The sequence below is a fragment of the Kitasatospora sp. NPDC034035 genome (assembly GCF_055575755.1).
This window is the reverse complement of sequence record NZ_JBVISA010000036.1, coordinates 1-82,445: the sequence shown is the minus strand read 5'-3', so window position 1 is coordinate 82,445 and position 82,445 is coordinate 1. Positions and strand designations below refer to the sequence as shown.

Sequence of the window (82,445 nt, the reverse complement as noted above, 5' to 3'; positions counted from 1 at the left end):
GTCTGGGCGCTTGATGCGGACCTGGCAGCGGCGTTCGACCGGATCGACCATGCTCGCCTTCTACAGGCAATTGGCCACTTTCCTGCCAAAAGGATTGTCGCCGACTGGCTGAAGGCGGGAGTATTCGAAACCGGTAAGGGGTTCACTCCCACCGAGGAGGGAACGCCCCAAGGCGGTGTAATTTCTCCTCTGCTGATGAACGTCGCACTGCACGGCCTAGAGGAAGCCGCTGGAGTTCGCTATGTCGTCAACGGCGCTCAAGCCGGTGATACGAAAAAGGACTCCCCGGTATTGGTCCGCTACGCCGACGATATGGTCGTGCTCTGTCACAGCCAGGAACAGGCACTCCAGACCAAGGCGAAACTGGCGGAGTGGCTGGCGCCCCGAGGGCTTGTCTTCAACGAGGACAAGACGAAAATCGTTCACCTGCGAGACGGGTTCGATTTCCTCGGGTTCAACGTCCGCCGCTACCGCCACAAATTGCTGATCAAGCCGAGCAAAGCGACTGTCGGGCGCCTCCGGAAAAGACTCGCGGAGGAGATGCGCACCTTGCGCGGATCGAACGCGATGGCAGTCGTTGCCAAGCTCAACCCCATCATCAGGGGGTGGGCGGCCTATTACCGGGGCGTGGTGTCGTCCAAGATGTTCAGCTCCCTCGACAACTACCTGTGGAGGCTGCAATACAAATGGACAACTTGGACGCATCCCCACAAGCCGAAGAGCTGGATCGTCAATCAGTACTTCGGTAAACGCAACAAGTTCAGGAATGACCGATGGGTGTTCGGTGCCCCTGGCACCCCTGCCTACGTCACGAAGTTCTCCTGGACTGACATTGTCGGCGACGGGTGAAACGAGGACCACGGACGGCGGATCAAAAGCGGGTCACTGCGTGATCTCTTGATCATCCTGACTTCACTGGTACGGGAGTCAGGAGGAAAGAGGTGATCGGCGTGGAGGACTGGGCCGAGATTCGCCGGCTGCACCGGGCCGAGGGTCTGTCGGCACGGGCCGTGGCCCGGCAACTGGGGATCTCCCGGGGCACCGTGGCACGGGCCCTGGCCTCGGACCGGCCGCCGGTCTACCAGCGCCCTCTGAAGGGATCGGCGGTCGACGTCTTCGAGCCGGCCATCCGCGAGCTGCTGAAGCAGACGCCGACGATGCCGGCCACGGTGATCGCCGAGCGGATCGGCTGGACACGCGGGCTGACCATCCTCAAGGAACGCGTCCGCGAGCTGCGGCCCGCCTACCTTCCCGTGGATCCCGTCTCGCGGACCGTCTACCAGCCGGGCGAGCTCGCCCAGTGCGATCTGTGGTTCCCGCCGACGGACATCCCGCTGGGTTACGGGCAGACGGGACGCCCTCCGGTGCTGGTCATGGTGGCGGGCTATTCACGGATGATCACGGCTCGGATGCTGCCGTCCCGGACCACCGCCGACCTGATCGACGGGCACTGGCGGCTGCTGTCCGGCTGGCAGGCCGTCCCGAAGATGTTGGTCTGGGACAACGAGAGCGGCGTCGGCCAGGGAAAGCTGACCTCGGAGTTCGCGGCCTTCGCCGGCCTGCTCGCGATCAGGATCCGCCTCTGCCGGCCCCGCGACCCGGAGGCGAAAGGCCTGGTGGAGCGGGTGAACGGCTATCTGGAGACCAGCTTCCTGCCCGGCCGCACGTTCGCCGGACCGGGCGACTTCAACACCCAGCTCACGGCATGGCTGCAGATCGCCAACCGTCGACACCACCGCACGATCGGCTGCCGGCCCGCCGAACGCTGGGAAGCCGACCGGGGCGCGATGCTCACCCTGCCCCCGGCGAGGGCGAACAGGACCGTTGACCGGGCCTGGCCGGGTTGGATCCCGAGGTTGATCAGCGTTGGCCGAGACGGCCGGCGCTGATGTGTTGGCCAGGGCGTTGCCCTGGGAAGAGCCAGGGCGTCTGGTCGGCGTGTCCGATCACTGTGTAGGGGCGGCGGGTTGCGATCAGGTCGAGGTCGAGTGCGGCGAGTGGTTCGGGCAGGACGGGTCGGGGCGGTCCCCAGTTGGACGCAGACCTGGCCGTTCGCCTCGCTGAGCTGGTCGACGGTGAGGGTGCTGATCGTGCTGAGCCGTTGCGCGTCGAAGAGCGGGAGTAGTCCGGCGACCCGGTCGGCTGTGGGCAGTGTTGCGTCGGGGAGGAGTCTGCGGGCATCGTCCCACCGGCCTTCGGAGTCGTGGGGGCCGACCGGGCCCGGCCAGCGCTCGGCGCCGAAGGTCAGCCGCTTTGCCAGCCGACGGAAGAACCGGCAGGTCCACCTCCAGCACCGTGGCCAGGGCAGGTGATCCGAAACCGCTGCCGCGGGAACGGGGTTTGTGGCGGATCGTGAGCCATCGCCGCATTTCAGAGGAACGCCCACCGCTGTTCTGCCGGCGGCAGAACAGCGGCCCGATCGGACTCGACGATCACTACAGTCCAGTCGCATGGCGACGATTACCACGCGCACGGTCGAGTACCCGGCCGACGGTCTGACGATGATCGGGCACCTCGCACTCCCGGCCGGAGTCGATCGCCGGCCCGCGGTGCTGCTCGGGCCGGAGGGCATGGGGCTCAGCGACGTCGAGCGCCGCCGGGCCGATGCTCTCGCCGAGCTGGGATACGTAGCGCTGGCCTTCGACCTTCACGGCGGGCGCTATTTGGGTGACCCCGAGGAGATGCTGGCCCGTTGCATGCCGCTGCTCGCCAACCCCGACCGGATGCGGGGCATCGGTCATGCGGCGCTCGACGTGTTGCGCGCCGAGCCGCGGACCGACCCCGACCGGATCGCCGCCATCGGCTACGGCACCGGGGGCGCCGTCGGGCTGGAACTCGGGCGCGACGGCGTCAACCTGCGCGCGATCGGGACAGTCAACGCGCTGACCACGGGCCGACCGGGCGAGGCGGCGCGCATTCGCTGCCCGGTGTGGGCCGGGGTCGGGTCGGAAGACCCGATCATGCCGCCCGCGCAACGGGGCGCGTTCACCGCCGAGATGCAGGCCGCGGGCGTCGACTGGCGCCTCGTGGTCTACGGCGGCGCCTTGCACGCCTTCCACCACCCGCCGGTCGACCACCCCGTGGTCCCCGGCGTCGGCTACCACCCACGGCACGCGCAGCGAGCCTGGCACGACGTCGTCGACCTGCTCGCCGAGTGCCTGACCGCAACGGAGTGATCCGGTCGACAACCGCGATTCCGGGCCGCGGACCAGGCCCGTCGACGCCACCGGCTCCGGTGGCCTCACCCTCGACACGGTCAGCGGCTGGCGGGATCGGCCTGCCGCCCGGGCCCGTGGGGAGGTGCGGGCAGCCGAACGAGGTCCGGCGTATCGGGAGCAAGGCCGGGGTCTCGGGTTCTGCCACGCCAAGGGCAACGGGCGCCATCGCCACAGGTCACGCGGACCGCTCCCAGCTGCCGACTGCCTGATGCCTGATGCCTGATGCCTGATGCCAACGTTCTCGGCTTCGGCCCCCGTTCGATTCCGAACCGGGGCAAACGCCGGTCGGACTTTTGAGTACAGCCCGGTACAGCACGCTGTACATCGTTCCATTGGGCAGCATCAGCCGGGCACTGCCGCACTGAACGACGTGCTTCCAGCGCAACGCGATCCGCACAGCGGTCCGTTCGGGGACCGTGATGCTGAACTCCTCCGCGAACAGGTGTGTACTGCCGATGGCAACGGACAGGGTCCGCTGCAGCTCGGCTTCGACGGCCGCCTTCGCCGACAGCCATACGAGGGTCGCCCCCACCCCGCCGTTCACGGTCTTGCTACGGCTCTCGTCCAGGGTCACGGTGCGCGTCCACTCGCGGCTGGCCTTCAAACTGCGCGTCACGGGGCAGGGCTTGGTCACGACGGGCAGGGGTCACAACGGGCAGGGGTCACGACGGGCATGGTCACGATACGAATAACCCCCCTGCCCACCGGCGCCCCGGCCCGCCATCATGATCAACCGTGTCCCCCTACCCCGAGCCGCCCGCCGCGGCGTCCGCCGACAGGCCCGTCCACGGTTCGCCGTGCCCGCGCTGCGTCGCCCCCCTGACCGACGACCCGCGCTTCCTCCTCTGGTGCCCGGCCTGCGACTGGAACCTCGTGCCCGGCGAGGACGCCGCCCCCGGGCCCACCCGGCGCGAGCGGGCCGCGGTCGCCCGCGCCGACCGGCTCTACGAGGAGCAGGCCGCCGGGGGCGACTCCCCCACCGCCCGCCGGGACTGGCTGCTGGCCTCCGCCGCGGCCGGGGTGGTCCACCTCGTCACCCTCGGCACCTTCGCCCTGGCGCTCTGGCTGCTGATCACCGGGACCGTCGTGCAGCGCTGTGTCGGCGCGGTGGTGCTGGTGATCGCGGTGACCCTGCGCCCGCGGCTCGGCCGGCTGCCGAAGGACGCGGGCGTGCTCGACCGTGCCGGGGCGCCGGCCCTGTACGGGCTGGCCGACCGGGTGGCCGCCGAGGTCGGCGCCCGCCCGGTGGACGTCATCCAGGTCACCGACGAGTTCAACGCCTCGTACGGGCTGGTCGGGCTGCGCCGCCGGTCGGTGCTGCGGCTTGGCCTGCCGCTGTGGGAGGTACTGGACGACCGCGAGCGGACAGCCCTGCTCGGCCACGAGTTCGGCCACCGGGTCAACGGCGACCGCCGGCGCTCGTTCTGGCTGTACAGCGCCGTCTCGGCGCTCTGGGCCTGGTACGACATGGCCCGCCCGGGCCACGACGGGCCGGGCGTGGGCCGGGACGAGGTCTCGATGCTGGTACGGCTCGGCGCGGTGTTCGGCCGGCTGGTGCTGCGGGGCGTCGCCTGGGTGCTGCACCAGGGGCTGGTGCTGTTCGACCGGCTCACTTCCCGGGCCGGCCAGCAGGCCGAGTACCACTCGGACGTGCTCGCCGCCCGGGTGGCGGGTGGCGAGGCGGCCCGGGGCATGCTCGCGGCGCTGCTGCTGCCCGGCTCGGTGGACACCGCGATCCACCAGATCCGGGCCGAGGAGCGCGGACGGCCCCGGATCGGCCGCGCCCGGAGCCGCCGGACCGAGGACGCGCCCGCGCCGCCCGCGCCGGACCTGCTCTGGGAGCGGGTGCGCGAGCACCTCGCCTCCGTCCCCGCCGTCGAGCGGGAGCGCCTGCTGCGGCTCAGTGCTCGTGACCGGTCCGCCGTGGACGGCTCCCACCCGCCGACCCACCTGCGGATCGCCCTGGCCGCCCGCGCCGGGGACGGGGACGCCGCCGTCACCGTCACCGCCGCCGAGGGCGCCTCGATCGCCGCCGAGCTGGCGCCGCACCGCGCCCGGATCGCCGCCGGGCTGCTGGCCGGCTGACGAGGCGGGCCGGCGGCGGAGCCACCTCCCTGGCCCACCAGGACAACCGTTGCGCACGGCCATAACCGGCCTGGACGGCCCCGACGACTCGGACTGGATCTTCCGTCACGCTATTGAAGCCGGGCGCGAGGACGCCCTGTACGTCGACTACGTGACAGACGAGAACGGGGACGGGTGGTGGACGACACCTGCTACTGGGGACGACCTGGGACCGGTGCTGGTGCATGAAGCCATCGAGGTCGCCCTCGCACTGGACCAGAGTGGAGCGACGTCACGGCGCGGCTTGGACATCGTCGGGGAGGTCTGGGGGCCGATCGAGATCGAGGCCTCCGCCCACTGGGGTGTGATCGAGGAAGCCAACAGGTGCGTCGTCGGCCGCTCGCACGACGCAGGCCTGTGGCGGGGGCGGCACCACAAAACGTCACATTCGGCTAGCACTTCACTCCTGGAACTTCCCGCTCGGGGGACTCGACCTGAAGCGCAACAAGCGTGACGTGGACGACCTGAAGGCCCTTCGTGAAGAGCGCAACGAAGCTGCCCTCGCCCGCGAGGCCGGGTACTGGTAGCGCGGCCGACTCCGGCGGCAACACCGGTTCCGCCGGTCAGTCGGGGGCCGGGAGCGCGGCGAGGGAGCGGTGGGTGCGCGGGTGCGGTCCTACTCAAGGGCCTGGGTCGAGGCGGGTGTTGACGTTGTCGAGGCCGGTGTGGAGACGGTGGACACCGGGCCGATCGCCACCGTCTGGCCGCTGCGGCGGGCCCGGGAGCATGGCGACGAGGCGTTCGGCGGCGGCGGTCTCCGGCTCGGTGTTGAACTCCTTGGCCCACAGTTGGTCGGCCTGCCCGTAGCTGGCGGTGACCGCGTCGGCCAGGGCCCGGCGGGAGGCGTGCTTGAGCTGCGGGCCGTCGGCGATCTCCCCGTCCGGTTCCGGCCGGGTGATGACGGCCAGGGTGCGGCTTGTGCCCGCAGAGGCCGTGTGCGGATGACCCCGTGTGGCTTCGAGGTGGCGGAGTTTCTCATGCGTCGTCGGGGCGGGGCGTCCCTTCGGCAGAGCGTTCTCCATCGGCTACGGCGACGCGGACGTGCTGGTTTGGCGGCGTCGTCCACGTGCAGTCAGATGACTGATGTGCGCAGGCGATGCGGTGCAGGAGGGTGGGAGGGCCGATCGGCTGAGGAACGCCGAGGGCGCGGGACGTGCGACGGCCGCGATGTCGGCGGCCGACCGGAGCACGCCCGTCGAGGATCCGCGTCCACCGACGCGGATCCCCCTTGATCAAGGACTAATGACATGCATTTGACACATTCGCGGCGCCCGGCGTTCGGCCGGAACCTGCGGACCAGGCTCACCGCCCTGCTCATTGCCATCGTCGCCGGCGTGGTGACCCTGGTCTCCGGCGCGGGCGCGGCCCGCGCCAACACCGGCGACTACCACGTCGCCCACTGCTGGGTGAACATGAGCGGCGAGTGGCAGAACCCCGGCCAGATCTCCAAGGACTGGGGCACCTTCCTGCAGAGTCTGCGCAACGCCTCCGGGAGCCGCTGGAACGGCGAGACCTACATGACGCAGGGCTCCAACTCGGTGTCGCTGATCCGGGCCGACCTGAACGCCGTCAACGGCGGTGGCCGCCAGATGACGCTGCGGCTCTGGTTCACTCCGGACAACCTGTACCTGCGCGGCTTCACGACGACCCCCGTCGACGCCCGGCCCGGCGACGGGGACATCACCTACGCGTTCAACGACGAGGGGTTCAACCTCGGCCGGACCATGGACGCCCTGCGCAACGGCCCCGACGGCGGACTGCTCCCGCCGGCCACCTACCGCAGCCTGTCCTACGACGGCAGCTACCCGCAGATGGCACGGCCGCAGGCGCAGGGCGGCCCGGGCGTGAACCGTGACGAAACCGGCATGAGCTACAGCTCACTGATGAACTCCGTCTTCCAGCTGGCCTACCTTGCGCGCGGCACCGAGCAGAACGGCGAAAGCCAGTTCCAGGCCACCGCCAGGTCCCTCCTGCGCTTGATCCAGGTGACGGCCGAGGCCGCCCGGCTCCGCGACGTACAGGGCATCGTGATCCAGATGATGGCGAACCACAACATGGCGTACACCATGCCCGCCCGCCAGCAGGAGCTGGAGAACGGCTGGAGCGCGCTCTCCCGGTACGCGGCCGCAGGCCAGAACGGTGGCGGCCTGAACGTCGGCCCGCACGTGCCCCACGTGGAGAACGTCGCCCGCGCCCTGGCGTACCTGGCGCTGGCGCTCGCCCCGACGGTCAAGGGCCGATAACAGGGCGTAGGAGCTCCGCGAACCCACCCCTGGGAGGAAGTCGGCCCGGGCCGGCTTTCCTCCCAGGGGCTTGTTGCTGAGGAGCTTGAACGAGACCGGGACCGGAGCGGGCAGCACTGGATGAGGGCATCGTTCATGGCGATCATCCTGGCCGACGGCCGCACGGTGCACGGCGCCCTGCTCGTCAGCCCGTAGGCGCCGCGTTGGAGGCTCGGCCACGATCGCCGCACGGCCTTCGCCACGACCGCCGCCGGGTGCGCGGTTGGCCGCGCTGCCTTCCCTCAGTGTTGCGAGGCGCCGCGTTTGGCCAGTTCGAGGAGCAGTTCCAGGTCGTGTGCGGCCTCGGCGGCGCACGCGGCGCTGGCCAGCAGCAGTGCGGGGATGCCGGCGAGTGGCAGTGCGCGGCTGCGCAGCGGTGGGGCGAGGAGAGCGGCGACCCGGCGCGGTACGGGGCCCGGTCCGGCTGGGGAGAAGCGGCCCAGGATGCCCAGGGCGGCGGCGGGGATCCAGCGGCGGGTGCGGGTGCGTCGGGAGGCCAGGGCGGCTTTGCCCACGGTGTGGGCGACCTGGCGGCGGTCGCCGATGGCGGTGGCGGCGCTCTCGTCGGCCCAGCGTTCGATGGTGTAGGTGACGGTGTCGGCGAGGGGCCGTAGCAGCGGGTTGGCGGTGGCGGCCAGTTGGGCGACCGCGACGAAGAGGTAGTGGTGGTGGGCCAGGTGGGCTCGCTCGTGGGCGAGCAGGACGTGGTGCTCGTCGGGGTCGAGGGCCGCCAGCATGCCGGTGGAGACGACGATGCGGCCGGGCAGCCCGGGGATGGCGTACGCCTCGGCGGCCGGGTCGTCGACGACGACCAGCTGATCGCGTCCGGGTAGGCAGGCGGCTTCCGCGGCGGCGGCGGCCAGCGTGCGGACTCGGCGCCACAGCAGCACCGCGGTCGCGGTGGTGGCCGTGGCCAGCAGGGCAGCGGCGAGCAGGCCGACCGACAGTGCGGCCGGGTCGTGGTGCTGGGCCGCCTGTGCCGACCAGTGACCCTGCGCCAGCCGGGCGAGAGCGGGGAAGCGGATCAGTGCGGTGATCGCGAGCATGCCCAGGACCAGGCTGCTCGCGGCTGCCAGGGCCACTGCGCCCACGGTCAGCAGCCAGGTGGCCAGGCGGGGCGGGAGTCGTTCGCCCAGCGGCCTGGCCGCCAGGGCGGCCAGCAGCGGGAAGAGCAGCGGCAGGTAGACGGCGACGTACATCGGGGCGGCCCTACTGTCCCGGGTCCAGCAGCTTGCGCAGCAGTTCCTCGTCGTCGTCGGAGAGGTCGTCGACGAAGCGGGTCAGGACGGCTTCGCGATCCGTTCTGCCCTCCAGGACCTGGCGCATCTGGCGGGCGGCGAGTCCGGAGTCGTCGGCGACGGGGACGTAGGCGAAGGTCCGTCCGCGCCGGGTGCGTTCGAGCAGGCCCTTGGCGTGCAGCCGCGACATGGCGGTGACGACGGTGGTGTGGGCGAGATCGCCGCCGAGCACTTCCCTGACCTCGCCGGGGCTCAGCGCCTCGGGGGCGGCGTGCTGCAACGCGCGGAGGACGTCGGCCTCCAGCTCGCCCCTGGCCCGGCCGCCCTTGGGCGGGGTGGGTTCGTCCATGGTCACGGACCCGGTCACCTCCTGCGCTATCTTCTACGAACTCGTAGAAGTTCTACGTGTTCGTAGAAGCTATCTGCCTGCCCCGAGTCTGCCATGCCCGCAAACGAGTGCGCAGGCCGCGCAGCGAAACCCAGGAGGATGAGCGTGAGCACAGCAACGGCGGTCCCCGCCCCGCACCAGGCCATCGCGGCCCGCGCCGAGAGCCTCACCAAGGCGTACGGCAGCGGGGAGACCTGCGTGGTGGCGTTGGACGCGGTCGAGGTCTCGGTGCAGCGCGGCGAGTTCGTCGCGATCATGGGCCCGTCCGGCTCCGGCAAGTCGACGCTCATGCACTGCCTGGCCGGCCTGGACACCGCGACCGCTGGGCAGATCTGGATCGGCGAGACCGAGGTCACCCGGTTCAAGGACAAGCACCTGACCCAGCTTCGCCGGGACAAGATCGGCTTCATCTTCCAGGCGTTCAACCTGCTCCCGACACTCACCGCACTGGAGAACATCACGCTGCCGATGGACATCGCGAGCCGCAGGCCCGACCCGGCGTGGCTGGACACGGTGATCGACACCGTCGGCCTGCGCGAGCGCCTGGGGCACCGGCCCAGCGAGCTGTCGGGCGGTCAGCAGCAGCGCGTCGCCTGCGCGCGGGCGCTGGCGAGCCGACCGGAGATCATCTTCGCGGACGAGCCGACCGGCAACCTCGACTCCCGCGCCGGCGCCGAGATCCTGGCCTTCCTGCGCCGCAGCGTGGACGACCTCGGGCAGACCATCGTGATGGTCACCCACGACCCGGTCGCCGCCGCCCACGCCGACCGCGTCGTCTTCCTCGCCGACGGCCGGATCGTGGACGAGCTCGCGGAGCCGACGGCCGACTCGGTACTCGACCGGATGCGGCAGTTCGACGGCGCCGGACGCAGGAGCTGACGGACCGTGATCAAGGCAAGTCTGCGCAACTTCCTCGCCCACAAGGGCCGCATGGCCCTGTCCACCCTCGCCGTCCTGCTCGGGGTCGCGTTCGTCTCCGGCACCCTGGTCTTCTCCGACACCATCAACCTCGCATTCACCGGCATCTCCAGCTCCACCGCCGCCGATGTGACGATCAAGCCCAAGCAGGCGTTCACCCCCGAGATCGAGGACCGCGCCCTGTCCGGCGAGATCCCCACCCTGCCCGCATCCGTCGTGGCCAAGGTCGCCGCCGTCCCGGGTGTGCAGGCCGCACACGGCCAGGTCAGCCTGCAGAACCTCACCGTCGTCGGCAAGGACAACAAGCCGGTCGGCCCCACCACCGGCGCACCCACCCTCGGCCAGAACTGGTACGACAACCCGCAGGTCCGCCTCGTCCAGGGCAACGCCCCCACCAAGGCCGGCGAGCTGGTCATCGACCAGGCCAGCGCCCAGCACAAGGGTGTCCACCTCGGGGACGCGCTGCACGTGCTCACCCCGACCGGCTCCACCCCGGCGACCGTCGTCGGCATCGTCACCTTCAGCACCGGCAACCCCGGCGTCACGATGGTCTACGTCGACACCGCCACCGCCCAGCAGGCCCTGCTCGGCAAGCCCGGCCAGTTCACCACCGTCACCGCCGACACCGCCCCCGGCACCACCCACACCACCGCCCAGCAGCGCATCCACGCCGCACTCGGCGACGGCTTCTCCATCGCCACGAAGGAGGAGCAGGCCCAGTCCGCCGCCCAGCAGGTCAGCTCCTTCCTCAGCGTCGTCACCTACGCGCTGCTCGGCTTCGCCGGCCTCGCGGTGCTGGTCGGGATCTTCCTGATCCTCAACACCTTCTCCATGCTGGTCGCCCAGCGCACCCGCGAACTCGGACTGCTCCGCGCGCTCGGGGCCGGGCGCCGCCAGGTCACCCGCTCGGTGCTCACCGAGGCACTCCTGCTCGGCGTCGTCGGCTCGACGCTGGGCCTGGGCGCCGGAATCGGCCTGGCCGCGCTACTGAAGAGCCTGATCAGCAGCTTCGGCGTGGACCTGTCCGGCACCGCACTGGTCATCAACCCGCTCACCCCGGCCGCTGCTTACGGCGTCGGCGTGCTCGTCACGCTGGTCGCCGCCTACCTGCCGGCCCGCCGCGCCGCCCGCATCTCCCCGATGGCCGCCCTGCGCGAGGCCGCCACCCCGCCCGTCGCACCGCTGGGCCGCCGAACGGCCCTGGGCACCGTGCTGTTGCCGGCCGGCCTTGGCCTGCTGTACGGCGCCGCCACCCACCACGCCACACTGATCACAGCCGCCGGCCTGCTCGGCGGCGGCATCGTCGCCTCGCTGGTCGCCCTGGTCGTCCTGGGCCCGGCGCTCTCACGGCTCGTCGTGCACGGCCTCGGCGCCCCGTTCCCGAAGCTGTTCGGCGCGGTCGGCCGCATCAGCCGCCTCAACGCGGTGCGCAACCCGCGCCGCACGGGCGCCACCGCGGGCGCGCTGATGATCAGCCTGTCGCTGGTCGGCGCGATCGCCGTCCTGGCCGCCTCGCTGACCACGTCCATCAACCGCGACGTGGACAACACCTTCGGCGCCGACTACGTGCTGACCGGCAACGGCCAGCAGCCCATCGGCCACGAAGTCACCGCCAAGGTCCACGCGATCCCCGGCGTCCAGGCCGTCACCCGCCGGCGCTACGCCGTCGCCCACCTGGGCGGCTTCCAACTCGTGCTCTCGGGTGTCGATGTCGCCACCGTCGACCGGGCTGTCAAGCCGCAGTACGTCGCCGGTTCCACCGCCGACGTCGCGGCCGGCAAGGTGATGGTCGACGAGACGACCGCGAAGGCCGACGGTCTGCGGATCGGCTCCCCGGTCGAGCTGCACTTCCTCAACGGCAACGTGGGCACCCTCACCGTCGGCGCGATCGCCAAGCCCCCGGCGGGCGCGGGCAAGGACGGCGGCAGCTGGGAAGTCTCCCTGGACACCCTCGGCACGTACGCCCCCGAGGCCCAGGACTTCACCCTTTACCTCAACACCGCACCCGGCGCCGACAAGAAACAGGTTCAGACCGCCCTCGACACCGCCCTGGCCGGCTACCCACAGGTCACCGTGCAGAGCCAGGCCGACTACAAGAACCAGATCACCGGCCAGGTCAACACCGTCCTCTACCTGGTCTACGCGCTGCTGGCGCTGGCCATCCTGATCGCGGTCCTCGGGGTCATCAACACCCTCGCCCTGTCCGTGGTCGAGCGCACCCGCGAGATCGGCCTGCTCCGCGCCGTCGGCACCTCCCGCCGACAGATCGGCCGGATGATCCGACTGGAGTCGGTGCTGATCGCCGTCCACGGCGCGCTGCTCGGCCTCGCACTCGGGCTCGCGTGGGGCATCGCCGGGCAGAAGGTCCTCACCCTGTACGGGGTCACCGCACTCAGCATCCCGTGGACCACCATCCTCGCCGTCCTCGCCGGATCGGCACTCGCCGGCCTGGCAGCGGCGATCCTGCCCGCGATGAAGGCCGCCCGGACCAAGGTCCTGACCGCCATCGCCACCGCATAGACCGGCCCCCGGCCTTCGGCCGGGAGGCACCCCCAGGACGGCGGCGCGGAACCCCCCGGACCCGCGCCGCCGCCCGGCATACCGCCCTTGCGTCCTCCGGTACGGTGCCGAGGACTCGTGCCCCGCCCCGTCCTCCTCGGCGGACTGATCGCCTTCGCCGTCGCCTCGGCCGGACCATGGGCGCCGCCGAACTCCCGCAGCTCCAGCAGCGAGCCCTCCTTCCCGCCGACCGAACCCCTGGCACGACCAGCACAGGCGCAGCGAGGCGTTCGCCGTGCGGGCAGTCGGCTCGGGAAGGAGGCCTTGCGGCCGGCCCCGGACACCTCCGCGCAGTCTGCGGCACCGGAGTTGTCTGTGGGGGTGCGTATCGTCCGGGGCAGCAGGTGTCACAGAAGTGAGAAGGAAGAGGCGGGGATGGACGAGGTCAGGCCGCAGACGCGCGAGTACCTCGACGGACTGTTCACACCGGGCCTGCGGATCGGCGGCGATGCGCACACCCCGTACAGCTGGATCGAGATCGCCGAGGTGCAGGAGGTCGCCGCGATCCGGCTGCCGAGCGGCCGGTTGGTCGTCGACTCGCCCTGGATCGCCGGGCCGCCGCGCGAGCTCGCGTTGCGCGTCCCGCCCGGTGAGTACCCGGTGGACGTCTCCTGGGCCGACTGGCCCCACCTCTCGGACGGCTACTACAACGAGTACCGGGAGTGCGCCGCGACGCGCCTGCGCGTGCGCGACGAGCCGGTGGTCACCTGGGTCCTCGCCCTCGGCGTGGGCGAGGACCCGGCCCTGCGCGCTGCCGGCGCCGGGTTCGCGGCGGAGGAGACCATGGGCTGCTTCGCCGACGCCACCGCCTGGCAACCGCTGACCGAACCCTTCCGCCGCTGCCTGACGGACGTGGCCGACGTCGGCTTCGGCTGCCCGGCACCCGGGCGGGACACCGAATCCCTCTGCGAGGACTACTTCGAACTCGCCCGCGACGAGGAACGCCGGGCCGACCTGCTGACCTTCGGCGTCCCGGAAGGCTGGGGCCAGGTCTGGACGGGCCGTGCCCGCGAGGGCGAGATAGCGGTGATCGTCATACCGGGCCCGGTGCCCACCAGCCCGTGGGACTGAAACCGCCTGACGGGGCTTCTTCTCTTCTCCTGCCGCTGCTCGCAGGCGGCGCGGTCGTCCGGGTCGTCCGGGTCGTCCAGGGCGTCGAGCAGGGAGTACCGACCGGCACGGCGTCAGCGGCCTGCCACGGGTCGCATCCGGCGGCGCAGCGCCCCGTGGTGGCGTGAGCGGGGGCGATCGCCTGCCTCAACGGAAGGCGTCGGCGTTCTCCGAAGCCCACTGCCGAAACGGGCGGGCCGGGGTTCCGGTGACCTCTGAAACCGTGTCGCGCACCATCAGCAGCTCCTCGTTGACGTCTCCACCCGTGACGTCGAGCACCGCGTCCGCGTTGTCGGACCCGAAGACCGCGGCCATCTGTGAGTGGGCCTGCTGACGGCTGATTTCGGCGAAGGGCACCTCCCGGCCCAGTGTTGCGGCGATGGCCTCGACCTGCTGTCGGGCGCTGACCGGCGCTGGACCGGTCATGGCGTATGTGCGTCCGTGATGGCCGTACTCGGTCAGTGCCACCCGTGCCACGGCCGCGATGTCCGCAGGGTGGATGGTCGGCAGTGCGGTCTCCGCGAACGGCGCACGGACGGTTTCGTGGCCACGGATGGTGGCCGCCCACATCAACGCGTTGGAGGCGAACTGTGTCGGCCGCAGGATCGTCCAGGCCATACCGCTTGCCTTGAGCAGTTGCTCGACCGCCAGGTTCTCGGCGGCGGCGCCGAGGTGCGGGTGGGTCTGGACGGTGATGGAGGACACCAGGACGACGTGCTCCACACCCGCCGCGCGGGCGGCGTCGAGGATGTCGGCGTCCGGGCCCAGGCGCGAGACGAGAAACAGCGAGCGCACCCCTTCCAGCGCGGGCTTCAACGACGCCGGCTCCGCGAAGTCGCCCTCCGCGGCCTCGACACCGTCCGGGAAGACGGCTTGTGCGGCATCCCGGGTAAGCCCTCTCAGCGGCCCGACGCCACGTGTGTGCAGCTCCTTCAGCAGGGCACTGCCGATGTTTCCGGTGGCTCCGGTCACGAGGATCACGAGCGGGTTTCCCTTCGTCAGATGATCAAGTGAGTGACACGCTAGAACCTCAAGCTCGCTTGAAGTCAACAGAACGTCTGGCATCCCCAGTTGGGGGCTGGCGGATCGAGCGGGCCGGCCTGATCCAGGGGGACCGCGGGCACGGAACGATCTACGACCCGCTGGGCCCGGAGGGTGAGGGCTTCCCGATGCGGCCCGGCGGCACGCCCGTCTACCTGCTCTCCCGCGAGGACAACCCCAGGGTGCCGGTAGCGGTCCTGGTGCATCCGGGGGAGACCGTCCCGGTCCGGACGGATGACTGCGGCGACAGTATGGGGACCCCGTCCGGACTGGCCGTGATACACGCGAACTCCAGCAGGACCTGGATCGAACCGGGCACCGGGATGCTCAAGCGCGCCTGGGCCGCCCTGCACGCGCGCGCCGCCGAGGGCGACAGCCGGAGGCTGGACAGACTCCGCAAGAAGCTCCAGGACGCGTCGGTGGACCCGGCCGACTGGCCGGTGGAGCCGGTCGAAGGCGACTTCGCCGACGACTGGCTGATGATCCCGGACGAGGACGGCACCGGCACCGTGCTGGGCATCCTGGCCGACCCGGACGGCTCCAACACCACCGGGTGCCTGGACGCCGACGGCAACACCGTGGCAACCCTGCTCATCCTCAGCTAGCCGGCGCCCGGACAGGCACGGCGCGGGCGACCCTGCGGCCGCACCCCATCCGGCGGCGCCATGGTGGAGCGGTCGCTCATCGCACTCCGATCAGGCCGGGACCGGCGGTGGCCGGGCTTCCGTCGTGACCCTGGGTGCCGGGCGCTGCCGCAGGGATGGCGTTCGAACCCAGGGCATGGTTCGCCCACCGCAACCGGTCGGAGGCCCCGCCGCAACCGCCCGCCGCTCGGCCGGAGGTCACCCTGTGTCATGGAGACCCGTCGAGTTGTCAGGTTGTGGCCCGGGTGAAAGCATGAGAAGGGCCCTCTTCCATCGAGGGAGGTCCACGATGACCACCCCAGCCAACAGCGGCGGATCCGACAACGGCCCAGGCGACAAGCCGGACCGGACCCCGGACCGGACCAAGGACATCCACGGTCCGCAGGATCCGCTGGTCGACAGATTCCGCCCGGACCCGGCCCACGCGCCCGTCCGAGGACTCACCCTCAAAGGCTTCCTCGGCGACAGCGACCGCGAAGGACACCGGCGGCTGTACCTGACGAAGAACCTCGACTACTACGTCGAATTCGCCACCGAGGACGTCATCGACAGCACCGGTATTCCGCCGGACCGGCCTCCTTTCGTCGGAACGGAGGCAACCGAGGTCACGCTGAGGGAAGGAGCCCAGGTCAGCTACACCCACAGCGCCCCGGTCCGCCCGTCGGACGACTTCGACCTCGACGTCCGCCGGATGAGCCGGGCGGGCCCGAGGGGCCCACAGCGCGGCCGAGGGCCAACACCACGGGAGTCACCAGCCGCCCTGGCGCGTCGTGCGGCCGGCCGCTTCGCTCCGCAGGAGGGCTGCACGTGCGGCGCCCCCTGTGGCCAGCAGACAATCGAGTTCGTCTCCTGCGCTTCGTGCGAAGACACCTGCGTCTCGTGCGACGGGACCTGCGACCAGACCTGTCCGCAGTCCTGCAACGGCACCTGTGACGACACCTGCCAGTTCACCTGCGCTCCCACGTGCGCTCCCACGTGCGAGACCTGCTTCACCTGCAACACCTGCGGGGAAACCAGCTGCACCGTGTGCTGTGAATTTCTGACCGGCGTGGCCTGCGGCTGACGGTCGCTCGCCCGGCGTGTCACCGCGCCGGCCGCCTCGCCGTTCGTAGCCGGTCCGCTCCGAGGGAGACCACATGCCGCGACGCGAACTCGCCGATGCGACAAACGCTTTCGGCGCGACAGGCCGTTCCGGTTCGCCGACGGCCGACGGGCGCGCCCCGGAGCCGCGCCCCTGGCGCAGCGTGCTCGACGGCGACCAGCGGGCGGCCGCGCTCGCCGCCGCCGATGCCGCCGCCGAGCGCTGCGTGGATCGCGCCCGCATCTGCGAGGCGCTGGCCGGTGCCGCCCGTCAGACCCGCCTCCCCCGGACGATCGGCTGGCTCTCCCCCGGGGTGGCCGGGGGAGACGCCGGAATCGCGCTACTGTGCGCGTACCTCGACCGGTGTCGGCCGGGCCAGGGGTGGGACGAGACCGGCCACCGCTTCCTCGTCACCGGGCTCGACGGCATCGGGCAGGATCCCGCGCGGATCGGCTCCGGCCTCTACAGCGGGCTCGGCGGCACGGCGTTCGCCGTCGCCGCGCTCAGCCGCGACGGCACGCGCTACCGCCGTGCGCTCGGTGCCCTCGACGACGAACTGGTGCCCCGCGCACAGCTCATGGCCGCGCGGCTCGCCGAGGGCCGCCACGGTCGGCCGGTGAGCGACTTCGACCTGGTCTCCGGGGCGAGCGGACTGGCCGCCGGCCTGCTGCCGCGCGATCCGCACGGCGCGCTCGCCGACCTGCTCGGCGCGCTGGTCCACCTGGCCGCGCCGAACGGCGCGACGCCGCGCTGGGCCACGCCGGAGGACCAGCTCGGGGACCCCGCGACGCGGCCCATCTACCCGTACGGCAACCTCAACTGCGGGCTGGCGCACGGGATTCCCGGCCCCCTGGCGATCCTCGCCCTGGCCCTGCGGGCCGGCCGTGAGGCACCCGGCCAGGCGGCGGCGGTCCGCTACCTGGCCGACTGGCTGACCGCGCACCGCCTCGACGACGCGTGGGGCATCAACTGGCCGTCGGCCATCCCGCTGCCGGCGGCGCCCGGACGACCCCCGCCGCCGGACCCCGGCCCGGCGCGCAGCTCCTGGTGCTACGGCAGCCCCGGGATCGCGCGGGCACTCTGGCACGCCGGCGAGGCCTTGGACGACGGACGGCTGCGCGACGTCGCCGTCGAGGCCGTCACCCGCGTGCTGGAGCGGCCCGACACCGCCCGCCAGCTCGCCTCGCCCACGTTCTGCCACGGCGTCGCCGGACTGCTCCAGGTGGTACTGCGCTTCGCCCACGACACCGGCCTGCCGCAGTTCACCGCCGGGGCCGAGCAGTTGGTCGACCAGCTGCTCGATCACTTCGATCCCGACCGTCCGCTCGGGTACGCCGCGGTGGAACCGGCCGGCAACCGGGTGGACTCGCCCGGCCTACTCGACGGAGCCCCCGGCGTGGTCATGGTCCTGCTGGCCGCCGCAACCGACACCGAGCCCACCTGGGACCGGTTCTTCCTGCTGTCATGACGGTCAACGACCCTGAGCACCGCCGCCGCGCGCAGCCGATCTACCGGCCGCTGGACTGGGCGGTGGTGCGGGCACCGCTGCTCCCGGTGGACGCGCTCGCCACCGTCGGCGCGGCCACCGGCGGCGACACCCTGATGCCCGACGCGCCGCAGGTCCGCCTCGCCGTCGAGGTGGCCAGCCGTGACCTCGCCGCCGCCCTGCACCGCACCCGCCCCGACGACCCGGAAGCTCGGCGGGTTCGCCGCAAACTGACGCGCTACCTGATCCGCATGTGCACCAGGCCGACGCCCTTCGGTGTCTTCGCCGGCGTCGGCCTGGCCCGCTGGAGCGACCACACCGATCTGGCGCTCGGGCCGTACCCGCCGCGCACCCGCACCCGGCCGGACATGGCCTGGCTACTCGGGCTCATCCACCGGCTGGAGGAGGAGCCGGAGATCCGCGCCGGCCTGCGGCTGGTCACCAACGAGGCGGTCGTCCTGCGCGGCGAGCGCGCCCTGCTCCGCGACGCCGAAGCCGACGGCGCGGCGGACACCGTCTCGGTCCGGCTGACCCCGGCCGTACAGCAGGTGCTGGAGACGGCGCGACACCCGGTCGCGGCGGACGACCTGGCGGCCGGGCTCGCCGGGCTGGCGGGCGCGACCCCCGACAAGGCGGCCGGGCTGGTCGAACGGCTGCGGGCCCAGGGCTTCCTCCAGACCGATCTCCGACCGCCCCTCACCAACGGCGACCCCGCCACCCACGTCCGCGAGCGGTTGGCCGCCGTCCCCGGTGCGCGGGAGCTGGCCGCCGGGCTCGACCACCTGTCCCGGGACCTCGCCCGGTGGGACGCCCTCCCGCTCGACGCACGGGTCCGACCCTGGGCTGACCTGCTGGAACGCGCCGACGGGCTGCACCCGGCGGCGCCCGGAGACCCCGTCCTCCAGACCGACCTGGCCCTTCCCCTGGCCGGCCGGGGCCTGAACGCCGAGGTGGCGGCGGAGGCGGCCCGCGCCGCCGAGCTGCTGCTCCGGCTGAGTCCCCTCCCGGCCGGTCCGCCCCGCCTGGAGTCCTACCGGCGGGCGTTCCTGAGCCGTTACGGGGCGGAGCGCCGGGTTCCCCTGCTGGACCTGCTGGACCCGGACGTGGGGCTCGGACCCCCGACCGACTCGTCGGCCCACCAGCGCTCGACCCCGCAGCCGCCGCAGCGCAACCGGCTGCTGCTCGGCCTGGCCCTCGCCGCCAACCGGGAGCACCGCCAGAGCGTCGACCTGACCGACGAGCAGATCGAGGCACTCACCGTGTCCCGGCCCGATCCGGCCGCCTGCCCGCTCTCACTGGAGCTCGCGCTGTTCGTCACCGCCGCTTCGCCCGCCGCCCTGGACGCCGGCGAGTTCCGGCTGGTCGTCGGCCCCAACCTCGGCGCCCCGGCCGCCGGCCGTCACCTCGGCCGGTTCGCCGACCTGCTCGGCCCGGAGGCCCGTACCGCCCTCGACGAGATCGCCCGGGCCGAGCAGGAGGCCAGCCCCGACACGCTCTTCGCCGAGGTCGTCTACCTGCCGCGCCGGGCGCGCTTTGCCAACGTCGCGATCCGGCCGGCGGTCCGGACCCACGAGATCGTGCTCGGCACCGGGCCCGGGGTGCCGCACCGGGACGCCATCCCGCTGCGCGAGCTGGTCGTGGGCCTGCACGAGGGCCGGTTCAGCGTCGAGTGGCCCGCCGCCGCCGCCCGGATCACCGGGGTGCAGGGCCACATGCTCAACAGCATGGGCGCACCCGCCCCGGTCCGCTTCCTGCTGGACGCCGCCGCCGACGGGCGCTGCCAGCCCTCGCTGTTCTCCTGGGGCCCGGCGAACGGCTTCCCGTTCCTGCCCCGGGTCCAGTACGGCCGCACCGTGCTCGCCCTCGCGCAGTGGCGGCTCGACGCGGCCGACCTGCCCACCGGCGCGGGCGAGGAGTTCACGGCCGCGCTGTCGGCCTGGCGGCAGCGGTGGGCCGTCCCGCACCTGGTCTACCTGTGCGTCGGCGACAACCGCCTGCTGCTCGACCTCGCCGACCGCGACCAGGTCGAGGTGGCGCGCGAGGAACTGCGGGCCCTGCGCGGCACGCAGGCGCTGCAGTTCCAGGAGGCGTTGCCGCAGCCGCAGGACGCCTGGCTGCCCGGGCCGGACGGCCGCCACATCTGCGAGCTCGTCGTTCCGCTGGTGCGCGCGCGGGCCGCGGCCGTGGATCCGGCAGGGCTCGACGGGCACCCGGCTGGTCACGCGCACGCGGCCGCCGCGGTGACGTCGGCCGCCGACACCGTGGCGGCGGGCACCCGGTTCCGGCCGCCCGGAAGTGACTGGCTGTACCTCAAGCTCTACGGCAGCCCCTGGCAGCAGGACGAGCTGATCGCGGGACCGCTGCGCACCTTCGCCGAGTTCGCCACCGCCGCCGGACTGGCCGACAACTGGTTCTTCATCCGCTACTCGGACACGGACAGCCACCTGCGGATCCGCTTCCACGGCGAGCGGTCCGCCCTGCTCGGCCCGCTGATGGACCAGGCCTGCCGCTGGGCGGAAGACCTGCTGGCGACCGGGGCCGCCACCAGGCTCGCCTTCGACACCTACGAGCGGGAGGTCGAACGCTATGGCGGCAACGACGGGGTACGGGTGGCCGAGGAGGTCTTCGGCGCGGACAGCACCTCGGTCGCCTGGCTGCTCCAGGCGGGCGAGGAGGAGGAAATCCCGCTCGACCGCACGGCGTTGGCGGTGAGCAGCGTCGACGACCTGCTCGACACCCTGGGCCTGTCCGAGCCGGAACGGCTGGCGTTCCTGCGCGGCGCCGCCGAGACCACCCGCGAGGGCGGCGACGAGTACCGGCGCCGCGGCAACGACCTGCGCCTGGCCCTCGCCGGTCCGGACCGGCCCGACACCGAGGTCCTGCGCCTGCTGCTGGCGCAGCGCCGCGCCGCCCTCGCCCCAGCGGCCGCCCTGCTCGCCGCACTGCGCCAGGACGGCAGGCTGCGGCGCAGCCACGGCGCGCTGTGCCGCAGCTACGTCCACATGCACCTCAACCGGCTCGGCCTGGGCCCGGCGGGCGACGGCGAAGGGCTGGTCCTCGAACTGCTGCGCCGCACCCGCGAGGGCCTGGCCAAAGCACCCGTCACTTGACGGCCGGGCGGCCGCCGCGGGTCGGTTCCCGGTGCGTGCCGCGTCGCGCAGCCTGGCTTCCGGCCGTTGGTGCTCGGCTTCGTGTTCGGCCTGATCCCGGGCGTCGAGGCGGGCCCGGGTGCGGGTGCGGTACTCGGTGGTTGGGCCTCATCCGGCAGGACCCGGACACCGGACGGTGGCGGATGCACGACCTCATCCACGCCTACGCCACATCCACGCCTACGCCACCGAGCAGGCCCAGCAGAGCGGCGAAGACCTGCTCGGCAGGGGTGCGGGGCCCGGGACCGCGGGGCCATCGGGTACGGTCACGGTTTCACGTCCGCTCAGTTCCGGTGACGGTCCGTCCGGATCGCCACCGGGGAGCGGTGAGTCCCACCCGAACCGTGTACAACCCCCTAGGGAGCTTCCTCGTGCACCAACTCCTGCGCCGGAGCGTTCCGGCCCTCGCCGCCCTCGGCATAGCCGTCGGCGCTCCGCTGCTCACCGCCGGCACCGCCCAGGCCCAGGCCGAGCACGGGTGCGGCGCCGTCGGCGTCCAGTTCTCCGTCGACGGCGGCAAGGGCTGGATCTCCGACGGCCGGATGTCCCAGCCGCATGGCGTCATCCAGGTCCGCCTGGTCGGCGACGTCGTGGACGGCTGCGACTACCGGGTCTCGCTGGCCTCCTACGACACCGAGGGGCCGACCTGGGCCACCTCGGGCAAGCAGACCTTCCTCGGCTGGGCGACCACCACGCTGCGCAGCGGGAACCGCCAGGCGACCCTGGACGTCTCCGCCCACCTGCCGAAGTGCTACGGCCAGATCGACCTGTACAACGGCGACAAGAAGTTCGACGGCGTCGCCAACCCCGCGCCGAGGTACCCGGACGGTGTCTTCCCGGACAACCTGATCTCGGCCTGGAACGGCGGCAAGGCCTGCGTGCCGACGCCGACCGGCACGCCGACCGTCCCGGTGCCGACCTCCTCGGTGTCGCCCACGGCCACCGCGACCCCGCACCCGACCGGGACGCCCACCGCCACGACGACGCCTTCGGCCACCGCCACCGCGACGGCCACCGCCTCGCCCTCCACCACCGCCAAGCCGTCGGCGCCGGCCACCACCGGGACGCCGTCCAGTGGCACCCCGTCGACCGCCCCGGCGGTGCCGGCGCCGTCCGCCCCGGCGGACACGACCGGCCCGGTCGGCAAGCCGACCGCCAATCCGGTCTCGACCACGCCGGCCAGCACCCTGGCCAGCACGGGTGGCAACAGCAGCCAGATGATCGTCTACGGCGCTGGTGGGGCCGCGCTGCTCGCCGTCGGCGGGGGCGCGCTGGTGATCGCCCGCCGTCGGGGCGCCCGCCGCTGACGCGGCACCGCTGAGGTACCCAGGACGCCCGCGGTCCCCGGACCGCGGGCGTCCGTCGTCCGTTCACCCCGGACGGTCCGGACGGCACGCCAGAGCGGTGGGTGAGGTCGGTGCCGATCTGGCCGAGCGGCCCCGCCCGGCCAGACCCTCGCGGCACTCCGGGTCAGCTCAACAGCCCGTGGCGTTGTAGTTCCAGAACGCGGCCCTGGTTTGCGGTCCGGCGATCCCGTCGGGGGTTCCGGCGTTGTAGCCAGTGGCGTTCAGGAACTTCTGCAGCGCCGTGATCGTGTTGGGTCCGACGGCGCCGTCGACGGTACCGGCGTTGTAGTGCCAGGCGTTGAGCATCCTCTGCGCCGCCGCCCAGCTGTTGGGGCCCAGCTGCCCGTCGGGGGTGCCGGCGTTGAAGCCCCAGGCGTTCAGGCAGCTCTGCCAGTTCATGGCCCTGTCCGTACTCAGGCCGAGGTTGTTCACCGCGAGGATGGAGGCGTCCTGGACGCTCGCCGCAGGCCTGACGGCCGGTCGGGAAGCCGCGAAGCCCGCACTCGCCCCCGCCATGCTGCCGGCGGCTATGCCGACCGCGACGGTGACGCTGACGAGGGTCCTGGCGAAGGCGTTCGATCGCATGCGTTTGCCTCTCTGATGTCCGGTCGGTCGCCTCGGGATCCGGATGGGCGACCACAGGGGCACTGTGTTCCCTGCCCCAACAGCATCGGTCGCGGCCACCGGCGACGTCGTCCTGTTTCAACCTGGCGTGAACAACGACGTATGGGAAGAATCGGCACCCACAGCGGCACACCGGACGGGCGGCGGAGGACGGATGGTCTACCGGTTCCACTTCACCGGCGCCGACCTTGCCCGCACCCGCGTCGCAACGTCGGTCCCGCCGCTGGAAGAACTGAGCATCGCGCTGCGCGTCCTACAGGACCGCAACCAGGCACTGCGCTTCGGCGCGTGGCGCCGCGAAGTCTGGGCCCGCCTGCCGCCCCAGGCGCGCATGGTGCTCGACCTGGCACCCCGCCACGGATGGGCGCCTGCCTTCCTGAGCCCGCGAGGAATCGGCAGCGTCCCCGAGTTGCTGGAGCAAGTCGCCGCCACACCGTCAAAACAACTCCGGGCAAACCTGGCCCGGATCGCCGAGCGGCAACGCATGCCCGGCTGGGCCTCCGGGTTGGGCGACGACCCCGAGGTGCTACGGCAGCTTGTCGACGCCCTCGGCCGGGTCCACGCAACCGTCCTGGCCCCGTACTGGCCCCAGGTCACCGACCAGGTCGCGGCCGACCTGGCCGTCCGGTCCCGTGAGCTCCTGCACGGCGGTGTCGAGCGGCTGCTGACCGGGCTGTGCCCGCCGCGTATCCGGTGGCGGGCACCCGTGCTGGAGGTCGACCTGGTGTCCGGACTGGAAGGTGACGTCCACCTGGGGGGCCGGGGCCTGCTGCTGATGCCGTCCGCGTTCGCCACGCAAGCACCCGTGGTCGATCCGGATGCCGAACCCCAGCCCATCCTGACCTACCCCGCCCACCGCGATGAGAAGGCCGGCCCTCTGACCCTCATGACCCCGAGCGCAACCGACGGCACACCGGCACCACTGGCCGCGCTGCTGGGCCGAACCCGCGCCGCCGTACTGCGCATCATCGCGCAACGCCCCGGCTGCACGACCGGTGAGATCGCCACGGCCCTGGGCGTTGGCCCCTCCAGTGCCAGTCAGCACGCCACCGTGCTGCGCGAGGCCGGCCTGATCACCACACTTCGCCACCACAACACCGCCCTTCACACGCCCACCGCCGCCGGACTCGCACTGCTGGACACCGCGTAGGAGGCACCATTGAAGTGTCTCCGTCTTCAAAACGTGCTGGTCAGCGGGGCTGGCGTGACGGTCCTTGCCCGTGCCCGTGCTCGTGCTCGTGCTGGTGGGCGGGAGTCTGCGGTCTTGATCGTCTGACGGGGCGGTTTCCCCAATTCCCCCGCCACGTGACCCGTGTCCAGGCGCGGCACGGCCGGCTACGCCGGCGCGGCCACCAGCTCCAGCGTGGCCGGGGCGGGCAGCACCAGCGGGCCCAAGTCCTGTGCCGCACGGGCTTTTTCGCAGCCCGGGCAGTCCAGCCGGCCCGGGCCGGCCTTCTCCCGCAGCGCACCTGCGTCGGCCGCCCGGCAGCAGGAAATCGGTCTCGGTCGGCCAGGTCCGGCACAACAGCTGGGGCGGGCGTCGGTCCGCTGGTGGCGGGTCAGCCGCTGGCGTGGGCGGTGTTGTCGATCCAGTGCCGGGCAAGGGCGGTGTCGCCCTCCACGGTGATGCCGGTGGTGTCGTGGCCGGTGAGCGGGAGCCGTCGGGTCAGGGTCAGCAGGAGCGAGCGTGCCGGGCCGGTGACCGTCACGTCGGCGGGCTGAATCCGAGGCTGCCACCTCGCCCCGTCGGCGTGCCGTTCCACGAACCAGGCGCCCGCGTCACCGGGCATGTCGGTGGCGAGCCACTGCAGGGTTTGCCCCGAACCGCTGATCGCTGTGGCGGACTCCGGGCGCTGCAGCTTCCACGTGGGGGAGGCGAGCATGGTGAAGTGGTTGCCGATGAGAGCCGCCGCGATGTCGGCGTCGATGTCGGTCAGTCGGTCGGCTTCGCGGACCGTGTTGGCTGCGGCGGCCGCGTCGAAGCCGTGGACGACGGCCTCGTTGAGGAGGCTGGACATCCAAAAAAGCGCTCCCGGCCGCTCGTCTCCCGCGGCGTTGAACACCGGCGCGTCCAGCGCGTCGTCCGAGCACGCGTTCGCGGCCCGCCGCGCGGACTCCGACAGCCACGTCGGCCACTCGCGGGGGTCAGCGGGGAGTACGGCCAGCTCCGTGGGCAGCTGTGCGGGGTCGTTGATGCGCCGCTCGATGATCTCCGCGACCCAGTGCTGGGTCCGGCCCACGTGCTCGACCAGGTCGGTGACGGTCCACTCCGGAGCAGTCGGAACCGCGGCGTCGGGTCCGGCCAGGACGGCTGAGGCCGCCAGACGCTCCGTGTGCTCGACGATCGTCCGGCGGGCGTGTTCCGCGTTCAGCTCGATCATCTTCTTCGTCCCTTCGGAAGGTGCCGCTCCAGCGGTCACCGGGAAGTCCGTTGTCGCCTTGCACAGGAGAAGACCACGCCCGCGCGGGAAACTCATCGCTCACCCTCCGAAAACTTTTTCCGGCCATCACCGTGCCGGCCCCACAGTCGACCGTCAGCAGCCCCTCCCGTCCGGACAGCGACGACGGCAGCGGACGCGCAGCAGGCGAACCGCGCGACCCGGGACGACCACACGGCCGCCACCAGGCCGCCGCCAGGCCGCCGCCAGGCCGCCACCAGGCCGCCGCCGCGGCGTTCTACCGCGTGATCGACGCCGCCCACGAACGCCGGTCCATGATCGTGACCAGCAACATCCACCCGGCCGGCTTCGACACGATCACGCCCAAGACCATCGCCACCGCGGCGGTCGACCGGCTCCTGCACCACTCGCACATCGTGCTGACCGAGGGCACCAGCCTCCGGCTCGCCCGGGCCACCTACGGCCAGGGCGTCGTCCCGCTCACGTGAGCCGGAGTTGGGGTCCGGCCGGATCCCAACACCGACCGGACCCAATGCCCAACCCGGCCGGTCCACCGCGGCGCTGGGTTGCCAACGGCCTGAGACGGGTGGGTCGGTGAGCATCGCACACCTCACGAGATGCGCGGCCTCGCCCTGCCGATGTCACCCCGTTAGCCCGAGCCCTACCGGTGCTCGGGCAGACACGACCTGATGCCCGGGGCATGGGGCGGACCCGCTCGGCCGGGTTCCCGCCCCCGAGCTCGGGATCAAGCGAGCGCGATCAGCCGGTACACCGGGTCCGGTCGGGGTGTGTCCTGGTCGGGCAGCGCGGCCAGGCCGCGGAGGATCTCGGCGATCTCGTCCGCGGTGGCCTCGCGGCTCCAGGGAGAGCTGCCGGCTGCGATGCGCTCGCTCCACTGGCGCGGGCTGCGTCCCTGGCCGGCCCCGACGAACCTCTCCTCGGCGACCGGTCGGATTCCGCACCCGGCCGCCAGGCGGGCCACCCGATCGAACTGATCCGCAGCCCGCGGAGCGTACTTCCCGCGTACTGCCGCCGCCACGGCGGCTACATCGCTGTCGACGTGGAACGCCGCTTCGTCCTTGTCCACCGTGGTGACCACCGCGCCTTCGCGACGGATCACCCGCGCGGCCTCGGCGACAACCGGCTCCGCGTCGGCAAGCAGGTGGAGCAGCCAGATCAGGACCACCGCGTCCACCCGGGCGGTTGCAATGGGCAGGCGTGCGGCATCCCCGAGCACGAGCGCCCCGGGAAGACGCCCCGTCGCCATACTCGTCATCCCCGGCGAGCGGTCGAGGCCGATGACCGTGCGGGCGGGGTGCGACAGCCTTCTCGTCACGATGCCAGTGCCACAAGCCACGTCCACCACGGTCCGTGCGGCGTCCGGCAGCAGTCGCTCGATCGCTTCCGCAGCCGCGGCGGCACGAGCCTCGCCTCCCCGAGAGGCGTCATACGACTCCGCCTCGACGTTGTAATCGATCACTCGCCTCAACTTAGTGGAGGACACGCCCGGACGAGTGACTCATGGTCATACCGCAGCGGGAGATGACTGTCCGCCTGCGAGGATCACGAACTGTCCGCCTACCCGGACGGACCAGTGGCCGTGGACATCGTCGGGCTCGTCCCCGTCCTGGGCGGTGTCGTGGTCGGCGTCGACCGGGGTTCCGTCCTCGAACGGCGCGTCTCCGCCGTCGCCGCACGAGCAATCGAGAGTCAGGAGTCGGCCTCTGCGTCTCGCGCCCATTCCTCGCGCGGTCGCAGCCGCGCCAGGAGCCGTTGGGCTTCGTCGCGGACGCCGGCGTCCTGGTCCGTTGCCAACTCGCGGTACTGCTTGATCAGCCGGTCTGCGCGTTCGGTCGTCATCCATTCGGGGTTGCCGTCCAGGGCGGCTTGGATCTCATCCGCAGTCCAGGTTTCTGACGCGTAGCTTCTGGCCAGCAGCACGCAGCGGAGTCCGGTGGTGTCATTGCGTTCGAGCAGGGCCACCGCCGTCTCCTGGATGACCGCGGTGTTCTGAACATCCAGGAGGAGGCGGTGAAGGACGTCCGTCACCTCGTCGATCCTGTCCGACATCGCGAGCCGCCGCCCGGCAGCGGCGCGAACGGACCAGGCCGGCGAGTCAGCATTCTGAACCGCCGTGTCCAGCTCTTGATCATCGAAGGGTGCCATGTCCCCAGCCTGCCAGGAACCCCGGCGATCTCCAGATGATTTGGGCTAGCCTCGCTGCTGCTTGGCTTTGGTCTGCGCGAGGCGGGCCGTGCTACGACGAGGGGCCCGACGTCTTCGGCTCGTACACCCAAAGGCGATCGACAAGCGTCGTTGTGCTCTGTCTGGCCGTCAACCCCGATCGGCCGGGCGGCCCTGTCCCGCTCCCCAACTGGCCCGACGAGTACGGTCAGACCGGCTGACGTTTCACAGGTTCCGGCGGACCTGGAGGGGATTCCCGGGGCGCTGCTGCCCGAGGCGCGTGGCGCCAGTACCGGGGCGGCCGCCGTGGAGGCCGTACGAACCTTGAACAGCTCCTAAAGCAACGGTATTGCGGCTCGGCCGCCCCGGACCACCGGCGGCCGAGCCGTCACCACTGCCTGCCGCGCCTGACCAGGACCGCCAGCACCACCACGGTGGGCAGTTTGATCAGCAGGGACACGGCAAGTGCCGCGTACGAAGCGCCCTCGCCCTCCAACGTCACCACTTCGATCAAGGCACCGAGCAGCATCAGGGCCACGCTCACGGCCGCGGCCCACGCGACCGACCGCGAACGCCACACCAGGAGAAACGCGGTGACGATCAGTGCGGCACACTGGAGCAGGTCCTCCGCGCCGATCCACATCTCGGACCAGGTCCCGAGCCACGTTCGCCCTGCCGTATTCGACCCGAGCAGCGCCACCACGACCAGGGCACCGGCCAGCACCCTGCGCCGACGCGCCGACTCCGGATCGTCGGCCCCCAGCCGGTCGAGCAGGTCTCGCAGCGGCCGGTCCTCACGTATCCGACTTCTCATGACCGCACCATATCGCCGCGGTACCGCGGCCCGGGCACCCGGTCCGACTGCACCTCCGCGCAGTGGCGCAGCGTGGCGGCGGCCACGGCAGCGTCGGCGGTGGGCAGTTGGGCGATGCGGTTCGCGTGGGTGCGCCCGGGACCTGGCAGAGGTAGGAGTCCTGCGAGCCGGCTCCCAGCGCACCAGGTGCGGGCACGTTCCAGCGTCGGCAGGTGTCGGCGTACACCTGTATCTGGCTCTGGCAGGATTTTCGTAGGCGGAGATCATTTCGTCCCGGCGGTGGGCAGGAGAGCGGCCGGACCACGTACCCGTGGGAGCTCGCAGGGGCGGCGGCGGTCGAGCGGGCCTGGGCGGAGTCGGTACGGCGCGACAACCCTGGCAGCAGCTCACCCCACGTATAGTGCAGGCGTTTTGGGGAACTGATGTTCACGTCGCCGAGGAGGCCGTTGTATGGAGCCCGTCACGCTGATCACTGGTGGATCGACCGGAATCGGTGCCGCGACCGCCCGCACCCTCCTCGAGCAGGGCCACCGTGTGGCGGTCACCGGACGTGACGCGGGCAAGCTGGCCGCCTTCGCCGCTTCGGCCGGAGCGGGTGAGCGGCTGCTGACGATCACCGGCGACGCCGCCGAGGCGGAGGACGTCGCCGCCGCCGTGCGCCGCGTGGTTCAGGCGTGGGGCCGACTGGACAACGTCATTGCCAACGCCGGTTTCTCGCTGCCCGGCAACCTGGAGAGCCACGCCCCCGAGGACATGCGCGCCATGGTCCTCACCAACGTTCTGGGCCCGGCCCTGCTGGTGCGCGAGACCCTGCCGCAGCTGAGGGCATCCAAGGGCCGGATCGTGTTCATCGGTTCCGTCGCCGGGGTGCGCAACACACCCGGCAACCTGTACTCGGTCACCAAGTGGGCTGCGCACGCGCTGGCCGAGAACACCCGGCTGCTGGTCGGCAAGGACCGCGTCGGCGTGACCGTCATCGCCCCCGGAGTGGTGGACACCGCGTTCTGGGCCGAGCGCGGCGGCACCCCTGAGGAGGCGATGACCCCCGAGCAGATCGCGGCCACGATCGCCTTCGCGCTCAACCAGCCTGCGGGCGTGGACATCAACCAGATCACCATGCGGCCGACCGGGCAGCTCGGCTGACGCGAGTACGGCGATCGAAGCGGAGCTGAAAGCCGTCGTCCGCGATGCCGAGGGCGTCGTGGCGCAGCTGGAGGAGGCGTACGGCCCCGGGGCGCGGCTTCAGTTCCCCGCACCGGTGCCCAGGCGGTGCCAGGCGTGGCCGCACCCGTTGGCGCAGAACCGAGCCCTCCGCCGCTCGTCAGCCACGCCGAGCAGTGCGACCAACAGCCGGAACGCCTTGACGCGCTCGTCCTGCCGCAGATTGACGATCTTTGTGAGCTGCTCGGTGAGGTGCCCGCGCGTGAGCAGCACGGCCGGGGTGTGGGTGGGCCGGATCCCGGCCCTGCGGATGCTCTCCGGTCCGTCCTCGATGACGGCGCGGGCCTGGATGCAGAACCCTGCCAGGTCGCGCAGGACTTCGAACTTCTCGGTGCCGGCCAGACCCTCGAACCACTCGACACCCTGATCAAGCGGACGGACGCCTTGCGCCGGCCCGTTCAGGACCACCGCGCGCTCGTCCATCCCACCCCACCTCCACAACGCCCCGACCCATCAACCTTGCACGGTCGCGGCTCCGACCGCGCCGGCCGGAACCGCCCCCGACGGAGCGCGCACACCCGGTGCTGCGACTCATCGCCCGATACCTGCGGCGCTGCACGCACACGCCCTCGCGCGCACCGGACCGGCCGAGCGGGCCCGCGCCAGTGCGCGTCCTGACCGACGCGCCCCTCCCCCGCGACGCCTCGCTGATCCCGGGCGCCCTGGACCGCTTCAACACCGGCATCGACGACTGCCGCTCCCCGGCCGTTCCGGTCCGTGCCCGGCAGCCGCCGCATACTGCCCGGGACTCACTCAGGCCAGGGCAGTGGTGTCGGTGGTCGCGCCCAGGCCTGACGCATCCCGAAGGCGCTCCCCGGCGCCGGTACGCCTGGTGGTTCCGGACCACCAGGCGTACCGGCTGTCAGGCCGCCGGGCCGTCAGGCGGCCGCCGTGGCCTGGCGGACGGCGGGGCCGACGGGTTCGAAGCCCTTGACGATCAGCCGCAGGGCCAGCGTCACCTCCCAGACGAACACCGGCAGTGCCGCCAGCGACCCCGCGGTCGAGACCTGCTCGTAGCGGCCGAACAGTACGGCGGTCGCCGAGGCGCAGATCAACGGCCCCCCGACCAGCCCGAGCACCGCCACGAAGCGCGGCACCAGCCGTGCGCGGTACAGCAGGCAGGCGAGCACCAGGGTGTTGGCGCCCAGCACGAAGTTGGGCCCGATGAGGAAGGTCCAGTCGTGGACCGCCACCAGGGCCCGGCCCGCCGTCCGCACCGCAGCGGCGTCGGAGCCCGTGGCGCCGGCTGCGAAGTCCTGCCGGAGGGTCACCACCGACAGGACGCCGATGATGCCGACGACGATGACGGCGGCCTCCAGCAGGCGGGCACAGACGTAGCCGAGTGCGGCTCCCTCGTGCTGCCGCCGCAGGACGGGGTACAGCGTGACCCCGGTGCCGACGACCGCCGCCGCGAGCAGCAGTTCGAACAGCGCCCCGAGGAACACCCTGCCGTCGGCGCCGGGGCCGGTCACGTAGTCGGCGCCCTTCAGGACGGGCCCGTACAGCACGAGGCCGCCGACCGCGGTGATCTCGGTGACAAGGAACAGGACACCCGCGACGACCGCGGTTCCTCTGGTTGGGCTCACCTGGACACTCCCCTCGAAAGGTGTACGGCGTACACCTGGCACTCACGGTAGGCGTACGCCGTACACTCGTCAAGCCGGAACACCGGTCCGGCAGTCGAACCGAGGGAGACCGGCAGATGGCCCAGCCGACGGACGCGGCCCGACGGGCCCCCCTGAGCAGGGACCGGGTGCTGCGCGCGGCCGTCGCGCTCGCCGACGGGACGGGGATCGAGGCGCTCAGCATGCGCCGGCTCGCCCAGGAGCTGGGCGTGGTGCCGATGGCGCTCTACAAGCACGTCGCCAACAAGGAGGAGCTGCTGGACGGCATGGTCGACGTGGTGGTCGGCGGGATCGGGTCGCCGGACCTCGGCCCCGACTGGCGCGCCGCCGTCCGCGGGCGGATCCTCGCGGCCCGGGAGGCGCTGCGGAGCCACCCCTGGGCCCTGCAGGTGATCCGGTCCCGGAGCGGCCCCACCCCGGCGCTGCTCGCCCACATGGACGCGGTGATCGGCAGCTTCCGGACCGGCGGGCTCTCGGTCGACCTCACCCATCACGTGATGCACGCCCTGGGCAGTCGCATTCTCGGCTTCACCCAGGAGGTCTTCGACGCTCCGCCCGCCACCGCCACCGCGCCCGGTACTGGGCCCGACCCGCGTGCCGCCGAGCAGGACGCGGCGTTCCGGCAGCTGGCGGAGCGGTACCCCTACGTCGCGGAGCTGGCCGGGGCAAGCGCCCACGACGACGACTCCGTGGTGGGCCATGGCTGCGACGACCAGTTCGAGTTCGAGTTCGCGCTCGACCTGCTGTTGGACGGCTTCGAACGGCTCCGGCAGCAGGGCTGGACCTCGTCCCCCGCCGGCGGACGGGCCGACTGACCAGACGCCCACCAGACCCGGCACGGCGGAAGGCCTGCGGGGCGCGGGACCGGACGCCACGTCCGGCCCTCGCTCAGACTCCTCGCCCGCCACGCCGACCGCTCGACGGTGGGCACGGCGTTCCCGCGGCAGGCCCAGCGCAAGGCCCGCCGCAAGTACGAGAACCGCGTCAGCATCCGCACGCCGGCCGGGCCAGGTGCCGGCCTGCGGGTCCGCGACCGGGCAGCCGGTCGGCCGGAGACGAGGGCGACCCCGTTCCCGAGGTCGTCGCAGACCTCGGTCCAACCAGCCAGGCGGCCGCGCTGTTCGAGAGCCCGGACGCCGGGGGCGGCTGGCCAGGTGAGGTGACCAGGCCGTCACCGAGGGCGGAGTCACGGCGCGCCTCACCCAGGCCGCGATCGGTGGGCTGCGTCCAGCCGGTGGCCTGGCTCAGGCTGGGCACCGGCACCTCGTCGGGAAGCCGCCTGAGCGACCGGAGCGACCGGAGCGACCGAGGCCGCGGATTGGTCGGTGGCGGCGCGGTGGCGGCCGGCCCGGTGGAGCACGACCGGGCCGAGGTCGCCGGTTGTGAAGGTCTGGGGCCGCCGAAGTGGTCGGCGACGAACCGGCCGGGTTTCCCGATGGAGCGGTCTCCCACCACCTTGCGGACGAGCAGCGAGTGACGGAGGCAATGGGCCGGCCGGCTGCCAGAGCTCCCCAGGAACCAGACGCTTCGATAGATCAGCACCCCCGACCGGCATCATGGCGCACGAACATCAAGCCACGTGGGACAACCTCTAAGCCACCTCTAAGCCTTGATTGGCGCGGCCGATCTGGCGACCTGCTCGATCTTCGCGCAGTAGGCCGCACGGGCCTCCTCGTCGATTTGCTTCCCGTGTTCGGGGCGCACCCCGGTCCGGCCGTCGAGGCTCTCGCGCAGGATGTCGGCGTGCCCGGCATGCCGGTTGGACTCGCCGAGGACATGGACCATGACGGCGAACAGGTTCGTGTTGGGACAAGGCTCCGGCCACCACGGCACGTGGCCGGGGGCGTCGAGGGGAAGCTCGTTGATCGTCGCGTCCGAGTGTTCCCACGTGCGCCGGTAGAACCCGATGATCTGATCGCGGGTCTCGTCCTCGGTCGCCCACAGATCGCTGCCGTCATAGTCCTGCCACCGGGGCAGCGGTTCCGGGGAAGGGCGGTCGAAGACCTCGCCGAAGTATCTGGCCTCGACGGTGGCCACGTGTTTGACCAGGCCGAGGAGGTTGGTCCCGGTCGCTGTCAAAGGTCGGCGGGCGTCGTATTCGGACAAGCCGTCGAGTTTCCAGAGCAGCGCGTTGCGGTCCCGCCGCAGTCTCCCGTGCAGGTTGTCTTTCGCGAATTCATCGATCATGCGGCATGAGCCTGCCATGGGCTGCTCGTGGTCTCAAGATCCCGTACGTGGTCCGCAACGACTGGCAGAGCCGAGGCCTGGCCATGGCCACCGCCCTGACCTGCTACAAGAAGCTCTGAAACTTGCCACGTGAGACAACCTCCTAGGCACGGACTGTCCCGGTCCTCGGGCAGTGGTTCCGGATCACCCGTGTCGGGCTTCCGGACCTGCCGATCTGGTGGGTTCTCGCCGTCCTGAAGACCGGCTCGCCTTCAGCCTCCGGCCGCGCCGGGCACCGCGGTCTTCGGCTCGGAAGCCCCGGGCAGTCCGCCGGATGGTTCCGGGGGCGGGCTGCCCGGGGTCGCGCCGGACGGGCCGAGGGAGCCCGCCGGCGCGATGGGGAGGGATCCTGGCTCCCGGGTGGGGCCGCGTGGGCCCGGGCCGCCTGCTCACGCGGCGTCGATGCGGGTCTCCAGGTCACGGAGTCCCGTGCACCACCCGGCCCGGGCGGGGCAGCGGGTGGCGCGGGACGGAGTGGGTCACTTGGCGCAGGTGAGCTGGGGGCCGGCCCAGTCGGCGTGGTCCCAGCCGTTGTTGTCGCCGCCGTTGGTGACGGCCAGGCGCAGGGTGGTACCGCCGGTGAGGTCGGCGGTGAGGTGCTTGGCGGGGGTGGTGCCGCGGATCGAGATCGGGTGGCCGTCGCCGCTGCGCCGTTCACCGTTGCCGGTGTTCTTCTCGACCGGTCCCCAGCCGCCGGTGGCCCTGGTCCAGGGCAGGTCGGTCAGGGAGGTGGTGGGCCGGGTCGGCGTGGGGGTCGGCGTGGGGGTGGGGGTCGGCGTGGGGGTGGGGGTCGGCGTGGGGGTGGGGGTCGGCGTGGGCGTGGGGGTCGGGATGGGCGTGGGGGTCGGGATGGGCGTGGGGGTCGGCGTGGGCGTGGGGGTCGGCGTGGGCGTGGGGGTCGGGATGGGCTGGGCTGAGTACTCGGACGGCGGGAGCGTCCACTTCTGACCGGCCGAGTCGGTGCAGTCCTGGGTGGAGACGCGGTTGCCGGTGGCGGTCAGGCAGCGGCCGGACTGACGGTTCTTGAGGAGGTGCGCGGTCGGGTCGTAGGTCCAGAGCTTGGCGGGGTCGGTGACCAGGCCATCGGGGTCCTGGCCCTGGCACGGGCCGGAGGTCACGGTGGCGTCCTGGCCGGCGAGGCAGTCGTCCCGGGACAGGCGCAGGGTTCCGTCCGCGCCCATGACCCAGGCCTGGTAGTCGCCGCTCGTGCAGGCGGCCAGGTCGACCGCGGGATCGTGGGGGGGCGCGCAGGCAGGTGTCGCCGTTGCGGACGAAGCCGCGGGTGGTGTTGCCTATCGCGCCGCGCTGGACGGCTCCCTGCTTGGTGGTCTCCGCCGACGACTTGCACTTGGTGCTGGCCTGCTGTCCGCTGATCCTGGCGGCGTAGGTGCCGCCGTTCGCCCGGGGCGCGCCGAGCGCGACGGCGGCGGTGGGCTGGTTGTAGCAGTTGGACTTCGGGCTGCTCCACTCGAAGTACTCGGGCGGCCTGGCGTTGATCCAGGCGGCGCGGTCGTCCAGGTTGTCGAGCGCGTCGCTCATGGAGTGCCGTCCGGCGCGGCCGTACCGCCACCACACCGGGCCCGGCGCAGGTCGGGGCCGGCGGCAGGGGCGGCGGCGGGCGCGGCGGCGTAAGGCCTCGGGGCGGGTGTCCGGGAGGGCCGAGAGCAGGCGGATTGAGCCACAGCGGAATCTGGGATCAGGCATTGAAAAACCGGAATCCGGGTTCATACTTGTGGTATGTCGGACGAGCGGGAACCGCGTACGAGCTGGACGTTCCTGACGAACCACGCCCGTGTGCTGTTGATGATCTCGCGTGACGCGGAAGTGCGGTTGCGAGATCTCGCCGCAGTATGCGGAGTGACCGAGCGGGCCGTTCAGGGGATCGTCACCGATCTTGAGAACGCCGGCTACCTGACCCACACCCGGCATGGACGCCGCAACCACTACCGCGTCGTACACGGTACGCACTTCCGCCACCCTGCCGAGGCCCCTCACGAGATCGCCGGTCTGCTGGCCCTGTTCGCCGATGTCGATCCTGGTTCCGGCCCCGGTACCGCCACCGCACCTTCCAGGGGTGATCATCATGACGAGTACGCGTGAGCCCGCCCCCGACCTCCTCCGGCGCAGCGCCGCACCGTGTCCCTGTGGCGGGCGATCGCGGAACCGGGCGTCCGGACACGTCGAGGTCCTCGCCGGCCACCGCGCCGGTGTAGGGCACCCCGCCCCGGGCGCCACCCCCGGCGGTCCGGCCGCCGACGGGCCCGGCTGCTGAGAAGGGCGGTGAGTTCGGTGCTCCAGCCCAGCGAATCCGTTCTGCGGGTCACCACACCGCGCCTGCGAATCACCACGACGCGCTCCGGGACGGCCGTGACCGTCCGTCTCGACGGTGAAGTCGACCAGGGCGACCGCGGCATACTCGAGGACGTCCTCGCGAAGGCGCTCGCGGACAGCCCCGCGCGGCTGATCATCGACCTGGCCGGGCTGACCTTCTGCTACTCCGTGTGTCTCAACGCCCTGCTCACCGTGCGGCTGCAGGCGGAAGCCGCGGGCGTGAGGATGGTGCTGGCCGCGCCGCCGGCCCAGACCCGGCGACTGCTGGAGATCACCGGCGCCGACGAGGTCTTCCCCATCCACGCCACCGTTCCCGTCGCCCTGCTGGCCGGCGCCGGCCGGCAGCCACGCTGAGGGGGCCCGCCGTGGACGCCCCCGCGCGGTACGCGGTGACCCTGCCCGGACTGCCCGGCCGGCACGGCCCGCCGGAAGTCGTCGTCGTCCACGCCACCGGAACGGTGACAGCGGACGGGGTACCGGTATACGCGGACGAAGCCGGCACCTTCCGGGTGGAGATCACCGGGGAGGTGGCACGGCCCCTCACGGAACCGGCCGGGCCCGGCCGGCACACCTGCCTGCACGCCGTGCCACTGCCCTGACGCCCCCTCGGACGGCGCGCCAGGCTCCGCCGATGGGCTTCCCGCCGATGGGCTTCCCGCCGATGGGCTTCCCGCCGTGGGCATGGTCAGGGCGGTCGAGCAGGTCGTCCATGAGGCGGAACTCCAGCTCACCGACGGGCCGTGGGAACTCGCCGCGACCGACTCCGCGCTCGGCCGCCGGACGGCCGCGGCTCTCCACCGTTGCGGGGAGGTGGGGTGGGGTGAGGTGGCGGTGGTGCCGCCCCGGGTCAAGCCGCGGTGGTGAGGTCGGCGCGGCCGAACAGGAGGGCGTAGCCGCGGGGCAGGCCGGCGAGGAGACGGTCAGTGAGGTGCTCCCCGGCGAGGTCGCTCAGGGCCGCCAGGACAGAGGAGACGTCCCAACGGGCGCCGGTAAGGCTGGTGTTCAGGGCGCGGGCGACGGCTTCGACGAAAGCGGGTGCGGCGACCGGCTGGGGCAGCGGGATCTGCGAGACGAGGACGGCGCGGGCCCGCTGGGGCAGGGCTTGGGCGAGGTCGCAGCGTTCCTCGCCGGTGAGCTGGGAGCCGAGGACGGAAAGGACCGCGTGCAGGACGCGTTCGGCTTCCTCGTCGCAGGTGTAGCGGCCGAGGTTGCGGACCTGCTGGAGAAGGAGGCGGTACCGGGTCATGAGACGGTGGCCTTCCGGGGCGGTGGCCGGCCGGGCAGTTGCGGCGGCACGGGGCGGATTTCAGGGGCGGTGGCCGGCCGGGCAGTTGCGGCGGCACGGGGCGGATTTCAGGGGCGGTGGCCGGGCTGGGGCCGGCCGAACAGGAGGTCGTAGCCGGGCGGCAGTTGGAGCAGGACACGCTCGGTGAGGTCGTCTCCGGCCGCGTCGGCCACGGTGGACAGAACGGCGCCGATGTCCCACAGGGCCGTGGCTTCGGTGGCGCCCTCGATCCAGGCCGCGGTCGCGCGCACGAACCGCTCGGACGTGAGCGGCTCGGCGGCCTCCAGCGGGTTGAGCAGGATCAGGGCGAGGGTCTCGGGCAGCCGGGCCGCGAGGTCGGCGCGGACCTGGCCGACGAGGTGGGCGCCGAGCAGGGCCAGGACGACACGCGCCGCCCGCTCGGCCTCCCGAGGGGTGTCGTACTCACCGCGTTCCTGAACCGTGTCCAGGAACGCTTCCCATCGAAGAGTCACCGCAGTTCTCCCTCCGTCCCACGGCCCGGGCCGACGCGAGGCGGCGCCCCGGTCAGGGCTCCACGGCCAGGCGCCGGTGCAGACCGGTGAGCTTGAGCAGCCGCACCACGCGGCGGCCGGCCCCGCGCAGGGCCAGACGAGCGCCGCGCCGGTCGGCCTCGTTGCGGGCGTGGACGAGGGCGCCCAGGCCCGCGCAGTCCATGAACGTCACCTCCGACAGATCGAGTACCACCTCCCGGTGTGACTCGAGCGCGGCGGCCAGCGCACGGCGCAGCGAGGGGGCGGTGTCGAGGTCGATCTCGCCGTTCGCCCGTACCACGATGGGTTCGTGCCGCTGGTCGCGCATGGTGGTCTCTTGCTGGGGGCCCGGCCGGACACCGTAGTGCCGGAACGTGCTGGGCCGGGTGGGTCGTCCGGCCGGGCGGGGGCCGTCCCACAGGGCCCGGGGGGGGTCGGTGCGGGACGGCGGTCCGGTGGGAGGGGTCAGGCCTGGATCTGCTTGCGGCTTCCGCTGTGGCTGATCTCGATCTTGCGGGGCTTGGCCTTCTCCGCGACCGGGATCTTCAGCGTGAGCACGCCGGCGTCGTAGTCGGCGCTGATCCCCGCGGGGTCGAGGATGTCGGAGAGCATGACCTGGCGGGAGAAGACACCGAGCGGGCGCTCGGACAGCTCCCACTTCACGCCCTCGCCCTCGTGGCGGGGACGGCGCTCGGCCTTGACGGTCAGCGTGTTCCGCTCGACGTCGATGTCGATCGCCTGCGGGTCCACCCCGGGCAGGTCGAAGCAGATCACGTACTCGTCGCCGGTGCGGTACGCGTCCAGCGGCATCGGGGCCGGCCGCGACCAGGTGCCGTTCGTGCCCAGGAACTGCTGGGTCAGCCGGTCCAGCTCGCGGAACGGGTCAGTGCGCATCAGCATCGCGAAACACCTCCACTGATCGAATGGGTGCCAGTGCGCTTCACCTGAATCTGTTCTAGCATGTCATCCATCCGATGACAAACACCTGGGTCGCCAAAGGAGTGACAGCTATGGGACAGCAGCCCGACACCTCCGCCACCGGCAGCGGCCCGCCCACAGGACCGGCGTCCTTCCTCGCCGCCGCCGCCGCGCTCGCCGCCATCGACGACGCCGTCCGCAGCGCCCAGAACACCACCCCGCCCACCCGGTCCGGCGCCGGTGCACCCGGCGAGGGCCCCGAGCCCGCCCTGGCCGCCCTGGTCCTGCTGCGCGAACTGCGCACCGAACTCGCCGGCTGGGAAGCCGGCCTCGTCGAGAACGCCCGCGACGCCGGCGCCACCTGGGCCGACCTCGCCCAGCCCATGGGCGTCGCCAGCCGCCAGGCCGCCGAGAACCGCTACCTGCGCCTGCGGCCCGCCGGGCGGACCCGCGCCGCCACCGGAACCGGGGCCGAACGCGTCAAGGCGGTCCGCGACCGCCGGGCCGCCGACCGCGCCGTCACCGCCTGGGCCCGCGACAACGCCGCCGACCTGCGCGTCCTCGCCGCGCAGATCACCGCCGCGCCCGGCCTGGCCCCCCGGGCCGGTACCGCACTGGCCGCGCTCACCGCGGCCCTCGGCACCCCCGACCCGGCCGACCTGATAACACCCCTCGCCGACATGCGGCCCCACCTCACCGCCACCCACCCGGACCTCGCCACCCGTCTCGACGACCTCACCGACCGCACCGAACGCCTCCGCCATGACAGCGACCAACGACGCACCTGACCCCCTCACCACCCGGGACCGCTGGCAGCACATCGAAGACCGGCTCACCGCCATCGAACGCCGCATCCGCGAGCACAGCAGCGCCGCCATCGCCACCATCGACACCTGCCTGGCCGGACTCGACGCCCTCCGCCACGACCTCGCCCACTGGCCCCGGCCCCCACAAGCCGCCCCCGCACCCCCGGCCGTCCCGCCGCAAGGTCCTCCGGGCAGCCCGCCCGCACCGGCCGGCCATCAACGCACCCCGACCGCCCCAGGCGGCCCGCCGGACAGCCCGGCCCAAGGCCAGGCGATCGTCCGGGAACCCGCATGACCGCAGCACACCGCCGGACGCCGACCGTCCGGGCGCTGCGGAGGGGCCGGCCGTTCCGCAGCGCCGGTTCGGCGGTGCACGGGCTCAGTGCTGTGCCGGCTGGAACAGCGTGTCGTCGTAGTCCGGGAAGACGGCCGGCATCGCGCGGCGGAACGCGGTGACCTCCGCACTGTCCTCCAGACCCCGGCAGAGGGTCTGGGGCCAGTACCAGAAACCACGGGAGGCGATCAGCCGTTCCAGGTACGCGTCGAACGAGTACCCGGTGTCGTACAGCTCCTCGCCGAGGTAGTGGTAGTGGACGGTGTCGAGGGGGGGAACGAAGGCCGTGCAGGCTTCGGGGACGAACCTGTCGAAGGGTTTGACGGCGCGGAATTCCTGGTCCTTCGCCGAGTGCCAGGTGACGCCCTTCCAGTCGCCGAAGACTTCACGCAACGGCAGCAGGTCGATCACGCCCTGATCCGAGAGGTCGTTGTTCAGGAACTCGGGAACGGTGTGCCGCCACGTCAGGCGGACCGCGCCGACCTCGCGGTAGAAGGCCTCGACACCGCCCGGGAGACGGCCGTCGGCCAGGCGGGTGGCGAGCTCGATGTCGTCCGGTGAGGTCGGTGGCTCGACGGTGGCCTCCAGGAGCTGCACGCGGGGGTTGCGGTCCAGGTCGGCGATCATCGCGGTCAGCCGGGCACGGGGGTTGATCACGTACGTACGTCTCCTTCGGCGCTTTCAGCGACGACAGCGGGTGCGGTCGGTTCTACATCCGGTTGTTCTCGATCTCCCACGCGTCGCCGCGCAGCTCCTTGCCGGTGGTGTCGTAGACCGTGTACTCGGCGTGGACCTTGCCCGCGAGTTTGTCGGCGTAGTTGGTGTCGATGTCGGTGTCCACACCGGGGTCGCCCGTTTTGAAGTCCTTCGCGGCGGGGTGCTTGCTGTAGTCGGCCTCCACGTAGTACTCGACCACGTTGCCCTTGTTCAGCACCTCGTCCTTGACGTCCTTCTCGACCTTGGCGTGGTGCGCCGAGTTCGCGGACGCGGTGATCGGCGTCATGTTCTTCATGACGCCGGGGCCACCGACGTTGTGGTTGAGCAGGTGCCCTTGCACCATGTAGTTCTTGAACCAGGTGCCGGTCGTGCCGGTCTTGGGCCACCAGGACGGCTGCTCCTTGGGCACGGAGCCCGTTCCGAGCTGCCCGGGCCAGAGTTCGGCGTGCATCGTGGTGCCGACGCCGTTTGCGTTCACTCCGCCGTAGCTGACGTACGCAGCGCCGGTGAACGCCCGCTGTACCGACAGCTCCTGTGCCGGGGACGGAGACCCGACGGCGGCCCGTTGGACGGCATCGGGCACGGGCCCGCTCAGCACCCGGACGGCGTTCGCCTCGGCGGCGCGCTCGAAACGGTCGCCGGGGTCGCTGACGGACAGTCCGCCGCCGTGGTCGGTGCCGGCCACCGGGCCCGACCGCTGCTGGATGACATGGGTCAACTCGTGTGCCAGCGTGTGCCTGTCGGTGCCGCCGCGGCCGAGCACGACGTGCTCGCCGGAGGTGTAGGCGCGGGCGCTGATCTCGGCCGCCGAGTGGGCCGCGGCAGGGCCGTCGTGGACCCGCACGCTGCTGAAGTCGGCGCCCAGACGGGCCTCCATCTCCTCCCGCACGCCGTCGGCCAGCGGACGGCCCGGCGACCGCAGCACCTGGTGGACCGTCGAACGCTGGACCGGTGCTTCTTCCGACTCCTGCTGCTGCCTGAGCAGTTGGACAACGGCAGCATTGCCGATGGTGCGCTGCAGCGCACCGATCGAGCGGGGCTCCAGCGGCGCGGACTGCCGCTGTGCGGTCGGCCGGCTGCGGTCACGGCGCTCGGACTCGCCCCGCGGTTTCTGGTCATGCGCGTGCACATGCACCTCCTGGACAGGCGGTTCAAGCCGCGGTCGCTCTGTGTCCATTCCGGTCTATAACGGGCTCCGCGGCTCGCACAAGGGCCCGAGGGGCAGTGTCGGGGGCAGCGTCCGGGGAACCTGGAGGTCGTCGTGCGCCGTTCGGCCGGCCCGCCGGGTCAGGAGAGGGTGGGGCAGCCTGGCTGGTAGGGTCCGCGGTTCAGGGGCCGCCCGGCGAACGGTGCCGGTTCCCCTCTTCCCCGTGGAGAACAGCGAGGTTCGGCACCGCATACGCAGGTCGAACCCCTACACGGTCCGGACCGGCCCGATGGCCGGCCCGGGGCAACTGCTCGGTGCCGAGCTCGGCGGGCGGCCCGTGGTCATCCAGCCGGGCTCGACCCGGGGACGGGGCTTCTCGGCATTCGACGCCGAAGACGGTTACCTGGTACGGGAGTTCGCGCTCGGCGCGGGCTTTTTCGGCGGCCCGCTCTGCCGGATGCACGTCGACGCCGGCGGCGAACGGCCGGTGCTGGTGGTCCTGGACCAGTTCCGGGGACTGCGCGGGACGGTGTTCCAGGTGGCCAGCGTGCCGGCGTCCAGGGAGGGGAGCTCGGTTGCCGGCCGCCAGGTGCCGGTGATGGTGACCCACGTGTCGGCGGCGGGGGCGGGGATGCCGTGGATCTCGACGTTCACCGCGCGGGCGTCGGCGGCACAACAGCTGACGATGATGCGGCTGAGCTGCCAGGTGGTGCCGTTCACGCGAGTGGCGAAGCCGGTGAGGCGGACCGTGCGGCCCTTGAGCGACTCCTTTCGGTCCCAGACGGCGCGGCTCGTGAACTCGGTCAGGGACAGGGCCACGGGATCCTGCGGCGGCAGCGGCGGGAAGGAGGCCTGCTTGGCGATCGTGCCGGAGCCGTCGCGGGCGACGGTGTAGGCTCCGAGCGCGGGCGGGGCGAAGAGCAGCAGCATGACGGCGGGCAGGGCGAGGAGCCAGGCCGGCCGCGGACCGGCTGCGGAATGCCCGTGGCCATGGTCGCCGTCGTGCTCCTCGCCGGTAGGGCGGACGTCACGTACGGCGGCGACGAGCCCGAACAGGAGCAGGACCACGCCGGTGAGGATCAGTGCCGGTCGGAGGCTCTCCTTGACATAGCGCAGATAGAGGTCGCTCTCCGTCATCGGCCCGCGGCGGGGCAACCCCGCCGGTCGCGGACCGGCACCGGGAGTGGCACGTGCGGCAGGTGTTCCACGGTGAGCCGCGCCAGTCGGTGGACTGACTCAGGCGGCCAGAGGCAGTGCCGTCGCTGCGCGCGCCTCGTCGTAGCGGTGGAGGATCAGGCGGGCCGCTGCCTCGTGGGCGGCCAGGGGGGCGCTCGTCCACGTCGCTGTCGTTGTGGCGGCTCGGCGGGCGAAGAAGCCCGGGGCCAGGAGGTAGGTGGCGACGGCTACTTCCCGGTGGCCGGCATCGTGGAGGGCGGCTACTGCCTCGTGGGGGGTGGGGGTTGCCGCTGACAGGTGGGCGGGGGTGACTGGGCGGCCCAGGTGGCGTGCCAGGAGGTGCGCCATCCGTGTCGTGTCGGCGAGGGCCGTCGGGTCGGAGGAGCCGGCCCCGGCCAGTACGACAGGGGCCTCGGGGGTGGCGCCGGTTTCGGCCAGTCTCGCCGCCAGGGCTTCGGCCAGCAGGGGGTGTGGGCCGAGCGCGCGGGCGACCTGGGACGTGGGGAGGCCGGCGGCGGCCAGGGCGGCCGGGATGTCGACGCGTAGGTGGTAGCCGGTGCTCAGGAGCAACGGGACCAGGATGGGGCTCTCGCCGCGCAGTTGGGATAGGGCCTGTTCGAGGGACGGCAGGTTCAGGTCCAGGAAGCAGCATCGGACGGTCAGTTCGGGGCGGAGTAGCCGAACGCGCCGCAGCAGAGCTCGAATTGTCGCGGACGAGGCCGCGTACCGGCTTCCGTGGGCTACGGCCAGCAGCATCAGCCGGCCGCCAGCCGGTAGCCCCGCTTCGGGACGGTCCGGATCAGCCCCGCGTGCGACCCCAGTGCCGCCCGCAACCGCCCGACCGCCGCCTCCACCGCGTGTTCGTCCGCGCTCGCGTCCGTCCAGGCCGCGCGCAGGAGTTCGGCGCGGCTCAGCACACGCCCCGGTCGCTCCGCGAGCGCCCGTAGGACGGCGGCGCCGCGCGGGCTGAGGAGGTGGCTCTCGCCGTCGACCAGTGCCGCGTTGCCCTGGAGCGTCAACACCACGTCGGACAACGGGATTTCGCGCCGACCGAGGGTGGGCAGGGTCTCTGCGAGCAGCCGGACGAGCGAGCCGAGCCGGCCGCGTTCCGGGTAGACCGTCGGCAGGCCGAGGTCCGCGAACGGCCGCGCGCACAGGGCGCCGACGCACACGGGCAGGACGTCCCCGCGCAGCGCGTCGAGTACCTGCGAGCGCAGGCCCTCGGCCTCCGCCGTGGCGAGGAAGGCGGCGACGGCGGGCGCGCTGGTGAAGGTGAGCGCGTGCACCTGGCGTCGGACGGTCTGCTCGACCAGCCGCCGTACCGGGGCCATGTCGTCCGGCGGGGCCCAGCGGTAGACAGGGACGGAGATCACCTCGGCGCCGCGCTCGCGCAGGGCCGCCGCGAAGGCGTCGAGCCGTACGCCGTGTTCCTGGACGGCGATCCGGCAGCCGTCGAGGGGGCGGGCGAGCAGCCAGGTGAGGAGTTCGTCGGTGGCTTCGGTGCCGGGGGAGAAGCCCTCGCCGAGGCCGCTGGCCCGTACCGCGCCGGTGGCCTTGGGGCCCCGGCTGAGCACGACCGAACCCCGGCAGGCCTCGGCGAGGGCGGCACCGCGGCCCCACCCTTCGGCGGCGCTCATCCAGCCGCGCCAGCCGACGCCCGTGGTGGCGACCACGTAGTCGAGCGGGGCGGCCAGGCACCGTTCGGTGGCCTCGCGCAGGGCGAGGTCGTCGGCGAGCGGCAGGATGCGCAGCACGGGCGCCTCGACCACCTGGGCGCCGCGCCGGCTGAGGAGGGCGACGAGCTCCTCGCGGCGGCGCGCCGCGGTGACCCCGATGGTGAAGCCGGTAAGGGGACCGGGCTGGGTGGTGGGGGTTGCCATGCAGGTCAGCGTGCGGCGCGCACGTTACGGGGGCGTTGCCCGCCCGTCACCTCCAGGTGACCGAAACGGATGCTCCGGTTACGGCTGGTGTCCCCTACTGCGCACCCTGGGGCCCGAAGGCCGTGAGTGAGGTGTACCGCGCGCGCAACACGGGTGACGCGGTCGCGAAACAGCGGAGGCGGACATTCCTCGGCATGAACCTCACCCGCCCGTCGGCCCCGCCGCCGACCACCGACACCCACTGCCCGTACTGCTCGCTGCAGTGCGGCATGCGGCTGGGCGGTGTCGACGTCGCGCCCGAGGTGCTGGAGCGGCCGGAGTTCCCGGTGAACCGGGGCGCGCTGTGCGGCAAGGGCCGTTCGGCGGCGGCCGTGCTCGCCCGGGACGTCCGCCTGACCGGCCCGCTGCTGCGCGACCGGCCCGGCGGGCCGCTGCGTTCCGCCTCCTGGCCGGAGGCGCTGGACCGCGTGGCGGACGGGCTCACCCGCACGAGGGAGGAGCACGGTCCGGACGCGGTGGGAGTGTTCGGCGGGGGCGGGCTGACGAACGAGAAGGCGTACCTGCTGGGCAAGTTCGCCCGGGTGGTGCTGCGCACCGCGAACATCGACTACAACGGCCGGTTCTGCATGTCCTCGGCGGCGGCCGCGCACCGCAGGGCCTTCGGCCTGGACCGGGGCCTGCCGTTCCCGCTGGAGGACATCCCGCACACCGGCTGCCTGATCCTGGTCGGCGGCAACCCGGCCGAGACGATGCCGCCGGCCATGCGCTACTTCCGCGAACTGCGCGAGAACGGCGGCACGTTGATCGTCGTCGACCCGCGCCGCACCCGCACCGCCGAGCTCGCCGACCTGCACCTCCAGCCCCGCCCCGGCGGAGACCTGGCGCTCGCGCTGGGCCTGCTGCACCTGGTGATCGCCGACGGCCTGGTGGACAAGGGCTTCGTCGCCGAGCGGACGACCGGCTTCGAGGCGGCCCGCGAGGCCGCGATGGCGCACTGGCCGGACCGGGTCGAGCGGATCACCGGCGTGCCCGCCCACCAACTGCGCGAGGCCGCCCGGCTGTTCGCAACCGCGGCCACCGGCATGGTGCTCACCGCGCGCGGTCCGGAGCAGCAGAGCAAGGGCACCGACACCGTCGGCGCGTGGATCAACCTGTGCCTGGCGACCGGCCACTCCGGCCGCCCGTTCAGCGGCTACGGCTGCCTGACCGGCCAGGGCAACGGGCAGGGCGGGCGCGAGCACGGCCAGAAGGCCGACCAACTGCCCGGCTACCGCTCGATCGAGGACCCGGCCGCTCGCGCGCACGTCGCCGGGGTGTGGGGCGTGCCGGCCGGGAGCATCCCCGGCCCGGGCAAGTCGGCGTACGAGCTGCTGGACGGCCTCGGCCGGCCGGACGGCGTCCGGGCGCTGCTGCTGGCCGGCTCCAACCCGGCGGTGTCCGCGCCGAACGCCGGGCATGTCACCGAGCGGCTGCGCGCGCTGGACCTGCTGGTCGTCGCCGACCTGGTGCTGTCCGAGACGGCGCGCCTCGCGGACGTCGTCCTGCCCGTGACGCAGTGGGCGGAGGAGGACGGCACCACCACGAACCTGGAGGGCCGGGTCATCCTGCGCCGCCGCGCGTTCGACCCGCCGGAGGGCGTCCGCAGCGAACTGTGGGTGCTGCGCGAACTCGCCGCCCGCCTGGGCGTCGCGACCGGCTTCCCGACGGAGGCCGAGGAGGCCTTCGACGAGCTGCGCCGCGCCTCGGCCGGCGGCGACGCCGACTACGCGGGCATCAGCTACCGGCGGATCGCAGCGGAGGACGGCGTGTTCTGGCCCTGCCCGGCCGAGGACCACCCGGGCACCAGGCGGCTCTTCCTCGACCGGTACGCGACGCCGGACGGACGGGCCCGCTTCGTGGCCGTCACCCACCGCCCGGCCGGCGAGGAGCCGGACGAGGAGTACCCGCTGTACCTGACCACCGGCCGGGTGCTCGCCCAGTACCAGAGCGGCGCGCAGACCCGGCGGGTGGCCGAGCTCACCAAGGCCGCGCCCGGCCCGTTCGTCGAGCTGCACCCGCGGCTCGCCGAGCGGCTCGGGGTGGCCGACGGGGAGCCGGTGGCGGTGACGAGCCGGCGCGGACGGGCGGTGGCCCCGGCGCGGATCACCGACGCGATCCGGGCGGACACCGTGTTCATGCCCTTCCACTGGCCGGGCGCGGGCCGGGCGAACAGCCTGACCAACCCGGCGCTCGACCCGGTGTCCCGAATGCCGGAGTTCAAGCTGTGCGCCGTCCGGGTGGAACGCGTCGAGCAGGAGGTGGCCCCGTGACCCCCGTGACCCCGAGGATCGCCGTCGTCGGCGGCGGAATGGCCGGCGCCCGCTTCGCCGAGCGCTACGGCGCGCTCGGCGGGCCGGGCACCGTCACCGTTTACGGCGCCGAGCCGCGCGCGCCCTACAACCGGGTGCTGCTCGCCGACGTCCTGACCGGGCGCTACGACGCCGAGTCGATCGCGCTGCCACTCGGCGGCGCCGAAGCACGGCCCGGCTGTGAGGTGGTGGCCCTCGACCCGGCCGCCCGCACGCTGACCCTGGCCGACGGCACGGCCGAGCCGTGGGACGAGCTCGTCCTCGCGACCGGCTCCAACCCGGTGCTGCCGCCCGTGCGCGGGCTGCGCCGCCCCGACGGGCTGGCCCTCGCCGAGGGCGTGCACACCCTGCGCACGCTGGAGGACTGCGGTCGGCTCGCCGAGGAGGCCGTCACCGCGAAGCGCGCGGTCGTGATCGGTGGCGGGGTGCTCGGCGTGAGCGCCGCGCGGGCGCTCTCCGCGCTCGGTGTCCGCACCGAAATCGTTCACCAGGGACCATATCTGATCGAGCGTCAACTCGACCAGGAGGCGGCCGAGGTGCTGCGGGAGCGCCTGCTCGCGCTCGGCGTCGACACCTACGCCCGCAACCGCGCCCGCGCCGTCCACGGCGGGGAGAAGGTCGGCGCGGTGGAACTGGCCAACGGCTACCGGCTCGACTGCGACCTGGTCGTGCTCGCCTGTGGCACCCGCCCCCGCACCGCCCTCGCGTACGGCGCCGGGCTGCCCGTCGGCACCGGGATCCTGGTGGACGACCGGCTCGCCACCGCCGCCCCGCACGTGTCCGCGATCGGCGACTGCGCCGAGCACCGCGGCACCGTCCACGGCCTGGCCGGCCCCGCCTGGGAACAGGCCGACGCGCTCGCCCGGCGGCTGTCCGGCGCCGACCCGGACGCCCGCTACACCGGCAGCCTCCCGCGTGCCCGGCTCAGCACCGGCGACCTGGAGTACGCGGCCTTCGGCGCCGTCGACGAGACCCTCGACCCCGGCCTCGACGTCCTGCGGATCGCCGACGCGACCCGCGGCAGCTACAAGAAGCTCGTCCTGCGCGGCGACCGCCTGGTCGGCGCGATCCTGCTCGGCGACCTGGCCACCGTGGACGCGCTGGCCAGCGCCTTCGAGAGCGACGGACCGCTCGGCGGCCACCCCCTGCACCTGCTCACCCGAGGAGTACCGCGATGACCACAGACCACCGCAGCGCGAACGGCACTGTCCGCGACCTCGTCCTGGTCGGCCACGGCATGGTCGGCCAGCGCTTCCTGGAGGCCTTCACCGCGCAGCCCGCCGCGGCCGGCTGGCGGGTCACCGTGCTCGCCGAGGAGCCCCGGCCCGCGTACGACCGGGTCCACCTGAGCGCGCTGTTCGACGGCAGCACCGCCGAGGACCTCTCGCTGTGCCCGCCCGGCTTCCTCGCCGAGCACGGCATCGACCTGCGCCTCGGCGACCCGGTCACCACGATCGACCGGGCCGGGCGGACCGTCACCACCCGGTCCGGTTCCGAACTCCACTACGACGCACTCGTGCTGGCCACCGGCTCGGTCCCGTTCGTCCCGCCGGTGCCCGGCAAGGACGCCCCCGGCTGCCACGTCTACCGCACCATCGAGGACGTGGACGCCATACGCGCGGCCGCCAAAACGGCCCGCACCGGCGTCGTCGTCGGCGGCGGGCTGCTCGGCCTGGAGGCCGCCGGAGCGCTGCGGGCGGGCGGACTCACCACCCACGTCGTCGAGTTCGCGTCCCGCCTGATGGCCGTCCAGGTCGACGACGGCGGCGGCGCCGTGCTCCGCCGCAAGATCGAGGACCTCGGCGTGACGGTGCACACCAGCGCCGGCGCGAGCGGTGTCGTCACCGGCGAGGACGGCCGGGTCACCGGGCTCGCGCTCTCCGACGGTCGCGAATTCGCCGCCGACCTCGTGGTGTTCTCGGCCGGCGTGCGCGCCCGCGACCAGCTCGCCCGCGACTGCGACCTGCCGGTCGGCGCCCGCGGCGGCGTCGTCGTCGACGAGCACTGCCGCACCGCCGACCCGGCGATCCTCGCCATCGGCGAGTGCGCCCAGGCCGCCGACGGCCGCGTCTACGGCCTCGTCGCCCCCGGCTACCAGATGGCCGAGACCGCCGCCCGCACCCTCGCGGAGCTGCCGGGAGAGGGCTTCACCGGCGCCGACACCTCCACCAAGCTCAAGCTCCTCGGCGTCGACGTGGCCAGCTTCGGCGACCCGCACGGCACCGCCGAGGGTGCGCTCGACGTGCTCTACAGCGACAGCCGCGGCGGCGTCTACCGCAAGCTCGTCATCGGGCAGGACGGCGCCCTGCTCGGCGGCGTCCTGGTCGGCGACACCGACGCCTACGGCACGCTGCGCCCGCTCGCGGTGGCCGGGAAGCCGCTCACCGTCCCGGCCGAACAGCTCGTGCTGCCCGCCGGGTTCGCGAACGCCGGGCCGGTCGCACTGCCCGACGACGCCGTGCTCTGCTCCTGCCACAACGTCACCCAGGGCGCCGTCCGCGCCGCCGTCCGCGACCAGGGCTGCGACAGCGTCGCCGCCGTCAAGAAGTGCACCCGGGCCGGCACCGGCTGCGGCAGCTGCATCAAGCTGCTCGGCACCGTCGTCACCGATGAGCTGGAGGCGGCCGGCGTCAGCACCGACAAGGGCCTGTGCGAGCACTTCGCCCACACCCGCGCCGAGCTGTACGAGATCGTCCGCGTCACCGGCATCACCGCCTTCTCAGACCTGCTCGACCGGCACGGCAGCGGCGAGGGCTGCGAGGTCTGCAAGCCCACCGTAGCCTCCATCCTGGCCAGCCTTGGCAACGGCCACATCCTCGACGGCGAACAGGGCGCCCTCCAGGACTCCAACGACCACTTCCTCGCCAACCTCCAGCGCAACGGCTCCTATTCGGTCGTCCCGCGCGTGCCCGGCGGCGAGATCACCCCCGAGGGCCTCATCGCGATCGGCGAGATCGCCCGCGACCACGGCCTCTACACCAAGCTCACCGGCGGCCAGCGGATCGACATGTTCGGCGCCACCGTCGACCAGCTCCCGGTGATCTGGCGCAAGCTGGTCGACGCCGGCTTCGAGTCCGGGCACGCCTACGGCAAGTCGCTGCGCACCGTGAAGTCCTGCGTCGGCGAGACCTGGTGCCGCTTCGGCGTCCAGGACTCCACCACCCTCGCCATCGAACTGGAGCTCCGCTACCGGGGGTTGCGCTCCCCGCACAAGCTCAAGGCCGCCGTTTCCGGCTGCGCCCGCGAGTGCGCCGAGGCGCAGAGCAAGGACTTCGGCATCATCGCCACCTCGGCCGGCTGGAACCTCTACGTCGGCGGCAACGGCGGCATGACGCCCCGGCACGCCGACCTGCTCGCCGCCGACCTCGACCGCGAGACACTCATCCGCACCATCGACCGCTTCCTGATGTTCTACATCCGCACCGCCGACCGCCTCGAACGCACCTCGGTCTGGCTGGAGCGCCTGGAGGGCGGCCTCGACCACCTGCGGGCCGTCGTCCTCGACGACTCGCTCGGCATCGCCGCCGAGCTCGATGAACTGATGGTCCGTCACATCAGCGGCTACCAGGACGAATGGGCCGAGACCCTGGCCGACCCCGACCGGATGCGGCGCTTCTCCTCCTTCGTCAACGCCCCCGGAACCCCCGACCCGGCCGTGACCTTCGTCCCCGAACGCGGCCAGATCCGCCCCGCCCGCCCGGGCGAGGACGGACAGTCCCTCACCGCCCTCACCGGCCTCAACGCCCTCAACGCTCCGGTGCTCGTCGCCGGAGCCCGACTGGAGGTGCTCACCCCGTGACCGTTCAGATCCACGACGGCACCCGCTGGCACGCCGTCTGCACCCTCGACGACCTGCAGCCCGGCCGCGGCGTCGCCGCGCTGATCGGCGACGCGCACCAGGTCGCGCTGTTCGTCGACCGCACCGGGACGCTGTACGCCGTCGACAACCTCGACCCGTTCAGCGGCGCCCAGGTGCTCTCCCGCGGCCTGCTCGGCAGCCGCGGCGACCGCCCGACCCTCGCCTCGCCGATGTACAAGCACGTCTTCGACCTCACCGACGGCCGCTGCCTCGACGAGGACACCGCCCCCGACGGTAGCCCGGCAGTCCTGAAGATCTGGCCGGTCCGGGTGTCCGGGGGTGCGCAGTGACCACCGCCGTCGACGCCAGACCGGCCGAACTGCGCGCCTGGGACCCGGAGGACGAGGAGTTCTGGCAGCGCTCCGGCGCCCGGATCGCCCGGCGCAACCTCGTCTTCTCCGTCCTCTCCGAGCACATCGGCTTCTCGGTGTGGAGCCTGTGGTCGGTGCTCGTGCTCTTCCTCGGGCCCCAGTACCACATCGACACGGCGGGCAAGTTCACGCTCACCGCGCTCCCCACCGCGCTCGGCGCGCTGCTGCGCCTGCCGTACACCTTCGCCGTCGGGCGGTTCGGCGGGCGGAACTGGACGGTGATCAGCGCCCTGCTGCTGCTCGCGCCGACCGTGCTCGCTGCCCTCGTCCTGCGGCCCGGCGTCTCGTACGGGACGCTGCTCGCGGTGGCCTGCGTGGCCGGTGTCGGCGGCGGCAACTTCGCCTCGTCCATGGCCAACATCAACGCCTTCTACCCGCACCGGCTCAAGGGCTGGGCGCTCGGCATCAACGCGGGCGGCGGCAACCTCGGAGTGCCGGCCGTGCAACTGCTCGGGCTGCTCGTCCTCGCCACGGCGGGCGTGGCCCACCCGCGGCTGCTGCCGCTGGTCTACCTGCCGCTGATCGTGCTCGCGGCGGCGGGGGCCTGGTGGAAGATGGACAACCTGGCGGTTTCCTCGACCGGCGAGGGACGGGCGCTCAGGGAGGTGGCCCGGGACCCGTACGGCTGGGCCGTGTCGGCGCTGTACATCGGCACGTTCGGCTCGTTCATCGGGTTCGGCTTCGCCTTCGGGCAGGTGCTCCAGGTGCAGTTCCACGACCGCTTCGACACCCCGGTCAAGGCCGCCGCGCTCACCTTCCTCGGGCCGCTGCTCGGCTCGCTCCTGCGGCCCGTCGGCGGACGGCTCGCCGACCGCTGGGGCGGCGCGCGCGTCACGCTCGCGACGTTCGCGGCCATGGGCGCCGGGACGGCCGTCGTGCTCGCCGCCTCCCGGGCGGGTTCGCTGCCGCTGTTCCTGGGCGGGTTCGTCGCGCTGTTCGTGCTCAGCGGGATCGGCAACGGCTCGACGTACAAAATGATCCCCGCGCACTACCAGGGCCGGGCCCGGGCCGCCGTCGCAGCGGGCGCCGACCCGGCGACGGCGGAGGCCGACGCACGGCGGCGCTCAGCCGCGCTCATCGGGCTCGCGGGCGCGATCGGGGCGTTCGGCGGGGTGATCGTCAACCTCGCCTTCCGGCAGTCGTTCCAGGCCAGCCACAACGGGGACGCCGCGTACCTCGGCTTCCTGGCGGCGTACCTGGCGTGCTCGGCGCTCACGTGGCTCGTCTGGCTGCGGCCGGGCGCGCGGACGGGGCTGGTGCTGGACCGCGCTGCGCGCCCGTAAGGACTGTTCCTCCGGGCCCCTGCGCGGGGGGATCACGCAGGAGTTCGGGCCGAACGAGATGCAAAGGTGGTTCATCCCTCACGACGTCCTCCCCGGACTCGGTGAAGTGCTCATCGGTCCAGATAGCAGCCTGGACGGCTCTGCACAGCTGATCCTGGGAGCGGCGTCACTACCCCCGCTCGTCTGGCCCCGCGCTGACCAATGACGGGCGCCGCCTCCGCCTGGACGCAACCGGCAGGCTCGTCGTGCGCGTCACGTGCCGCTTCGCTCGACAACAGCCAAGGACGACGCCGTCATGACACAGCTCCTTGCGTCATCAACGTCCGGAACCGACGCCATCCTTGCGTGAGGGGAGCGGGGAGGGCAAGCAGGCGACAACACGGGCTGCCAAGGCAGACACCTCCCCGAACGACCTCAGCGCTGCTTGGCCTGAGCCTCCTTGGCGGACGCCTCCAGTCGGTTCCAGTGACCCTGGTACCACGCCTCGTCGCCGCCATCCATGTTGCTGTTGTCCTCCCGTATACCGACCTTGCCGTCGATCAGCTCGCGGACGATGTCGGCGTGGCCGGCGTGCCGGTTCGTCTCGGCCGTCATGTGCAGCATGATCCGCTGAAGCGTCACGTCTCCGCTGTCGCCCCACCACGCGACGTGGCCCATCGCGTCGAGCGGTAGCGCCTCGATCGTCGCGTCCGCGTGCGCCCAGGCGCGGTGGTAGAGGCTGAGAACATCCTCGCGCGACTCGTCGGCGGGCGCCCACATGTCCGCGTTGGGCTCGGCGCCCTCCTCGTGCCAGGGGAGGGATTCGTTGTGCGGGCGGCCGAAGGTCGGACCGAAGTACCCGAGTTCGACGCTGGCGAGGTGCTTGACGAGGCCGAGGAGGTTGGTGCCGGTCGGCGTCAGGGGGCGGCGGATGTCGTACTCGGACAGTCCGTCCAGCTTCCAGACGAGGGCTGCGCGGGCTGCTTTGAGGTAGCGGTGCAGGTCGTCTTTGGGGTCATTGGGCTTCATGGGACCGAGTCTCGCATCACCTACCGACAGCGGTCGCGTGAGTTCGCCGGCCGCCCAGGATGCACCAGCCGGCGACAAGGCCTCGAAGTAGCCACCGGGTGCTCCGGGCATGGGGCGTTCGTCGCCCCGGGGCCGGGCCGACCCGTCATCAACCCGGGGATGACGCGCACCCCGGAAGCCCTGGAGCCGCTCCGAAATCCGATGGATCCTCAGCCGCGAGCGAGGGTGGCGGCGACCGAGAACCACCCGGTGGCACTCCCCGCCGGCCCCGTCGCCGAGTTGCTCGGCCACGCCGCCGCCCGTTACCTCCCGCCCGGGCCCGACCCCCGGTCGGTGGGGTTGGCCGGCCCGGGCATCCCCGAGCCCCGGCCCCGCCCCGACGTCCTCCTTGTCCCCCGTCACCCCGACACGGGTGAGCCGTGGCGCCCACCCGGCGGCGATGCGACGGTGGTGCCGCTGGACAGCGGAGTCTGGGCGTACCTCGCCAGTCCCGCGGAGGAGACCTCGCCGACGCCCGCCACCGGGGTGCTCCCGGCGGGTGTCCTGCGTGACGACTACCCGCTGCCGCCGCGTCCCTGGTACCCCCTGGAACCCCACAACGGCGCCTTCAGCGCCACCCTGGTCCGGCTGCCCGCGATCCGTGGCCCCCGGCTGCGCAGATACCACGACGCCGCGTACCGATCGTGAACGCCGGACGGACGATGGCGGGGACGCTTCGAACCGTCCCAGCGTCCGTGACCGTCCCCTCCCCCGACCTCGCTCCGCCACGAGTACCCGAGGCCCGCCGTCCGCGCCGCCGCGATGGCCTCGCCCCGGCTGCCCGCCCCCTGCACCCGTTCCCCTTCCTGCGAGCCATGGAGGCAAAGACTCGGCGGTCGATGCGGCTGGACGGGTGCAGTTCGGCACCTGGCTTCGGCGGCCTCCGCCCGAAGCGGCGCGCCGGCGGGTTACATGGGCCTGCGTCTCGCCGCGGGGCGTGCCGGCGTCCTTCACGGACCCGGACCCGACGGATGAAAGAGCACCATGGCAGAGCGCGACCCTCGCGACCGCACCAGCCGCAGCCCTCTCCTGCGCGGGCTCGCCGCTGCCGTGCTCACGGCCGCCGTGCTGGCGGCCTCAGCGGGACCCGGATACGGGACCGGCGCGGCCGCCCTGGCACCCGGCACGCATTTCACGCCGTTGACGGCGGCGGTGCTGACCGAACCGACGCCGTTCGACGCCACGGACGGCAGGACGCATCTCTCGTACGAACTGCTGACCACGAGCGCACTGTCCGGCAGCACGCCGATGCGGCTCGACCGTGTCGAGGTCCGAGACGCCCGGACCCACCAGGTCATCGGCTCGCTGAGCGGGCAGGCGCTGAGCGAGGCCGCCAATCCGGTGGGCGACCCCCTGCCGGGTGCGGACGGGTACACCCCACCGCCGCCCGCGCCGACGCCGACCGTCATCCAGGGATCCCAGCAGTGGATCATCTGGCTCGACCTGACCCTCGACCGCGGTCAGCCGGCGCCCGACGTCCTCGAACACCATCTCTCGGGTGCCATCCTGACCGCCTCCGGCCCCTCCGCGTTCGAGGAGACTGTGCAGGCCACCCCGATCGCCCGCACCGCGCCGTTGAACCTGAACCCGCCGGTCCTGCCCGGCACCTGGTACGCCAGCGAGTCGTGCTGCGGCAACACCCACCACCGGCGCGGCCTCGCCCCGATCAACGGCCGCTTCGGCGTGCCGCAGCGCTTCGCGATCGACTGGTACCGGGTCGGCGAGCAGGGGCAGGCCTGGGAAGGCGACCCTGCCCAGCTCACCAGCTACCTGAGCTACCGTCAGCCGGTCGTGGCGGCGGCCGGCGGCCGGGTGGTGGAGGTCCAGGACGGAATCCCGGACAACCCGCCGCCCGTCACGCCGCCCGTCCCGCCGATCGAGGACACCGTCGGCAACCACGTCACCGTGGAGGTCGCGCCGGGCCGCTATCTGCTCTACGCCCACCTGCAAGCCGGCTCGCTCGGCGTCCGGGAGGGCGACTGCGTCGAACCCGGCCAGGTCCTCGGGCTGATCGGCAACAGCGGCAACTCCACCACGCCGCACCTGCACTTCCAGGTGACGACCACAGCCGAGTTCTTCCCGACCGACAGCCCGCCGTTCACCTTCCAGCGGTTCCGCGTCCTCGGACAGGTCGAACCCCGGATCTGGGACGACAACCTGGGCCTGCAGCCGACCGGCGTCCTGCCGATCACGCCCTCGCCGTACGAAGGCCTCCACCGTGCGCAGTATCCGCTCGACCGCGAGGTCCTGGACTTCTGACCGGGCTCCGGCCGCATCCCGCTCCGGCCTGGGGACGCATCAGGCGGCTCAGACGGTGTCGCTCGCCGCGAACTCCCCTGTCAGGCCCGCGCGGGCCAGCGCCCGGACGATGGCCGGCCGGTCCAGCGGGTCGTCGTTGCCGTTGGTCTGCCCCAGGCGTTCCAGCAGCCTCTGCGGTTCCAGCCGGTACGCCTCCGCGTCGGCCAGGAGGCTGTCCGCGCTCTGCCCGTCGACCGTGTCGTCCAGGTGGTTCGTCAGATCGCCCAGCACCTCGCTTCGGTCGATGAAGGAGCTCATACCGCAGTCCAGGCCGTCGTCGTCAAGGCCGTCCGGGTACGGCGCCCGGGCCCAGGCGCCGTTCTCGTACCAGTAGACGCAGCCGATCTCGTGCCCTGCGAGCCGGTCCCGCAGTGCCTCGTAGGGCAGCCAGTCCGGGCCGCCCGCCAGCACGTCGATCGCCGGCTCGTACCACTTGACGTCGCTCGCCTCGTCCTCGCCGTAGAGCACGAACCGGCCCTCGCCCCCCTTGGACATGACCCACCAGGTGCAACCGCAGTCGTCCCAGTGCAGACCCTCGTCATCGATCCACCGGCCGGTCCGGTAGCGCGGCGGGCGCTCCTCGTCCTCGGTGGTCGCCTCAAGGGCGGCGAGCAGCGCCCAGCGTGCCCACAGCTCCTCGGCCGGCGGAAGGTCCTCCGGCAGCCCCGGCCGGTGAACGGTCATGTGTGCCCCCGCGTGCGTTCGGATGGTGATCTCCGCCAACGATACGGTCCGCCGCCGACAGGACCGCCCACGAGGTCGACCGACTCCGACAAGCACGGCGACCTGCCCCGGCCCGCGCGCCGCTCGGCCGCCGGGCTTCGATCAGTGCGTCCGTTGGCTCCGGACATCGAGGCGGGGTCGACCTCGGTCGCGGCCGTCACACGGTCCAGCCCCCGGCCTTCTTCGTACGCCGCGGCGAAGGAGTCCGCGCCCAGCGCGTTCGACCGGCTCACGTGGCGAGTTCTCAAAAGGACCGGAAGATACCGGCGGGGTCGATCCGCGCGGCTTCGACGACGTCCGCGAAATCCAGATTGGCGATCGACAGGTTCGCGTGGATGTCGCCGATACCAGCGGGTACGGTCCGAACGGCTCCGCCGTGTGCCTCGAACTCCTCGTCGCTCGCGTACTCCTCCCGGGTCGGCACGGACACCGCCAGCAAGGTGTGCTCGTGGTCCTTCATCGTGACGCGGTCTGCCAGGTACACGATGCTCAGTTCCCGGTCGCCGGAGAGTGCGGCGACCACGTCATCGGGCGTCGCTCCCGACCAGGCCGGATCGTCCAGGATGTGGAGGTAGGGATCGACATCGTCACTACCGTCGAACTCCCACGGCTTCGAGAGCTCCACCAGCACGGCCTGCCAGGCCTCGTCGTCACCGAAGTCGGTTCTGATGACCAGTGCGGCGAACTCGTCGCGGTCGGCAATGGCGGGCAGCATTCTCGGGCTCCGATCTCCACGGGAGTGTACGTACGCACACAGCATTCCAGCCGCCGCCGACAGTGGGCCACACTCCGACCTCCCCCCGTTCCGCGACCCGACCGGCGGCGACGGCGACTGCGACTGCGTCAGGGGGTGCCGGTCCGTCACCGGACGGCACCGGCACCGTAAGGTCCTCTCCGAGGACACGAGGCCCGCCCGCCCGGTCGGACCGGGGCGCCGGAGGGGCGCCGGGCTACGGGAAGACGAGACGAAGGGCTGGCACGTCACATGCAACAGCGCAGTCTGCGGGACCTCCAGGTGTCGGCCATCGGCCTCGGCTGCATGGGGATGTCCGCCTTCTACGGCACGGCCGACCAGGACGAGGCCACCGCGACCATCCGGCGCGCCCTGGATCTCGGCATCACCTTCCTCGACACGGCGCAGGTCTACGGACCGCTCACCAACGAGTCCCTGGTCGGCGAGGCCATCCGGGGACACCGTGACGAGTACGTGATCGCCACGAAGTTCAACTACCGGATGGACGGCGCCGTTCCGGGCGACATGTCGACGGTGGGCCGCCAGGACGGCTCCGCCGAGCACGTCCGCAGTTCCGTCCACGGTTCGCTCGCGCGGCTCGGGACCGACCGCATCGACCTGTACTACCAGCACCGGGTCGACCCGGCCGTGCCCATCGAGGAGACCGTCGGCGCGCTCGGCGAACTGGTCGCCGAGGGAAAGGTGCGCCACATCGGGCTGAGCGAAGCGAGCGCGGAGACCATCCGCCGCGCCCACGCCGTCCACCCGGTCACCGCCGTCCAGACCGAGTACTCGCTCTGGACCCGGGACGTGGAAGCCGAGGTGCTCCCCACCTGCCGGGAACTCGGAATCGGCTTCGTGCCGTACTCCCCGCTCGGCCGCGGTTTCCTCGCGGGCCGCTTCAGCTCCCCCGACGAGCTCGACCGGGACGACTTCCGCCGCAGCAACCCGCGCTTCACCGAGGCCAACCTGGCGGCCAACCTCCGGCTCGCCGACAAGGTGAAGGAGATCGCCGCGGAAAAGGACATCACCCCCGCCCAGCTGGCCATCGCCTGGGTCCTGGCCCGCGGTGAGGACCTCGTCCCGATCCCGGGCACCAAGCGCCGCACCTACCTGGAGCAGAACGCGGGCGCCGTCGACGTCGAGCTGACCGACGAGGACCTGGCCCGCATCGACGCCGAGCTGCCCCGGGCGGCGGGCGAACGCTACGACGAGAACGGGATGCGGGCGGTGAACCGCTGAGCAGCCGCCGCTGACCGGCTGCGCCCGCACCCGGGCCCTGGGAACGCAGGGCAGCCGGGAGGGACCGAGCGACTGAAGCGACCCGGGCGGGCAGTTGCGGCGTCGGCGCCCGACTGCGCCTGTCCGCGATATCGACCGGCGCACGTCGAAAAGCATCGGTCCCCGCGCGGTCGTCACTTCTGGAAGGGGCTCGGCTCCCAGGCCTTCCCGCCGATCGGGTAGCTGTACAGCGGCCGACCCTTGACCGCGCTGGTGCGGAACGGCGTGCCGTCGCCGAGGCCGATGGGCAGCGTGCCCTTGCGGTTGCCGCTGGACCACTCCAGTTCCAGGTACCAGCTGACGTCGTGGGAGGTGGTCTCGGCACTGACCTCGATGACCTCCGGGTCCCGCTCGCTCACCTTGACCGGCAGGCCGGTTCTGCCCTCGCTCACGACCGGACGGGGGCGGGCCGCGTCCAGGTCGAGGTCGAACGAGTGGACGCCGACTCCGCCGCCGCAGCCGTCGGCCATGGAGTAGGCGTTCCAGGCCAGCGGGGCCGCGATCCGGGCGATGCGGACGTTGAGCGCGGTCAGCACCACGGTCTCGCTGCCGGTGCCCTGCACCGTGAGCTCGATGGACTGGTAGTGGCCGGGGACCGCCCCGACCTTGGAGACCCAGGCGGGGACGTCCACCACCGCAGGCGGCCGGGGGACTTGCGACGGCGGGCGGTCGACGAGGTACCGGTTGCACTCGGCGTCCCAGCGGGACGGGCGGACCGCGACGGTGATCGGGGCACTCGCACTCTGGTCGGCGGCGCCGGTCGGCCCCGACGGGGTCGCGCCGGCGGCGACCGGCGTGGCGCCGGGGGTCGGGAGCGGGGCCGACGATCCGGCGGACGGCCCGGCGGACGGCCCGGCGGACGGCCCGGCGTGCGCCGCCGGGGCGGGAGCCGAGGCGGGGTCACCGCCCGTGTGGCTCTTGAGACCGGTGGCGACGGCCCCGATGGTGGCGAGCACCGCGGCAGCCGTCACGGCGGCGAGTACACCCCGGCGCACTCGCCGCTGCGGCGGAACGGCGGGGGTGCGCGTCGGGGCGGCCGTCCCGTCCTCCGCGGCGCCTCCCGCGGCCGGTCGCGGTTCCGGTACCGCCTCCGGTTCCGGCGCCGCTTCCGCCTCCGGTTCCGGTTCCGCAGGGGTCTCCGGTGCCGCAGGCCCGGGAGCCGCAGAACCCCCCTCAGCCGTCGCAGCCACCGCAGCCGTCGCAGTCAGCGCAGCCGCTGACGGAGCCTTCGCCGCGGGGGCGGGTGCGGACGCCTGCCGGTTCCCCCGTGCCGCGTGGGCGGTGACCCACAGCCGATAGAGCTCGGTGCGCTCCTCCGGTGTCGCCCGGCACAGCCGCGCGAGGCGCTCCAGCGGGGCGAACTCCACCGGCATCACATCGCCGTTGCAGTAGCGGTGCAGGGCCGACGTGCTCACGTGCAGCCGCTTCGCCAGCGCGCCGTAACTGAGCCCCGACCGGCTCTTCAGCTCCTGAAGCAGCCGCGCAACCTCGTCCGACTCCCTCAACTCCCCGATCCCCTCTGACACTGATCCTCCACCCGCGCGTGAACCTCCCGGTGATCGCGCCCCCGGCTCCGGTCGTCGCCGACAGCCGGATCACCGGGACGCGGGCCGACGTGAGCTCCGGCAGACAAGCACGCCGCAGACCGTCCCACGGTTCCCCCGAGACCGCCGCCGGCACCGGCCGTGCCGTCCCAGCGCCCCGCGAGCGCGTCCCAGGAAGGTTACGTCCTCCCAGCTCAAACCGGGTAAAGGCGTCCCCGCGTCCCTGATCGCCGGCCCACCGTTGCGGCTGGGACGAACGGGCGCACAAGCTGACGTCGAACACCGAGAGGGAGCAACTGTGAGCACTGTTCGAGCGGCCCGGGCCGCGATACGCACCAACGACCGATTCCACCGCGGTGCGGTGGCACTGGCGATGGGCGGGGTCCTGCTGATGTCCGCGGCCTGCGGCGACGGCCAGGGCAAGGGCACTGACGCCGCCGCCTCCGGCACCCCCGGCGGGGCGGCCGCGGCGGCTGCCCCGACGACGCCGAGGACGTCGACCGCGGTGCTGGACATGGAGCCGAAGGACGGGGCCCAGGGAGTGGCACCGACCGCGCTCCAGGTGTCCGTCTCCCACGGCAAGCTCACCGCCGTCGACGTGACCGACAAGGACGGCAAGCCCGTCCAGGGCTCGATCACCCCGGACGGCACCGGCTGGAAGCCCGCCGCCGCGCTCGCCCCCGGCACGACGTACACGGTCAACGCCCAGGCGAAGGACGCCGACGGTCTGGTCTCCGCGGCCACCAGTGCCTTCACCACCGTCTCGCCCGGCAAGCAGGTGTCCACCAACGACAACATCGCCGACGGCCAGACCTACGGCGTGGGCATGATCGTCAAGGTGGACTTCAGCAGCAAGATCGTGAACAAGGACGCCGTCGCCAAGGGCATCACCTTCGAGACGGACAACGGCACCGAGGTGAAGGGCCACTGGTTCGGCGACAACCGGATCGACTTCCGCCCGGCGGAGTACTGGAAGCCGAACACCAAGGTCACCATCCACTACCGGCTGAAGAACGTCGAAGTCGCCCCCGGCGTCTGGGGCGACATCGACAAGGACGAACCGTTCACCATCGGCCGCTCCCAGGTCTCCACCGCGGACGCCGCCACGCACCTGATGACGATCAAGCGGGACGGCAAGTCCACCACCGTGCCCGCCACCCTCGGCGACGAGCAGTACCCCTCCTGGGGCGGAACCATGGTCATCATGTCCAAGGAGAACGTCACCCACATGAACTCCCAGACCGTCGGCCTGGGCAATGAGTACAACATCCCTGACGTCCCGCACGCGATGCGGCTGACGAGGAGCGGCACCTACCTCCACGGGAACTACTGGTACAAGGGCGATCCGTTCGGCACGGCCAACACCAGCCACGGCTGCGTCGCGCTCAAGGACGTGGAGGGCGGCAGCGACACCTCCCCCGCGGGGTCGTTCTTCAACAGCTCGCTGATCGGCGACGTCGTCACGGTCGTGAACACCAAGGAGAAGACCGTCGCCCCCGACAACGGCCTCGGCGGCTGGAACCTCCTCTGGGCCAACTGGTAGCACCCGCCCGCCGAGGAGCCGTCCGCCGCCGCCGAGCAGCCGGTCCTCGTCGTCGAGAACCTCGACCGGCCCGCCGACACCGGAGTCGTCGCGGCGTGACACGGTTCATCGGATTCAAGCGCCACCTGCACGCCGGGGTGGTCGCGGGCGAGGCCACCTACCTGCTCTCCGAGCGGGAGGTGCTGGCGCTCCAGGGCGCGCACCTGGCGAGGGTCGCGCGGACCTCAACCCCATCCCGCTCTTCGTCCGAACCGGTCATGCCCGCAGGGGCGACCGGGGAAGTCGGCCGTGTCAGAAGTTTGGCTTGCGCCCAGGACCTCCAGGACAATGACGGTCGGCGGCACAGCGAGCGGGGGATCCATGAGCGATCGGCGCGACGGGCAGCGCTACTTCAAGGCGCCGATCCGGTTCCGGCGGACGGGCCGGAGGACCTTGGTCCTCTTCCCGACCGCTCTGGCCTGCGCCCTTGCCTTCGTCCTCGCCGCAGCGGCCAAGGGCCGGGATCCTACGATGATCGCACTCTTCACGGCCGGCCTGATCGTCGCCTACGTCATCGCCGCCTCCTTCGTGGGCCCCCTCTGCGGCAGTACCACGGTGAGTACCACGGGCCTCACCACGCGGACCCTGCTGAGGACACGTGTGGTCCCCTGGCCGCAGGTGCGGTCGTTCGGGTTCTCACCGGAGGTCAACCGGGGCATCGATCACTGCCTCCTCGAGGTGCGCCGGCACAAGGGGCGGCCGGTCGTCCTGCCAGGCCTGGTCGCATCGAGCGCCGACGACCCGGAAATCCGGTCGCGCCTCTCGGAGCTGCGGGCCGCGTGGGCCGCAGCCCAACCCGGTGCCACGACCGAGTAGTTCGGCCCGACCCCACCGTCACACTCGAACTCGTGCTCAGCGTGGTCGGTACGACAACGGCTCCTCACACCGCCGGCATCGACGACGAACGTGAACGGCTCGGCCGATTCCTCCAGGATCAGCGCGGAGGACCACGCGCCGACGTCCGCCGACGCTCGCATGCTCCGACCCCTCACCACCCGCGGGGCGGTCCGTCAGGACGGTCGGTCAGGACGGCCCGTCAGGGCCGGTCACCGGTACCGCCGCTGGTGGGGGGCGGAGTCTGCCTGCCGCTGCCCTGCGGCTCTCGCGCCCGGGTGGGAGCGCCGCCACAGGGTGGCGGCAGGCATCACCCGGTAGGTGAAGACCAGGTGGACGGCGATGACGATCACGGCGGGAATGGCGCCGATCATGACCACGAGAGTCGGCATGACGTTGGCGAGGACGGCGAGGACGGGGCGGGCGTCCAGGCCTCGCGCCGCCCATGGCGCCACCATGAACAGCGCGACGACGACGGAGCCGCCGAACAGCAGGGCGGCCAGGCTGATGTATTCGAGCCCCTCCAGCAGCAGTGACTCCGACGTCCAGGTGCCGCCGAGGGCCGCGGTGAAGGCCAGCGAGGCCAGTGCGAGGAGCAGGACGAGCGGGGCCAGGAAGCAGGCGACGTAGTACGCCACGGCGCGCCCGAACCAGCGCAGGGCTGCCCGCCGGTGGCCGGCCGAGGTACGGGTACCGATGGCGAACGGGAGGAGTAGGAGCGGCAGCACGAGCAGGAGGTACATCGCCGGGTCTGCGCCGGGGTAGCCGTCGGACAGCTCGAACACGGTCAGGTAGGCCGCGGGCAGCAGGACGAGCAGGGCGACGGTGAAGGAGTGGACGGTGGCGTAGCAGAGACCGCGCCGCCTCCTCCTGTCCGGCTGGCTCCTCACGCCCGGCTGCGGCCGACGCCGCCCGCTGCCGCCGCTGCCGCCACCGGCGCGCATCGTCGCCGGGGACGCGGCGGATGCTCCCCCGACCGGTCCTGCGCCTTCCGCAGCCGCCCCAGGCCCGACGTGCTGAAGCATGTCCATGCCCCCCTCCATAAGATTGAACGCGTTCAAAATATGGTGTGGCGGCCCCCCGGTCAATCCTGTTGCCGGCATACACACCTGACGCCGCCCCGGCCCGGACGCGAAGCCGGCAGGCCGGCCACCCACGGGAGCAGCGAGCAGCAGGACAGCCGGCGGGGGCAACAGACCCGGGGAGACCCCCAGCACGGACCCGGTCTCCCCCACCGTTCACGAGCTCCCCCTTCTCCCTGCGGCATCGCACCGGTCGCTGACACCACGGAACACGCGGTCGAGAATCCGCATCGACGCCCACGGCATCGCCGCCGGGTCGCGTCCGAGGGCAGCGAAGCAGGCCCGCTCCCTCACGGGAGTCGGTCCGGCTCGTGCGCTCCCGCGCCGTTCTCAGCCTCGCGTCACGGCCGCCGGGCCGGGAGCCGTCCTCGTCGTCGCGCCTCGTGCGTGGTGGGGGTGCGGGCCTCCTGCCGGGCCATCAGCTCGGCGGCAATGGCCAGTGCCCCGCCGGGGGCGATCTCCTCCAGGTCTTCGAGGACCATCGCCCAGCCGCCGAGGAACACGGCCCGGGCGGCCAGCCTGCGGGCGCGGGCGGGCTCCGACACCTCCACCAGAGCGGCCAGTGCACGGGCCCGCGTCCGGCCGTGGCGGATCGTGTGGGCGACGTCCTCGGCCCGCTCCGGCTCGCCCTGGCGGGCCAACGCGCCGACGACGTCGATGAGCGCCTCGTCCCGCCCCCAGCGGTCGGGGATCGCGGGGACGAGGGCCTCGGCCCGGGCCGTCTCGCCGCGCCGGGCCAGCTCGCCGACGACGGCCATCAAGGCCCGGCTCCGCGCCCAGCGGTCCGCGAAGGCGCGGGCGAGGTCCTCGGCCTGGTCCGTGTCCCCGGACCAGGCCAGCACCTCGACGATCTCGGCCTTGCGCGCCGCGCGCAGATCGGGCTCGACGATCCGGTCGGCGATCGCCATGGCCCGCTCGACCTGCCCGTGCCGGGCCAGCAGCAAGGTCACGGCCTCCCGCAGCCCGAGGCTGTCGAGGCCCGCGTCGGAGCGGAGCAGTGCCTCGGCCCGGCCCGCCAAGGCGAGGGCCACCTCCCGGTCGGCGGTCTCGGCGACCGCCTCCAGCAGCTCGGGCACGATCCGGGCGTCGAAGGGCGGGCGGGGCCGGGCGAGGATCGTGAGACACAGGGCATCCGAGTCGGCGTCGCTCTCCGGCGACCCTGCCGCCGCTGCCTCGGCAGCCGCCGCCTCGGCAGCCTTCGCGGCGGCGGCACGGACCAGGCTGCGCAGCACGGCGTCGAGCCGGTCCAGGTCACCGCTACAGGCCTCCAAAGCCAGCACCGCGACGAGGAACGAGCGCTGTCCGACACCATTGCGGCTCTCGCACCGCACGAGGTCCTCCACGCGGTCGGCGAACGTGCCGGCCAGGACGCGGTCCCCGGCGGCGAGTGCGATCTCCATGCCCGTGACGAGCACCCGCCCCATCTCCGCGCCGCCCGCGCACTCGGCGGCTCTGGCGGCGTACCCGAGCGCCGCGGGGAAGTCGCCGCTGTCGGCCACCGCCTTCGCCAACCCGGCCCACGCCCGCGGCCAGTTGTGCGGATAGCGGACCGTCTCCACCAGGCCGACGGCGCGCCCGCGTTCACCGGCGCGCGCCACCGCCGGGATGTGGGCGACCAGGGCGCAGTCCCGCAGCGAGCGGTCGGTCAACGACTCGGCGAGCGCCCGCGCACCGTCCAGGTCTCCGGCCTCGCCCGCCGTCCGCACCAGACGGACGAGGTCCTTCTCCGGACCGGACCGGCCCGCGCCCGTCCGAACCAGCTCGACCGCCCGGGCGAGATGACCGGCACGCACCAGCGCCACCGCCAGGCCCATGCCGGCGCCCCTGTCCGCTTCCTGGTGCGCCGCCACCCGCAGGACCGTCAGCAGGCAGGGAACGGACCCGCTGCGCAGCAGGCCCCGGTCGCCGCTGCTCGGCGGAGCCGGGCCCAGGCGCTGGTCCCCAGCCCTCGTCACGTAGAGCGCTGGGCCCAACTGGGCCAGCCCCTTCGGCATGCGCGATCCCCCTCGCCGGCGACTGCTCCTCGCACCGCGCGAGACGACCGCCGCCTGGACCGACACGATAGTCCGACGGCCGGACCGCCGCTCCGTCCTCGGTGGGGGCGGGGGCGGCGCGCGGAGCCGGCCGGGTCAGTACCCCTCCCGCACCTCGAACACGCCGCTGTCCCAGTACACGGACGGCTCGTCGGCCTCGCTCGGCCAGTCGCTCTGCAGGTGGCGGCGACCGCGCCCGAGGGCCCCGACCCGGTACGGGCTCAACCGCCCAGCCGTCAGATCGCCCGCCTCGGCGTCCGTGATCGGCAGCACGGTCCGGTACTGCGCGTCCCGCGAGGCGACCCAGTCGACGTACTCGGTGAAGACGCTCACGAAGGCCTGCGCACAGAGGCCACAGCGCTGGACGGAGACGATGAAGTGCGAGTCGTCCTGGATCATCTTCTCGACCCGGACCCCGGTGTAACTCTGGTGGTGCGCCCGCGCCACCGAGGCGTCCTCGGCACAGCACGCCGCACACCCGAAACCTGCGGACTCCGTCACGCCGCCCCCCGTGGTCGCGCCCCTCTTCGGCCGTGGGGCCAGATTCTAGACGGCGTCCGGGCCGAGGCGGCCTCGCGGCCGGCCGGACGTCCGGTGCCTCTCGGCGCGCCGCGCCCGCACATGATCACCGCCACGCCGGGCCGACGTTAGTGTCGTCCAGTGTCGGGCACGACGTCATAAGGAGAGCCACCCATGGAGTTCCTGGTCGACATGGTGACCAGTGTGCCGGAGGGCACTTCCGAGGAGGCCGTGGCGGAGATCCGAGCCAGAGAGGCGGCACGGGCGCGGGAACTGGCCGCTCAGGGAAGCCTGCTGCGGCTGTGGCGTCCGCCGCTCGCCCCCGGCGAATGGCGCACCTGGGGCCTGTTCAGCGCGGACGACGCGGAGCACTTGGAGCAGGTGCTTGCGTCGATGCCGCTGCGAGCGTGGCGGCACGACACGGTAACTGCGCTGTCCCCGCACCCGAGTGACCCCGGGCTCCAGGAGTAGCGGTCCCGGTTGCGCGGATCGGTGGTGGGCAGCCGGGCGGTGTCGCACCCAGACGTTCGGGAGCCTCGAGCGTGCACATCTGCGGGCCCTGGCAGCTCTGATCCCCGATCGCACCCGAGGAGAATCCCGATGAACGGCACGACAGAAGCCGAAGCGATCCTGCGCGGCGTCCTCGACCAGTGGAAGGCGGCCGTCGACGCGCACGAACCGCAGCTGGTCGCCTCCCGCTTCACCCAGGACGCGATCTTCCAGGGACTGCACCCGTACAGCGTCGGCCGGCAGGGCGTCGCCGACTACTACGATTCCCAGCCCCTCGGGATGACGGCCGCATATCGCATTCTCGAAACCAGGCAGCTCGCCGACGACCTCGTGCTCGGTTACCTGAGTGTCGACTTCTCGTTCACCGACCGGCCGACACTGGGCGTCAATCTCAGCGTGCTGGTACAGCGCGCGCACGACGACTGGTACATCAGCCACTACCAGGTCTCCCGCATCGACTGAGGTCCGCGACCCACCTGCGCCGACGTCGGATCACGGCCGTGATCCCGGAGAAGACCGACCGGGCCGCGAACCGCAGGAGGAAGGGCAGCAAGGGCGGCCGCCCCCTCTCCCACGACGCGGACCTCGACCGCAACACCGTGGAACGCTGCATCAACAAGATCAAGGAACGGCGGGGCCTCGCCACCCGATACGGCCCTGGTTCGCCGTGGACGCACTGCCTGAGCAGGGCGCACTTCCGTTACCGAGCAGTCTGTCGACGAGGAGCTCGGGGTAGCCGCCGGCCGGCGGGTCGATGCCGAAGATCACCCGGATGTAGAACGGCGCGATGAGCTGGTCGAGGATCTGTTCCAGGGTCGGTGGGTTCTCGCCTCGGGCCGTGGCCCGTCGGCGGATCTGCTCGATGGAGTGCATCCGGCGCTGGAAGTGCTGCGCACGCTCGGCCTTGGCGTGGGCGCTGTTCGGCATGGACAGGACGACGGCGCGCACGAGGGCGCGGCCTTCGGGTGTGCGCATGCTCGCGACGGTGGCTTCGGCCCAGGCGAGGAGGTCGCCGCGCAGGGTGCCGGTGTCGTTCAGCGGTGAGTCGCGTTCGAGGCGGGTGGTGACCATGTCGGCCAGGAGTGCGTCGAGGCTGCCCCAGCGCCGGTAGACGCTGGTGTGGTTGACGCCGGCGCGTTGCGCGATCGCGGGGATGTTGATCTCCTCGCCCTCCGGGTCGGAGAGCAGGTCGACGACCGCCTGGTGGACGGCCGCGCGGACCTGTTCGGGGCTCCTGCGGACTCGGGCGGACGCTTCTTTCTGGGTCATACCCCCATCGTAAGCACAAATATTTGCTTCTGAGGACCCGAAGGGTCTACAGTCTCACTCGCAAGCACACATCTGTGCTTGCCGATGAAGGAGAGTGCGCGATGAAGCAGCTGCTGTTCCCGAACAACATCCAGTTCTGGTACGAGACCCTGCGGTCGATGAGCCACATCGCCTACGGCGGCGCGGACTTCGGCGAGGTCGTCTCGACCGGTGAGCGGATCACCGAGGGCGACTACACCAGCTGGTACACCGAGTGGCTGGCCACCGCCGACCGGGTGGCCGGCGAGGCCGAGAAGGCGCTGGCGGCCGGTCACCGGGTGAGTGCCCGGGACGGGTTCCTGCGGGCGTCGAACTACTACCGGTCGGCCGAGTTCTTCCTGCACGGCCACCCCTGCGACCCCCGCCACGACCACGCCTACGACCGCAGCGTGGCCTGCTTCCGGGCGGCGGCGCCGCTGTTCACCCCGGTCATCGAGCCGGTCGCCATCCCGTACGAGGACACCACCCTGCCGGGCTACCTGTACCGGGTCGACGACTCCGGGACACCGCGGCCGACGCTGATCATGCACAACGGCTTCGACGGCACCGCCGAGGAGATGCACTTCTTCGGGGCGATGGCCGGTGTCGAGCGCGGCTACACCGTGCTGGTCTTCGACGGCCCCGGCATGCCCGGGCCGCGCCACCACGAGGGTCTGGTCTTCCGCCCCGACTGGGAGAACGTCATCACCCCCGTCGTGGATTTCGCCGAGACCCTCCCGGACGTCGACAACAGCCGTATCGCGCTCCTCGGCCTCAGCATGGGCGGCGTCCTCGCCCCCAGGGCCGCGGCGTTCGAGCACCGCCTGGCCGCGCTGATAGCCGTCGACGGCCTCTACGACCTCGGCCAGACCTCCGTCCGCAACATCCCCGGCACCCGCGAGGAGGCCGAGCGGCTCCTGCGTGCACAGTCCGCTCCCGAACTCGACGCCGCCCTCGAGCAGATCATGACCAAGGACCCGATCGCCCGCTGGGCGTTCAACCACGGCATGTACGTCATGGGTGTCGACACCCCCCGGGCCTTCAACGCCTCCTACCTCGACTACACCCTTGCCGGCGGCATCGCCGAACGGATCCAGTGCCCCACCCTCGTCTGCGACGCCGAAGACGACATGTTCTTCAAGGGCCAGCCCGAACAGCTCTACGACCACCTCACCTGCCCCAAGACCCTGATGGTCTTCACCGCCGAGGAAGGCGCCGGCGCCCACTGCCACCCCGGCGCCATGCGCCTGACCCAGGCCCGCATCTACGACTGGCTCGACGACGCCCTCAAGGCGACCGCCTGAAGAGCTGACGACCCGACACCGCGACGGAGCCCTGCCCGCGACGAGACCCTGCCCGCGACGCCCCCGCGTGCCGTCGGTGAGCAGGAGACGGCGGGCGCGGGCAGCGGGACCGTCGCGGTGCGGGGCCGGCGCAGGGCCCGTGAACAGCCGGAAACGGCCTCGGGTTTGGCCGTTGTCCCGCCAAGGAAGAAGTCACCCGTGCAGGTAACACGAGGCGGGCGGCGATCGCCCAGCTCGACCGGGCGGCGCGGCCAGACCATCGCGGCCACCGTCCGGGTCCTGGCCGAGAGCGGGTACGGACGGACTGCCTTCGAGGAATTCCGGGAGTTCGACACCACCCTGACGGCACTCCCCCTGAAGTCCGCGATCGACGCCGCCATCGTGCGGATGACGCAGCCGCCCCACCTGAGCGTGGACGACCGCGTCCGTGAGATCACCACCCCGGCCCTTCTCGCGACCCGAAGGACACCATGACCACGCCCGGTGTGCCGGCGGTGACGACCCCCGAGGCGCCGCCGCCGCGGCCGAGCGGGCGACGCCTGCTGCTCGGTCTCGTGTGGGACATCGCGGTCCCGATCGCGGTGTACTACGGCCTGCGCGCCGCCGGCGTCAGCGTCTTCGTCGCGCTGCTGGCGGGCGCCTTCCTGCCGGCGCTCACCACAGCGGTGCAGTGGCTGCGCACCCGCAGCCTGGAGGGCATGGCGGGATTCATCGCCGGGACCATGCTGCTGGGCGTCGCAGCCGCACTGGTCAGCGGCAGCCCCCGGTTCCTGCTGGCCAAGGACGGTTGGCTGACCGGCGTCGCCGGGCTCTGGTTCCTGATCTCGATCAGGGCCAGGCGCCCGCTGCTCTTCCACGGCGGCCGACCCCTGCTGGAGGGGCGGTTCCGCTCCGACGGCACCTCCTGGGACGTGCTGTGGGACCGCGAGCCGGCCTTCCGGCGGATCTGGCGGGTCTCGACCGCGATCTGGGGCGTGGCGATGCTGCTCGACGCCGCCGCACGGGTCGTGATGGCCTACACCCTGCCGGTGGACCTGGTGCCCGGCCTCGGCGCGCTGCTCTGGCCGGTCACCCTGGTGCTGTTGCAGGTGGTGAACGGCATCTACTACGAAGTGGCCGGGCTCTGGCGGCTGACCGCCGGCACGACCACGCGCTCGCCGGGCACCTGAGCGACCGACGCGGGGCCACGAAGACCAGGCGGCGGAACCAACCGCGTGCCTCGCCGGGGCGCCGGGCACCGAGCCGCCGGGCAGGGTCCGCGTCGCCGGGCGCCGCGCGTCCTGGCCGGTGGACAGGTCGGCGGTTCCACCCGCGGTTGCCGTACATCCAGGTGCACCGCTCTCCTCGGAGACCCCCTGGTCACGAGCCTTCCGGCTGTTCCTGGGATGATCTGCGCCGTGACGACCGACATCCGCCGCTCAGCGGGAACCAGAACGCTCTCCGACACCCTGCTTTCGATGTTCGGCATCCGGCGGCTGAGCACGGAGAAGGACCTTGCCGACCTTCGAGCGGGCACCACCTTGCAGGTGTTCTGCTCGAGCCCGACGCTGGGCACGGTCAAGATGCTGTCGGTCGGCAAGGGACGCACCATCCCGCACGCGTCGTCCGGCCACCTCCACCTCGCGGCCGGCACGGTGACCTGGCGCAACCAGCGCACCCGCGAGAACGTCGTCCTCCGGGGTCCGTTCCGTCTGTCGCCGTCAGAGCAGAAGACCCCGCACCCGAAGATGGCCCGCTTCGACCTGGCGGCGAGCGACGAGCAGCACGTGATCGTGATACCCAAGGCCGACGTCTCCCTGGTCACGCAGGTGCTGGAAGCGGCTGACCGGTAGCACGCCCTGCGACGGGCAACCCCGGCAGACGCCCGGGGCCTGGCGCGGAAGCGGCGCCGGCGATCCTTACCGGCAGTGCCGTGCCGGACGTACCGGCCGGGCGTGCCGTGACCCGGGCGTGCCGTGACCCGGGCGGCGAGCGTGGCAGCGGGTGAGAGCTCCGGGCTGCTGCCGGGCCGGCGCCGCGGCCGCCGCACCGGGTGCGCGTGCGGCGGCCGTGGGTGGGCCCGGTGCGTGGTTCGGGTCAGTCGGCCCGGCGCAGGGTGGGCAGTTCGGCGGTGTCGATGAGGCGGGCCCGTGCGGGGAGGACGTGACGGAGCAGGGCGTGGTGCGCCTCGGGGTCCGGGTCGGCGACGCCGTCGGACAGGACGTAGAGCTGGTAGTCACGGTCGGCCGCGTCGATGACGGTGGACAGGACGGCGCCGCTGGTGCTGATGCCGGAGAGGACCAGAGTGGTGATGCCGCGTTCGCGCAGCTGCCGGTCGAGGTCGGTGGTGGACATGCCGCCGTAGCGGGTCTTGCGCACGCTGATGTCGCCGTCCTGGGGAACCAGGCGCTGGTGGACGGCGGTGGCGGGGTCCTCGTGGTGCAGGGCACGGTGCCGGGCCAGCGGGCCGAAGGACTTGTTGACGGCCGGGATCGCGTCCCAGTCGGCCTCGGTGAAGCCGACGCGTACGTAGGCGATGGTGCCGCCCATCGCCCGGACGTCGGCGATGGCCCCTGCCAGGCGGCCGAGCAGGGCCTCGCGGTCCCGGTCTTCGGGGAGGGCGGCCAGGACCGCGGGCTGGCAGTCCAGGACGAGGAGAGCGGTGTGCGCGGGGTCGAGTGCGGGCGCGGCGGGGGCGGTGCTCATGCGGGTGTCCTCCTGGCTGGCGGTGTGCCCGGTCGGCGCGGTCGGCCCGGTCCGCCCGGACACGCACAGGCGGTCCAGCTGCGGCCTGGCGTACCGGATGTGGCCTGATGCGGCCGCGGGCCTGGGTGTCGGGTTGTCGCGGTGTGTCATGTGCGGCTGAGGGACGCTTCCGGCTCGTGCTGCGGCGTCTGGTCGCGGCGGGGTAGCAGGAGCGGGGTGGCCAGGATGAGCAGTCCCGCGGCCGCGAGGGCGGTGCGTGGGCCGGTGACGTCGGCGAGCAGCCCGCCGAGCGCTGTGCAGACGGCGATGGACGCCTGCTGGCCGATCGACCAGGCCGTCAGGGTGCGGGCGACGAGGTGTCCGGGCGTGCGTTCGAGCCGGTAGGTGGCGAGCACCGGGGTGTACAGGCTCATGTTGATGATGATCGCCAGCTCGACGGCCATCACGGTGACGAGGCCGACGACGCCGGGACGGACGAAGACCAGGCCGATCAGCCAGACTGCGCGCAGGGTCCCGATGACCCGGAAGACCCGGTGCCGTCCGTAGCGGGCCACGACCCGCTGCGCCAGCCGGGAGCCGACGAGTCCGCCGAGGCAGGGGGCGGCGAAGGCGAGGGCATACTGCCAGGGCGGGAAGCCGAGCCGGCCCAGGAGGAGCACCGCGAGCAACGGCTCGGTGGCCATGATCAGGCCGGAGACGAGCATGTTGTTCAGGTAGAGCGCCCGCAGACCGGGATCGCCCATGATGTGCCGCCAGCCGTCGAGCAGTGCGCCCGCCCGGACCGGGCTCTTGCCGCTTGCCTGCGGCGCTTCCTCCCGGCCGCGGATCGCGGTGATGCCCAGCGCCGAGAGCAGGTAGCTGAGCGCGTCGGCCACCACGGTGGTGACCGGCCCGAACAGGCCGATCGCCGCCCCGCCCAGCGGTGGCCCGACCGCGATGGAACTCCAGTTCGTGGACTCGAACCGCGCGTTGGCCACGAGCAGGTCCTCCGGCCGGACCAGGGCCTTGAGGTAGGCGCCACTGGCCGCGTTGAACGCGATCTTGGCTGCGGCGACCACGGCCGACACCACGAGCAGTTGGACGAAACCGAGCCGGTCGAAGGCGTAGGCGACCGGGATCGTCGCCATGGCCGCGAACCGGGTCAGGTCCATCGCGATCATGACCGGGCGCTTGCGCCGGAACTCCACCCACGGCGCGAGCGGCACCGCGATCAGCGCGCCCACCGCAGGCCCCACCGCGGACAGTGCGGACACCTCGGCGGGGCCGGCGTGCAACACCAGCACGGCGACCAGTGGCAGTGCCCCGAACCCCAGCCCGGACCCGTACGCGCTCACCGCGTACGCCGCCCACAGCCAGCCGAACTGCCGGCCCAACGCTCTCCTGCCCATCATGCCCAGCGCACCCCTCGACGACCCACTCGAACAAACCGACGTTGACCGGTGAGAGCTAAGCGAGCCACACAAGCACAGGTCAAACAACTGCCCTGCCGTCTCTCCACAACCATCCGTTGTTCACTAAGGTGGGTCGGCATGGACCTCGAAGCCGTACGCACCTTCGCCGCCATCGCAGAAGCCGGCCAGTTCCAGAAAGCCGCCGCCGACCTGTCGATCACCCAGCAGGCCGTCTCCAAGCGCATCGCGGCGCTGGAGCGCGAGCTCGGCGTGCGGCTGTTCACCCGCACGCCGCGCGGCGCCGAGCTCACCATCGACGGGCAGGCGTTCCTGCCCCACGCGCGCGAGCTGCTGCGCGCCGCCGAGCGCGCGGTCGCGTCCGTGCGCGCCGGCCGCCGCCCACTGCGCGTCGACGTGATCAACTCGCGCGGCGCGGCCTCGGGCCTGATGCGCGGCTTCCACCACGCGCACCCCGAGATCGACCTCGACGTGCTGATGCTGCTCGACATCGAGACGGCTGTCTCCTCCATCCGGTCCGGTGCGATCGACGCGTCCTTCCGCGCCGTCGCCGCGCCCGGCCGGCCCCTTCCCGAGGACATCGAGTCCGTCCGGGTGCTCGACGAACCGCTCCAGCTCCTCACCGGCCCCGCCCACGCGCTGGCCGCCGCCCAGTCCGTGACACTCGCCCAGCTCGCCGGACACCGGATCTGGATGCCCGGCATCCTCCCCGGCAGCGAGTGGGCCGCCTACTACGACGACCTCGTCGCCGCGTTCGGCCTCACCATCGAGGCGACCGGCCCCAACTTCGGCTCCGACGCGCTCCTCGACACCATCGCCGACACCCCGGCCCTGGCCACCTTCATGAGCGAGCACACCCGCCTCGTCTGGCCCGCCGGCCACGGCCTGCGCCGCATCCCGGTGACCGACCCGACACCCGTCTACCCGCACTCGCTCCTGTGGCACCGCGACAACCCCCACCCGGCGCTGACCACCCTCCGCACCCACCTCGCCGCCACAGCGGCCGGCCACGACGCCGGGAGCTGGGCGCCGGACTGGGTGATTCCGCCGGTCTGACGCCGAGTGGACCCGCCCGGGCTGCTCGCCGACCACCTTCGGCCACTGACAAAGGCGTTGAGGCCGGAGGCGGCCCTCGACGGGAAGTGAGCTCGCGCGGACGGCGGCGGGGATCGGTGGTCGGACCGGGAAGCGGGAGTCGGGAAGCAGGAGTCGGGCATCGGGAGTCGGGCAACGGCAACCGCCTTCGGCGACGCGCGTCGGGCGATGCGCGTCCGGCCCTGGTACCCGGCGGTGTTGTTCGACAGGATGCTCCGATGGCGAACTTGACCCGGATCCTGACGATGACCCGCACCAACTTCCGCGCGGCCGACCGGGTCGAGCGGTGGACCGCGCGCGCGGCGTGGGCGGTGTTGACCGCGACGGCCTGGCTGGCGGTGATGTTCACGACCGTCTGGGGAGCCGAGGTCGCCGGGGTTCCCATGGGCACCGTGGGGTGGTTGGCGGTCGTCCTCTCGCTGGCGGTCCCCCTCGTCTCGTGGATCGCCGTCACCTCCGAACCCGGCGGGCGCCCCGGTGCGCCGGTGTTGACGGTTGTCCTCCTGCTGGCGGCCGTCGTGCTCGTCCTCGCCTTCACCTGAGTCGAGGCGTGCGGCCTCCGGCCAAGCGAGCTGACGGGACCGGCCGGGTGGAGGCCGAAAGCGGGCGCAGCGGTGCCGGCGCCCCCTGACGGCGGACGGACGGCGTCGCGTATCTGAGTACGCGTACTCAGGTGCGGGGCCGGACAGTTGGGCGAGCATGGGCGGATGAGCCAGGGGCGCCGCAGGACGGCGAAGGTGAAGCAGTTCCTGGGCGGCGTCGGCGTCATCGCGATCGTCGCTCTGCAAACGTTCCGCTCCGGCGTGCCCGCCACCTGGCGGCTGCGGCGGCTCGCCCGCTCCAAGCCTGTCCGGCAGGCCTGCGAGGACGCCGAGGAGCAGCTGCGGGCGCGGCTGGCGGCGATCGCGCGGACGTACGGGCTGCGGCCCGTCTTCAGTCAGACGATCGACGACTGCTGGCGGGCCTCACGGGTCGACCTCCTCCCCGGCCACTCCCTGGTCGGGCCCGCAATGACGGGGCACCTGCAGATCGTCGCCTACTTCGCGCCGTCGGCACCCGTGGAACGGGCGATTCCCGAGCTGATCGAGCGCCTGCCGCCCCGGCTGCAGTACGCGGACTGCCTCGCTCCCAAGCCGGAGCCCGACAGCCCCGGCCCGCACTCCACCCTCGACGGGCGGGACCACGTCACGGTGGACTGGGACATTCCGGGCGACCGTCTGATGACCGCGTGGGGACTGCCCCGGAAGGACCGGCACATGCTGCGCCGGCAAGTCTCGGCCGACCCGGACGGCCTGACCCTGGAACAGGTGCGAGAGGCACACGGCCCCCTCATCGCCTGGACCCTCACCGCCACGTACTACGAGAAGCCGAAGACCCGGTAGCTCCAGGCAGGCGGGTCCCCCGGTGGTGGCGCGGGGGGCCTTCGCGGTGCCAGCGGCGACGCCGGCGACGGCGGCGGTGCGCTTGCCGGGACCGGCCTGCGCGTCAGGCGCGCCCGGCCGCTTCGAGCAGGCGGGGCGGGAGGTAGGGCGAGCGGACGTGGACGGTCCAGCCGCGGCTGCGGCGGGCGTGGCAGGCGAGGGCGAGGATGTCGAGGCTGAGTGCGGCGTCGGTGTCGGTGGCGCGGTCGGCGACGCAGTAGTGGTCGCGGTGGGCTTCCAGGGCGTCCAGCAGGGCCAGGTTGAAGGTGGTCTCGTCGCCCTCGACGAGCTGGGAGAAGAGGACGACCGGGGGCGGGAGGAAGCCCTGGTCCCTGGTGCGTTCCACCTCCTTCAGGGCCCGCTCGGTGGCCGGCCGCGGGTCGGCGCCGCGGAGGTGGTCGTGCAGGGCGGTGCGGTAGGAGGCGAACGGGGAGCGGTCCTCGGCGGCGATCGTGGGGCCGGCCAGGACGAGCGGCTCGAGGTCCTCCGAGTCGCCGGTGATCAGGGCGTAGGAGAGGGCCGTCTCCCAGAAGGCCGGGCCGAAGTCCGTGTCCCGGCAGGCGGGGAAGCGCAGGCTCCGGCCGTCGATCGTCACCTCGGCCTCGGTACCCGGCTCGGCGAGGGCGACCCGGAACACGGCGGCCCCCAGCCGGGAGGCGAGCCGCAGGTTGTCGAGCTGGGCGTCGGTGGCGTCGCAGGACTGCGAGGCGCGCGCCGCGAGGAGGTAGCTCTGGTAGCGCAGGGCGCGCGTGAGCTCCCACGCGTCCAGCGGCTCGCCGTCCTTGGGCGTGACGGCCTCCAGGGTGCGCCGCTCGAACCGGGCCTCGCTGTCCGGGCTGAGGGGGCGGGCCGGGCTCGGCCGGTCGAGGTCGACGGGTCCGGCGGCGAGGTGGGCGACGGCGTCGGGACGTGGGTCGCGGCCGAGGCCGTGGACGCGCGGGCCTGGGGTCTCGAAGCCGGTGACCAGGGCGTGGGGGAGGTAGTCGGTGTCGACCGCCGGCGTCCAGCCGTAGGTGCGGTACGCGAGGGCGGCGAGGGCGATCGGGACCAGCGGCAGGAGGCCGGCCGGTCCGGTGCCGTGCGGGCCGTCCTGGAGGAGGGCGAGCAGAGCGGCGTCGAAGGCCTCGCGGTCCCCGTCGACGAGGGCGCGCAGAGCGCGCAGGCCGGGCTGCGGCTCGGCGGGGGTGGGGAGGTCGACCTCCTCGAAGAAGTGGGCCGAGAAGCCGTCGACCAGCTCCAGGGTGGGCGTGACCGGCTCGTCGGGCATCAACTGCCGGGCCCAGCAGAAGGCCTCGCCGTGGGCGGAGACCTTGTCGGAGACGATCGCGAGGCAGAAGGCGTCGAGCCACTCCCGGGCGGTGACCCGGTGGCGGGGGTCGCGGTCCTGCCCGTCCTCGCGGTCGTAGCGCATCCCGAAGTTGGGGTAGTCGAGGAAGACGTGGAAGCCGTCGTGCGGGTAGTAGGCGGCGAAGGAGACGGCGCCGACCGCGGCCTCGGTGGCGTCCTTGAGGACGGCCTCGGCCTCGGGGGTGTCGAGGTCGGGCCGAGTGGTGGAGAGGGCGCCGAGGTAGTCGAGGAAGGAGTCGGCGATCAGCTGCCACTCGGTGGTGGTCATCAGGCCGGCGCGGGAGTAGGAGTGGACCTGCCTCCCGATCCGGTTCACGAAGTCCTCGCGGGCCTTCGTCACCCGCGCCCCGTCCACCTGGTGACGTTCGATCCGCACGGTCCTGCCCCCTTGATCATCGACTTGACCCCGGCCAGCCTAGTGCAGCGCCGCGTTGATCCTTCGGGGGTTGCCGGTCAGCTGGCGGGGTCGCCGGGGTAGAGAGGCCGACGGCGCAGTCGAGGGCGTCTTCGGGGCTCCCGAAGGACAGGCCCGTGGGCAGGATGTTGTCCTCGTAGCATTCGTTGCCGTAGGTGAACAGAGCGAAGCCCCACATCTCGGGGTGGCCGGTGTCCTTGAGCCTGCACAGTTACAGCGTTCACGATCGAACTGACCCAGGCCGAGCGTGAGGTGCTTGAACGCCTGGCAGACTCGCGCACCGCGCCGTTCGGGCAGGTGCAGCGGGCTTCGGTGGTCCTGGCACTGGCCGAGGGAAGGTCGAACGCCGCCACGGCCCGCGCGGCCGGGCGGCATGTGGACACCGTCCCCCGAACACGCCAGCCGGCTCGACCAAGTCGAGCTGTTCTTCTCCACCCTGACCCGACGTCTACTACGCCGCGGCCAGTTCGCCTCCCGCGACGAACTGGCCGCGGCCATCGCCACCTTCGTCTTGGCCTACGACGAACACGACGCCAAGCCCTACCGCTGGACCTACGATGGCAGGCCACTCAAAGCCGCTTGAACCCCCGAAGGATCAACGCGGCGCTGCACTAGTGCTGGAAGAGTACTTCCGGATTGTTCGGCGAGGGGCCGTCCAGCAGCGGACTGCGGATCCCCTTCAGCGTCTGGTCGAAGAACGCCGTCACGTACTCACGCGTGATCACGATTCCACGTTCGGGGTCGAGGGGCGGCGTCGGGAACCCGGCCTGCTCCTCGAGCAGGTCCGCGTCGGTGAAGCTGGGGTGGTTGGCGCCGGTGACCGCCAGCCACTTCTTGTAGCCGCCTAGGGCGGCCCAGGCCTGCCCCCAGTTGTCGCCACCGCCGGCCGAGTGGTAGGCGGCCGCACCCAGCATGAGGAACGGCCGGTTGATCCGGCCGGGCAACGGGGCCGGGAAAAAGGTGCCGTCCATGTTCACCCCGGCCCGTACTCGCGGGTCGGCGATCATCGTGGCGGCGGCCGACGCTCCGCCGATGGAGTGTCCGGCCATGCCGATCTCGTGCTTGTCGATGAGGTGTGCCAGGCGCCACGCGGTATTGCCATGCGTCAACTGCTCGATCACGAAGGACACGTCCAGCGCGCGGCTGGCGGTGACCGTGTCCATGTCGAGGTTCGGGTCATCGCAGATCGCGCACGGCGGCGTCTGGCCGTTCGCCAGCGTCTCGCCGCTGTCCTCGTGGGTGTGGCCGACGAGCGCGACGACGTAGCCGTGACTGGCCAGGTCGGTCGCGAGCGCGGTGAGCACCATGCGCGGGTCCCCGAACCCGGGTGAGAGGACCACCAGCGGATACTTGCCCCTCTGCGGCCGCGCGCCGTCGAAGGCGTGAGTGGTGACGCCGGCAAGGGTCTGCGGGGTGACGCCGGAGCTCGCCGGTATCTTCGCGCGCTGGATGTGTCCGGCTGCCTCGGCGAGGGTCATGTAAGGGGCCGGCGTCCCGGTCCCGGGGACGGCCGGGTAGACCATCGTGACGGTCAGTTGGCGGGGGCCGGATGACGGCACCCACGGGTCGGGACGGTTCGCGTCGGTGAGGTGGATGACGTCCTCGCCGGCGGCGTAGGGGCCGGTCGGCGCGGGGAGCGTGCCTTGGAAGGACCGCGTGGGCGCGGTGGCCGTGGCCGTGGCCGTGGCCGGTGCGGTGTCGAACGCGTGCGTGGCCACCGGTGTGGCCGACGGTGTGGTCGTGGCGGCGAACCCGGCGCCGGTTCCGGTGACGAGGGCGGCGAGCGCCAGCGCCGCGACAGCGCTGATACGGCGATTGCGTTTCATGGGATCGACGCTAGGTTCCGCAGCTCCTCTGTCGCGTCGGCCGGTGGATGCAAACACTCTGATGTCGTTCGTAGCCCCCGCGAGGTACCGGAGTAATCCGCCGGGAGTATGTCGTGCGGCGCGGGGTTCCCTTCGCCGACCTCGTCGAGCGCCACCTTCGTCCTGGCCTACGACGAGCGGCCTTGTTGTGCCCGCGGACGTAGGTGTCCATCGTGTCGATCAGGTCGTCGCGGTTGGCGAAGTCTCCGTGGCGGAGCACGCGGCGGGTCAGCGCGGAGAAGAACAGCTCGACTTGGTTGAGCCAGGAGGCGTGCGCCGGCGCCCAGGGGACGTGCCAGCGCGGATGGGAGGCGAACCATGCCTTGGCGTGTTTGGCGGTGTGTGAGGAGCCGTTGTCGAGCACCACGTGGATCTCCTTGTCAGAGGCGATCACCGCGTTGAGTCGGTCGAGGAAGGCGGTGAAGGTGGCCGCGTTGTTGCGGGCGATGGGGTCGGTGAGCACCTCGCCGGCCCGCACGTCGAGGGCGGCGACGATCGAGGCGGTGCCGTGCCGGCGGAAGAGGAGATCTGCACGGTGGATCTTTAGGCCTGAAAGTCGCTATCCGAAACCGGTGATCAGACCATAGGAATGGCTCCACGGCCTGACGGGCCACCCCCGATCGAAGGAGCCATCACCCATGATTCGCCTCCGCACCACCTGTATGGCCATCGCCGGCACCGCTGCCATGTTCGCCCTGACCGCGGCGCCCGCCCAGGCCGCCCCGGGCGACGTCACGACCGTGTGCGGAAGCACGCTCACTCCGACCGGCTACGTCGACGTGAGTTGGGGTTACAGCAGCAGTTGCGGTACGCAGAGCTTCAGCCCGAACATCAAGCAGATAAAGCAGCTCACCGGACTTCCCGTCGGCACCGTGGTCCAGGCCTGCGGCACCACCTACCCGCCCGCGGGCTGGGTCCAGACCGGCTCGTACTACAGCAGCAGCTGCGTCGCCTGGTCGAACCCGAGCTTCAACGACAACGCCTGGCAGCTGAAGCGCGTCTCCTGATCCGGCGACTCCGGCTGCGGCCCAGCCGCCCTGCCCCTCTGCTTGTTGATCTAGTGCTGCTCCGTGCAAGTTCGTGGAGCGGTCAGGCCGCCGGGCTGTCGAGGTAGAGGCCGCAGGCGCAGTTCAGGCATTCTTCGGGGGCGCCGACGGGTAGGCCGCTGGGGAGCACGTTGTCCTCGTAGCCGCCTTGGCTGGCGGGGTAGAGCGCGAAGCCCCAGGTGTGCAGGACTCCGGCGAAGCGGAGGAGACATAGCGGCAGGCGTTCGCCGTTCCTCAACTCACCTTCCACGTAGGCGAATCCTGCGCGAAAGCGGACGTGGACCCGGGCCAGCTGCGGCCAGCGCTCGGCGGCGCGGGTGTTCAGCCGCTGGCGCAGGTGGTGCTGCATGGACTCTGGCGGGTTCTTCGGCACGGCGCCATCCTGCCGTCCCGGCCCACCCCTCCGCCATGATCACTGTTCATGGCGGAGGGTTCGGGGCGGGACGCGGCGGCCGTGGTCGTGGACGAAGAGACGCGCGGCGTGCTGCAGCGGATCGCGTCGTCAGCGAAGGCGCAGGTCAGACAGGTACTCCGGGCCCGGATCGTGCTGGCTGCAGCCGACGGGGCGGGCAACGCGGGGATCGCCCGCCGACTGGCGGTGAGCGTGAACACGGTCCGCAAGTGGCGTGGCCGGTTCACCGAGCGTGGGCTGGAGGGCTTGAAAGACGCCGCACGCTCGGGGCGGCCGCGCCGCTACGACGACCTGGTACGCGTCGCGGTGGTCGCCGCGGCCACCGGCATCCCGATCGGCCCCGCCGCGACCTGGACCCACGCGGCGATCGCCGACCAGGTCGCGGACACGGTGTTCGCGCCGATCTCCTCCTCCCAAGTCGGCCGGATCCTGGCTGACTTGGACCTGAAACCGCACAAGGTCCGCGGCTGGCTCACCCGCCACGGCACCGCCTCGATCGTCGCCGCGCTCGACGTCTCCACCGGGCAGACCCTGACCGACACCATCCAGCGCAACGACGCCGCGACCTTCACCGCCTTCCTTGGCCGGCTCGACCGGCTCATGCCCCGCGACAAGGACATCCACGTGATCCTCGACAACGCCCACACACACCGCCAAGCACCTGGCTCGCCGCTCACCCGCGCTGGCACGTCCGCTGGACCCCGCCACATGCCTCCTGGCTCAACCAGGTCGAACTCGTCTTCTCCGCGCTGACCCGCGGGCATCCGCTGGGGCCGACGCCCCCTCAACACCGCAGGGCAAGTTCAGGAGTAGGACAGCGACAGAAGGATGACTCAGGAGGCGGACGGCCCGATCTCCCCCGCGAAGACGATGAACTGGTCGATGAGGCTCCGTCGCAGATGGACGACGTCCGTTCCCGCCAGGCGGGGGCCTCCATCAGGCGTGGTGAAGACCCACTGGTACCGGGCCCATTCGTCAGGCATGTCCACCGCTGAGCAGCGCACCATCGTGCCGGGCCCCGCCGGGTGGCGCCGGATGTCCAGCACGAACCGCTCGACCGCCGCGATTCCTTCGCTGCGGCCCAACGGTCCCCAGAAGACCACGTCTGAGGTCAGGGCCTGGGAGAGCAGGGCAGTCACATAGCTGTCCTCCGTGGCGTTGAACGCGGAGATGAACGTGTCGATCGCGGAGCGTGCGGTCTCTTCCTGCATGCCCCAGTAATACCAGCCGTTTTGCGTGCGCTCGACCCCACGGGCTAGTACTCCAGTGTGACTTCGCGATCATGTCGGTCTCGCGGTCTACTCTGGCTCGCTATGGGCTACGACGTGCACATCACGCGGCGTGAGAACT

General features: G+C 72.3%; 83 protein-coding genes and 3 pseudogenes. 47 read left to right on the top strand and 39 right to left on the bottom strand.

Going from position 1 to position 82,445, the window contains the following annotated elements; all coding sequences use genetic code 11:
* The 3 genes and pseudogenes from ACZ52J_RS35615 to ACZ52J_RS35605 all read left to right on the top strand — a co-directional run.
* A partial coding sequence (locus ACZ52J_RS35615) for a reverse transcriptase domain-containing protein (protein WP_465624726.1) occupies positions 1-849 on the top strand: 849 nt, incomplete at its 5' end.
* Positions 850-941: 92 nt separating this feature from the next.
* Positions 942-1,802 (top strand): annotated as a pseudogene (istA, locus tag ACZ52J_RS35610) (IS21 family transposase); the annotation flags it as partial.
* 648 nt (positions 1,803-2,450) lie between these two features.
* Positions 2,451-3,176, top strand: a complete 726-nt coding sequence (locus ACZ52J_RS35605) for a dienelactone hydrolase family protein (protein ID WP_465624724.1) — start codon at positions 2,451-2,453, stop codon at positions 3,174-3,176.
* Between the two features lie 217 nt (positions 3,177-3,393).
* On the opposite strand, the gene ACZ52J_RS35600 is transcribed toward ACZ52J_RS35605, so the two are convergent.
* Entirely contained in the window at positions 3,394-3,792 is a 399-nt protein-coding gene (locus ACZ52J_RS35600; RefSeq protein ID WP_465624722.1) for a hypothetical protein, read from the bottom strand.
* Positions 3,793-3,953: 161 nt separating this feature from the next.
* Between ACZ52J_RS35600 and ACZ52J_RS35595 the strand changes: the two genes are divergently transcribed.
* Together ACZ52J_RS35595 and ACZ52J_RS35590 are read left to right on the top strand one after the other, a co-directional pair.
* A complete protein-coding gene (locus ACZ52J_RS35595; protein ID WP_465624720.1) occupies positions 3,954-5,303 on the top strand; it encodes a M48 family metallopeptidase in 1,350 nt (449 codons plus the stop codon).
* 49 nt (positions 5,304-5,352) lie between these two features.
* Complete coding sequence (locus ACZ52J_RS35590) at positions 5,353-5,796, top strand: hypothetical protein (RefSeq protein WP_465624718.1); 444 nt, start codon at positions 5,353-5,355, stop codon at positions 5,794-5,796.
* Positions 5,797-5,962: 166 nt separating this feature from the next.
* On the opposite strand, the gene ACZ52J_RS35585 is transcribed toward ACZ52J_RS35590, so the two are convergent.
* Entirely contained in the window at positions 5,963-6,364 is a 402-nt protein-coding gene (locus ACZ52J_RS35585; RefSeq protein ID WP_465624716.1) for a hypothetical protein, read from the bottom strand.
* A gap of 225 nt (positions 6,365-6,589) precedes the next feature.
* Here ACZ52J_RS35585 and ACZ52J_RS35580 point away from each other — a divergent pair, with 225 nt between their 5' ends.
* Positions 6,590-7,585: a ribosome-inactivating family protein gene (locus ACZ52J_RS35580; protein ID WP_465624714.1), complete on the top strand. Its 996-nt coding sequence runs from the start codon at positions 6,590-6,592 to the stop codon at positions 7,583-7,585.
* Between the two features lie 281 nt (positions 7,586-7,866).
* On the opposite strand, the gene ACZ52J_RS35575 is transcribed toward ACZ52J_RS35580, so the two are convergent.
* Positions 7,867-8,823, bottom strand: a complete 957-nt coding sequence (locus ACZ52J_RS35575; protein WP_465624712.1) for a M56 family metallopeptidase — start codon at positions 8,821-8,823, stop codon at positions 7,867-7,869.
* Positions 8,824-8,833: 10 nt separating this feature from the next.
* Positions 8,834-9,211: a BlaI/MecI/CopY family transcriptional regulator gene (locus ACZ52J_RS35570; RefSeq protein ID WP_465624734.1), complete on the bottom strand. Its 378-nt coding sequence runs from the start codon at positions 9,209-9,211 to the stop codon at positions 8,834-8,836.
* Positions 9,212-9,349: 138 nt separating this feature from the next.
* Here ACZ52J_RS35570 and ACZ52J_RS35565 point away from each other — a divergent pair, with 138 nt between their 5' ends.
* From ACZ52J_RS35565 to ACZ52J_RS35555, 3 genes are all read left to right on the top strand, one after another.
* Positions 9,350-10,129, top strand: coding sequence for an ABC transporter ATP-binding protein (locus ACZ52J_RS35565; protein WP_465624710.1), 780 nt, complete (start codon positions 9,350-9,352; stop codon positions 10,127-10,129).
* A gap of 6 nt (positions 10,130-10,135) precedes the next feature.
* Positions 10,136-12,688: an ABC transporter permease gene (locus ACZ52J_RS35560; RefSeq protein WP_465624708.1), complete on the top strand. Its 2,553-nt coding sequence runs from the start codon at positions 10,136-10,138 to the stop codon at positions 12,686-12,688.
* Between the two features lie 414 nt (positions 12,689-13,102).
* Positions 13,103-13,798 carry a DUF4241 domain-containing protein gene (locus tag ACZ52J_RS35555; protein WP_465624706.1) on the top strand — a complete coding sequence of 232 codons (696 nt, stop codon included), beginning with the start codon at positions 13,103-13,105 and terminating at the stop codon, positions 13,796-13,798.
* A gap of 186 nt (positions 13,799-13,984) precedes the next feature.
* On the opposite strand, the gene ACZ52J_RS35550 is transcribed toward ACZ52J_RS35555, so the two are convergent.
* Positions 13,985-14,818: an NAD(P)H-binding protein gene (locus ACZ52J_RS35550; RefSeq protein WP_465624732.1), complete on the bottom strand. Its 834-nt coding sequence runs from the start codon at positions 14,816-14,818 to the stop codon at positions 13,985-13,987.
* Between the two features lie 59 nt (positions 14,819-14,877).
* Between ACZ52J_RS35550 and ACZ52J_RS35545 the strand changes: the two genes are divergently transcribed.
* The 5 genes from ACZ52J_RS35545 (at position 14,878) to ACZ52J_RS35525 (ending at position 22,545) form a co-directional block, all read left to right on the top strand.
* Positions 14,878-15,483: a hypothetical protein gene (locus tag ACZ52J_RS35545; RefSeq protein ID WP_465624704.1), complete on the top strand. Its 606-nt coding sequence runs from the start codon at positions 14,878-14,880 to the stop codon at positions 15,481-15,483.
* A 328-nt stretch (positions 15,484-15,811) separates the two neighbouring features.
* Entirely contained in the window at positions 15,812-16,585 is a 774-nt protein-coding gene (locus ACZ52J_RS35540) for a hypothetical protein (protein WP_465624702.1), read from the top strand.
* Positions 16,586-16,658: 73 nt separating this feature from the next.
* On the top strand, positions 16,659-18,071 hold the full coding sequence (locus tag ACZ52J_RS35535) for a lanthionine synthetase C family protein (protein ID WP_465624700.1): 1,413 nt from the start codon (positions 16,659-16,661) through the stop codon (positions 18,069-18,071).
* Positions 18,068-21,199: a lantibiotic dehydratase gene (locus tag ACZ52J_RS35530; protein ID WP_465624698.1), complete on the top strand. Its 3,132-nt coding sequence runs from the start codon at positions 18,068-18,070 to the stop codon at positions 21,197-21,199. The genes ACZ52J_RS35535 and ACZ52J_RS35530 overlap by 4 nt, the downstream gene beginning before the upstream one ends.
* A gap of 365 nt (positions 21,200-21,564) precedes the next feature.
* Positions 21,565-22,545 carry an LAETG motif-containing sortase-dependent surface protein gene (locus tag ACZ52J_RS35525; protein ID WP_465624696.1) on the top strand — a complete coding sequence of 327 codons (981 nt, stop codon included), beginning with the start codon at positions 21,565-21,567 and terminating at the stop codon, positions 22,543-22,545.
* 168 nt (positions 22,546-22,713) lie between these two features.
* Here the strand turns inward: ACZ52J_RS35525 and ACZ52J_RS35520 are convergent, their stop codons facing one another.
* Positions 22,714-23,169, bottom strand: coding sequence for a peptidoglycan-binding domain-containing protein (locus ACZ52J_RS35520; protein ID WP_465624694.1), 456 nt, complete (start codon positions 23,167-23,169; stop codon positions 22,714-22,716).
* Between the two features lie 43 nt (positions 23,170-23,212).
* On the opposite strand from ACZ52J_RS35520, the gene ACZ52J_RS35515 reads away from it, so the two are divergent.
* Positions 23,213-24,358, top strand: coding sequence for an ArsR/SmtB family transcription factor (locus ACZ52J_RS35515; RefSeq protein ID WP_465624692.1), 1,146 nt, complete (start codon positions 23,213-23,215; stop codon positions 24,356-24,358).
* A gap of 409 nt (positions 24,359-24,767) precedes the next feature.
* On the opposite strand, the gene ACZ52J_RS35510 is transcribed toward ACZ52J_RS35515, so the two are convergent.
* Positions 24,768-25,589, bottom strand: coding sequence for a maleylpyruvate isomerase N-terminal domain-containing protein (locus tag ACZ52J_RS35510; protein ID WP_465624690.1), 822 nt, complete (start codon positions 25,587-25,589; stop codon positions 24,768-24,770).
* A 131-nt stretch (positions 25,590-25,720) separates the two neighbouring features.
* Here ACZ52J_RS35510 and ACZ52J_RS35505 point away from each other — a divergent pair, with 131 nt between their 5' ends.
* On the top strand, positions 25,721-26,095 hold the full coding sequence (locus ACZ52J_RS35505; RefSeq protein ID WP_465624688.1) for an ATP-binding protein: 375 nt from the start codon (positions 25,721-25,723) through the stop codon (positions 26,093-26,095).
* 257 nt (positions 26,096-26,352) lie between these two features.
* On the opposite strand, the gene ACZ52J_RS35500 is transcribed toward ACZ52J_RS35505, so the two are convergent.
* The 3 genes from ACZ52J_RS35500 to ACZ52J_RS35490 all read right to left on the bottom strand — a co-directional run bounded on the left by ACZ52J_RS35500 (position 26,353) and on the right by ACZ52J_RS35490 (position 28,605).
* Positions 26,353-27,087: a class I SAM-dependent methyltransferase gene (locus tag ACZ52J_RS35500; protein ID WP_465624686.1), complete on the bottom strand. Its 735-nt coding sequence runs from the start codon at positions 27,085-27,087 to the stop codon at positions 26,353-26,355.
* Between the two features lie 230 nt (positions 27,088-27,317).
* A complete protein-coding gene (locus ACZ52J_RS35495; RefSeq protein WP_465624684.1) occupies positions 27,318-27,773 on the bottom strand; it encodes a hypothetical protein in 456 nt (151 codons plus the stop codon).
* A gap of 406 nt (positions 27,774-28,179) precedes the next feature.
* On the bottom strand, positions 28,180-28,605 hold the full coding sequence (locus ACZ52J_RS35490) for a hypothetical protein (protein ID WP_465624682.1): 426 nt from the start codon (positions 28,603-28,605) through the stop codon (positions 28,180-28,182).
* Between the two features lie 450 nt (positions 28,606-29,055).
* Between ACZ52J_RS35490 and ACZ52J_RS35485 the strand changes: the two genes are divergently transcribed.
* Positions 29,056-29,748, top strand: a complete 693-nt coding sequence (locus tag ACZ52J_RS35485) for an SDR family oxidoreductase (RefSeq protein WP_465624680.1) — start codon at positions 29,056-29,058, stop codon at positions 29,746-29,748.
* A gap of 99 nt (positions 29,749-29,847) precedes the next feature.
* On the opposite strand, the gene ACZ52J_RS35480 is transcribed toward ACZ52J_RS35485, so the two are convergent.
* Together ACZ52J_RS35480 and ACZ52J_RS35475 are read right to left on the bottom strand one after the other, a co-directional pair.
* Positions 29,848-30,249: a DUF5958 family protein gene (locus ACZ52J_RS35480; protein WP_465624678.1), complete on the bottom strand. Its 402-nt coding sequence runs from the start codon at positions 30,247-30,249 to the stop codon at positions 29,848-29,850.
* Positions 30,250-30,704: 455 nt separating this feature from the next.
* The gene (locus ACZ52J_RS35475; protein WP_360506752.1) at positions 30,705-31,412 is read right to left on the bottom strand and encodes a DUF4386 domain-containing protein; all 708 of its coding nucleotides are present in this window, start codon (positions 31,410-31,412) and stop codon (positions 30,705-30,707) included.
* A gap of 116 nt (positions 31,413-31,528) precedes the next feature.
* Between ACZ52J_RS35475 and ACZ52J_RS35470 the strand changes: the two genes are divergently transcribed.
* Positions 31,529-32,266: a TetR/AcrR family transcriptional regulator gene (locus ACZ52J_RS35470; RefSeq protein ID WP_465624675.1), complete on the top strand. Its 738-nt coding sequence runs from the start codon at positions 31,529-31,531 to the stop codon at positions 32,264-32,266.
* A gap of 787 nt (positions 32,267-33,053) precedes the next feature.
* Here the strand turns inward: ACZ52J_RS35470 and ACZ52J_RS35465 are convergent.
* Both ACZ52J_RS35465 and ACZ52J_RS35460 read right to left on the bottom strand, forming a co-directional pair.
* Complete coding sequence (locus tag ACZ52J_RS35465; RefSeq protein WP_465624673.1) at positions 33,054-33,638, bottom strand: DinB family protein; 585 nt, start codon at positions 33,636-33,638, stop codon at positions 33,054-33,056.
* A 518-nt stretch (positions 33,639-34,156) separates the two neighbouring features.
* Complete coding sequence (locus ACZ52J_RS35460; protein WP_465624730.1) at positions 34,157-34,897, bottom strand: NPCBM/NEW2 domain-containing protein; 741 nt, start codon at positions 34,895-34,897, stop codon at positions 34,157-34,159.
* Positions 34,898-35,414: 517 nt separating this feature from the next.
* Here ACZ52J_RS35460 and ACZ52J_RS35455 point away from each other — a divergent pair.
* The 4 genes from ACZ52J_RS35455 to ACZ52J_RS35440 all read left to right on the top strand — a co-directional run bounded on the left by ACZ52J_RS35455 (position 35,415) and on the right by ACZ52J_RS35440 (position 36,872).
* Positions 35,415-35,777, top strand: a complete 363-nt coding sequence (locus ACZ52J_RS35455) for a helix-turn-helix transcriptional regulator (protein WP_465624671.1) — start codon at positions 35,415-35,417, stop codon at positions 35,775-35,777.
* A gap of 36 nt (positions 35,778-35,813) precedes the next feature.
* The gene (locus tag ACZ52J_RS35450) at positions 35,814-36,362 is read left to right on the top strand and encodes an STAS domain-containing protein (protein WP_465624670.1); all 549 of its coding nucleotides are present in this window, start codon (positions 35,814-35,816) and stop codon (positions 36,360-36,362) included.
* Positions 36,363-36,373: 11 nt separating this feature from the next.
* On the top strand, positions 36,374-36,607 hold the full coding sequence (locus tag ACZ52J_RS35445) for a DUF6296 family protein (protein WP_465624668.1): 234 nt from the start codon (positions 36,374-36,376) through the stop codon (positions 36,605-36,607).
* A 76-nt stretch (positions 36,608-36,683) separates the two neighbouring features.
* Positions 36,684-36,872: a hypothetical protein gene (locus ACZ52J_RS35440; RefSeq protein ID WP_465624666.1), complete on the top strand. Its 189-nt coding sequence runs from the start codon at positions 36,684-36,686 to the stop codon at positions 36,870-36,872.
* Here ACZ52J_RS35440 and ACZ52J_RS35435 read toward each other — a convergent pair.
* The 4 genes from ACZ52J_RS35435 to ACZ52J_RS35420 all read right to left on the bottom strand — a co-directional run bounded on the left by ACZ52J_RS35435 (position 36,856) and on the right by ACZ52J_RS35420 (position 38,684).
* On the bottom strand, positions 36,856-37,254 hold the full coding sequence (locus ACZ52J_RS35435) for a DUF2267 domain-containing protein (protein ID WP_465624664.1): 399 nt from the start codon (positions 37,252-37,254) through the stop codon (positions 36,856-36,858). The genes ACZ52J_RS35440 and ACZ52J_RS35435 overlap by 17 nt on opposite strands.
* A 107-nt stretch (positions 37,255-37,361) precedes the next feature.
* Entirely contained in the window at positions 37,362-37,766 is a 405-nt protein-coding gene (locus tag ACZ52J_RS35430; RefSeq protein WP_465624662.1) for a DUF2267 domain-containing protein, read from the bottom strand.
* Between the two features lie 52 nt (positions 37,767-37,818).
* A complete protein-coding gene (locus ACZ52J_RS35425; protein ID WP_360506728.1) occupies positions 37,819-38,112 on the bottom strand; it encodes an STAS domain-containing protein in 294 nt (97 codons plus the stop codon).
* Between the two features lie 137 nt (positions 38,113-38,249).
* On the bottom strand, positions 38,250-38,684 hold the full coding sequence (locus ACZ52J_RS35420; RefSeq protein WP_465624660.1) for an Hsp20/alpha crystallin family protein: 435 nt from the start codon (positions 38,682-38,684) through the stop codon (positions 38,250-38,252).
* Between the two features lie 110 nt (positions 38,685-38,794).
* Here ACZ52J_RS35420 and ACZ52J_RS35415 point away from each other — a divergent pair, with 110 nt between their 5' ends.
* A complete protein-coding gene (locus ACZ52J_RS35415) occupies positions 38,795-39,490 on the top strand; it encodes a hypothetical protein (RefSeq protein ID WP_465624658.1) in 696 nt (231 codons plus the stop codon).
* A complete protein-coding gene (locus ACZ52J_RS35410) occupies positions 39,465-39,803 on the top strand; it encodes a hypothetical protein (RefSeq protein WP_465624656.1) in 339 nt (112 codons plus the stop codon). Before ACZ52J_RS35415 ends, ACZ52J_RS35410 begins: the two co-directional genes overlap by 26 nt.
* Positions 39,804-39,887: 84 nt before the next feature.
* Here the strand turns inward: ACZ52J_RS35410 and ACZ52J_RS35405 are convergent, their stop codons facing one another.
* From ACZ52J_RS35405 to ACZ52J_RS35395, 3 genes are all read right to left on the bottom strand, one after another.
* Positions 39,888-40,499: a hypothetical protein gene (locus ACZ52J_RS35405; RefSeq protein WP_465624654.1), complete on the bottom strand. Its 612-nt coding sequence runs from the start codon at positions 40,497-40,499 to the stop codon at positions 39,888-39,890.
* Between the two features lie 52 nt (positions 40,500-40,551).
* Positions 40,552-41,688: an eCIS core domain-containing protein gene (locus ACZ52J_RS35400; protein WP_465624652.1), complete on the bottom strand. Its 1,137-nt coding sequence runs from the start codon at positions 41,686-41,688 to the stop codon at positions 40,552-40,554.
* Between the two features lie 417 nt (positions 41,689-42,105).
* On the bottom strand, positions 42,106-42,843 hold the full coding sequence (locus ACZ52J_RS35395) for a TIGR03943 family putative permease subunit (RefSeq protein WP_465624650.1): 738 nt from the start codon (positions 42,841-42,843) through the stop codon (positions 42,106-42,108).
* Between ACZ52J_RS35395 and ACZ52J_RS35390 the strand changes: the two are divergent.
* Positions 42,839-42,941: pseudogene (locus ACZ52J_RS35390) on the top strand (phosphorothioated DNA-binding restriction endonuclease); the annotation flags it as partial. The gene ACZ52J_RS35395 and the pseudogene ACZ52J_RS35390 overlap by 5 nt on opposite strands.
* 1 nt (position 42,942) lies before the next feature.
* Here ACZ52J_RS35390 and ACZ52J_RS35385 read toward each other — a convergent pair.
* Positions 42,943-43,638 (bottom strand): sirohydrochlorin chelatase, encoded by a 696-nt coding sequence (locus ACZ52J_RS35385; protein WP_465624648.1) that lies wholly within the window; start codon positions 43,636-43,638, stop codon positions 42,943-42,945.
* Positions 43,638-44,762 (bottom strand): uroporphyrinogen-III synthase, encoded by a 1,125-nt coding sequence (locus tag ACZ52J_RS35380; protein ID WP_465624646.1) that lies wholly within the window; start codon positions 44,760-44,762, stop codon positions 43,638-43,640. Before ACZ52J_RS35380 ends, ACZ52J_RS35385 begins: the two co-directional genes overlap by 1 nt.
* Before the next feature lie 194 nt (positions 44,763-44,956).
* Here ACZ52J_RS35380 and ACZ52J_RS35375 point away from each other — a divergent pair, with 194 nt between their 5' ends.
* From ACZ52J_RS35375 to ACZ52J_RS35355, 5 genes are read left to right on the top strand one after another with little or no spacing between them, the layout of a single operon-like run.
* Positions 44,957-47,071 (top strand): molybdopterin oxidoreductase family protein, encoded by a 2,115-nt coding sequence (locus ACZ52J_RS35375; protein ID WP_465624644.1) that lies wholly within the window; start codon positions 44,957-44,959, stop codon positions 47,069-47,071.
* Complete coding sequence (locus ACZ52J_RS35370) at positions 47,068-48,288, top strand: NAD(P)/FAD-dependent oxidoreductase (protein ID WP_465624642.1); 1,221 nt, start codon at positions 47,068-47,070, stop codon at positions 48,286-48,288. The genes ACZ52J_RS35375 and ACZ52J_RS35370 overlap by 4 nt, the downstream gene beginning before the upstream one ends.
* A complete protein-coding gene (nirB, locus tag ACZ52J_RS35365) occupies positions 48,285-50,909 on the top strand; it encodes a nitrite reductase large subunit NirB (RefSeq protein WP_465624640.1) in 2,625 nt (874 codons plus the stop codon). Before ACZ52J_RS35370 ends, nirB begins: the two co-directional genes overlap by 4 nt.
* Positions 50,906-51,259, top strand: a complete 354-nt coding sequence (gene nirD, locus ACZ52J_RS35360; RefSeq protein WP_465624638.1) for a nitrite reductase small subunit NirD — start codon at positions 50,906-50,908, stop codon at positions 51,257-51,259. The genes nirB and nirD overlap by 4 nt, the downstream gene beginning before the upstream one ends.
* Positions 51,256-52,623, top strand: a complete 1,368-nt coding sequence (locus tag ACZ52J_RS35355; RefSeq protein WP_465624636.1) for a nitrate/nitrite transporter — start codon at positions 51,256-51,258, stop codon at positions 52,621-52,623. The genes nirD and ACZ52J_RS35355 overlap by 4 nt, the downstream gene beginning before the upstream one ends.
* A gap of 414 nt (positions 52,624-53,037) precedes the next feature.
* Here the strand turns inward: ACZ52J_RS35355 and ACZ52J_RS35350 are convergent, their stop codons facing one another.
* Positions 53,038-53,631: a DinB family protein gene (locus ACZ52J_RS35350; RefSeq protein WP_465624634.1), complete on the bottom strand. Its 594-nt coding sequence runs from the start codon at positions 53,629-53,631 to the stop codon at positions 53,038-53,040.
* Positions 53,632-53,880: 249 nt separating this feature from the next.
* Here ACZ52J_RS35350 and ACZ52J_RS35345 point away from each other — a divergent pair, with 249 nt between their 5' ends.
* Positions 53,881-54,318: a hypothetical protein gene (locus ACZ52J_RS35345; protein WP_465624632.1), complete on the top strand. Its 438-nt coding sequence runs from the start codon at positions 53,881-53,883 to the stop codon at positions 54,316-54,318.
* 336 nt (positions 54,319-54,654) lie between these two features.
* Positions 54,655-55,929 carry a M23 family metallopeptidase gene (locus ACZ52J_RS35340; protein ID WP_465624631.1) on the top strand — a complete coding sequence of 425 codons (1,275 nt, stop codon included), beginning with the start codon at positions 54,655-54,657 and terminating at the stop codon, positions 55,927-55,929.
* Positions 55,930-55,977: 48 nt separating this feature from the next.
* Here the strand turns inward: ACZ52J_RS35340 and ACZ52J_RS35335 are convergent, their stop codons facing one another.
* Together ACZ52J_RS35335 and ACZ52J_RS35330 are read right to left on the bottom strand one after the other, a co-directional pair.
* Complete coding sequence (locus tag ACZ52J_RS35335; protein ID WP_465624629.1) at positions 55,978-56,652, bottom strand: hypothetical protein; 675 nt, start codon at positions 56,650-56,652, stop codon at positions 55,978-55,980.
* A gap of 283 nt (positions 56,653-56,935) precedes the next feature.
* Positions 56,936-57,406 (bottom strand): DUF6924 domain-containing protein, encoded by a 471-nt coding sequence (locus ACZ52J_RS35330; RefSeq protein ID WP_465624627.1) that lies wholly within the window; start codon positions 57,404-57,406, stop codon positions 56,936-56,938.
* Between the two features lie 270 nt (positions 57,407-57,676).
* Here ACZ52J_RS35330 and ACZ52J_RS35325 point away from each other — a divergent pair, with 270 nt between their 5' ends.
* Positions 57,677-58,666 carry an aldo/keto reductase gene (locus tag ACZ52J_RS35325; protein ID WP_465624625.1) on the top strand — a complete coding sequence of 330 codons (990 nt, stop codon included), beginning with the start codon at positions 57,677-57,679 and terminating at the stop codon, positions 58,664-58,666.
* Positions 58,667-58,839: 173 nt separating this feature from the next.
* Here the strand turns inward: ACZ52J_RS35325 and ACZ52J_RS35320 are convergent, their stop codons facing one another.
* Complete coding sequence (locus ACZ52J_RS35320; RefSeq protein ID WP_465624736.1) at positions 58,840-59,676, bottom strand: hypothetical protein; 837 nt, start codon at positions 59,674-59,676, stop codon at positions 58,840-58,842.
* Between the two features lie 339 nt (positions 59,677-60,015).
* A pseudogene (locus ACZ52J_RS35315) lies at positions 60,016-60,231 on the bottom strand (helix-turn-helix domain-containing protein); the annotation flags it as partial.
* 316 nt (positions 60,232-60,547) lie between these two features.
* On the opposite strand from ACZ52J_RS35315, the gene ACZ52J_RS35310 reads away from it, so the two are divergent.
* Positions 60,548-61,792 (top strand): L,D-transpeptidase, encoded by a 1,245-nt coding sequence (locus ACZ52J_RS35310; protein ID WP_465624623.1) that lies wholly within the window; start codon positions 60,548-60,550, stop codon positions 61,790-61,792.
* A 327-nt stretch (positions 61,793-62,119) separates the two neighbouring features.
* Positions 62,120-62,647 (top strand): PH domain-containing protein, encoded by a 528-nt coding sequence (locus tag ACZ52J_RS35305; protein ID WP_465624621.1) that lies wholly within the window; start codon positions 62,120-62,122, stop codon positions 62,645-62,647.
* A 230-nt stretch (positions 62,648-62,877) separates the two neighbouring features.
* Here ACZ52J_RS35305 and ACZ52J_RS35300 read toward each other — a convergent pair whose 3' ends face one another.
* From ACZ52J_RS35300 to ACZ52J_RS35290, 3 genes are all read right to left on the bottom strand, one after another.
* Positions 62,878-63,696: a hypothetical protein gene (locus ACZ52J_RS35300; RefSeq protein WP_465624619.1), complete on the bottom strand. Its 819-nt coding sequence runs from the start codon at positions 63,694-63,696 to the stop codon at positions 62,878-62,880.
* Positions 63,697-64,088: 392 nt separating this feature from the next.
* Positions 64,089-65,741 (bottom strand): hypothetical protein, encoded by a 1,653-nt coding sequence (locus ACZ52J_RS35295; protein WP_465624617.1) that lies wholly within the window; start codon positions 65,739-65,741, stop codon positions 64,089-64,091.
* A gap of 135 nt (positions 65,742-65,876) precedes the next feature.
* On the bottom strand, positions 65,877-66,281 hold the full coding sequence (locus ACZ52J_RS35290; protein WP_465624615.1) for a hypothetical protein: 405 nt from the start codon (positions 66,279-66,281) through the stop codon (positions 65,877-65,879).
* A gap of 192 nt (positions 66,282-66,473) precedes the next feature.
* Between ACZ52J_RS35290 and ACZ52J_RS35285 the strand changes: the two genes are divergently transcribed.
* Together ACZ52J_RS35285 and ACZ52J_RS35280 are read left to right on the top strand one after the other, a co-directional pair.
* Positions 66,474-66,770, top strand: coding sequence for a muconolactone Delta-isomerase family protein (locus ACZ52J_RS35285; RefSeq protein WP_465624613.1), 297 nt, complete (start codon positions 66,474-66,476; stop codon positions 66,768-66,770).
* Between the two features lie 129 nt (positions 66,771-66,899).
* On the top strand, positions 66,900-67,271 hold the full coding sequence (locus tag ACZ52J_RS35280) for a nuclear transport factor 2 family protein (RefSeq protein WP_465624611.1): 372 nt from the start codon (positions 66,900-66,902) through the stop codon (positions 67,269-67,271).
* A gap of 159 nt (positions 67,272-67,430) precedes the next feature.
* Here the strand turns inward: ACZ52J_RS35280 and ACZ52J_RS35275 are convergent, their stop codons facing one another.
* Positions 67,431-68,078: a TetR/AcrR family transcriptional regulator gene (locus tag ACZ52J_RS35275; protein WP_465624609.1), complete on the bottom strand. Its 648-nt coding sequence runs from the start codon at positions 68,076-68,078 to the stop codon at positions 67,431-67,433.
* A gap of 101 nt (positions 68,079-68,179) precedes the next feature.
* On the opposite strand from ACZ52J_RS35275, the gene ACZ52J_RS35270 reads away from it, so the two are divergent.
* The 4 genes from ACZ52J_RS35270 to ACZ52J_RS35255 all read left to right on the top strand — a co-directional run bounded on the left by ACZ52J_RS35270 (position 68,180) and on the right by ACZ52J_RS35255 (position 71,232).
* Positions 68,180-69,400 (top strand): alpha/beta hydrolase family protein, encoded by a 1,221-nt coding sequence (locus ACZ52J_RS35270; protein WP_465624607.1) that lies wholly within the window; start codon positions 68,180-68,182, stop codon positions 69,398-69,400.
* Between the two features lie 198 nt (positions 69,401-69,598).
* On the top strand, positions 69,599-69,874 hold the full coding sequence (locus ACZ52J_RS35265) for a hypothetical protein (protein ID WP_465624605.1): 276 nt from the start codon (positions 69,599-69,601) through the stop codon (positions 69,872-69,874).
* Complete coding sequence (locus tag ACZ52J_RS35260) at positions 69,871-70,569, top strand: VC0807 family protein (protein WP_465624603.1); 699 nt, start codon at positions 69,871-69,873, stop codon at positions 70,567-70,569. Before ACZ52J_RS35265 ends, ACZ52J_RS35260 begins: the two co-directional genes overlap by 4 nt.
* A gap of 228 nt (positions 70,570-70,797) precedes the next feature.
* Positions 70,798-71,232, top strand: a complete 435-nt coding sequence (locus tag ACZ52J_RS35255; RefSeq protein ID WP_465624601.1) for a hypothetical protein — start codon at positions 70,798-70,800, stop codon at positions 71,230-71,232.
* Between the two features lie 244 nt (positions 71,233-71,476).
* Here the strand turns inward: ACZ52J_RS35255 and ACZ52J_RS35250 are convergent, their stop codons facing one another.
* Together ACZ52J_RS35250 and ACZ52J_RS35245 are read right to left on the bottom strand one after the other, a co-directional pair.
* Positions 71,477-72,085: a cysteine hydrolase family protein gene (locus tag ACZ52J_RS35250; RefSeq protein ID WP_465624599.1), complete on the bottom strand. Its 609-nt coding sequence runs from the start codon at positions 72,083-72,085 to the stop codon at positions 71,477-71,479.
* A 146-nt stretch (positions 72,086-72,231) separates the two neighbouring features.
* Positions 72,232-73,476 carry an MFS transporter gene (locus tag ACZ52J_RS35245; RefSeq protein ID WP_465624597.1) on the bottom strand — a complete coding sequence of 415 codons (1,245 nt, stop codon included), beginning with the start codon at positions 73,474-73,476 and terminating at the stop codon, positions 72,232-72,234.
* Positions 73,477-73,614: 138 nt separating this feature from the next.
* Here ACZ52J_RS35245 and ACZ52J_RS35240 point away from each other — a divergent pair, with 138 nt between their 5' ends.
* The 3 genes from ACZ52J_RS35240 to ACZ52J_RS35230 all read left to right on the top strand — a co-directional run bounded on the left by ACZ52J_RS35240 (position 73,615) and on the right by ACZ52J_RS35230 (position 75,971).
* Complete coding sequence (locus tag ACZ52J_RS35240; RefSeq protein ID WP_465624595.1) at positions 73,615-74,550, top strand: LysR family transcriptional regulator; 936 nt, start codon at positions 73,615-73,617, stop codon at positions 74,548-74,550.
* Between the two features lie 257 nt (positions 74,551-74,807).
* Entirely contained in the window at positions 74,808-75,131 is a 324-nt protein-coding gene (locus ACZ52J_RS35235; protein ID WP_465624593.1) for a hypothetical protein, read from the top strand.
* A gap of 165 nt (positions 75,132-75,296) precedes the next feature.
* On the top strand, positions 75,297-75,971 hold the full coding sequence (locus ACZ52J_RS35230; protein WP_465624591.1) for a hypothetical protein: 675 nt from the start codon (positions 75,297-75,299) through the stop codon (positions 75,969-75,971).
* 103 nt (positions 75,972-76,074) lie between these two features.
* Here the strand turns inward: ACZ52J_RS35230 and ACZ52J_RS35225 are convergent, their stop codons facing one another.
* A complete protein-coding gene (locus tag ACZ52J_RS35225) occupies positions 76,075-77,733 on the bottom strand; it encodes an immunity 49 family protein (protein WP_465624589.1) in 1,659 nt (552 codons plus the stop codon).
* Positions 77,734-78,145: 412 nt separating this feature from the next.
* Here ACZ52J_RS35225 and ACZ52J_RS35220 point away from each other — a divergent pair, with 412 nt between their 5' ends.
* Positions 78,146-78,355 carry a hypothetical protein gene (locus ACZ52J_RS35220; protein ID WP_465624587.1) on the top strand — a complete coding sequence of 70 codons (210 nt, stop codon included), beginning with the start codon at positions 78,146-78,148 and terminating at the stop codon, positions 78,353-78,355.
* Between the two features lie 28 nt (positions 78,356-78,383).
* On the opposite strand, the gene ACZ52J_RS35215 is transcribed toward ACZ52J_RS35220, so the two are convergent.
* Both ACZ52J_RS35215 and ACZ52J_RS35210 read right to left on the bottom strand, forming a co-directional pair.
* A complete protein-coding gene (locus tag ACZ52J_RS35215) occupies positions 78,384-79,598 on the bottom strand; it encodes an alpha/beta hydrolase family protein (protein ID WP_465624585.1) in 1,215 nt (404 codons plus the stop codon).
* A 10-nt stretch (positions 79,599-79,608) separates the two neighbouring features.
* Entirely contained in the window at positions 79,609-80,178 is a 570-nt protein-coding gene (locus ACZ52J_RS35210; protein WP_465624728.1) for a transposase, read from the bottom strand.
* Between the two features lie 97 nt (positions 80,179-80,275).
* On the opposite strand from ACZ52J_RS35210, the gene ACZ52J_RS35205 reads away from it, so the two are divergent.
* Complete coding sequence (locus tag ACZ52J_RS35205; protein ID WP_360506616.1) at positions 80,276-80,644, top strand: hypothetical protein; 369 nt, start codon at positions 80,276-80,278, stop codon at positions 80,642-80,644.
* A gap of 82 nt (positions 80,645-80,726) precedes the next feature.
* On the opposite strand, the gene ACZ52J_RS35200 is transcribed toward ACZ52J_RS35205, so the two are convergent.
* Positions 80,727-81,056 carry a hypothetical protein gene (locus ACZ52J_RS35200; protein ID WP_465624583.1) on the bottom strand — a complete coding sequence of 110 codons (330 nt, stop codon included), beginning with the start codon at positions 81,054-81,056 and terminating at the stop codon, positions 80,727-80,729.
* Between the two features lie 81 nt (positions 81,057-81,137).
* On the opposite strand from ACZ52J_RS35200, the gene ACZ52J_RS35195 reads away from it, so the two are divergent.
* Positions 81,138-81,848, top strand: coding sequence for a helix-turn-helix domain-containing protein (locus ACZ52J_RS35195; protein WP_465624581.1), 711 nt, complete (start codon positions 81,138-81,140; stop codon positions 81,846-81,848).
* An 80-nt stretch (positions 81,849-81,928) separates the two neighbouring features.
* On the opposite strand, the gene ACZ52J_RS35190 is transcribed toward ACZ52J_RS35195, so the two are convergent.
* Positions 81,929-82,306: a nuclear transport factor 2 family protein gene (locus ACZ52J_RS35190; RefSeq protein WP_360506611.1), complete on the bottom strand. Its 378-nt coding sequence runs from the start codon at positions 82,304-82,306 to the stop codon at positions 81,929-81,931.
* Positions 82,307-82,445 lie beyond the last annotated feature (139 nt).

Excerpts from the sequence above, each read along its gene's own strand:
- ACZ52J_RS35605 (WP_465624724.1), top strand. The coding sequence starts at position 2,451 with ATGGCGACGATTACCACGCGCACGGTCGAGTACCCGGCCGACGGTCTG.
- ACZ52J_RS35585 (WP_465624716.1), bottom strand. The coding sequence starts at position 6,364 with ATGGAGAACGCTCTGCCGAAGGGACGCCCCGCCCCGACGACGCATGAG.
- ACZ52J_RS35580 (WP_465624714.1), top strand. The coding sequence starts at position 6,590 with ATGCATTTGACACATTCGCGGCGCCCGGCGTTCGGCCGGAACCTGCGG.
- ACZ52J_RS35575 (WP_465624712.1), bottom strand. The coding sequence starts at position 8,823 with ATGTACGTCGCCGTCTACCTGCCGCTGCTCTTCCCGCTGCTGGCCGCC.
- ACZ52J_RS35570 (WP_465624734.1), bottom strand. The coding sequence starts at position 9,211 with ATGGACGAACCCACCCCGCCCAAGGGCGGCCGGGCCAGGGGCGAGCTG.
- ACZ52J_RS35565 (WP_465624710.1), top strand. The coding sequence starts at position 9,350 with ATGAGCGTGAGCACAGCAACGGCGGTCCCCGCCCCGCACCAGGCCATC.
- ACZ52J_RS35555 (WP_465624706.1), top strand. The coding sequence starts at position 13,103 with ATGGACGAGGTCAGGCCGCAGACGCGCGAGTACCTCGACGGACTGTTC.
- ACZ52J_RS35540 (WP_465624702.1), top strand. The coding sequence starts at position 15,812 with ATGACCACCCCAGCCAACAGCGGCGGATCCGACAACGGCCCAGGCGAC.
- ACZ52J_RS35535 (WP_465624700.1), top strand. The coding sequence starts at position 16,659 with ATGCCGCGACGCGAACTCGCCGATGCGACAAACGCTTTCGGCGCGACA.
- ACZ52J_RS35530 (WP_465624698.1), top strand. The coding sequence starts at position 18,068 with ATGACGGTCAACGACCCTGAGCACCGCCGCCGCGCGCAGCCGATCTAC.
- ACZ52J_RS35520 (WP_465624694.1), bottom strand. The coding sequence starts at position 23,169 with ATGCGATCGAACGCCTTCGCCAGGACCCTCGTCAGCGTCACCGTCGCG.
- ACZ52J_RS35515 (WP_465624692.1), top strand. The coding sequence starts at position 23,213 with ATGGGCGACCACAGGGGCACTGTGTTCCCTGCCCCAACAGCATCGGTC.
- ACZ52J_RS35510 (WP_465624690.1), bottom strand. The coding sequence starts at position 25,589 with ATGATCGAGCTGAACGCGGAACACGCCCGCCGGACGATCGTCGAGCAC.
- ACZ52J_RS35495 (WP_465624684.1), bottom strand. The coding sequence starts at position 27,773 with ATGGCACCCTTCGATGATCAAGAGCTGGACACGGCGGTTCAGAATGCT.
- ACZ52J_RS35490 (WP_465624682.1), bottom strand. The coding sequence starts at position 28,605 with ATGAGAAGTCGGATACGTGAGGACCGGCCGCTGCGAGACCTGCTCGAC.
- ACZ52J_RS35485 (WP_465624680.1), top strand. The coding sequence starts at position 29,056 with ATGGAGCCCGTCACGCTGATCACTGGTGGATCGACCGGAATCGGTGCC.
- ACZ52J_RS35480 (WP_465624678.1), bottom strand. The coding sequence starts at position 30,249 with ATGGACGAGCGCGCGGTGGTCCTGAACGGGCCGGCGCAAGGCGTCCGT.
- ACZ52J_RS35470 (WP_465624675.1), top strand. The coding sequence starts at position 31,529 with ATGGCCCAGCCGACGGACGCGGCCCGACGGGCCCCCCTGAGCAGGGAC.
- ACZ52J_RS35465 (WP_465624673.1), bottom strand. The coding sequence starts at position 33,638 with ATGATCGATGAATTCGCGAAAGACAACCTGCACGGGAGACTGCGGCGG.
- ACZ52J_RS35455 (WP_465624671.1), top strand. The coding sequence starts at position 35,415 with ATGTCGGACGAGCGGGAACCGCGTACGAGCTGGACGTTCCTGACGAAC.
- ACZ52J_RS35435 (WP_465624664.1), bottom strand. The coding sequence starts at position 37,254 with ATGACCCGGTACCGCCTCCTTCTCCAGCAGGTCCGCAACCTCGGCCGC.
- ACZ52J_RS35425 (WP_360506728.1), bottom strand. The coding sequence starts at position 38,112 with ATGCGCGACCAGCGGCACGAACCCATCGTGGTACGGGCGAACGGCGAG.
- ACZ52J_RS35420 (WP_465624660.1), bottom strand. The coding sequence starts at position 38,684 with ATGCTGATGCGCACTGACCCGTTCCGCGAGCTGGACCGGCTGACCCAG.
- ACZ52J_RS35415 (WP_465624658.1), top strand. The coding sequence starts at position 38,795 with ATGGGACAGCAGCCCGACACCTCCGCCACCGGCAGCGGCCCGCCCACA.
- ACZ52J_RS35410 (WP_465624656.1), top strand. The coding sequence starts at position 39,465 with ATGACAGCGACCAACGACGCACCTGACCCCCTCACCACCCGGGACCGC.
- ACZ52J_RS35395 (WP_465624650.1), bottom strand. The coding sequence starts at position 42,843 with ATGACGGAGAGCGACCTCTATCTGCGCTATGTCAAGGAGAGCCTCCGA.
- ACZ52J_RS35385 (WP_465624648.1), bottom strand. The coding sequence starts at position 43,638 with ATGCTGCTGGCCGTAGCCCACGGAAGCCGGTACGCGGCCTCGTCCGCG.
- ACZ52J_RS35380 (WP_465624646.1), bottom strand. The coding sequence starts at position 44,762 with ATGGCAACCCCCACCACCCAGCCCGGTCCCCTTACCGGCTTCACCATC.
- ACZ52J_RS35375 (WP_465624644.1), top strand. The coding sequence starts at position 44,957 with ATGAACCTCACCCGCCCGTCGGCCCCGCCGCCGACCACCGACACCCAC.
- nirB (WP_465624640.1), top strand. The coding sequence starts at position 48,285 with ATGACCACAGACCACCGCAGCGCGAACGGCACTGTCCGCGACCTCGTC.
- ACZ52J_RS35350 (WP_465624634.1), bottom strand. The coding sequence starts at position 53,631 with ATGAAGCCCAATGACCCCAAAGACGACCTGCACCGCTACCTCAAAGCA.
- ACZ52J_RS35340 (WP_465624631.1), top strand. The coding sequence starts at position 54,655 with ATGGCAGAGCGCGACCCTCGCGACCGCACCAGCCGCAGCCCTCTCCTG.
- ACZ52J_RS35335 (WP_465624629.1), bottom strand. The coding sequence starts at position 56,652 with ATGACCGTTCACCGGCCGGGGCTGCCGGAGGACCTTCCGCCGGCCGAG.
- ACZ52J_RS35330 (WP_465624627.1), bottom strand. The coding sequence starts at position 57,406 with ATGCTGCCCGCCATTGCCGACCGCGACGAGTTCGCCGCACTGGTCATC.
- ACZ52J_RS35325 (WP_465624625.1), top strand. The coding sequence starts at position 57,677 with ATGCAACAGCGCAGTCTGCGGGACCTCCAGGTGTCGGCCATCGGCCTC.
- ACZ52J_RS35305 (WP_465624621.1), top strand. The coding sequence starts at position 62,120 with ATGACGGTCGGCGGCACAGCGAGCGGGGGATCCATGAGCGATCGGCGC.
- ACZ52J_RS35300 (WP_465624619.1), bottom strand. The coding sequence starts at position 63,696 with ATGGACATGCTTCAGCACGTCGGGCCTGGGGCGGCTGCGGAAGGCGCA.
- ACZ52J_RS35295 (WP_465624617.1), bottom strand. The coding sequence starts at position 65,741 with ATGCCGAAGGGGCTGGCCCAGTTGGGCCCAGCGCTCTACGTGACGAGG.
- ACZ52J_RS35285 (WP_465624613.1), top strand. The coding sequence starts at position 66,474 with ATGGAGTTCCTGGTCGACATGGTGACCAGTGTGCCGGAGGGCACTTCC.
- ACZ52J_RS35280 (WP_465624611.1), top strand. The coding sequence starts at position 66,900 with ATGAACGGCACGACAGAAGCCGAAGCGATCCTGCGCGGCGTCCTCGAC.
- ACZ52J_RS35275 (WP_465624609.1), bottom strand. The coding sequence starts at position 68,078 with ATGACCCAGAAAGAAGCGTCCGCCCGAGTCCGCAGGAGCCCCGAACAG.
- ACZ52J_RS35270 (WP_465624607.1), top strand. The coding sequence starts at position 68,180 with ATGAAGCAGCTGCTGTTCCCGAACAACATCCAGTTCTGGTACGAGACC.
- ACZ52J_RS35260 (WP_465624603.1), top strand. The coding sequence starts at position 69,871 with ATGACCACGCCCGGTGTGCCGGCGGTGACGACCCCCGAGGCGCCGCCG.
- ACZ52J_RS35250 (WP_465624599.1), bottom strand. The coding sequence starts at position 72,085 with ATGAGCACCGCCCCCGCCGCGCCCGCACTCGACCCCGCGCACACCGCT.
- ACZ52J_RS35245 (WP_465624597.1), bottom strand. The coding sequence starts at position 73,476 with ATGATGGGCAGGAGAGCGTTGGGCCGGCAGTTCGGCTGGCTGTGGGCG.
- ACZ52J_RS35240 (WP_465624595.1), top strand. The coding sequence starts at position 73,615 with ATGGACCTCGAAGCCGTACGCACCTTCGCCGCCATCGCAGAAGCCGGC.
- ACZ52J_RS35235 (WP_465624593.1), top strand. The coding sequence starts at position 74,808 with ATGGCGAACTTGACCCGGATCCTGACGATGACCCGCACCAACTTCCGC.
- ACZ52J_RS35230 (WP_465624591.1), top strand. The coding sequence starts at position 75,297 with ATGAGCCAGGGGCGCCGCAGGACGGCGAAGGTGAAGCAGTTCCTGGGC.
- ACZ52J_RS35220 (WP_465624587.1), top strand. The coding sequence starts at position 78,146 with ATGTGGACACCGTCCCCCGAACACGCCAGCCGGCTCGACCAAGTCGAG.
- ACZ52J_RS35215 (WP_465624585.1), bottom strand. The coding sequence starts at position 79,598 with ATGAAACGCAATCGCCGTATCAGCGCTGTCGCGGCGCTGGCGCTCGCC.
- ACZ52J_RS35205 (WP_360506616.1), top strand. The coding sequence starts at position 80,276 with ATGATTCGCCTCCGCACCACCTGTATGGCCATCGCCGGCACCGCTGCC.
- ACZ52J_RS35190 (WP_360506611.1), bottom strand. The coding sequence starts at position 82,306 with ATGCAGGAAGAGACCGCACGCTCCGCGATCGACACGTTCATCTCCGCG.